The organism is Streptomyces sp. NPDC019396 (genome assembly GCF_040632375.1).
Taxonomy (GTDB): Bacteria; Actinomycetota; Actinomycetes; order Streptomycetales; family Streptomycetaceae; genus Streptomyces.
This window is the reverse complement of the sequence record NZ_JBEYBS010000006.1, coordinates 112,322-227,664: the sequence shown is the minus strand read 5'-3', so window position 1 is coordinate 227,664 and position 115,343 is coordinate 112,322. Positions and strand designations below refer to the sequence as shown.

The window sequence follows — 115,343 nt, the reverse complement described above, 5'->3', positions numbered from 1 at the left end:
AGACGGCTTCCCAATGACCGACATAGTCAACGGACTTGGCCGGGCCACCGCTTATGGTGCGCTCGGTGTGGTGCTGCTCATCCTCGGCATCGTCCTGGTGGATGTGCTGACGCCCGGCAAGCTCGGCCGGCAGATCTGGGAGGAGCGCAACCGCAACGCGGCGATACTGCTGAGCTCCGCCCTGCTGGGAATCGGCGGGATCGTCTTCACCTCGATCTGGACGACATACGACGACTTCGCGAAGGGCCTTGTGTCGACAGCCGCGTTCGGGCTGCTCGGTCTGGTGCTGATGGCCGTGGCATTCCTGATCGTGGACCTGGTAACCCCGGGCAAGCTGGGAGCGACGCTGGTCGAGGCCGAGCCGCACCCGGCGGTCTGGGTGACGGCTTCCTGCAATCTGGCGGTGGCGGCGATCGTCTCGGCGTCGATCGCCTGATCCGGCCCCCGACGGGGGCCGGTCCCGCGGCACGGGCCCGGTGTCACGCGGTACGCGGTACCGACCCGTGTTCGCGTGCGCACCGGCCGTGTTTGTCACTGCATCCGGGCTGCATTTCGGGCCATCCGGCGTGATGCTGGTATTCAGCCACTCACGACGGGGGCCACCCGGAGGCACCAATGGCAAAGGACAAGACCGAAGAGCCCGAGAGCGCGAAGGCGCCGATGCGGATCTGGACCGGATCGGAGCGCCCTTTTGATCCCGAGGATCTGGTGATGGCGTCGGGACGCGAATGCACGCCCGCGAACGTCGAACGCGCCCGCAAGGAGATAGCCGAGAAGGGTGCGGCGGCGCTTGAGCGCTATCTGCCCTGACGTGCGGTGGAGACGCGTCACCCTGAGGAGCCGGCGCTCCGGACGGGCGGAATCGCTAAGCGTCAAAACACGACAAATGGGTATCAAGAGGGTTGGAGATCGACCGGCGATCGTGCGCCGCACCCGGCGGCGCAGGCCATGCCCCGTCGAAGGAGCCTTGATGTCCACCTCGATCCTCGCCCGACATACCGGCGTCCGTGCCGCCGGGTCACCGCGCCCGACGGCACCGGACGTACCGGATCGTCTCGCTGATATGGCCGACATCCCCGAAATCCCCGACGCCAGGACCATCAGCACGGCGGACGCACGGGCGCTGTCCCTGATCCTTTTCCGGCGTCTGCGCACGCTGGAAGAGGGCACGGCGCAGTACGCGTACGTACGCAACACACTGGTGGAACTCAACCTGAGCCTCGTGAAGTTCGCTGCGGCCCGCTTCCGCGGACGCTGCGAGCCCATGGAGGACATCCTCCAGGTCGGCACCATCGGGCTGATCAAGGCCATCAACCGCTTCGACGTCGAGCGCGAGGTCGAGTTCACCTCCTTCGCGCTGCCCACGATCGCCGGCGAGATCAAACGCTTCTTCCGCGACACGAGCTGGGCCGTGCGCGTCCCCCGGCGGCTCCAGGAGCTGCGGCTGGACCTGGCCAAGGCGTTCGACGCGCTGGAGCAGGAGAGCGGACATGCTCCCACCACGGCGGAGCTCGCAGACCGGCTCGAGCTCAGCGAGGCGGAGGTCGTGGAGGGGGAACTGGCCGCCAACGGTTACGCGGCTCATTCGCTGGAACCGCTCGAGGACGACGAAACCGTCAGCCCGCTCGCGCGCAGGCTGGGGGCCGAGGACCCGGCGCTCGACATCGTCGAGTGCCTGGAGTGCCTGAAGCCGCTGATCGCAGGGCTGTCCGAGCGGGAGCGTACGATCCTGTCGCTGCGGTTCGGCGAGGATCTGACGCAGTCGGAGATCGGCGAGCGGCTCGGAATCTCGCAGATGCACGTGTCCCGGTTGCTCGCACGGGTGCTGGACAAGCTGCGGGCCGGGCTGCTGACGGACCAGGCGCGGGCCGAGGAGCCACGGCGGCGCCCGCACCGGAAGGCGGACGAGCACCAGGTGGAGCCGCGGTCCTTATTACGCCGGAGCACCAGAGTCCCAGCGCGTGACGGCCACGGGTGATGCCTACGCCTTCCCGGCTGCGTGGCTCACGTCCCTCCCGTCGACCTGGCGGACTTCTCCCGCTGGGCCCTGCGCAGCCCGAGGGCGAAGGAGCCCAGGCCCGAGGCGACGATCAGCACGGCGGTGCCCGCGAACATCGTCATCGGATCAGGGAGCCTGCCGAGCTGCGCGAGCCATGGGTCACGGTTGCGGGGCAGGGTCAGGTTCGCGGAGACCTGCTGCTTCGCCTTGCCGCTCTCCAGACCGAGGGTGACGTCCCACGGTCCGTCGGGCAGCAGGGGGTCGAGACCGGCAGTCACGGTGCCGATGCCGCCTGGGGGCAGCGTCGTACCCGGTCTGATCGGGAACGGACCCGCATTCATCCGTCCGGGGCCCTCCGTCAGCTCCAGCGCGCCGCTCAGATCCAGGGCCCGCCCACCGGTGTTGCGGACTTGAGCGGTGAGGACGGGCATCCCGGACTCCGTCCTGTGGACGCGGTAGGCGCCGATCCGGAATGCCGACGGTGGCTCCGCGCCCTTGCCGACGTGGACGTACATACGGACGCCGACCCGCTCGCCGCTCCCTGCGGCGGACACGGCCGAGGCGGCAGGCGCGGCGGAGAGGGCGGAGGCTGCGGGCGCGGCGGAGGCAGCCGCGGCACCGGCGGGCTCCTTGGCCTGGGCCCAGAGCTCCGCGTACCGCTCGCCGGTCGAGGCCGTCGCCGGCACGACCAGTTTGACCTTGGCCTTGGCCTTCTGGCCGGGGGCCAGGGTGAGGGTGGACGGAGTGACGGTGACCCAGCCGGTCAGCTCGTTCGCGCTTCGGCCCGGACTGAAGACGAAACGATTTCCCTTGATCCTCGCATCAGCGGGGTACAGCTCCACCGCCAGGCGCTGCCGCGTGTTGTTGCCGACCTCGACCTGGTGCTCGACGGTCGCTCCGGGTTTGAGGTGGTCGACGATGCTCCGCAGCGCCCGGGCATCCGGCACCCGCCCGGCGACGGGCGCGTCTGCCAGCCGGATCGCGAAGGGATCCTGGGAGGAGCCGGGCTCCTGGGCGGCGCGCGCGGCAACCACCCGGTCGACGGGGCCCGTTGCCGGACCGCTGAGCGAAGCGGCCGCGGGCACGGCCACGACCGGCGGCACAGCCATGGCACCGACCGCTCCGACCGCGGCCGTCACGAAGGCCGCTCTCGCGCGCATGGTTTCGCGCCTGGGTGCACGCATGGGTTCCCTCTGGTCGCGTTCAGCGGACGGTTGGACACGTACCACGGTTCCCGGGCGCCCATCGCGTACCGCACGATCCCTGCCCCATTCGGCGGCAGAATGCCACTCCGGGCGTCATGCGCCGCTGTTCGGCGGGGCGGCGCTGATGTCCGCGAGAGAGGAACGGGGATCGTCCGCCTTCGCGATGTCCCCGAGGGTGACGACGCCCCTCAGGCACCCGTCTTCGACGACGGCGAGCCTGCGCACCATGGCGGAGCGCATCAACCGCGCGGCTTCCGCCGTGTCCTGGTCGGGGCGGATGGTACGGACGTCCGGAGTGCACACCGAACGCAGCGGTGTCCGGTACGGATCATGGCCCATCGCGACGGCGCGCACGGCGATGTCACGGTCCGTCAGGATGCCGAGTATCCGGTCCTCGACCGTGACCAGCACATCCCCCACGTCCCGGTCCCGCATCAGCCGCGCCGCCTCGAAGAGCGTGGCTTCGGGCGACAGCGTCAGTGGTCCCGTCGTCATCACGTCCTTCACGAGGTGTGCCATGACGCCCGCCCTCTTTCCTTGACTGGTATACGGCGTCTGCCCCGATAGGCCCCCGATATCCGGAGCCGGCGCGGGTGAAGCGGCGCCATTTCGAGACGCTGAGGGATACCCGCAGGCAGAAGGCCTGATCGTCACCATGCGTCACCCGAACGGATGCGAGGGTGACCGCGGCGTGTTTGCCTGGCTCATGGCCCCGGAAGGAGGAGCCATGACCACAGCAGGTGAACCCGTCAGGACGCCCGACGAGCTCCGTGTGATGGCGGACGAGCTCGCTCGCGGCGCCGATCGCTGCACCGACCCCGAGCACCGGGCGCGGCTGCGTCGCAAGGCCGCGCGACTGCGTGACCAGTGCGACGGTTACGGCGACGGGGGCCGCTCCCCGGTGTCCCCGGCGCACGAGCAGCCCTGAGGGCAGGCCAGGCACCTGCCGGAAGCGCGCTGCCGGACGCGCGAGTAAAATCCGGTGCGTCCCCGTGGGAGAGGACGTGGCCATGCCCGATCACGGGCGGGACGCACCGGAGCCGGACCGGCTGATCAGCACGGTCACACAGCTCACCGCTGAACTCGCGGACCTGCGACGCGATCTCGGGCGCAGTCACCTGCTCGATCTGGCGTCGGGCGTCGTCGTGGCGCAGCTCGCCCTCTCCCCCGCCGAAGCCATGGAGCACCTCGCCCGGCTCGCCGGGTCCACCGGGACCTCCGTGGAGGACCTCGCCGCGGACATCGTCAACGGCGCCTCGGGCACCGCGGCCGTGCGGGGCACGGACCTGGCACGGCCCGTCGGCGGCGACGGCAACGACCTGGACGCCCAGGACCCGGACAGCAGGGATCGGGCACGCCGGGCCCGGCGCACCGAGGCCGCAGTCGATGCGGCCGCCAAGACGGGCGGCTCCGCGGACGAAGTGGCCGAAACCCTGCTGGACGGCGGACTGCGCCCGCTCGGCGTGCGCGGTCTGTGGCTGTTCCGGCGTACCGAGACGGACTGCCTCGAGCTGGCCGGGCAGGCCGGGATCAGCCCCCTGGAGGCCACGCACTGGCAGTGGGTGCCGCCAGGTCCCAGCAGCCCGCTGCACCGTGCGCTGTCCGATGCCGGCCCGGTCTGGCTGCCGGCCGGGCCGTCCGGCGGCGAGCGTCTCCCGGGATCCGCCCCCGGGGGAGCACGCGCCCTGCTGCCGTTGCGCCGTCGCGGCACGGTCACGGGCCTCGCGGTCGTGGACTGGCCGGGTCCACGCGAGCTGGACGACGCGACGCAGCGTACGCTCACGGATCTCTCGGTACCGGCGGCACGGATCCTCGACGCCGGAGCCGCCGGCCCGGCCGATCCGGCCGTACTGGCCCCACTGCTCGACCAGCTCACTCTGCCGGGGATGGCCCTGCGCACCGAGCCGTCGACCGGTGCCCTGCACATCGAACACCTCAACCGACCCGCGCTGGACTGGGCGGGGCGCGTACACGGGTCGGCCGGACGGCCGCTGGCGCAGGTGTTCCCCGCCGTCGAGGCCGCTATCGGGCAGCTGGCCGGCGTGGCGCGCGAGACCGCCGCCCCCCAGCGTGCCGCGCGGCTTCCGGTGGTGCACCGGGCAGGTGATCCCGACCCGCTGCACGACGTGCGGGTGCTTCCGGTGGGCCCGGACCGGACGGTGGTGCTCTGGCACGGCTCCACGGACCCGGGCATGTCACTGACCCGGGTGCTGGGCAGGCTGGAGAACCTGGCCGCGTTCGAGGACGATCTGATCGCCGGGACCTCGCGATGGAGCGAGCAGGCGTACCGGATCTTCGGTCTCGATCCCGCCACCCCCGCGGTGCCGCTGCGCCGGCTCGCACCCCAGCTGGCCAGGGACGAGGCGGGGAAGCTGGAGGATCTTCTCACCGAGCTGACGCAACGCCACCAGGGCGCGCACACCGTGGTGCGGGCGCTGCGTGAGGACGGTGGCCTTCGGCACGTCAGGATCGCCGCCGAGCCGCTGCTCACGGGCGGTGTGCTCACTGGGATCACGGGCGTGTACCAGGACGTCTCGGCGCAGCACCACACCGAGATCGCGCTCAGTGCGACCTACGACCGGCTGACCGTGACCCAGCGCGAGGCGGCGGTGCGCCACCAACTGGTGCTCCAGCTGCAGCAGGCGATCGTCCCCGAGGTGCCGGTCCTGCAGCGGCTGCCCGGGTTGCAGGTCGCCGCGCGCTACCGGCCGGCGGCCGAGGAGTTCCGGGTGGGCGGTGACTGGTACGACGTGCTGCCGCTGCCGAGCGGGCGGGTGCTGGTGGCCGTGGGCGACATCGCGGGCCATGGCATCGACTCGGTGACGGGGATGGTCTCGCTGCGCAACGCGCTACGGGGGCTGGCGTTCACCGGGCACTCACCGGCGCGGCTGATGTCCCTGCTGAACGAGGTCACGATGCACACCCACGGGAATCCGACGGCCACAGCGGTGTGTGCCCTCTACGATCCGGCCGACCGCTCCCTGCACTGGGCCAGCGCCGGTCACCTCCCCCTGCTGCTGCTGCGCGAGGGCCGGGCGTGCTTTCTCGATCCGCCACGCAACATCCTGCTGGGCGCCATGCCGTCGGCGCGCTACACGGACCAGGTCACGGCACTCGCGCCCGGGGACACCCTGGTGCTGTACACGGACGGGCTCGTGGAGCGCCGCCACACAGGACTCGACGAGAGCCTGGCGGGCCTGCGCCGCGCGGCGGAGCGGCTCGGGCCCGGCAGCCTGGACACCCGTACGGATCGGTTGCTGGAGTCGGTCACCGGCGACACCGACGACGACACGAGCCTGGTGGTCGTCGGTGTCGCCTGAGGCACCGGGCACTGCTGCCGCGCCGGCGAAGCCCGGGGCCCCCGGCAACCGCTCCGCCCGGGTGGGCCGGTAGCATCCCGGCCGCCCCGGGCCGATGCGGTCGCCCGGGGACCGGGCGGCCCGGGCAGCACACCTACCGCTGGAGCCACTTGCGTATCCGCGCCACCAGGTCGTACGCGTCGACTGGTTTGGTGATGTAGTCGTTGGCCCCGGCCGCGAGGCTCTTGGCCCGGTCGCCCGGCATCGCCTTGGCGGTGACCACGATCACCGGCACCGAAGCGAATCTCGGCAGCTTCCTGATGGCCGCGGTGGCGCTGTAGCCGTCCATCCCGGACATCATCACGTCCATCACGATCAGATCGACATCGGGCTGCGCGGTCAGCAGCTCGATCCCCGTGCTCCCGTCGTCGGCCGTCAGCACACGCATGCCCTCGGCTTCGAGGATCTCGGTGAGCGCGTAGACGTTGCGCACATCGTCGTCGATGATCAGCACGGTGCGTCCGGTCAGGAGGGCGCCTGGCGCGGGCTCCTGGGCTGCCCCGGTCCGTGCCGCGTTGACCGTGCCCCGGGTGGCCAGTCCTGGCGGGGGCTCCTGGGGGACTTCTCCGCCGACGGGCACGTAGAAGGTGAAGACGCTGCCTTCGCCGACCCTGCTCTCCGCGACGATCACTCCGCTCAGCAGCTGGGCGAGCTCACGGCTGATGGACAGGCCGAGGCCCGTGCCGCCGTAGCGGCGGCCGGTGGTCACCGCGCCCTGCTGGAACGCCCCGAATATCGAGTCCAGATGCTCGGGGGCGATACCGACGCCGGTGTCCCTGACCCGGAAGGCCACCACCTGCAAGCCCCTGAGTTCGGCGTGGAGTTCGTCGTCGGACGCGTTCTCCACCCGGAGCTCTACGCCACCGCTCTCGGTGAACTTCAGTGCGTTGGAGAGCAGGTTGCGCAGCACCTGCCGCAGCCGGGTCTCGTCGGTGGTGATGTCGTCGGGCACGTCATCCGACGTGAAGATGCCGAAGTCCAGGTTGCGCTCGCTGGCCAGCGGACGGAACGTCACCTCTACGTACTCCAGCAGCCGGTGCAGCGGGAAGGGCTCGCGGTGGACGTCCATCTTGCCCGCCTCGACCTTGGACAGATCGAGGATGTCGTTGATCAACTGGAGCAGGTCGGAGCCCGCGGAGTGGATGACCTCCGCGTAGTCGACCTGTTTCTCCGTCAGGTTGCCCTCCGGGTTCTGGGCCAGCAGCTGGGCCAGGATGAGCAGGCTGTTGAGCGGGGTGCGCAGCTCATGGCTCATGTTGGCGAGGAACTCGGACTTGTACATGGAGGTGCGGGAGAGCTGTTTGGCCCGCTCCTCCAGCTCCTGGCGGGCCTGCTCGATCTCCAGGTTCTTGCCCTCGATGTCGCGGTTGCGGTCGGCGAGCAGTGCGGCCTTCTCTGCGAGTTCCGCGTTGGAGCGCTGAAGCTCTTCCTGCCGGGCCTGCAACTCCTGCGACCGTGCACGGAGTTCGGCCGTGAGCCGCTGGGACTGCTCCAGCAGTTCGTCGGTACGGGCATGGGCGTTCAGCGAGCTGACGTTGACCCCGACCGTTTCGATGAACTGGTCGAGGAAGTCCCGGTGGATACGGGTGAAGGGACGCAGCGAGGCGAGCTCCACGGCGCCGAGCACCTGGTCCTCGACCACCACAGGCAGCACGATCAGCGCGCCCGGGGTCAGTGATCCCAGGCCCGAGGAGATCGTGACATAGCCGGGGGGCAGCTCGTCGACGGCGATGGTGCGGCGGCTGAGCGCCGCCTGACCGACCAGGGACTCGCCGGGGCGGAAGCGTACGGGCAGCCGCGGCGGCTCACCCGGTGACTCGGCGGGGGCCGCGGGCCCGGCGGGGATACGGGACTCGGCGGGGAGTCCGTACGAGGCGGTCATCACCAGCTCGGTCCCGCTGCCGTCGGCCGCCTCCTCGGCCAGGAAGAACGCGCCGTACTGAGCCGATACCAGCGGAGGCACCTCGGTCATGATGACCGCGGCGACGCTGCCCAGGTCGTTGCTGGACTGCATCAGTCCGGATATCCGGGCCAGATTGGTCTTGAGCCAGTCCTGTTCCTCGTTGGCCCGGGTGGTGGCGCGCAGCGACTCCACCATGGAGTTGATGTTGTCCTTCAGGTCGCCGACCTCTCCCGGCGCTTCGACGGCGATGGACCGGGTCAGATCGCCCTCGGCGACCGCGCTGGTCACCTCGGCGATGGCGCGGACCTGCCGGGTGAGGTTTCCGGCCAGCTCGTTGACGTTCTCGGTGAGCCGCTTCCAGGTGCCGGAGACGCCTTCCACCTCTGCCTGGCCACCGAGCCGGCCCTCGCTGCCGACTTCGCGGGCGACCCTGGTGACCTCGGCGGCGAACGACGACAGCTGGTCGACCATGGTGTTGATGGTGGTCTTGAGCTCCAGGATCTCGCCGCGCGCGTCCACGTCTATCTTGCGGGTGAGGTCGCCCCGGGCGACGGACGTGGTGACCTGGGCGATGTTGCGGACCTGGTTGGTCAGATTGTTCGCCATGGAGTTGACGTTGTCGGTCAGGTCCTTCCAGGTGCCCGACACCCCGCTCACGGTCGCCTGGCCACCCAGATTGCCCTCGGTGCCGACCTCCCGGGCCACCCGGGTGACCTCCTCGGCGAACGAGGAGAGCCGTTGGACCATGGTGTTGATGGTCTCCTTGAGCTCAAGGATCTCGCCGCGCGCGTCCACGCGGATCTTCTGCGTGAGGTCACCGCGGGCGACGGCCGTCGCGACCTGGGCGATCGACCGCACCTGCGAGGTGAGGTTGTCGGCCATGGTGTTGACGCCGGTGGTGAGCTCCTGCCAGACCCCGTCAACGTCCCGCACCCGTGCATGGCCGCCGAGCCGTCCCTCACCGCCGACTTCCCGGGCCACCCGGGTGACCTCGGCGGTGACCAGGGAGAGCTGGTCGACCATTCCGTTGTAGACCCCGGCGATCTCGCCCATGATGCCCCCGGCGTCGTCGGGGAGGCGGGCCGAGAAGTCGCCGTCGCGCACGGCCGTGAGGCCCGCCAGCAGCTTGCGCAGGCCCTCCTCGCCCAGCTCGGCTGCCGGCCGGGTGTCCGGCGGGGGTTCCACCGCTGAGTGATCCTGCGGAAGCTGCGGGTTCTGGGGCGGGCCCGCAGGCTGATCACCGGGGTTGTCCCGGGCATGACCGGATGCGTTCATCGCCGACCTCGTGTCGCTCGTTCGGCGTCATCTGTCTACTCTCGACTTTCGCACGCACTCCCCCGCACGACACCCCGGGTGTGTTCAGGCGGTGTCGCCTGCGGTGGCCCGGGGCGGCGTGATCTCGGCCCATACGGTCTTTCCCCCGCCACCGCGCGGTACGGAGCCCCAGGCGCGGGCGAGCCTGCCCAGGACGACCAGTCCGTGGCCACCGGGCTTCGCCGGATCGGCGTGGGGGCGGGGGCGGGGGGTCGCCGGGTCGGCGTCGCTCACCTCGATACGCAACCGGTCGGCCGTGCAGTGCAGCACCAGCTCCTCGGGGCCACCGGCATGCAGACAGGCATTGGTGACCAGCTCGGACACGACCATCAGGACATCCTCGGCGACGGCCAGGCGTTCCTCGGCCTCGTCAAAGCCGTCGTAGCCGTACGCGTCGATGTCGATGTCACCGAAGGCGTCCCAGGCACCCCGTTCGCCGGTTCCGGCCGGATGCCCCGGATACGGGGCGCCGGCGTCGTACTCCGGCAGCCACCCCCAGTCCACGAGCGCCGTACGGCTGAAGTCACGGCAGCGCCCGACCACGCCCCGCGTCCCGGAGAGAACGAGCCTGCGGGTCTGTCCCTGCGCCGGAAGGGCCGCGTTCACCGTCGCCCCCGCCTACTCCCGGCCCGGCTCTGGCTCCGGTGCCTCGAGAGCGTCACCGATGCTCGCGTACCGCGGGAATACCGCACCGGCACCGGTGATCGCGAGCATCCTGGCGACCTGGGGGCGCAGCGCCGCCAGTTCGACCCCGGCGCCCGTCTCCTTGGCCGCGAGACGGGCCCGCAGCAGCACGTTGAGCCCCGTGGAGTCACAGAAGAGCAGTGCGGAACAGTCGACCAGGACGCGTCGCGCACCGGCCGCGATGCCTTCGTCCAGTGCCGCTCGCAGGGGCTCCGCCGTGTCGTGGTCGAGCTCACCCACGACCGCGACCACCACGATCCCGGGCTCGGGCCCCGGGCGCACCGTCACTTCGAAGCGGTCGCCGTCGCCGGTGCTGCCCGGCCAGCCGTCCCGTTCTGAGACCATGTCCGGTTCTCCTGGTCGTCTCCTGGTCGCACTCGGTCGTTCCGCATCGTCTCCCGGGGCCGCGGCTTCCGGTTGACACCCCCGACTATGACATCGCCTCCGGCTCACCGCTTCCGGCGCGGTGGGGTGACTACGCTGAATTACCGGCCCTTCCTTCTCATGAGCGGCGAAAGCGGGCGTATCCCATGAATGCACACCGTGACTTCGAGCTGCTGGCCGTGACGATCCAGGGGGAGGGGCGCCCCGACGTTCCGGTGTCCGCGCCGCTGGAACGCCGGCACGACACGCCGGGTGCGCCAGGTGCGCCGCAGCCTGCCGAAACGGTGCCGGTCAGCCTGAAGGAGGGCGCGGAGTTCCGGCTCCGCCTCGAGTTCCGGGTGCAGTCGAGGGACGATCTCGAGGGCCTCAAGTTCATCGACGAGCACACCCGCCAGGGCGTGGTCGTGGTGCACACTGAGACCCATCTGGGCGACTACCGGCACGGCGGGCCGTACGAGATCGTGCTCCCGCCGGTGCACCTGCCGACCGGGCATCTGGCGCGTGACCACTATGAATGCACCGGCACCTTCGTGGACGCGGACGGCAGGGAACTCGACCGGATGACGTACCGCCTCGAGATCACGAAGGACTGGCCTCAGTGACGTCGTCTCGGGAGGCCAGCACAACCCGGTGAGCCGGGTGTGGGGAGTGCCCCCGTAGGGTGGCCGTCCATGTGGCCTGGACAGAACAACTCTCCGGACCCGTCGGGGAATCCACCGGACCCGGCGGGGAATCCGTACCAGCATCCGCCCGCGTACCACCAGTACCCGACGGCGCCCGCGCCCGTGGCGGCCGGGCAGGCGACGCCCGACGGGCGCGGGAGGTCCAGCAAGTCCACGTTCGTCGCGGTCTGCGGGGCCGCCGTGGTCGTGCTGGCCTCCGCGGTCACCGGCTTCGCCGTCCTGCGCGGCGGGAACGGCTCCCCGGTGCCCACCGCGTCGTCCCTTCCCGCACCCACCCCCACGGACACCACGCGCCGCACGGGCGACGCGACGCAGCCCGTGCTCCCGGGCTGGAGCACTGTCGCGAATCCCAGGAGCGGAATCGTCTTCGACGTGCCACCCGAGTGGGCCCGCAGGGCGCAGAGCTGGGTGAGCTATGTCGCGGAGGACGGCGACCCGGAGGAGAAGCCGCTGATCGGCTTCTCGGGCACCGCAGTGCTCAAGGAGCGCTGGTGCAGTTCCGACGAGAACGTCGACGGCAGCGAGGAGGACACGGCACTCGCATCCGCGGGATCCCGCAGGGAGAACGGTGCCCGGTCCCCCGAAGAGGCGGCGCGCGACAACGTCTCCCAGTGGGTCTACGGTGCCTACGCCCAGCCGGACCGGTCCAGGGTCACCACCGGTACCCCGCAGCCCTACACCACCGCTTCCGGGCTGACGGGCAGCCTGGCCACGGCCACCTCGTCCGGTGTGCGGGGGAAGGGGAAGTGCGGCACGGACGGCAAGGCGACGGCCTTCGCGTTCAAGAACACGAAGGGCGACATCGCGTCCTGGACCTTCGTCGGGTCCAAAGACGTGGACGAGGAGGTGCCGGACGCCCTGGTCCGCAAGATCCTCAGCACGGTCCGTCCGATGACCGGCGCGGCGGACGGGGGCTCCTGAGTTCGCGGGGGGGGCGACGGGAGAGGTCAGGCGGCGCGGGAGGTGTCCGGGCGTGCGACGCTTGATATGAGTCGGCGCTCGGAACGGAGGCACCGCGATGACCACGTCTTCCATCCGTATGACAGCCGCGCTGTCGGCCGAGCACCGCGCCCGGCTGCAGGAGATCGCCGAGAACGTGAAGTTCCACGAGGGCTGCCGCGTCTTCGAGGAGGGCCGGCGCGCCGACCGGTTCTGGATCATCAAGTCCGGCACGATCAGCCTGCACATGTCCGTTCCCGGGCGGCGTCCTGCGGTCATCGAGAACCTGGGCTTCGGCGAACTCGTGGGCTGGTCCTGGCTGTTCCCGCCCTACGTGTGGCAGCTGGGGGCCGAGGCGATGACCCCGGTCCGCGCCCAGCAGTTCGACGCGCGGACCGTGCGCATGATGATGGACGCCGACCCGGCACTCGGCTCCGCGGTGGGCCAGTGGGTGGGACGGGTGCTGGCGCACCGGCTCCATGCGGCGCGTGTCCGGCTGCTGGATCTCTATGCGCCGTACGGAAGCGGAATCACCGACTGAGGCGGCCTGGCGCCGGGTGCTGACCGGGGCGGCCCGACCCGGAACGGTGATCCGGGTGATGTGACACGGGGCGGTGGGCCCCGGGCGCAGCTGACACTGGTGACAAGCGGGTGTGCCCTGGGGTGGCTACGTGGCCGCCCCGGGCCAGCCGTAGGGCGGTGCCGCCACCGTCTCCGGGCCCGCGCCGACACTGTCGAGGTCGCGGTTGGCCTCGCGCATCAGCTTCGTCGCGAGATCCTTCATCGCCCGGCTCGCCGCGAGTTCATCGCCGATCTCGGGAATGTCCACGTCCTGCGGGTTGCACCGCGCGACCCCTTGCCCGGTGTAGGTCGTGGCGCCTGTGTCCAGCACGGCCCGTGCCTTCGTCGTGCCGTCCTCCTCGACCAGGACCAGGCCCACCTGCCACTCCAGCGTCCGCGTCATGGCGTACACCTCCTCGCCCGCACCACGCGCCGTCCACGCGCCCGGCGATATGCCGCGCCGCGGGGCTACCTGTCCTCAGGATCCCCCGGCGCGGCGCACTCCGCGTCCTGGGCGGGTGGACCGCTCGGGCGCCCGGTCCACCCTGGCGAGCTCAGTCCCGGGCGCCCGGGACCCGGGCGATGATCCCCGCCCGGTCGACCCCGGTCGGCAACGTCCCGAACGCGAGCCCGTGAGCCCCGGCCAGCCGCGAGGCGCAGAACGCGTCCGCGACGGCTGCCGGTGCGTGCCGGACCAGCAGCGAGCCCTGGAGCACCAACGCCAGCCGTTCCACGAGCCACCGTGCCCGAAGCTCCGCGTCCTCGGGCGTCGCCAGCTCGGCGCGCAGCGCCCGCCAGGCCGCGTCGAGCCGGGAGTCCGCCCCGGCGGCGAGTGCGATCTCGTCCGCGAAGGCTTCGAGCGAGTCCGGTTCGCGGGTCAGGGCACGCAGCACATCGAGTGCGCTGACGTTTCCGGAGCCCTCCCAGATACCGTTGAGAGGAGCGTCCCGATAGAGCCTCGGCAGGTCGGAGTCCTCGACGAAACCGTTTCCGCCGAGGCATTCCAGTGCCTCAGCCACCATGGCGGGCTGACGCTTGCACACCCAGTACTTGGCGACGGCCGTGGCCAGCCGGAGGAAGCCCTGCTCCCGCCCGTCACCGCGCTGGGCCCGGTCGACGGCGCCTGCCACGCGCAGTGCGAGCGTGGTCGCGGCCTCGGACTCGACGGCGAGGTCCGCGATGACGTTGCGCATCAGCGGCTGGTCGATGAGCTTGGCACCGAAAGCCGCGCGGTGACGCACATGGTGTCCGGCGAGGGTCAGCGCGGTGCGCATGCCGGAGGCGGAGCTGAGGATGCAGTCGAGCCGGGTCATGGTGACCATCTCGATGATGGTCCGCACGCCGCGTCCGACCGGTCCGACGAGCCAGGCGACGGTGTCGTCGAACTCGGGTTCGCTGCTGGCGTTTCCGCGATTGCCGAGCTTGTCCTTGAGCCGCTGGATCCGGAAGGTGTTGCGACTTCCGTCGGGAAGCACACGCGGCACAAGGAAGCAGGACAGCCCCCCGTTTCCGCCGGCTCCATCGGCCCCCGCACCGGGCTCCGCCTGCGCGAGCACAAGGAAGAGGTCGTTCATCGGCGCGCTGGTGAACCACTTGTGGCCGCGCAGCCGCCAGGTCCCGTCGGACTGGGGGGTCGCCACGGTGGAGTTGGCGCGTACGTCGGAGCCGCCCTGCTTCTCCGTCATGCCCATTCCGGCGAGCAGTCCGCGCTTGCCCCCGGGTGCGCGCAGCCCCGGGTCGTACACCCTGCTGGTGAGAAGCGGCTCGTACAGGGCCGCCTGCTCGGGGGCGTGCCGCAGGGCGGGGACGACGGCGTAGGTCATGGACACCGGGCACAGATGGCTCTGGTCGGCGAAGCCCCACACCATCAGACCTGCCGCCCGGGCCACATGGGCGCCGGGCTTGTCCTCCGCCCAGGGGGTCCCGCCGAGGCCCTCGCGCATGGCGACGTCCATGAGGGCGTGGTAGGAGGGATGGAAGTCCACCTCGTCGAGGCGGCTGCCGTAGCGGTCATGGGTACGCAGCACAGGCTCGTGCTGGTTGGCCTCGTAGCCCCAGCGCCTCGCCTCCTCCGAGCCGGCGAGCCGCCCGATGCGGTGCAGGTCCTCCTCGTACCACTCCGCGCCTTCGCTCCGGATGCCTTCCAGCAGCACGGGGTCGTCCGCCACGTCGTGATCCGTGAGCGGTGGCGCCTGGTTGGTCACCTCATGGGTGCGTACGGGATTGCTGCGCATCGGGGTCCTCCAACTCCTCTGGTGGCTATGGGTGTTGCCGCGCGGACGCGGCGCCCGCGCAACGCAGGGACATGGCGGCCAGCTCGGCGACCAAGCGGTCGGCGTCGGCTCCTTCGGCGGGCCGGGACAGCGGGTCGACCAGCACCTCACCGATCGCACCGGTGAGTGCCGCGGCGGTGACCTCCGCGTCCTGCTCGGGCAGCAGTCCGCCGGCGACGCCCTCCCGGATCACCTCGGCGAACATGCCCCGGTAGCGCTTGCGGAACTCCAACCGCTCGGTCTCGACGGCGGGTTCGGAAGGGGCGGCCAGCAAGGCGTAGGCGACACCCCGACTGTCCAGGGCCCGCCGGGCGAAGACGGTCACGGCATGGGTGAGGCGCTCCAGGGGGTCCCCACTGCCTTCCCGTAGTACGGAACCGAGCACATCGGCCTCCCGGCCTGCGGCGCGCCGGAACACCTCGACGGCAAGCGCCGCCTTGGACGGGAAGTGCTGGTACACCGAGCCCACCGACATACCGGCCGCCGCGGCGACGGCCGTCACGGACGCCTGGGACCAGCCGACATCGGCCACCACGACGATCGCCTCGTCCACGAGCCGCTCGCGGGCAGCCGTCAGCCGGTCCTGGACCGCTGGGGTCTTTCGGTACGCCATGGAAGGAGTGAACCACCGTTCAGCACTTCACGCCAGGGTGTACGCCTGCCGCCCGGCGAGGTGGGGGCCGGGATGCCGGAAACAGTGCGGGCCCGGTCGGCAACCGGGCCCGCGGTCGGCCACTCACAAGCCCGACCAGGTCTGAGACTTCAGATGCTGCCCTCAGGGCAGTGCGGCGGTACGGCGGTGGTCACCGCCGGAAGCCGTCGTCGAAGAAGAAGCCGTTGTTGAAGAAGCCGTTGTTGTCGTGACCGCGGTCGTAACCGGAGTCGCCGTAGTAGTTGCCGTAATCGCCGTAGTAGCCGTAATAGCCGTCATCGCAGTAGTAGCGATAGCCGTCCCAGTTGGAACAGCTGTAGTCATTCCTGGCGTCACCGGCAAATGCCCCGCTGGCAGGCACGACGGCGAGGGCGAGACCCGCGGCCGCCGCTGAGACTGCGGCAACGATCCGTCGGCGCATTCTCAACACCTCCGAGCAATCATTGAAAGTAGAACTTTTGGGACATTTCTCACCTTCCTCCCCCTCGGTTGCGATGTCAATCCGGCAAAGGTCCCAGAGCCGATGCCCCACCCCCTGGAACACATCAGACGGGCAGACCGGCCCGCGCGGGGCTGTCGTCGATGAAGCCGCCCGACTGGTGCCGCCAGAGTTTCGCGTACGCCCCGTCGGATGCCAGCAGTTCCTGGTGCGTGCCCTGTTCGACGATGCGTCCACGGTCGAGCACCACGAGTTGGTCCATGGTCGCGACCGTGCTCAGCCGGTGCGCCACCACGATCGCCGTCCGTCCCTCCATCAGACGCCACAGCGCCTCCTGGACGAGGATCTCGCTCTCGGAGTCCAGTGCGCTGGTGGCCTCGTCGAGCAGCAGGATCGGCGCGTCGCGCAGGATCGCCCTGGCGAGAGCCACCCGCTGGCGCTGCCCGCCGGACAGCTTCACGCCGCGTTCTCCCACCAGCGTGTCGAACCCGTCCGGCAGCAGGTCAGCGAACTCCGTGACGTGCGCGGCCTCGGCCGCACGGCGGATCTCGTCCTCAGTGGCGCCCGGCTTGGCGAACGCGATGTTGTCCCGCAGGGTCCGGTGGAACATCGCCGGTTCCTGCGGCACACAGGAGATCAGGCTGCGCAGATCGCCCTGCCGCAGGCGGCTGATGTCCTGCCCGCCGATCAGGATCCGGCCGCCGTCGACATCCGTCATCCGCAGCAGCAGCCGGGTGAGCGTGGTCTTGCCGCCACCTGACCGGCCCACGAGCCCGATCTTCGCCCCGCCGGGCACGGCCAGGTCGAGCCGCTCGAAGAGCGGCTCCGCGCCCTTGTGCGCGAAGGTGACCCGCTCGAAGCGGACATCGGCACCCGCGTGCAGCAGCGGTTCCGGCGACACCGGATCGTGCACGGTCGTGGGCGTCAGCAGGAGTTCGGTGTACTGCGCGGCCTCCGTCATCGAGCCCTCCAGACGCCGGTAGATCTGGTTGAACTCGAACATGATCCGCGTGGCGTTGGTGTAGTACGTGAAGGCGACGACGATCGCCTCCACACCGTGCCCGCCCCCGCCGAGGGTGACGGCGAGCAGCAGCCCCATCACGTTGGTCGCCACGGACAGCGGCGCGACCAGTGTGTCGATGCGCAGGTTCCCGTAGTCCCATGACGCGAGCGAGAGCCGCCGCGACTCCGCGACGCGGGAACGGTGCTCCGCCGCCTCACGCTTCTCGGCCGCGAACGCCCGGACCGTCTCCATGTTGGCCAGGCTGTCGGCGACATGCCCGGACACCCGGGCGATCGCCTCCTCGCGCCGCCCGACAAGTGCCTGACGGCGGCGGATGAGCGGTCTCACGCACACAGCCGTGAGCGCGATCATCGTGAGGAGCCCCACCACGAACAGCGGGTCGTACTGCCACAGCACCACGGACCCGAACACAAGCGGCACGAGGCTCCCCACGACCGAGAAGGTCAGTGTGTCGACGAACTGCTCGAACCGCGAGGCGAAGCTCAGCACGCGTTTGGTCAGCGACCCCGCGAAGTTGTCGTGGAAGAACGCGGCGTCCTTGGCGAACAGTTCGTCCATCCCGATCACGTACAGATGCTCGATACCCAGTGCGTCGAGGCGGTTCAGACAGTGCAGACCGATACGCCAGAGGACCTCCGACAACAGCAGCACGCCGGCGAAGCCGACGATGTACGGCATCATCGAGCCGACGGTGACACCGCTGCCACCCGACATCCGGCCGACGAGCTTCGCGACGACCAGCGGCGCGATGTAGTGGATGCCGATGTTGCCCAGCGCCGGCAGCAGCATCGCGGGCACCGTCAGCCGCCGGAGCCGGGCCAACTCCCTTCCGTAGTAGCGAAGCGCGAGGAGCACGGGGCCCCTGCGCGGCGGAACACGGCGTGATTCAGCCATCACCATCCCAATCCCGTCTCTTCATGGAGCAGTTCGCGTGCGCGTGCCCCGCCGCGGAACTTCGGATCGAGCCCCGGCTCGTCTCATGGACGACCGTCGCGATCGTCACGTGCGAGCACGGGAGGGCCGGGCGTCGCAGTGTCCCGCGCGGACATTCACGGCGTCCAAGGATTTTTCTCAAATGCCCGCATATCGCACATGCGTGCGCTCGCGGTGGGACAACGCATGTGCGCTCGGGGCTTGCTGACGGCGAGGCCCAGCCGGTGCCGACACCACCGGCCGGGGCCATCCGCATCTCTACGACCGTTCCCGTACCTGCTCACGCGGCGTCACCACGGTCAGCTGCTCCGGCCGCTCCGAGGTCCACTGCTCCAGCCCGTATTCCGGCCTCAGCACCCAGACGGCGCCGCCGCGCACGTCCGTCACCACTCCGCGCCGGTCTGCTTCCTCGTCATGGACGACGTCGCCCACCCATGGCTTCCGCTCACCGGCCATGGCTGTCCTTCATGTGCAGCTCGGCCCAGACGCGCTTGCCCCACGGCAGCGGATCGGTGCCCCAGTCCCCGGCGAGCGTTCTCACGAGCGCGAGACCATGCCCGTTCTCGTCCTCCTCACGCGGTGCCCGGAGCTGGGGGAACCTCTTCGACTTGTCCACGACACCGATGCGCACCCGCGCCGACTCGGACCGGGTGACCGTGACACGAAGGGAACGGCCGCGTGCGTGCTGGACGGCAATGGCCACGAGCTCGGAGACGATCAGGGCGCCGTCGTCGGCCAAGTCGTCCAGTCTCCAGGCGGCGAGCGCGACGCGCACCAGTCGCCGGGCGGTGCCGGCGCTCTCGGGACTGCACGGCAGAGTCTCGCTGTACCCCGGACAGCCGGTGGGACGCGACCGCGTTGTAGGTTGCGGCATGTCGGTCTGCTCTCTCAGATCGGCCAAGCCCCGGGACCGTTCGCGCGGTCGCCGGGGCGCTGTCCGCTCATGAAAGCGCCAGCGCGGCGACGCCGACAGGGACGCAACGTCCCACTTTCACGACGCTATTCGCTCACTCCAAGGAATTCGGCCAGCGCCCGGAGTCCCGGAGGATGGTTGGGAAGAGCCCACAGGTCGCGGACGACGGCCACAGCGAGTGTGTGGTGCTGCATCCATGTCGGCGCCACTCGGCGCAGGGACTCCAGCGTCTTGACCGCACCCGCGGCATCCCCGATGTCCGTGTGCGCGCGGGCCACATCGAGCAGCAGCCAGGTTCGCCACGACGGGGGTGTGTCCCTCGACAGGCGCATGCCCTTGGCCAGTGCCAGAGCGTCGTGGGGGTGTCCGTACTGGACGGCGAGGCGGACGCGTTCGATGCGCACCGACGACGGGCTGAAGACACTCACCATGCGGTTGTCACTGCCCTCGGGCAGCTTGGAAACGCGAGCTGCCTCCCTCTCCGCCTCTTCCATCGTCGCCGCCGCGCGCTCGTAGTCGCCGCTCCGCGCGGCCGACGTGGCGGCGCTCATGGTCAGTGCGCCCCACACCTTCAGACCGTCGGCGGTCTCGGTATGACCTGCGTGCATCATGTCGTCGGCAACTCGGAGCGCGATGCTCAACGCGTCCTCCAGCCGCCCTTGCCGCTGGTAGGTCCACGCCGTCGAGTTGACGATCATCGGCAGAAGCAGCGGGTCGGAGGACTCTTGCGCGGCTTCCATCGCCCGCTCAAGGCTCGTCAGGGCAAGGTCCGTCTTGCCCATGCGGACGGCGACGTGTCCGGCGAGCTGGAGTGCCTTGCCCAGGGCCGAAAAGGCGGAGCCCCTGTCTTCGTCGTTGTCCGGCGCCGTCGCACTGCGGGCATCGGAGATCATGTCGGGCAGCGCCTTCATCACGGCGTCGAACTCGGCAGCGTGGTACTGCGTCCAACCGTCCGCGATCTGCTCGCGCAACCGGTCCAGGGAGAAGTCGGCCCGGGGCAATTCCGTGTCCGCCCCGAAGAGAACCGGCATGATGGCGCGCCGCACTGCCACGAAACGCGGTCCGTCGCTCTCGCCCGTCGACGCGACCGCAGGCGGGTCGCCCAGCAGCGTGGTCAGCTCCACGCCCAGCCCGTTGGCAAGCGCGTGCAGTGTGGGCAGGCGCGCCGAATGCTTCCGCTGCTGTTCGAGCTGGCGGATCACATCGACGGACACGCCGGAGCGTTCAGCCAGTTCCTCTTGTGTCAGGGCGGCCAGACGGCGCAAGCGGCGCAGGGTCCGCCCCAGGTCTTCGTTTGCCACGCTGCCACCGTACGCTGCCGCATTCCGTGACCGCTGCCGAAGCCGTCTCCGCCTCAGCAGGCGGTGTCCCAGTGGTGGAGAGCCTGGAGCGCGGCAGTGCGGCTGGTGGGGGCGGCCGGGGTCGGGGACGGGGTGAGGAGGTAGTCGGCGACGGGGGTGAGGAGGAGGGGGGTGCCGGGGGTGGGGGTGAAGAGGCGGGCCTCGTCCCACGTGTGGCGGGTGACGGTGCGGCGCAGGAGGGTGCCATGACGGGTGGGGAGGCGCCGGGTCGTGGTGGCGGACTCGGTGCGGCGGCGGTGTTCGGGGGCGAGTTGGGGGGCGAGTTCGGCGCGGACTGCGGCGAGGGGGCCGAGCGGGAGGTGGTCGGCGGCGTGATCGAGGAGGGTGGCGGCCTCGGGGGCCAGGCGGTAGGCGGCGAGCACGGCGGCTGTCTCGGCAGGCTCGAAGGGCTGGTGGGTGAGGCCGGCGATGTCGAGGAGGGTGACGGGGCCGGGGGGCTGGGCGGGCCGGTGGAGGCGGGTCTCGGCGAGGGCGATGAGGCACTCGACCTGCTCGTCGGCGACCAGGTACGGCCGGACGGGCACGGCCGAGCCGTCGCCGGGCAGGGCGGCGGTGGTGAGATGGACGCGGTACCAGGGGTCGACGAGGGGGTCCTCGGCGGGCCAGTGGACCGTGACGGCGGTGTGGTGGGGACCGTCGCCGATCAGTGAGACGTCGATGTGCTCCACCGGGTGGTCGGTGACCAGACGGATGACGGCCTGCCACAGGGCCGCCTCGTCTGGGGCGACGAGATCGAGGGTGTCCAGCGGCCGGAGCAGGCCGGCCGGGTAGTAGCCGGCGAGCGGGAGGCCCCGGATGGCGCGGACGCCGGTGGAACGGGCCAGGTCGGCAGCCAGGCGGGTGTAGTGGGCCGCTCGGTCGCGGGCGCGGCGGAGTTCGGCTCGGGCGGGCTCACCCATCCGGACGCCATCGCGAACCAGGGCGGAGAGCACCAGGTGGGGCAGGTGGTGGCCGGCCCGGGCGCGGTGGAGCAGTTCGGCCGGCCCGGCGGCCGGGTCGGCTTCGAGCAGCCGGTACAGCAGAGCGGTGTTCACGGACGTCCGCCTCCGAATGTATGGTCAGGCCCGGCGCCACCGGCGGCCGAGGGGGGCGGGCGGGCGGTGCCGGAACGTCTCCGGCGTGCCCGCGGCACGGCGATTCTGCATGTCAGGGTTCAACCCCTGATCACCACAGGCTCAACAGGCACTCGACACGGAGTGCGGCGCTGTGGTTAAAAGGTGACACAAAATTAGACATGTGGGCCGAGCGGGGCGGTCACTGTGTTCTGGGGCGGCTGGGGGGCTGACTTGGACGATCTCCGTTTCTCGTTACTCGGTCTGATGCGGGCTCACAAGGGCGCTACCGCGCTCAAGATCGGTAGCCCGCAACAGCAGGCGATGCTGGCCGTTCTCCTGCTCCGGCCGGGGTACTCGGCGAGTGCGACCGACCTCATCGCCGCGCTGTGGGGCGAGGAGCCGCCGAGCGCGGCGATGACCACGGTGCGCACGTACGCATGGCGATGGCGCAAGGTACTGGACTCGGGGGGAGCCAGCGAAGGAGGGGCGGGGGCCGAAAAGCCCGCATCGAGTGTGCTGGTGTCGATGGGGGACGGCTACCGGCTCATCCTGCCGAAGCTCGCCGTGGACACGGCGGAGGCGGAGGCGCTCGCCGCCGAGGCGGAGCGCACCGCGCGAACCGATCCGCTGCGCGCCCGCGACCTGCTCAACGAGGCGTTGGAACTGTGGCAGGGCGAACCGCTGGCCGGCATCCCCGGACCGTTCGCCGAGCGTCACCGGCAGCGGCTGGAGGAGCTGCGGCTGACCCTGCTGGAGGAGCGGATCGGGCTGGACCTGGCACTCGGCCGCCACTCGCGCTGCATCCCCGAGCTGACTGCCCTCACCACCGAGCACCCGCTGCACGAGCGGGCGTACGGACTGCTGATGCGGGCGCTGTACCAGGCCGGCCGGCAGGCGGACGCGCTGGCGGTGTACCGCGGGGTGCGGCAGTTGTTCCTCGCGGAGCTGGGCGTCGCGCCCGGGGCGGAGCTGGACCAGCTGCACCGGAGAATCCTGGAGGGCGATCCGGCGCTGGCTGCTCCGGACCCGGGCCCGGTGCCGGTGCCGGAGGCCGGCACGGGCACGCCGCTTCCGGAGGAGCCCGAAAGGGCGAAGGGGCCGGCCCGGGACGGCCGGGACGCCGGCGGCTCCGGGGGCGGGGCCGCTGTCCCGGCGGCCGAACCGGACCGGCGGGAGGAGGGAAGCGGGTCCGAAGCAGCCTTCCGACCGGCCGCCGCGCCCCCGCGTCCCGCCCAGCTGCCGCCGGACGCCGCCGACTTCACCGGGCGGACGGCGCCGGTCCGGGTGCTGGACGAGGCACTCGGCGCACCCTCGGCGCAGGGGCTGGTGATCGCCACCGTGGTCGGTATGGGAGGGGTCGGCAAGACGGCGCTGGCGCTGCACGTGGCACACCGCGTCCGGGAGACCTACCCGGACGGCCAGTTGTACGTGGACCTGCGCGGCTCCGACCCGGTGCCGGCCGATCCGGAGGCGGTACTGAGCGGCTTCCTGGTGGCGCTCGGGGTGTCCGGCGACACGGTGCCGGACGGGCTGGACGCGCGCTCGGCGCTCTTCCGGTCCGTGGTGGACGGGCGGAGGCTGTTGCTGGTTCTCGACAACGCCAAGGACGCGGCGCAGATCCGGCCGCTGCTCCCGGGGGCGGTCGGCTGCGCGGTGCTCACCACCGGGCGCACCCGGCCGGCCGGGCTGCCGGCCACCGTCCAGGTCGACCTGGACGTGTTCCAGCCGTCCGAGGCGCTGGATCTACTCGGCCGCACCATCGGAGCCGAGCGGCTGGCCGCCGAACGGGAGGCGGCGCTGGAGCTGGTGGTGGCCTGCGGGTACCTGCCGCTCGCGGTCCGGATCGTGGCCGCCCGGCTGGCGGCCCGGCCGGGATGGACGGTGGAGACACTGAGCCGCAGGCTCCAGGTGGAACGGCGGCGGATCGACGAGCTGCGCATCGGCGACCTCGCGGTGGCGGCGGCCTTCGAACTGAGCTACCGCCAGCTGACCGTCGACCAGGCCCGGGCGTTCCGCCTGGTCGCCTCGGTGGACGGGCCGGACATCGGGCTGCCGGCCGCCGCGGCGCTGCTCGACCTCGACGCGTACGAGGCCGAGGACCTGCTGGAGGCGCTGGTGGACGTGGCGATGGTGGAGTCGCCGTTCCCGGGCCGGTATCGCTACCACGACCTGCTGCGGGCATTCGCCCGGCGGCGTCCGGTGCAGGAAGGGGGCTCCTGCCCGGCGGGCGGCACGGCGGAGTCCGGGGAGGCGGTGGCGGCCCGGGACCGGCTGCTGGACCATCTGCTGGCCACGGCCTGCACCGCCTTCCAGCAGGCGGTACCGGGCGATCCGGCGGCGGGCGCGCTGGGTCCGGCGCGCTCCCCCGGTGTGGCGCTGGCAGGGTGGGACGCGGCCCGCGAGTGGACGGCGGCGGAGCGTGCGGGCGCGGTGGCGCTGGCAGCCCAGGTCGCCGCGGACGCGGGAGCGGGCGGGGCAGGCGGGGCGGTGCTGCGGGACGGCGTGCAGGGGACGGCGTTGCGGGCCGCGATCGATCTGCTGATCGCGCTCACTCCGTTCGTGCTCACTCCTCCGAGCCGTCAACTCGCGGCCACCGCCGATGCGCTAGCCGAGGTGGCGGTGCGGCACGGCGACGTCCGGGCTGCCGGACGTGCGCACTTCCTGCGCGGGAACGTCGCCCTGGCGGCGACCCGGCTGGACGCGGCCGAGGCTGCTGCCCACCAGGCGGTGGCAGCCGCGCGGACCGCCGGCGACACGGTGATCCTCCGTCAGGCGCTCAACGACCTCGGCTTGATCTGCCAGTTCCTCAGCCGCTTCGACGAGGCCGTGGACCACTACGACGAGGCACTGCTGCTGGCGAACGAACTGGGGCACCGCTCCGGCGCCCTGGTGACGACCGTGAACGCCGCGCTGGCACGGGTGCGCAGCGGGCGGGCCGTCGAGGCCGTGGAGATCTGTCACGAGGTGCTGGCCGAACTGCGGACCCGGCAGGACGACCCGGGACGGGCGTACACCCTCTATGTACTGGGTCTGGCGTTGCACGGGCTCGGGCGGCACGAGGAGGCGGTGACCTGGTTCCGGGAGTGCCTGGCGGTGGCGACGGGAGCCGGTCTGCGGGACCGGGCCGCGCACGCGCGCTACCGGCTGGCGGACAGTCTGCGCTCGCTCGGCCGGGCCGACGAAGCGCTCGACCACGCCGGGCAGGCCCTGGCCCTCTGCGAGGAGCTGGGGGCGGAACGGGACCAGGCACAGGCGCTGGTGGTGCTGGGCCGCTCGCTGGCCGACCTCGGTCGCGCTGACGAGGCGGGGGCGCGATTGCGGCAGGCCTACGAGATCTTCTCCCGGCTGGGACTTCCGGAGGCCGCCGAGGTGGGCGGACTGCTGGAGGAGCCAGCGCCGGCGCTCGTCGATCCCTGAGTGCCGGGGCTTGGGGCGGCAGCAACGGAGAAACGGTTCCTCTCGCAGCACCGCACGCTGGTGCGGCTCAGGAACCGGTGCTGTTCCAGTCCTTGTCGTCGGTCGGGGTGGGCGTCGGGACCGGCACGGCGTTCTGGTTCGTGCTGACGCCCCCGCCCTCCTCGGTGCCGCTGGTGCCGTCGGCCATCGCCGTACCGGCCGCGCCGACGGCGAGCACCGCGCTGAGGCCGAGGCCCGCGACGGCCAGGCGGATCCGGGTGGCACCAAGGGTGTTCGTACGCTTCGCCATGACTGCTCCCTGGGACGTCTTCCCTGGCGGGAAGGGTTCTTCCGGGCTTCCCCGGAGTGCTCCGGGCTGATGGGACGAGCATGGCAAGGCGCGTTCAACAGCCGATCGACGCACGAGCACCGTGCGTCGATCGGCTTCGTTGATCGGGGCGTTGACCGGAGCGTCGACGGCGCTGACCGGGGGCGTTGATCCCAGCGTCGAAAGCGTCGCACCGGAGCGCTGACCGGTGTTCAGCCGGGCGTTCCTCCGGTGCGGTTCACACGGCCTCTCGGATTTCCAGGGTGCAGCACTTCACACTGCCGCCGCCCTTGAACAGCTCGGAGAGGTCCATCCCGATCGGCCGGAAGCCGCGCTCGCGCAACCTGGCCGCCACCCCGGTCGCGACCTCCGGCAGCACCACGTTCAGGCCGTCGCTCATCAGATTGAGCCCGAACACCTCCGCGTCCGCCTCCGCCACCAGCACCGCGTCCGGGAAGAGCCGCCGCAGCACCGCCCTGCTGCCCGCCGAGAACGCACCGGGGTAGTACATGATCTGGTCGACGTCGAGCACGCTGAGCGCGGTGTCGAGGTGGTAGAAGCGCGGGTCGACGAGGTCAAGGCCGATCACCGGACGGCCGAGGAACTCCTGCGCCTCCGCGTGGCCGGCGGAGACGCTGCGGAAGCCGCGCCCGGCGAGCAGATAGCTGCCCGTCAGCAGCAGGTCGCCCTCACCCTCGTTGACGTGGACCGGGTCGTGGGTGGCGAAGCCGTTGGCCCGGAACCACTCCAGGTAGGCGGGGCCTTCGGGGGCACGCTCGGCGTTGCGGAACCGGGCACCGAGCACCTTGCCGTCGACGACGGTGGCGCCGTTCGCCGCGTAGACCATGTCGGGCAGGCCGGGCAGCGGATCGATCAGGTCGACACGGTGGCCGAGCTCGGCGTACAGCTCGTACAGCCGCTCCCACTGCGCTACGGCGAGGCCGGTGTCGACCGGCTTGGCCGGGTTCATCCAGGGGTTGATCGCGTAGCTGACGTCGAAGTGGGTCGGACGGCACATCAGGAAGCGGCGCGGGCGGGCGGCGCGGGTCATGGGAGGCTCCGGGAGGCGTGAGGGGGACGACGAGGGCAGGGACGAAGAGAGGGCGAGGAGAACCGGACAGCGGGAGGGGCGATCAGGACGCCGCGGGACGCTCGGGGAAGCTCCGCAGGCCGCGCAGCGGGCTGGCCAGCAGGACCGCGCCGGCCGAGAGCAGCACACTCGCCATGATCCAGAGGGTGGTACGGGCGCCGAGCACCTCGCCCAGCCAGCCGCCGAGCAGGGCTCCCACCGGGATGGCGCTGAAGTTGATGGTGGAGGCACTGGCCCGGATCCGGCCGATCATCGCGGGCGGGCAGTACGCCTGGTAGAAGCTGCCGGCGATGACGTTCCCGGCGATCACCCCGCAGACCGCGACCGACCAGGCCACCGCACTCACCGCAAGCGGCAGCCGCTCCCCCGCCATCGGGAGCAGGAGGATGAACGGCGCCCCCACCAGTTCGCAGAGCAGCAGCCCGCGCGCCGTCCCGAACCGGCGGGCGATCCTTCCGGCGAGCGCCGCCCCGGCCAGACCGCCGATCGACACCACCGCGAACACCGCCCCGACACCACCGGGCGTCACGCCCACGCTGCGGACCAGGAACACGGTCTGCACCGCCTGGATGCCGTTGAGGCCGAGGTTGCCGACGGCCGCGAAGCTCGCCAGTGTGCGCAGGTACGGGTCGCGCAGCAGGAACCGGACTCCCTCGCCGATCTCGCGCAGGATCCCGCGCCGTTCGGAGACCGCAGGCGGCTTCTCCTCGACCCGGATGGTGCCCACGCAGAACGCCGCCACAAGGTAGGTGACCGCGTCGGCGAGCAGGCCGCTGACGGCGCCGAACGCCTGGGAGAGCAGGCCGGCCAGGCCGGGGCCTGCGATCTCCGCGGCCGCGTCCCCGGAGCGGAGTTTGACATTGGCCTCCAGCAGATCCGGCTTGGCGACCAAGGCGGGCAGCACGGCGCTGTACGCGGTGGACAGGAACACCTTGACCGCACCGGCCAGCAGCGCCACGACCACCAACTGGGCCATGGTCAGCAGGCCCAGCCAGCCTGCCACCGGCACGCTTCCGAACAGCGCCAGCAGGAGGAGGTCGCAGACGAGCATCACCTTCAGCCGCGGCCAGCGGTCCACCCAGGCGCCCGCCAGCAGGCCGAGGAAGAGCCACGGCACCCAGGCGGAGGCGGTCAGCAGACCGACCATGAAGGGCGAGGCCTCCAGGGTGACGACGGCGACCAGGGCGAGCGCCACGTTGCCGACGGCGGTGCCGAGGCCACTGGTCGTCTCACCGATCCAGAGCTTGCGGAAGTTGTCCTGCGCCCAGAGGCCCCAGCGGCTCCTCAGCGGTGCGTCGGCCGGGGGCGACGGCGGGGGCGGCGGCTTGACGGGGGCTGTGGTCATGGCGGGTCACTCTCCAAGCTTCTCGGCGAGCACGGCGGCGACGCGTGCGACGGGTTCCGGCTGCGTCATGGCGCCGTGCGTGCAGGTGATGCGGTGCTCCTCGATGCGGCCGTCGACGTACGGATGCCAGGCCGCCCCGTAGGGCCAGCCGGCGGGCTTGTCGAGGGTGGCGCCGAAGAAGACGGCGTCGCCCCGGTAGCGACCGGGTATGTGCTCGGCCATCACCTTGCGGTGCTGTTCGAAGACGTCGGGCAGGACACCGGCGGCCTCGCCGAGCAGCGCGGTGAGGTCGGCCTGGCCCCGTCCGTCGGCCGGGTCGTAGCCGAGCGAGGCGAGCAGCTCGGCGAGGGTGTCGACCGGGTCGTCGGAGGACGGGTTGCCACCCCCGGCGGCGTACCGGGTGGGGTCGGCCGGGAGGCCGTCGAGGAGGGCGAGCAGGGCGACCTCCTGGCCCGCCTCTTGGAGGGCGACGGCCATGGCCTGGGCGACCACCCCGCCGAAGGACCAGCCGAGCAGGTGGTACGGCCCCTCCGGCTGGACCGCACGGATCTGCCGCACGTAGTCCTCGGCGATCTCGGTGACGGAGGACGGGGAGCCCCCGCGCAGACCGCGTGCCTGAAGGCCATGGACCGGGCGGTCCGGGTCGAGGTGGCGCAGCAGCCCGGAGTACACCCAGCTGATGCCCGCGGCGGGGTGGACGCAGAACAGCGGGGCCTTGGTGCCGCCGGCCCGCAGCGGGAGGAGCACGTCGAGGGCGCTGTGGGTGTCGGTGGCTGCCGCGTCGGTCCGGGCGAGGTGCCTGGTCAGGGCGGCCACCGTGGGGGCTTCGAAGAGCGCCCGCATGCCGAGGTCGGCGCCGAGTGCGGTGCGGATCCGGCCGAGCAGCTTCATCGCGAGGAGGGAGTGGCCGCCGAGGTCGAAGAAGCCGTCGTCGATGGACACCGGGCCAGGCAGCCCGAGGACCTCGGCGAAGAGGCCGCAGAGCAGCTCCTCCTGTGGTGTCCGGGGAGCGCGGCCGCTGGGTGAGGAGAGGAGCTCGGGGGCGGGGAGCGCGCTCCGGTCGACCTTGCCGCTTGCCGTCAGGGGGAGCACGTCGATCGGGACGATGGCGGCCGGAAGCATGTAGCCGGGCAGCGACTCGGCGGCGAAGGCGCGCAGTTCGGCCTGGTCGAGCGGGCCGTCCATCACGACGTGGGCGACCAGCCGAGGCCCTGCGGTGCCGTTCTCGTGGGCCGTCACCGTGGCGGCGAGGACCCGGGGGTGAAGGGAGAGCACGGCCTCGATCTCGCCGGGTTCGATCCGGAAGCCGCGGATCTTGACCTGGTGGTCGGTGCGGCCCAGGTAGTCGAGGCCGCCGTCCCGGGTGCGGCGGACCAGGTCGCCGGTGCGGTACATCCGCTCCCCCGGCGCGAACGGGTCGGCGACGAAGCGCTCGGCCGTCAGCGCCGGGCGGCCGAGGTAGCCGCGGGCCAGGCCTGCGCCGGACAGGTACAGCTCCCCGGGGACCCCGGCGGGGACCAGGTTCAGATGCTCGTCCAGCACGTAGGCCCGGGTACCGAGGACGGTGCGGCCGATGGCCGGGCGCTCGGTGGCCGCGAAGGGTTGGGTGAGCGCGTCGACGGTGGACTCGGTGGGACCGTAGAGGTTGTGCCCGGTGGTGGCGGGTGCTTCCCGCAGGCGGGTCCACAGGGACTGGCCGACCGCCTCGCCGCCGAGGAGCACCAGGCGCGGGGCGCCCGACACCGTGGGGACGTCCAGCAAGCCCTCGTCGACGAGCTGTTCGGCGTAGGAGGGAGTGACCTCCAGGACGTCGATCGCCTCCGCACGGACGTGCCGGACGAGCGCGGCGGCGTCGCGCCGGACCTCGTCGCCGATCAGGTGCAGCTCATGGCCGGCGATCAGCCAGAGCAGGCCGTCCCAGGAGGCGTCGAAGCAGAGCGAGGCGGTGAGCGCGACGCGCCGTCGGCCGGACTGGCGCTCGGCCGCGCCGATCGGGCCCGTCGCGGAACGGTGTGAGGCGAGCAGTGCGGCGATCGAACCGTGGTTCACGACCACGCCCTTGGGGCGCCCGGTGGATCCGGAAGTGTAGATCACGTAGGCGGCGTCGGAGGCGGCGGCGCGGGACTGCGGATTGCCGGTGGCGGGACGGGCGGCAGGTGGGACGGCGCGGTTCGCCTCGCCGTGACGGTTCAACCCGCCGTGACGGTTCAACACGCCGTGACGGTTCAACTCGCCGTGACGGTTCAACTCGCCGCGTAGGACGGTGTCCGTCTCCTCGGGCTGGTTCGTCTCGTCCGCAGGGGCAGTCGTCACGAGGGGCAGGCCAGCGAGCAGTTCGGGCAGTGGCCACCCCTCACCGGTCACGACCAGTGCGGGAGCGGCATCGGCCAGCATGGCGGCGGTCCGGTCGGCCGGGTACTCGGCGTCCAACGGGAGCGAGGCGGCACCGGCCTTGAGCACGGCGAGCAGGGCGATCACGGTCTCCGCGGAGCGCGGCAGCGCCAGGGCGACCACCGACTCCGGGCCGGCACCCGCGTCCGTCAGGCGGTGGGCGAGGTGGTTGGCTCGGGCGTTCAGCTCGACCCAGCTGAGCCGTGTGCTCCCGGCGACCAGGGCCGTCCCGTGCGGGGTCCGCGCAGCCTGGGCCTCGAACGCGGCGGACAGGAGCGGAACGTCCACGGGCAGGTCGTCGCCACCGTCGAGGAGTTCCGTACGCTCGTCGGCGGAGAGCAGGTCGATCCTGCCGATCGGCCGATCGGGACCGGCGGCGACCGCCGTCAGCAGGCGGCCCAGCCGGACCGCCATGGACTCGACGGTCTCCCGGTCGAACAGGTCGGTGGCGAAGTCGATCGCGCACTCCAGACCGGCGGGCGCACCGTCGGCCCCGAAGGACTCGCCCATGGCGATGGAGAGGTCGAACTTGGCCGCGTAGCCGCCGACCGGTTCGACGGTGGCCGACAGGCCGGCCAGGTCGAGCGTGGCCTCACCGGGCTCGTCCGGAGTGCCGGACCGGCCCCCGCCCTGGAGCAGCAGCATCACCTGGAAGAGTGGGTGGCGGGCCAGCGAACGGGCCGGGTTGAGCTCCTCGACCAGCCGCTCGAACGGCACGTCCTGGTGTGCGTGGGCGTCGAGTTGGGTCTCCCGTACCCGGCTCAGGAGCTCCGCGAAGGTCGGGTCGCCTGAGGTGTCGGTGCGCAGCACCAGGGTGTTGACGAAGAAGCCGACCAGATCGTCCAGCGCCTCGTCCGAGCGTCCGGCGACCACCGAACCGATCGGCACGTCGGTACCTGCACCGAGCCGGGTGAGCAGAGCCGCCAGCCCTGCCTGAAGCGTCATGAACATCGTGACCCGGTGCTCGCGCGACAGCTCGACCAGCGCACGGTGCAGCCCGGCACCGAGCGGGAGGACGACCCGGTCGCCGCGGTGACCGCTGTCCGCCCGGCGCGGGCGGTCCACCGGAAGCGACAGCTCCTCGGGGAGCCCCACCAGGGCTTCCTTCCAGTAGGTGAGCTGGCGGGAGACCAGGCTCTGCTGGTCGTCCTCGTCGCCGAGCAGCTCGCGCTGCCAGAGCGCGTAGTCCGCGTACTGGACGGGCAGCGGCCGCCACTCGGGTGCCGAGCCGTCGCGCCGGGCGGCGTAGGCCGCGGCCAGGTCACGCAGCAGCGGGTCCATGGACAATCCGTCGCCGGCGATGTGGTGCAGGACGAGGACGAGCAGGTTCTCGTCGGCGGCGAGCGGGAACAGGTGGGCGCGGATGGGGAGTTCGGTGGCGAGGTCGAAGGCGATCGCGGTGCACTCGGTCAGGGCGGCCGCCGGTTCGGCGGGCGGGGTGGTGTGGCGGTCGAAGGGGACCCTGGCATCGGCGGGTGGGACGATCCGCTGCCGGGCCTCGCCGTCGTGCTCGGTGATCAGTGTGCGCAGGATCTCGTGCCGGGCGGCCAGGTCACCGAGGGCGAGTTCGAGGGCGCCCGGATCGAGCGGCCCGGTCACACGCAGCGCGAGCGGGAGGTTGTACAGCGCGCTCGGCCCCTCCATCCCGTCGATCAGCCAGAGCCGCTGCTGGGCGAAGGAGAGCGGAAGCCGTTCCGGGCGCTCACCGGCCGTCAGCGCGAGCCGGGCCCCGGCACCGTCCAGCCGCTGCACCAGGCCCGCGACCGTCGGTGCCTCGAAGACATCCCGCACCCCGATCTCGGCCGCGAACACCGTGCGGACCCGGCTCACCAGCTGCATGACGAGGAGCGAGTGGCCACCCAGGGCGAAGAAGTCGTCGTCGACCGAGACCGGTCCCGTCACCCCGAGCACCTCGGCGAAGAGGCCGCAGAGCAGTTCCTCCTGCGCCGTACGGGCCGCCCGGCCGCCGGCGAAGAGCTGGAAGTCGGGGGCGGGGAGGGCGCGCCGATCGACCTTGCCGCTGCCGGTCAGCGGCAGCGCCTCAAGGGTGACCACCGCTGCCGGGACCATGTAGGCGGGCAGCGTCTCCGCCACGAACCTCCTCACCTCAAGGGCGAGTTCGGGGCTCGGCGCGGCGACCGTGCAGTGGGCGACCAGGCGGCGATCGCCGTCCGCGGTCGTGTGCGGGGTGACCACGGCCTGGCGTACAGCCGGGTGAAGGGAGAGCACGGCCTCGATCTCGCCGGGTTCGATCCGGAAGCCGCGGATCTTGACCTGGTGGTCGGTGCGGCCCAGGTAGTCGAGGCCGCCGTCCCGGGTGCGGCGGACCAGGTCGCCGGTGCGGTACATCCGCTCCCCCGGCATGAACGGGTCGGCGACGAAGCGCTCGGCCGTCAGCGCCGGGCGGCCGAGGTAGCCGCGGGCCAGGCCTGCGCCGGACAGGTACAGCTCCCCGGGGACCCCGGCGGGGACCAGGTTCAGATGCTCGTCCAGCACGTAGGCCCGGGTACCGAGGACGGTGTGTCCCATGGTGGGGCGCTCAGAGCCGGCATAAGACTGGAGCAGGGTGTCGACGGTGCACTCGGTGGGACCGTAGAGGTTGTGGCCGGTGGTGGCCGGGGCCTCGCGCAGGCGGGTCCACAGGGACTGGCCGATCGGTTCACCGCCGAGCAGCACCACGCGTGGCGCGGGTGCGTCCAGCAGTCCCTCGGCGATGAGGCGTTCGGCGTAGGTGGGGGTGAACTGGAGGGCGTCGATGCCGGCTGTCCGGATGTGTCGGACCAGGGCGGCGGGGTCGCGGCGGAGGTCCTCATCGATGAGGTGCAGCTCGTGGCCCGCGACCATCCACAGCAGGCTGTTCCAGGAGGCGTCGAAGCAGAGCGAAGCGGTCAGCGCGGCACGCAGCCGGCCGTGTGTTCGCTCCGGCTCACCGAAGGTCTCCGCCTGATGGGCGGCCAGCAGTGCGGCGATCGAACCGTGGCTCACCACCACGCCCTTGGGGCGCCCGGTGGATCCGGAAGTGTAGATCACGTAGGCGGCGTTCGAAGGGGTGACGCTGACGAGCGGGGCGTCGGCGGGCTGCTCGGCCCAGGCCTGCTCGCCGGCGTCCAGGACGGCGAGACCCTCCAGCGCCTCGGGCAGCGGCCAGCCGGCGCTGGTGAGCACGGCCGCCGGGCGGGCGTCGGCCAGCATGTGGGCGGTGCGCTCCAGCGGGTACTCGGCGTCCAGCGGCAGGAACGCCGCACCGGCCTTGAGCACCGCGAGCTGGGAGACCACCGTCTCCACCGAGCGGGGCAGGGCGAGCGCGACCACGTCCTCCGGGCCGATACCGGCGGCCACCAGACCATGGGCGAGCCGGTTGGCGCGGGCGTCAAGACCGGCATAGTCCAGCCGGGTCTCCCCGAACACCAGGGCCGTGTCATCCGGGGTCGCGGCCACCTGGGCCGCGAAAGCCACCGGGACCAGCGGCAGTTCGGCTGGCAGCGGCCGGTGGCCTCCGAGGAGTCCGGCGCTCTCGCCCTCGGCCAGCAGGTCGGCGCGGCCGATCCGCTGACCGGGCCGGTCCGTCATCTCCATGAGCAGCCGGCCGAAGCGCGCGGATATGGACTCGACGGTCTCCCGGTCGAACAGGTCGGTGGCGAAGTCGATCGCGCAGTCCAGTCCGGCGGGCGCTCCGTCCGGTCCGAAGAACTCCTCCAGCGTCACGTTGAGGTCGAACTTGGCAACCCCCGTATCCGCCGGCAGCGCCTCGGCACGCAGGCCGGACAGCTCCAGCTCGCCCCCGGCGTTGGACTGGAGGACCATCGCCACCTGGAAGAGCGGGTGGCGGGCCAGCGAACGGGCCGGGTTGAGCTCCTCGACCAGCCGCTCGAACGGCACGTCCTGGTGTGCGTGGGCGTCGAGTTGGGTCTCCCGTACCCGGCTCAGGAGCTCCGCGAAGGTCGGGTCGCCTGAGGTGTCGGTGCGCAGCACCAGGGTGTTGACGAAGAAGCCGACCAGATCGTCCAGCGCCTCGTCCGAGCGTCCGGCGACCACCGAACCGATCGGCACGTCGGTACCTGCACCGAGCCGGGTGAGCAGAGCCGCCAGCCCTGCCTGAAGCGTCATGAACATCGTGACCCGGTGCTCGCGCGACAGCTCGACCAGCGCACGGTGCAGCCCGGCACCGATCGGCAGGACGACCCGGTCGCCGCGCCGGTCGGCGCGGGCGCCGCGCGGCCGGTCCACCGGGAGCGTGAGCTCCTCGGGAAGGTCAGCCAAAGTAGTGCGCCAGTAGGCGAGCTGGCGGGAGACCAGGCTCTGCTGGTCGTCCTCGTCGCCGAGCAGCTCGCGCTGCCAGAGCGCGTAGTCCGCGTACTGGACGGGCAGCGGCCGCCACTCGGGTGCCGAGCCGTCGCGCCGGGCGGCGTAGGCCGCGGCCAGGTCACGCAGCAGCGGACCCATCGACCAGCCGTCTCCGACGATGTGGTGCAGCGCGACGACCAACACGTGCTCCTCGGGTGCGACCCGGAGGAGAGTGACCCGGACGGGCGGTTCGGCGGCCAGGTCGAAGGAGCGGCGCGCGGCCCGGTCGACCTCGGCGTCCACCGACTCCGGAGCGCATTCCAGCAGTTCGACCGGGAGAGCGGCGTCGGCAGGGGCGAGCACCAGCTGGTGGGGCTCGCCGTCGTGCTCGGCGATGACGGTCCGCAGGATCTCGTGCCGGGCGGCCAGGTCGCCCAGGGCGAGTCCGAGGGCGGCCAGTTCGAGCGGCCCGGTCACACGCAGCGCGAGCGGCATGTTGTACAGCGCGCTCGGCCCCTCCATCCCGTCGATCAGCCACAGCCGCTGCTGGGCGAAGGAGAGCGGAAGCCGTTCCGGGCGCTCACCGGCCGTCAGCGCGAGCCGGGCCCCGGCACCGTCCAGCCGCTGCACCAGGCCCGCGACCGTCGGTGCCTCGAAGACATCCCGCACCCCGATCTCGGCCGCGAACACCGTGCGGATGCGGCTGAGCAGTCTGGTGGCGAGGAGCGAGTGGCCGCCCAGGGCGAAGAAGTCGTCGTCGACCGAGACCGGTCCCGTCACCCCGAGCACTTCCCCGAACAGGCCGCAGAGGATCTCCTCGCGCGCCGTACGGGCCGCCCGGCCGCCGGTGGTCGCCGCGAAGTCGGGGGCGGGCAGCGCGGACCGGTCGAGCTTGCCGTTGACGTTGAGCGGCAGTGCTTCGAGCGTCGCGAAGGCCGCCGGGACCATGTAGTCCGGCAGAGTGGCGGCCGCGTGGGCGCGCAGCACGGTCGCGTCGAGCGGGGTGTGCGCCACGACGTAGGCGACCAGCCGGGTGCCGGCGGCGCCGTCCGCGCCGTCCGCGCCGCCGTTGTATGGCAGCACCGCAGCCTGAACGACGTCGGGGTGGGCGGTCAGGACGGTCTCGATCTCGCCGGGTTCGATCCGGAAGCCGCGGATCTTGACCTGGTGGTCGGTGCGGCCCAGGTACTCGAGTCGGCCGTCCGGGCGGCGCCGGGCGAGGTCGCCGGTGCGGTACATCCGCTCCCCCGGCATGAACGGGTCGGCGACGAAACGCTCGGCCGTCAGCGCCGGGCGGCCGAGGTAGCCGCGGGCCAGGCCGACGCCGCTCAGGTACAGCTCACCGGGGACCCCGGGCGGGACCGGCCGCAGGCCGGGGTCCAGGACGTGCGCGCGGAGGTTGGGCAGCGGGCGGCCTATGAGCGGGCGCGGGTCGCCGGAGAGGCGGTGGTGAAGCGCGTCGACGGTGCACTCGGTGGGGCCGTACATGTTCAGCACGACGGTGTCGTCGGCGGCGGTGAGGGTGGTCCACAGGGCCTGGCCGAGAGCCTCGCCGCCGACCATCAGGAGGGCCGGCGGGCAGCGGTCGAGCAGACCCTCCTCGACCAGCCTCTCGGCTTGGCCGGGTGTGACGTCGAGTACGTCGGTTCCGGTGTGCTCGGCATAGCGGACGATCGCGGTGGCATCGCGGCGCAGGTCGTCGTCGAGCAGGTGGAGTTCGTGGCCCGCGACCATCCACAGCAGGGCCTCGAGGGCCGTGTCGAAGGAGAGCGAGGCAGTCTGGGCGAATCTGAACCTCCGCCCCGGATGGGCCTGCCGGGCGGCGGCGATGGATTCGTCGCGGTGGAAGGCGAACAGGTTGGCGAGGCCGCCGTGGCTCACCACCACGCCCTTGGGGCGGCCGGTGGAGCCGGAGGTGTAGATCACGTAGGCGGCGTTCGAAGGGGTGACGCTGACGAGCGGGGCGTCGGCGGGCTGCTCGGCCCAGGCCTGCTCGCCGGCGTCCAGGACGGCGAGACCCTCCAGCGCCTCGGGCAGCGGCCAGCCGGCGCTGGTGAGCACGGCCGCCGGGCGGGCGTCGGCCAGCATGTGGGCGGTGCGCTCCAGCGGGTACTCGGCGTCCAGCGGCAGGAACGCCGCACCGGCCTTGAGCACCGCGAGCACGGCGACCAGCGACTCGGCGGAACGCGGCAGGGCGAGCGCGACCACGTCCTCCCGGCCGATACCGGCGGCCACCAGACCATGGGCGAGCCGGTTGGCGCGGGCGTCAAGACCGGCATAGTCCAGCCGGGTCTCCCCGAACACCAGGGCCGTGTCATCCGGGGTCAAGGCCACCTGGGCCGCGAAAGCCACCGGTACGAGGACGTCCGTACCGGGCCGGGCGGTGTCGTGCCACTCGGCCAGCCCGGCCTGGCCGGCCCCGCCCAGTACGTCCAGTTCGGCGACCGGGCGGTGCGGGTCGTCGGCGGCCTGGGCGAGCAGACGCAGCAGGGCGTCGGCGAGGCGTTCGGCGGTGGCCCGGTCGAACAGGTCGGTGGCGAACTCCAGGCCCCCCTCAAGACCGGCCGGGGTGGCGTCCGGGTGGTGGCGCTCGGCGAGGTTGAGGGTGAGGTCGAAAGCCGTGGTGGGCAGGCCGAGCGGCTCGTAGACGGTGCGGGTGCCGGGGAATTCGGGGCCGCCGCCCGCGGTGTTGTCGAAGGCGATCATCACCTGGAAAAGCGGGTGCCGGGCCAGCGTGCGGGCCGGGTTGAGCTCCTCGACCAGCCGCTCGAACGGAACGTCCTGGTGCGCGTAGGCCGCCAGGTCGGTCGCCCGGACCCGGGCCAGCAGCTCGGCGAAGGTGGGCCGGCCGGTGAGATCGGTGCGCAGCACCAGGGTGCTGGCGAAGAAGCCGACCAGCTCGTCCAGGGCCGGGTCGAGACGTCCGGCGAGCGGGGTGCCGATCGGCAAATCGTCGCCGGCGCCGAAGCGGTGCAGCAGGGCGGCGTAGGCGGCCTGGAGCACCATGAAGAGGGTGACTCCGTGCCCGGCGGCCAGCTCGGCGAGTCGCGCGTGCAGGTCCGCGTCCAGCGCCAGCGGGACGACGTCGCCCCGGTGGCTCGCGACGGCCGGGCGGGGACGGTCCAGCGGGAGCGGCAGCTCGTCCGGCAGCCCTGCCAGCGCCTGCCTCCAGTGGTCGAGTTGGCGGGAGAGCTGTGACCGCGGGTCGGTTTCCGCACCGAGCAGCCGGTGCTGCCAGAGGGTGTAGTCGGCGTACTGGACCGGCAGTGCCTCCCATGCGGGTGTCGAGCCGTCGCGGTGGGCCGCGTAGGCATCGGCGAGGTCGCGGAAGAGCGGCCGCAGCGACCAGCCGTCGCTGGCGATGTGGTGCATCACCAGGAGCAGCACGTGCTCGTCGGGCGACTCGGGGCGGAGATACGCGTGCAGCGGTACGTCCACGGCCAGGTCGAAGGTGTGGCCGACCAGCTCCTGCACCGGGCGGTCGGTGACGGTGAGCAACGGGGCGGGGGGCGCGGGCAGTATCCGCTGGTACGGGACGCCGTCGTGCTCGCCGAACACCGTACGCAACGTCTCGTGGCGGGCGACGACGTCGCCGAGCGCGCGTTCCAGGGCGCCCGCGTCCAGCGGTCCGGTGAGCCGGAGGGCGAGCGTGACGTTGTAGGTGGCGGCGGGGCCCTCGGCCTGGCCGAGGAACCACAGCCGGCGCTGAGCGAAGGAGACCGGCAGGCGTTCGGGCCGGGTATCGGGGCGGAGGGCGGGCCGGCCAGGCTCCGTGGCGAGCCGGGCGGCGAGGGCGGCGACGGTCGGGGCCTGGAATAGGTCACCGATGGCGAGTTCGGCGCCGAGTTCGGTGCGCGCCCGGCCGACCAGGCGGGTGGCCAGCAGGGAGTGGCCGCCGAGTTCGAAGAAGTCGTCGTCGATGGTGATGTCGTCGATGCCGAGGATCTCGCCGAAGAGCGCGCACAGGGTGCGCTCGCGCTCGTCGCGCGGGCCACGGCCGTCGGTGTCCGTGCCCAGCTCGGGGGCGGGCAGCGCGCGCCGGTCGACCTTGCCGTTGGCGTTGAGCGGCAGGGCGGGCAGTACGACCACGGCCGACGGGACCATATAGCCGGGGAGGGTTTCGGCGGCGAACTGCCTTATTTCGGCGCCGAGTTCGGCACTCCCGTCGAGGTCGGAGCCGAGCACCGAGCAGTAGCCGACCAGCCGGGTGTCGCCGGGGCGGTCCTCGCGGGGGATCACGATGACCTGGCGGACGGCCGGGTGGCGGGAGAGCACGGCCTCTATCTCGCCCGGCTCGATCCGGAAGCCGCGCAGCTTGACCTGGCCGTCGACCCGGCCGAGGAACTCGATCGCGCCGTCGGCCCGGCGGCGGACCAGGTCGCCGGTGCGGTACATCCGCTCCCCCGGCGTGAACGGGTCGGCGACGAAACGCTCGGCCGTCAGCGCCGGCCGGCGCCAGTAGCCGCGGGCCAGGCCTGCGCCCGCCACGTACAGCTCGCCGGGTACGCCGGGCGGGACGGGCTCCAGCCGGGCGTCGAGGACGTGGGCGCGCATGTTGTCGAGCGGGGCCCCGACAGGCGGTCGGGGGCCTGCCAGGTCGGCGGGGACGAGGGGGTGGTGGGTGGCGAAGGTGGTGGCCTCGGTCGGCCCGTAGACGTGGGCGAGCAGCAGGTCGGGGCAGTGGTCGAGGACGCGCTGCATCAGGGTGCCGGAGGCGGCCTCGCCGCCTGTGCAGACGGTCCGCAGGGCACGGAAGGTCTCCGGGGCCTGCTCGGCGACCAGGTCGAAGAGGGCCTTGGTGAGGAAGACCGCGGTGACGCCGTGCCGGGTGGTGACGGCGTGCAGGGAGGCGGCGTCCAGGCTGCCGGGCGGGGCGACGACCACGGTGCCGCCGGACAGCAGCGGTGTCCACAGCTCGTAGGTGGCGGCATCGAAGGCGTGCGGGGAGTGGAGCAGGATCCGCCGGTGCCGGCCGTCCTGCCAGCGGCGGTCGGCGGCGAGGTCGACCACGTCGCGGTGGCGGACCGCCACGCCCTTGGGGATGCCGGTGGAGCCGGAGGTGAACATCACGTAGGCGAGCCGGTCAGGGTGGACCGGGATGCCGGGATCGTGCGCCGGGGCAGCCGCCTCGTCGCCGGGACGGACCACGACGGCGGTGTGCGGGAATCCCGGGTCGGTGCGGTCGGTGAGCAGGACCGGGGCGGCGGTGTCGGCGAGCAGCGCGGCCATCCGCTCCGGTGGCAGACTCGCGTGCATCGGGACGTAGCAGCCACCGGCTTTGAGCACGGCCAGGGTGGCGACGATCAGGTCGACCGAGCGCTCCATCAGCAGGGCGACCGGGGACTCCGGGCCGACACCGCAGGCGATCAGGTGGTTCGCCAGCCGGTTGGCGCGGGTGCTGAGCTCGGCGTATCCGACGGTGCCGCCGTCGTGGGCGAGGGCGACCGCGTCCGGGGTGCGACCGGCCTGGGCCTCGAACAGCTCCGGCAGCGAGCCGGACGGGACGGGCGCGGCGGTGGCGTTCCACTCGTCCGACAGTCGGCCGCGCTCCTCGGGGGCGAGGATGTCGAGGGTGCCGATCGGTGCCTCGGGGCTGTCGGCCGCGGCGGCCAGCAGCCGGCCCAGGCGCTCGAACAGGGTGGTGACGGTGGCGCGGTCGTAGAGGTCGGCCGCGTATTCGACAGAGCCGGTGAGGCCGGCGGGGGCGCCGTCGGGAGTGTGCCGCTCGGTGATGCCGATGTTGAGGTCGAACTTGGCGACCCGCAGGCCGAGCGGTTCGGGCGCCGGCTCCAGTCCCGGGAGGCCGAGTTCACCCTCCTCGTGGTTCTGCAGTACGAGCAGGGTCTGGAACAGGGGGTGGCGGCTGAGGGAGCGGACCGGGTTGACCTCCTCGACCAGGCGCTCGAAGGGCACGTCCTGGTGGGCGAAGGCATCGAGCTGGGCCTCCCGGACCCGGCCGATGAGCTCGGTGAAGGATGGGTCTCCTGAGGTGTCGGTGCGCAGCACCAGGGTGTTGACGAAGAAGCCGACCAGGTCGTTCAGCGCCTCGTCGGAACGGCCGGCCACGCCGGTGCCGAGCGGGATGTCGGTGCCGGCGCCGAGCCGGGTGAACAGCGCGGCGAGTCCGGCCTGGAGGACGGAGAACAGGGTGGCGCGGTGTCCGCGGGCCAGATCGGCCAGCGCGGCGTGCAGTTCGGGGCCGTAGCCGAACGACACGGCGTCGGCGGTCCCGGTCGGGACGGGTGGACGGGGGCGGTCCACCGGCAGCTCCAGCTCCTCCGGAAGACCGGACAGCACTCCTCTCCAGTAGTCCAGTTGGCGGCTCATCAGGCTGTCGGGGTCGGTCTCGTCGCCGAGCAGCTCGCGCTGCCAGAGCGCGTAGTCCGCGTACTGCACCGGCAGCGGCTCCCATTGGGGGGCGGAACCGTCGAGGCGGGCGGCGTAGGCGGCGGCGAGGTCGCGCAGCAGCGGGCCGAGCGACCAGCCGTCGCCCGCGATGTGATGGAGCACGACGAGCAGCACGTGCTCGGTGGACGGATCACCGGAGGGCGAGGTGGGCGGTGTGGGCGAGGTGGACGGTGTGGACAAGGTGGGGTTGAGCGAGAAGACCGTGACCCGGATGGGCGGTTCGGCACTCAGATCGAAGGTGCGGGCGGCGGCCCGGTCCCGTAGGGCGGGGTATTCGTCCGGTGCGCAGTCCACCGTCTCGAAGGCGATCTCCGCCTCCGCCGACGGCAGGATCCGCTGCACCGGGACTCCCCCGGCCACCGGGAACACCGTGCGCAGGGCCTCGTGCCGGGCGACCACGTCCGCCGTGGCGGCGCGCAGCGCGGCGGTGTCGAGCACACCGCGCAGGCGAACCGCGAACGGCAGGTTGTAGAGCGCGGTCGGCCCTTCGATCTGGTCGACAAGCCAGAGACGCTGTTGTGCGTACGAAACCGGGATCACGGTGCTTCCTCTGCTCACGTCACGGCGTGGATGGTGTTGGGGGTGGCTAGACGGCGACCGCGGTGGTGGGGCGCACCGTGGGCCGGCAGTCCAGGAGCTCTACGGGGCGGCCCATCGCGACGGCGATCCTCCGGCCGCCGCGGAACGGGTCGCGGCCGTGTGCGCAGAGCACGTTGTCGACCAGCATCACGTCCCCGACCTGCCAGGGCTCGCGGACTGTGGCGGCGTCGTAAGCTGCGTTGAGGGCGTCCACGTCCTCCCTGGACAGCGGATCGCCGTCGCCGAAGCCGGTGTTGAACGGCAGGCCCTCCGGGCCGAACTCGTCGACCATCGCCTCACGGATGTCCGGGTCCAGCGACCACTCGTTCCAGAAGGCCAGGTGGTTGAACCAGACCTCCTCCCCCGTTCCCGGATGGTGGACGGTGGCCGAACGCAGCTGGCTGGTACGCAGGTTGCCGTCCGGCTGCCACTCCCACGCGATGCCGTTCTCCTGGCAGTACCGCTCGACGTCGGCACGCTCCTCGGTGCCGAAGGCGGTGCGCCAGCCGAGCGAGACGTAGTCCGAGTAGTTGCGGGTGAGCGTCCAGCCGGAGGACCGGCCCCGCTCCGCAAGGTGGTCGGGGAGTCCGGCGAGGACCTTGCGGACATCGGCGGTCGGGGTGGCACCCCCCGTCTCGGGGGCGGTCAGGCAGGCGAAGAGCAACCGGCCGGGGAAGGTCAGCGTGTAGCTGTTCTCGTTGTGCATCCGGATCGACTGGTCGGGCGGCAGGTCGGTGGACGAGAAGACGCCGTTGCCGAAGTCGCTGCGCGGAGTGGCCTTCTCCCGGTACGGGGTGGGCTCGGGGATCAGCACGTCGCGGACGGCGGCGACATCCGCGCTCTGCGCCACCGGCAGTCCGCGCAGGAAGATCGTGCCGTGCTCGTGCAGGGCGGCGGTCAGCGCGGCCTCGTTCGCCCGCAGCCACTCGCAGGCCTCCGCGAGGCCGGCGGTGGCGGGGACGTGGGCGAGGGCCGGGCGGCCGGGGTTCACCTCCCAGGTCAGCATGGCGGCGCTCACCGCTGGTCGAGGGTGGCGAGCAGGCTCGCCGGGCGGATGTCGGTCCAGTTGGCCTCGATCCAGTCGAGGCACTCCTGGCGGGTGGCCTCGCCGTGGACGGTGGTCCAGCCGGCCGGCACGTCGATCCAGACCGGCCAGAGCGAGTGCTGGTTCTCGTCGTTGACCAGGACCAGGTAGCCGGAGTTGTCGTCCTCGAACGGGTTGCTCATGGTGGTCTCCGTAGGTGAGAGATGCTCTGGGGTGCGATTCGAAGGTAGGGGCGCCGTCCCGGCGTGAGCGGCACAAGCTGCGGCAGGTGAGCGGCAGTTAAGGCCCTGCCGGGGTGGCAGCCGGGCGCCACCTGGCGCTCCGGCCGGGAGGATTCACCGGGCAGGGCGGTCATGCGCGCGGAAGCGGCCCCGAGGTGGCGGGGCGGCAGAGGTCGGCACTCCGAGGTGGGGACTCGCGCGGCACGGGCTCGGAGCCGCCTCCGCCCGCACCGCCGGCTCCAACGCCGTCAGCGCCCTGTCCGGTTCCCCGGCCAGGGCGCTGACGCCGAGCCTCCTCCACTTTCACGTCCAGGACGTCCGTGCCGGCGTCGGCGAAGCGGGGGGTCGTCCGAGATGGCCTGTGCCGTGTGGGAGAACTCCCGCTCGGCCGCCCGCTGACGAATGCGGCTGACCCGGTGGGCTGTCCCCTGTATCCACGGGGCGGTACGGGAGAGGCTGAGAACACGATGCGGTGACGGGTCACGGCGTGTACTTCCGCGTGCCCTCGGGGCCACATCGGCTTGCGCGACGGACGCGGCGGCAGTCGCGACGGCACGGGACTGCCACCTGTGACACGACCTCCCCAGCGGTGCGCGGAGCGGTCGGCCAAGCGGTCCGTCCACCTGTGGAGCGCTCTTCGAGCGTCTTCCCCTGATCGGCGTTACCCCGGTCGCTGTGGCAGCCGTTCCGGCGCGCGGGCCGGGTGCCGATTCACGATGGCGGTTCCTGCTGCCGGCCGGGTGGAGTCCGACAAGCCATGCCGACCGGCCTCATCCGGTGTGTTGTCCGATCCGCCGGGATGCCGTCGCGCAATGGGCCGTTTGGCGTGCCTTGAGGTGAGGTGAGCGGATGGGTCATCGCGGGGTGAGACGGACCGGGAAGTGGTCCAGGCCGAAGTTGATGATCGAGCGGTTGTACCGGACCGGCCCGGTCGGCTCGATCAGGGCCGCCTTCTCGAGTGCGGCCGCGTACAGCGCGCTCAGCTCCGCCTTGGCCAGCGGGGCACCGATGCAGTAGTGGGCGCCCAGACCGAGCGCGAGGTGCTTGTTGGGCGAGCGGTCGAGCCGGATCTCCTCGGGCTGGTCGAAGGCCTCCGGATCACGGTCGGCGGACCACACCCAGACCGCGACCCGGTCGCCTCGGCGGATCTGCCGCCCGCCCAGCTCGATGTCCCGGGTGGCGGTGCGCAGGGTGTGCAGGCCCACCGAGGTCCAGCGCAGCAGCTCGTCGACGGCGGAGTCCATGGACACCTCGCCCTGCTGCAACTTCCGCCAGAGGTCCGGACGTTGGACCAGGGTGTGCAATCCCATGGCGGCCGTGTGGCGGACGGTCTGGACGCCGCCCACCACGATGTTGTCCAGGTTGAGCACCACGTCCTCGACCGGCAGCAGTCGCCCGCCGACCTTGTACGTGGCCATCATGGAGATCAGGTCGTCGCGCGGATCGGAGCGGCGCAGCATCACCTGATGCAGCAGGTAGGGGATCAACTGCTGGTGTCCGGCTCGCCGTTCCTCCGGTGTGCGGCCGAGGAAGGCCACGTCGCAGACCCGGACCATCATGTCGCGGTCCTGCTCGGGGACGTCCAGCAGGTCGCACATGACCGCGAGCGGCAGTGCGGAGACCACGTCGACGAGGTCCGCCTCGCCTTGTTCGACCGCCCGGTCGAAGAGCTCGCCGGCCCGTTCGGCGATCGAGCGGGCGGCGCCGCGTACCCCGCCCTTGGAGAAGAAGGGGTTCGCGGGGGCCCGCAGTTCGCGGTGACGGGGCGGGTCGGTGAGGGCCATCATCCGGCCGGATCCGACCGGCACCTTGCCCTCCCCCGAGCCGAGCAGCGAACCGGACTCCGAGCTGAACACGGCCGCGTTGCGCAGCACGTCCGCCGACTCCCGGTAGGTGAGGACCGACCAGACGGGGCCGTCGTCGACGGTGTCGGTGAGGTGCACGGGGGCCTCGCGGCGCAGTTCGGCAACCAGCTCCGGGGTGTCGGGCCGGGCCCAGAGGCCGGGGTCGGTGAGGTCGACGGCTGTCGTGGTGGTGGTCGGCATCACAGCTCCCTGAGCGCGGTGGTTGACGGGGCGGATGCGTGACGGTCCGCCAGTAGAGAGGCCAGGAGGTCGACCGGGCCGGGCCGGTCGACGGTGGCGAGCAGGTGCCCGCCGGGGACAACGCGGTGGGTGAAGGTTCCGCGGGTGTGGGCGGCCCACCCGGTGAGGCCGGTGGTGGCGAGCATCGGGTCGTCGGCCCCGGCCAGTGCGTGGAGCGCGAAACCGATCGGGGCGTGCGGACGGTGGCGGTAGGTGGCGCTGACGGCAAGGTCGGTGCGGATGGCTCCCAGAGCCAGCTCGACCAGGTCCGGATCCGCCCGGACCAGCTCCTCCAGCCCGGTGAGCCTGAGGAGTTCGGTCGGGTCCAGGTCCCTGGTCTCGCGGTCGGCCCACTCGGCCGGGGACGGCGCCCCCACCGTCACCACCAGCTCGGGACGGCGGTCGGCGGGCAGTGCCCGGGCGACCTCGTACGCGAGCAGAGCGCCGAAGCTCTGTCCGTAGAAGCCGAACCGGCCGCCGTCTCCGCCGGTCAGGTGCGGGGTCAGCGCATCGGTGACGGCCGCCACCAGGGCGTCGAAGTCCGGCGGCATCGGGTGGCGGCTGCGGCCGCCCCTGGCCGGCGGGCGCAGTGCCCAGACCTCGGCGACGGGGGCCAAGGCGCGGGCCAGCGGGGTGTAGGCGGTGGCGTCGCCGCCGGCGTGCGGGAAGCAGAACAGCCGGACAGGGCGGTGGGGTTGGGGCGCGGGGACGAGCAGCCAGTCGCCCTCGGCCCGGGGGCGGGCGGCCCGCGCTGCGGGACCGCGGGGCGTGGTGGTCAGGGTTGTCATCGGACGGCCTCGCGACGGGCGGTGAGGCTGGGGCGGGCGGCCGCGGGCCCGGCCTCGGCTGCGCTGCGGACGGCGGCGGTGAACCCCGCCAGATCGGCGGCGTCCAGCAGATGGCGGAGCTGGAGCTCGACATTGAGCCTGCGGCGCAGCAGGTGGACGACGCGCAGGGCGGCGAGTGAATGGCCGCCGAGGGAGAGGAAGTCGTCGGTCGGCTCGACGGCGGGCACACCGAGCACCATGCGCCAGACCTCCGCGACCTGCTCCTCCACTCCCCCTGCCGCGTGCGCCTCGCCGGCCGCCTCGGGCCCGGCGGCATCCCCCGCCGGGGCCGGCAGGGCCTCGTGGTCGACCTTGCCGTTCGGGGTGAGGGGCAGGGCGCCCAGCACGGTCACGGTGGACGGGACCAGGTGGGCGGGCATGCTGCGGCGCAGCTCGGCCAGCAGGTCGGTGGGGCGGACGGCCGCGCCGGTGACGTAGCCGGCCAGCCGGTGGTCACCGGGCGCGGCCTCGTGCACGGTGACCGCGGCGGAGGTCACTCCGGAGAGGGCGCCCAACGCGTGCTCGACCTCGCCCAGCTCGATCCGGAAGCCGCGCAGCTTGACCTGGCGGTCCACCCGGCCGACGTACTCCAGGAGGCCTTCGGCGGAGCGGCGGGCCTGGTCGCCGGTGCGATACATCCGGGCGCCGGGTTGCCTCGCGAACGGGTCCGCGACGAACCGGCCCGCGGTCAGCCCCGGGTGGCCCGGGTAGCCATGCGCCAGGCCCGGCCCGGCCAGGTACAGCTCACCGACCGCGTCGGAGTCCGTCACAGGGGCGAGCCGGCCGTCCAGCAGGTAGGCGCGCACGCCGGGCAGCGGCTCGCCCAGGTGCGGTCCGGCGCCGGTGACGGGGGTGGTGATCGCGTCGACGGTGCACTCGGTGGGCCCGTACAGATTGAGCGCGTCGATGCCGCCGTCGGCCAGTTCGCGCCAGGTCCCGGCAGGCACGGGCTCACCGCCCATGAAAAGCCGCGGGACGCGGGCGCCGGCCAGCGGCTCGCGGAGCAGCTGCCAGTGCGAGGGGGTCAGGTCGAGGTCGGTGACGCCGTGTTCGGCGAGCAGCTGCGCGAGGCGCGCCGGTTCGGCTCGGCGGGCGTCGTCGATCACCACCAGGGTGTCTCCCCGGCAGATGCGGATCCACTGCTGGACGGACGCGTCGAAGGAGACGCTGGCGTTCCAGGCGACGACGCCGGGCTCCGGGCGGTAGGCGCCGCTGCGCTCCAGGGCGGCGGCGAGGTCGGCGACGGCGCCGTGCGGGACCTCCACGCCCTTGGGGCGTCCGGTCGAGCCGGAGGTGTAGATGACATAGGCGGAGTCGAGCGGGTGCGGGGTGAACTCGGTCGCCGGGTCGTCGGTGTCCGGGTCGGCAGGGGCGAGGGCGTCCGGGCGGAGCACCGGTACGCCGGCCGGGACCGGCGGCGCGGTGTCGGCGCTGACGACGGCCGCGAGGCGGGCGTCGGCGGCCATGAAGGCGATCCGCTCGGCCGGGTACGCCGGGTCGAGCGGGACGTACGCGGCGCCGGACCGCCAGGCGGCGAGCAGCGCGACCGGCAGGTCGGCGGTGCGGGCGAGGTGGACGCCGACCCGGTCACCGCGCCGGACGCCGTGCGCCCGAAGGGCGCGGGCGAGGGCTGCGGTGCGGCGGTCGAGGGCGGCGAAGTCGAGGCTGCCGTCGACGGCGTGCACGGCGGACCGCCCGGGGTGGGCGGCGACGGCGGCGCGCAGACGGGACAGCAGGTCGGCAGCGGGGGCCGGGGTGGGGTCGAGTGCGGCGGCAGTGATGGACGGTTCGGCGAAGGTGGTCATGCGAGTGCGCTCCTCGGTGGTCGATGAGGTGGGTGGATCACGATGGAGGGGTGCCGCGTCGGAGCGGCGGGCGGAACCGTCCCGGCCCACCACCCGGACGCGGCCCACGGCCCGCGTCGGGTGAGGGTGTCGGTCGGGCAGAACCGGCGGGCGGTGCTGAGCGGCAGTGCTGGTCCGGCCACATCCGGCACCGGCCGTACGCGGCCGGCAGCGGTCCGGCGTACAGGACCGGGGCACATGCCCGGCAGCGCGACGCTGCCGACCCGGCACCGGGAGCACCTGAGCGACCGTGCGGGCCTGTCCGTACGTCGTCGGGCTCGCGCGGCCGACCGCGCTGGACCTGCCCTGCGCGGCAGGGGCATGTGCCCGGCCGGCTGCTGACGACGCGTCACCGGCGTCGCGCGACTACCCGGCGGCGCGGCACCGGTGCCGGTGCCGGCACCGGCAGCACGCGGCCGGCGGCGCTGGTCCGAATGTGGCCCCGCCCGACGTGGCGCCGGCCGTACGTGGCCGGCAGCTGTCGGGCCGCTGCACGGCCGTCGGTACGTGACCCGCCGCACGGCGCTGCCGACGCGTCACCGGCAGGACGCGACCGGCGGTGAAGGCCCGGCGGACTGGTCCGGCTGCCGTTCTGGTCCGGCCGCAGGTGACCGGCAGCGCGGTCCGGCCGTACGCGGCACCAGCCCTGCCGGCCCTGCCGTACGCACACCGGCGGCACGTGGCCGGAGCCACGCGCACGGTGGCGCGTCAGAGCTCGGCGGCCAGTCGCGCCAGCGCCTCCGCGTAGACGTCGATGAACTCCTCAGCCGTGGCGTCGTCCACCACCGCGCGCTGATGGTCGACGGCGAGCAGCACACGGTGCGAGACCGGGTCCTGGATCAGCGAGGCGCCGAAGGCGAAGCTGTTGGGCTCGTGCCGCAGGGTGGGCTCGCAGCCGATCCGGCTGTCCTCGATCCGGGCCGCGCTGAGCCGGCCCAGCGCGTGGAACCGCAGGTAGCCGAACTGACTGTCGAGCGCGGTGTCGGCCATCATCCGGGCCAGCCGGGCGAACGGCACCCGGCGGTGCGGCATCATGTCCAGCTCCTCCCGGTGCACGTGCCGCACCAGGGCGGCCAGGTCCTCGTCCGGCTCGGCGACCAGCGGGACGGTGTTGAGGAACAGTCCGTACACCTCGGTACCGCCGAGCCGTTCCAGTCGGCCGTTCATCGCCAGCCCGGTGGTGACCCTGTGGCGGCCGGTGATTCGGGCAAGGGCGTGCAGATGGGCGGCGAGCGCAACCGACTTGACCGGGACGGCGAGCGCGTCGGCGACCGCGCGCAGTTGCCCGGGGGCGTCGGGGAGCACGCGCTCCACCGTGCGGGGCAGCTCGTGGGCTTCCTCGCTGCCGGGCCAGAGCTGGCCGGTGGCGCCGTCGAGCCGCCGGTGCCAGTACGCCAGGGACTCCTGGTCGGCGGCGGCCGCGCGTTCAACGGCTACGAAGTCCCGGAAGGCGGTGCGCGGCGGCGGGACGGGCGCGGAGGCCGGATCGGCGGCGAGCTCGGTGTGCCGTTCGAGGATCTCGGTGAGGAGCGAGGTGAAGCTCCAGCCGTCGAGGATGGCGTGGTGCTCGGAGACGGTGAGCTGGAAGGCGTCGCCTGCGAGCCGCTGGACGGTGATCCGGAAGAGCGGCGGTTCGGCGAGGTCGAAGGGCTGGTCCCGATGGGCGTCGAAGACGCCGCGTATCCGCTCGTCCTGCTCTTCCTCCGTCGCCTCGCGCAGGTCCGCGAACTCTACGGGTACGGGCAGCGTGCCGTGCACCAGCTGGAGGGGTTCGCCGTAGTCGGAGAGGTCGAGGCCGGTGCGCAGTACGGCGTGCCGGGCCATCGCCTCGTCGACCGAGCGGCGCAGCGCTGTCTCGTCCAGGGCGCCGGTGATCCGGTAGGAGTTGACGTTGTGGTAGCTGTCGGTGCCGCCGGCGACCTCCATGTGGAAGACCATCGAGAGCTGCATCGAGACCATCGGGTAGGCGTCGACGATCCCGGGCGGCAGCTCGGCCCGGTCCTCACCGGCGATCAGCGCGAACGGCCGGTCCGCGGCGGGGTCGTCGGCCACCGGGCAGGCCAGCGGAAGCAGTTCGGCGACCGTCGGCGCGTTGAAGACGTCCCGCAGGGTGACCTGCCAGCCCCGGTCGTGCAGGGCTCCGGCCAGTTGGACGGCGCGGATCGAGTCCCCGCCGAGGTGGAAGAAGTCGTCGTGGACGCCGATCCCACCGACCCCGAGCACCTCGGTCCAGACCCCCGCGAACAGCTCCTCCTCCGGTGTCCGCGGCTCGACGTGCCGGCCGGCGGGAGTGGGCGCGGCCCGGTCGGGGGCGGGCAGCGCGGCCCGGTCGACCTTGCCGTTGACAGTGAGCGGCAGCGCGTCCAGCACGGTGGCGCTCGCCGGGATCATGTACTCGGGCAGCGTGCGGCCGAGGAAGTCGCGCAGGTCCCCGGGCCCGTCCGGTGAGCACCCGGTGACATACGCGGCGAGCCGGTCGTCGTGCACGGTGACCACGCAGGCGTCCACCTCGGGGTGAGCGGCGACGGCGTTCTCGATCTCGCCGAGTTCGATCCGGAATCCGCGCAGCTTCACCTGGAAGTCCGCCCGGCCGACGTACTCGAGCCCGCCCTCCGGCAGCCGCCTCGCGAGGTCACCGGTCCGGTAGAGCCGGGCGCCGGGCGGACCGTACGGGTCGGCGACGAAGCGGCCCGCGGTCAGGCCGGGGCGGCCCCAGTAGCCGTGCGCCAGGCTGCCTCCGCCGATGTACAGCTCGCCGGGGACACCGGGCGGGCAGGGGCGCAGCCAGTCGTCCAGGACGAGCGCGGTGAGGTGCGGCATGGGTTCGCCGACCAGGCTGCGCTCGAAGCCCGCGCCGCCCTCGGCGACGTCGTGGGTGGTGACGTGGACGGTGGTCTCGGTGATGCCGTAGAGGTTGCAGAGTCGGGCGGGCGGCAGCGGGTCGAGGTCGTGCCAGCGCTGGACCACGCCCGGATCGAGCGCCTCGCCCCCGAGCATGATCCACCGCAGCGCGGGCAGGGCCCGTGGGCGGCTGCGCAGCGCCGGTTCGAGCTGACGCAGCGCCGAGGGCGTGAGGCAGAGATGGGTGACCCGTTCCTCGTCGAGCAGACCGGCGAACTCCTCGGGCGAGCGGCTGGTGAGGTGGGGGACGACGACCAGGCGGGCGCCGTGCAGCAGGGCGCCCCAGAGCTCCCAGACCGTCCAGTCGAAGGCGTAGCTGTGGAACAGCGTCCAGACCGTGTGCGGGCCGAAGCCGAAGTGATCCCGGCCGGAGTCGAGGAGGCGGCTGACGTGCTCGTGAGCGACGGCGACACCCTTGGGACGGCCGGTGGAACCGGAGGTGAAGATGAGGTAGGCGATGTCTCCGGGGCGGCCGGCGAGGGAGGGCCGGACCGCCGGGTGGGCGGCGATCTCCTCGGCCCGGGCGGCGAGGTCGAGGGTCGCCCAGGGGCCGTCGGGGGTGCGGTCGGGCCGGTCGGTGATGACCAGAGTGACGGCGGTGTCCTCGAAGACCAGGGCTGCCCGGCCGGCCGGGGCGGCGAGGTCGACCGGCACGTAGGCGGCGCCGGCCTTCAGCACGGCCAGGATCGCGACCGGTACGGCGGCTGTGCGTTCCAGCAGCAGGCCTACCCGGTCGCCGGGGCGCACCCCGCGGGCGAGCAGGGCGTGAGCGAGCCGGTTGGCGCGGCGGTCGAGTTCGGCGTAGCTGAGGGTGCCGTCCTGGTCGCTGACGGCGGGCCGGTCTCCGTACGCGTCGACGGCGCGCTCGAAGAGGTGGTGCAGGCAGTGGCCCGGGCCGAGCCGGGCAGGGCGGTGCGGCCGCCCGGCGGAGGTGAGCCGGAGCACGGTGGCGCCGGGGTCGGCGAGGGCGGCGTCCAGCAGGCCGGCGTAGTCGGCGGCGAGCCGGCGCACGGTGTCGGCGTCGAAGAGGTCGCTGCTGTACTCGGCTTCGCCGCGCAGTTCGCCACCACCGGTGCCCTCGAAGACGGACCAGGTGAGGTCGAACTTGCTGGTGCCGTTGGAGCGGACGGTGCGCTCGGCGGTGGCGGCGCCGAGCGCGGACGGCGCCCGGTCCTCGGCGTGGGCTCCGAACACCACCTGGACCAGGGGCGGGTGCTGCGGGGTGCGGGGGGCGCCGAGCATGTCGACCAGCTGGTCGAAGGGGACATCGAGGTAGCTGAGGGCGTCGAAGGCGCCGTCCTGGATGTCCGCGAGCAGCCCGCGGAAGGTGGCGTCAGGGGCGAGCCGGACGCGAATCGGCAGCAGGTTGACGAAGTAGCCGATCAGGTCGCCGAGTTCGGGACGGTCGCGGGTGGTGACCGGGGTTCCGACGAGCAGGTCGTCGGCACCGGTCCAGCGGCCCATCAACAGAGCGAATGCGGCGAGCTGAACGGTGAACGGGGTGACACCCTCCTGTTCGGCGAGCGCCCGCACCCGGGCCGCGGTGCCGGGGGCGAGGTCGAACGGCTCGGTGGCGCCGAGCTGACTGCACTCGGCGGGCCGCGGCCGGTCGCCGGGCAGCTCCAGCAGGGTGGGGGCACCGTCGAGACTCTGCTTCCAGTGGGCGAGATGCTCCTCGTAGGAGGCGTACTGCTCCTCCTCCGCCCAGTCGGCGTACTGGGCGGCGAGCGCCGGCAGTACGGGTGCCCGGTTCTCGCTCAACGCCGAGTAGAGCTCGGCGAGCTCCCGATCGAAGAGCTCGGCCGACCAGCCGTCCCAGACGATGTGGTGGACCACGAACAGGAGCGTGGTGCGGTCATCGGCGAGCCGGAACGCCTCGGCGCGCAGCAAGGGTCCCGCGGTCAGGTCGAACGGCTCGGAGGCACGCTCGGCGATCAACTGCTCGGCTCGGCCGACACGTTGGTGTGCGGGCAGCCGGCGGAGGTCGGTGACGGCGAGTGGCATGGCGAGGGAGCGGTGGACGCACTGGTGCGGGCCGTCGGGACGCAGGGCGAAGGTGGTGCGCAGCGCCTCGTGCCGGGCGGCCACGCCGTCCAGCGCCCGCTGGAGCACGGCGAGGTCGAGCGGGCCGGTGACGTCGTACGTCCAGGGGGTGGTGTAGGTGGCGGCCCGCGGGTTCCACCGGTCGAGGAACCAGAGGCCGCGCTGGAGGCCCGAGACCGGCGCGGTGCGGACCAGGTCCGCGGGCGGCACTGCCGCCGGGGCAGCCGTCGGAGGTACGGCGAGCAGGTCGGCGGACGGTGAAGTCGACGGTGCGGGGGACAGGTCGGCGGACGGGAAGGTCGTCCGCGCGGCGGACAGGTCGGCGGACGGGCTCACGGCCTCGTTCCCTTCGGTCGGGCGGGTGGGCTGATGGGCTGGGCGGGACGGCACTGGTGTCGCGTCATCGCGAGACCAGCCGCTCGGCGATGGCGCTGACCGTCCGGCCGCGGAACACCGCCTGCGGCGGGACCCGGTTGCCGGTCTGCTGGGAAAGCCGCATGGCGACCCGCACGGCGGCCAGCGAGTCGCCCCCGATCCGGAAGAAGTCGGCATCCGGACCGAGGTCGTCGGCCAGCTTCAGGACGACGCGGACGGCATCGGCCACCAGCCGCTGGTCCGGGGTCAACGGGTCGGCCGGGGCGGCCTGGGGGCGCCCGACCGGTGCGGGCAGGGCCCGCCGGTCGGCCTTGCCGTTGGCGTTGAGCGGCAGTGTGTCCAGCACGTCACAGGTGACGGGCACCATGTGCTCGGGCAGGAGCTTTGCCAGGTGGTCGAGGAGCACGTCCGGGCCGGGCGCCGGGGCACCGGCGGCGACGGTGACGTACGCGGCCAGCCGACGGTCGCCCGGGGCGTGCTCATGGATGGTGACGACGGCCTCCCGCACGAACGGGTGGCGGGTGAGCGCGTCTTCGATCTCCCCGGGCTCGACCCGGAAGCCGCGCAGCTTCACCTGGTCGTCGATCCGGCCGGTGATCTCCAGTACCCCCTCCGCCGTCCGGTGGCCGAGGTCGCCGGTGCGGTAGAGCCGCTCGCCGGGCATGCCGAACGGGGAGGCGACGAACCGCTCGGCGGTCAGCCCGGGCCGGCCGACGTAGCCGAGAGCGAGCCCGGCGCCGGCCGCGTACAGCTCACCGGTGACGCCGTCCGGGACGGGACGCAGCTGCGCGTCGAGGACGTGGATCGCCTTGCCGTGCAGCGGGTGGCCGATCGGGATGGAGGCGCCGGCGGCGTCCTCCCGGGTTGCGCGGTGACAGGTGGTGAGGCCGAGGCTCTCGACCGGTCCGTAGCCGTTGGCGACGACCAGGTCCGGCCACTGTTCGAGCGCTTTGCCGACATGGGTGACGGAGGCCCGCTCCCCCGCGGTGAAGGCCACCCTGAGGTCGTCGTAGGTCTCCGGGAACTCCTCCAGAAGGAAGTTGAACAGGCTGGCGGACAGCTGGAGCTGGGTGACGCCGTGCCGTCGGGTGAGTTCGGCGACGGCCCCCGGGTCGGGCCGCTGGCCGGGCTGGAGCACGCACACCCCGCCGAAGGCCAGCGCGCCGTACAGCTCCAGTGCGAAGGCGTCCCAGGAGACCGGGGAGCACTGGAGCCAGATCTCGTCGGGACCGAAGCGGGCGTAGTCCTGGCCGAGGTACGTGCTGGTGAGGGCCCGGTGCGGGACGGCGACGCCCTTGGGGCGACCGGTGGAGCCGGAGGTGAACATCACGCAGGCGAGATCGGTACCGGTCACCGCCGGACCCGGATCGTGGCCGGGGCAGGCGGCCACGGCAGCGGCCGCGGCGTCCAGGTCGAGGTGGCGGGCGACCGGGAACGGCGGGCTCGCGCCGCGGTGGGTGACCAGCAGCGCGGCACCGCTGTCGGCTACCGCGCCGGACAGCCGCCCGGCCGGGAAGTCCGGGTCGAGCAGGGTGTAGGCGGCGCCGGCCTTCAGCGCGGCGAGCAGGGCGACCACCAGGTCCGGTCCGCGCTCGACCAGGACCGCGACGGTGTCGCCGCGGCCGATGCCCAGACCGCCGAGGTGGTGGGCGAGACGGTTGGCCCGCTCGTTCAGGGCGCCGTAGTCGAGGCGGTCCTCACCGGAGACCAGGGCGAGGGCGTGCGGATCCCGCGCGGCCCTGTCCTCGAACAGGGTGTGCACGGGCACCTCGAGGGCGGCGGCGAGAGTGCCGAGCCAGGCCTCGCACAGGCCGGCCATGGTGGCGGGATCGAACAGGTCGGAGTCGTACTCGAAGCGGCCGGTGAAGTCGGTGCCCCGATCGTCGACGGAGATCGACAGGTCGAAGCGGGAGACCGGGTTGGAGTGCAGCTCGCGGGTGACCTCGGTGCCTCCGATGGTCAGCGGTCGGGTGTCCAGCGGGTGCAGTTCCAGCAGCACCTGGCAGAGCGGGTTGCGGTCCTCGGTGCGGTCGTCGGGCCGCTCCTCCATGACGGCGCCCGCGATGGCGTCGAACGGCGCCTCCTGGTGGCGGTAGCCGCCGATCGCCACTTCACGGACGTGCCGGACCAGCTCGCGGAAGTCCATCCCCTCGTCGAGTCGCACACGCAGCGGCAGCAGGTTGACGAAGTAGCCGATCAGAGCGTCGAGTTCGGCGCGGCCGCGCACGCTCACCGGGGAGCCGAGCACCAGGTCGCGCCGGCCGGTCCGCCGGTGCAGGGTGAGCGCGAGCCCGGCCAGCAGCACCATGAACGGCGTCGCGTCCTCGCTGCGGGCCAGTGCCCGGACCGATTCGGCGACCGGGCGGGGCATCGTGAAGCGGTGGAACGCGCCGCGGAAGGACTGTTGTTCGGGGCGTGGGCGGTCGGTGGGGAGCGGGGGCTCAGTGGGTGTGTCACGCAGGTGCTCGCGCCAGTAGTCGAGTTGCCGCTCGGCGGTGCCGTCCTTGCGCTGCCAGGTGCTGTAGTCGGCGTACTGGACCGGGAGTTCGGGAAGATCGGCGGGACGGCCGGTGGCGAGGGACTCGTACAGGGCGGCCAGTTCGGCCTCCAGGACGGGGAGCGATCCCTCGTCCCAGACGATGTGGTGGCAGAGCAGGAGCAGGGTGGACGTCTCGCCGGTGCGGTAGAGATGGGCGCGCACGAGCGGACCGGTCTCCAGGTCGAAGGGCACCAGCGCGGCCTCGGCGATCAGATCGTCAAGAGCGTCGGCGGTGGTCTCCGTGACGGTGAACGGCAGCGCCACGGAGGGGGCATCCCCCGTCACTCCGGGCGCGGGGTGGACCACCTGCCGGGGGCCGTCCTCGCCCAGTACGAATGTGGTGCGCAGCGCTTCGTGCCGGCCGACCACTCCGGACAGGGCCCGGCGGAGCAGCTCCGGGTCGACCGGCCCGGCGAAGCGGAACACCCAGGGCACGGTGTAGGTCGGCGCGCCCGGGTTCCACTGGTCCAGGAACCAGAGCCCGCGCTGGAAGTTCGCGAGCGGCGCCTCGGTGGCACCGGTCCGGTTCAGCGCCGGGCGCTCGCCTCCGTCCGAGGCCGCGGTGACCGCGGCGGCGAATTCGGCGAGGGTCGGTGCGTCGAAGATGGTGTAGGGGGAGATCATGCCGAAGACGTCGAAGACCCGGCCGACCACGCGGACGGCGGTGAGCGAATCCCCGCCCAGGTGGAAGAAGTTGTCATCGGCGCCGACCTCGGGAACCCCGAGCACGTCCGCCCAGACGGCGGCGATCAGCTGCTCGGCGGGGGTGCGCGGCGGGCGGCGGGCGGCGACCGGTGCGGCAGGCGCGGGCTGGGGCTCGGGCAGCGCCGCCCGGTCCACCTTGCCGCCGGCGGTCAGCGGGAAGGCGGCCAGCGGGGTGACGGTCGCCGGGACCATGTGCTCGGGGAGCCGCTCGGCCAGGTAGGCGCGCAGTTCGCCGGTGTCGGGGACGGTACCGGTCACGTAGGCGGCGAGCCGGCCCTCGTGCGCCGCCACGACCGCCCCGGCGACGCCCGGGTGGCCGACCAGCACCTGCTCGATCTCGCCGGGCTCGACCCGGAAGCCGCGGATCTTCACCTGGTGGTCCGCTCGGCCGACGAACTCCAGCACGGCATGCGTGCCGGACTGCCGGACCACGTCACCGGTTCGGTACATCCGAGCGCCCGGCTCCGGTGCGAAGGGGTCCGCGACGAACCGGCCGCCTGTCAGTCCAGGGCGGCCGTGGTAGCCGGAGGCCAGCAGCGGACCACCGATGTACAGCTCGCCGGCCGTGCCGGGCGCCACCGGCCGCAGCCGGTCGTCCAGCACGTACGCACGGCGGTCGCCGAGCGGGCGGCCGATCGGGACCGTGTCGCCCTCCCCCGCGGCCGGTCCCGCCAGCTCGTGGACGGTGGCGGTGACCACGGTCTCGGTGGGCCCGTAGGCATTGAGCAGCGGCACACCGGTGGCGGCGCACCAGCCGGCTGCGGCGTCCGGGTAGAGCCGGTCGCTGCCGGAGATCATCAGACGGAGGGTGCGCGGCGGGCGGCCGTCCTCGCGCAGCGCGGCCACCACTTCCTGGAAGTACCCGGCGGCGAGGTTGGCCACGGTGACGCCCTCGGCGTCCAGCAGCTCCAGCAGGGCGGCAGGGGCGAGCAACTGCTGCTCGGGCACGAGGATGCAGGCACCGGCCGAGAGCGCGGTGAGCACCTGCTCGACGGCCACGTCCACGGTCGGTCGGGCGAAGTGCAGCACCACGTCGTCCTCGGTCAGGCCGAAGCGCTCGACGGCTGCGGCCAGGTGACCGGCCAGCGTGGCAAGCGGGACATGAACGCCCTTGGGGCGACCGGTGGTCCCGGAGGTGTAGATGAGGTAGCCCGCGGCGGACTCGGGGCCGTGGCGGTCCCGGCGCGGCTCGCTCCCGGATCCGGCGAGGTCCGGTCCGGGCCCGTCGGCCCCGACGAGCTCGCCGTCGATGCAGGCGAGGGTGGCTCCGGCGTCCTCACGGATCCAGCGGTTGCGCTCCTCGGGCGCCTCCCGGTCCAGCGGCAGGTAGGTGGCGCCGGCCCGGAGGGCGGCGAGCAGGCCGACCACATGGTCGAGCCGGTCCCGGCCGGTGACGGCCACCGTACGCCCGGGGGTGATCCGGGCGGCTAGGGCACCGCTCAGCTCGTCCAGCTCCCGGTAGGTGACGGACCGGACGCCGAGCCGTAGTGCGGTGCGGTCCGGAAACCGGCGTGCGACTGATATGAACGGGAAACCGCGAGATTCCATCATCCAACCCCGATGAATTAACGACGCTGCGGGTAGTGGTCTCGACGATAGGGCGGCACTTCCGGCCCGATCGGCAGAATTCCCGGAAGACCATCGGCAGTTTCAACTGCCGCTTTGCTGTTACGCGCTGACGCGAACAGCACAGCCCACCGAGGCACACACGGGCGCCTCGGCGGGCTGTGGGCAAAGCGTTTCAGTTATCCGCCGGCGGGAATCCCGGAGAATTCCGGTGACCATACGTCGTCCCGGTCCAATGCGGTCGGCGCATATTTCCCGAGCGCGCTGATCAGTAACCGGATTTCGAGCGCGAGGCACTCCGCGAACCGGATCAGCCCGGCCTGCGGATCCTCGTCCGTGGCGAGCAGGGCCGCCCGGCCCAGACCCACCGCGCGGGCGCCGAGCGCCAGGCTCTTCACGGCCCGGCCGCCCTCCCAGACCCGTCCGGAGACCAGCAGGCAGGGCGGTGGCCCCGCAGTCGCCAGCCGGCGCAGGCATTCCGCGAGCGGCAGACCGACCTGGTCCGGGAAGACCCCCGGCGCCCAGCCTGTGCCGCCCTCGGCGCCGTCCACGGTGACGGCGTCCGCCCCCGCCTCGGCAGCGACCCGGGCTGCCTCGGCGACGTCCCGGCCGGGGTGCAGCTTCACCCAGATCCGGGCCCGGGGGAAGTTGTTGCGCATCAGCCGGACCTGCTGGCGCAGGATCTCCGCCGTGAACGTGCCGGGGGTACTGGAGCGCAGCACCCGGCCGTCGCCGAACACGTCGTCCAGTCCATACCGGTCACCGAGCCGGGAAGCGGCCTCGGCCTCCAGCACGGTCATTCCGCCGAGGCCCGGTTTGGCACCCTGCCCGAGCTTCAACTCGAAGGCCAGCCGCCCCGATTCGAGCAGCGGCAGCGCCGCCGGGTCGCTGTAGACGAGGTTCCACACCTCGGCGTCGGCATCCTCGGTGGACTGCTGGACGGCGACCCCGCCCCGCCCGTCGGGCAGTTCGTCGGCGTAGGCGCGCAGGCGGCCGAGGAGTGCCTGGTCCGCCGCCTCACCGAGCCGGCCGTAGCCGTTGACCGGGACGACGTTCTCACCGATCACCATGGGGAGGCCGAGTGCGCCCGCCTGCCGGCTGAGCGCGAGGCCGAGGTCGCCCCCGGCCGCCCGGGTGGAGCCGAGGGCGGAGACGTACACGGGCAGTGCCGAAGTGAACCCACCGAACTCCGTGGCCAGTTCGACGTCCCGGTAGTCCGGCTCGCGGCCGAGGTCGATGAGCCGGGCCAGCCGCTGCGGCATGAGGACCGGCGGGACGATCCGCAGCGCGTCGAGCGCGTCCCGCTCGCCGCCCCGGCACCCGCCGCCGGAGGGCTCCGCGCCCAGCAGGACCCGGCCGTACTCCCCCGGCGGCGGGAAGGCCGCCGCCGCGCCGGCCCGGGCGCGCCGGCGCACCTCCTCCTCCGGGAAACCGGGCGCCGAGAGGTCGCTCACGGCGACACCACCCCGGCGAGCTTCGGGAAGGCGCTGGCCTGCCAGACCGCGTCCAGCCCGGCCACGTAGCGGGTCAGCCGCTCGACGCCGATGCCGAAACCGGCGCTGCCGGGCACGCCCTCGCGGACCAGGTCCAGGTACCAGCGGTACTTCTGCGGATTCTCGCCGGTCTCCCGTATCCGGGTGACGATCTCCGCGTAGTCGTTGGTGCGCTGGCTGCCGCTGCACAACTCGCCGTAGCCCTCGGCCGCGATCAGGTCGAAGTTCCGTAGCAGGCCGGGCTGTTCAGGATTCTCCCGGTCGTAGAAGCCGCGCGAGCCCTTCGGGTAGTCGGTGACGAAGAACGGCCTGTCCCGCTGGGCGGAGAGCAACGCCTCCCCGGTCCAGTCGAGTTCGGCGTCCGCGCTCTGCGGGTGGCCGAGCCCCTGGAGTTCGGCGACCGCCTCGGCGTGCCGCATCCGGCCGAAGGAGCCCTTCAGCAGTTCGGCGAAGGCGCCTGCGTCCCGGCCGAGTTCGGCGAACTCCTTGGGCAGCTCGCGGATCGCACTGTCGACCATGTACACCACCAACGCTTCGACCAGCCGGACGGCGTCGTCCCTGGTCGCACCCGCCATCTCCACGTCGAGCTGATGGAATTCGGCCAGGTGCCGGCTGGTGCCGGCGGTCTCCAGCGGCTCCAGCCGGACGTTGGGAGCGATGCAGAAGATCTTGTCGAAGGCCAGCAGTGAGGCCTGCTTGTAGAGGATGGCGCTCGTCATCAGCTTGTAGCGGTGACCGTAGAAGTCGACGTCTACCTGCTTGGAGCCGCGCGAGCCGGGATCGGTGACCGGGCCGATGATCGGCGGGAGCAGCTCGGTGAAGCCCTGCTCGCGCAGGAACTCACGGGCGGCGGAGAGGAGCTGGTGCTGGATCCGGAGCGCGCTGCGAGTGGCGGGGGCGGTCAGATGGCGACCGGGGTCCGGGAGCGGTGCGTGGGCAGTGAGCCCGTCGGTGGTCATGGTGTGGTGGGTCCCAACTCTCGTCGTGGCGTGGACGTCGTGCGGGGCGGTACGGGCGGGTGAGGCGGTACGGGCGTGCGGGTCGTGCCGGGGGCTGCTCCGACGAGGGTCGTGCCAGGGGCGGCCCCGACGGCCGACGGCGCGGCGGCGCGGGCGTCGTAGGTCCGCTGGAGGTGGGAGAGCGCCGAGAGCAGCCCGGCCGACCCGAGGATCGGGGGACGCGGGCCACCGTCCGCCAGGCCGGCGATCGGCATCGAGCCCACGCTCGACCAGTGCAGCCGGCCGTCGGGCGCGAGCGAGGTGCGGGCCCGGCCGGCGTTGTCGGGGTGCAGGCAGTAGGGGACGTCCAGATAGCCGGCGGCGAAGGCCCGTATCAGCGCTCGGCCGACGTCGGCGTCCAGCTCCAGCACGGCACCGATCAGCGCCCGTGCCTCCGCCTCGATACCGGTGTCCTCGATGTGCGTGCCGGGCACACCGGCCAGCGGTGTGCGGGACCGCTCGTCGGCGGCTGCCGCGGCACCCGTCTCCAGCGCCCTGACGTTCTCGCCGACGGTCGGGATCCGGTGCGCCTCGGCGGTGGTCTTGACGATCAGCCGGGCCGCACCGGCCCGCACCGCCAGCCGGGCCGCGTCCTCCAGCAGCAGCCGGGCACCGCCGGGTGAGCGCGGGAAGACGCCCATGTAGGCGTAGAGGACGACGTGGTGGTCGACGTCCGGCAGCAGTTCGCCGGCCAGCCGTCCGAGTACGGTGAGCGCCTCCTCGTCCTGGCGCGGATCGGCCTGCTGGGCGTAGCTGAGCGAGATGGAGCGCAGGCCGTGCTGCCGGAAGAACAGCGCCTCCAGCACGCTGACCGCGATCAGCAGGCTCGGCGGGCAGAGCTGACCCATCAGGCAGCCGCCGAACGTCTCCAGATGCGGTTCTGCACCGAACTCCCTCGCTGAGAGCAGTAGTTCGCAGCTCCGCCGCCAGCATGCGACCGCCTCACGCAGCGGTGTCCGGCTGTACGGCAGGCAGTACGAGACCGGACCTCCTTCGGTGGCGTCCAGACCGACTGCCAGCAGCGCGCGGACGATGTGCTCCGGCATCGCCGAACCGTGCCGGACCTGCACCGGGAAGCGTGCGTCCGCGACGCCCCGCAGCACCGCCCGGGTGGTGTCCGCGGAGTGGGTGGCTATCGGGTATCCGTTCAGGCCGACCCCCTCTGCGAGGGCCTCCCGGGCGGCCGCGAGGTCGCCGGTGCGGGTGTAGCTGTCGAGCGTGATGGTGCCGACGGTGACGGCGTCCGCGTCCCGGGTGGCGAGCAGGCCGCCGCGCATCCGCAGCGGGTCTGCCATGCCCATCCTGGGCTGGACCACGAGGGCGCCCGTCGCCCGGGCGCCGGCGACGAAAGCCCCGAAGCCGGACCTGAGGGCGGCGGGGGCGGATGTGCGGGCGGCAGGCACGTCCCGGTGGGCGGTGAGCGCGTCGCTCGCGCCGCCCCCGGAGCCGGTCACAGCAGCACCCCCGACGCGGCGGGCAGCGACCTGGATCCGGCGGGCAGCGAGCCGACGAAGGACTGGAACTCCAGCACCGAGCCGCCCTCTTCGAACACCCCGTCGAAGCCTGCGGTCAGCAGCGTCCGCTGCCGGGCCGGGGTGCCGGAGCCAGCGATCCCGAGCTTCCCGCCGATCACCGTCGGCGTGCGGGACAGCTCGGGGCAGTCGCGCAGCGCCGCGATCACCCGCAGTCCGTCGTGGAACCCGTGGCCGTTGACACTGCTCAGCACGATCAGGTCCGGCTCGATCCGGCGGCACTCGGCGACCAGCAGCTCGTCGGGCACGCACGCGCCCAGGTTGGTGACCCGGTGACCGAGCTCCTCCAGCAGCAGCTGGAGGAAGACCAGATTCCAGGTGTGCGAGTCCGAGGCCATGGTCGTCACGACGATGTCCAGACCGGTCGGCTCGGCCTTTCCGTGCTGCTCCACGGCATGCTGCTCCACGGCGCAAACCCTCTGTGTCAGTAGGTGGTGGGGAGTCCCGGGGAGTGGTGGGGCTCCGGGTGTCCGGGGCGAAAGGAAGTCCGGCTCGCCCGGCCGTGGACAGAACGCTAGGGAGGATCCCGGCGCCGGACCGGCAGCTCGCCCGGCAGGATGCGGGCAGTATCGGCCCTGGCCGGGGCCGTCGGACGGGGCTCAGCTCGCCGTCGCCAGCTCCGGGTACGCACCGGTGCCGCACAGGCGCCGGCAGAGGTTCAGCACGGTGAACCGCACGCCGTCCCGGGCGGGAACGCTGCGGATCAGCCCGCTCGCCAGCAGTTCGTGCACCGCCGCAAGGCACTCCTGCGGCGGCCGGCCGCTCAGCTCGACGGCGTCCTCGCCCGACCAGTCCCCCGGTCTGGCCGCGAGCTGCTCCAGCAGGTCCCGCTGGCCGAGCGTCAGCCGGTCCAGCGCGGCCCCCAGCGCCGCACCCACGTCCGCCCTGCCGCCGTACCCGGCCGGCGGCGGCGCCAGGTGGAACGGACCGTCCGCCAGCTGCGCCACCAGCTGGCGCGGGGACAGCACCGCCGACCAGTCGGCCATGAGCTCCAACGCGCCCGGCAGACCGTCGAGTTGACGGCAGAGCGCGGCAATGGCGGGCGCGTCATCGGGCCCCATGCGGTAACCGGGACGGAGTCGGCGCAGGTGCGTGAGCAACAGCCGGACGGCGCCCACCTCGGCCAGCGCCACCGGGTCGTGGTCGAGTTCCGGCCCGGGGGTGGGCAGCGGGGCGAGCGGGATCACCTGGCCGCCGGGCAGCGCCTGCGGGACCCGGGCGGTGATCAGCACCCGCAGGCCGGAGCAGCGGTGGAACAGCTCGTCCAGCAGAATCGTGTCAACTCCGGCGTCGGCGCCGTCCAGGACCAGCAGGGTGGGGCGTTCCCCGATCGCCCGGGCGAGGTCCTCGCGGCGCTCGAGTCCGGCGGGCGGCTGACGGCCGCAGTCGATCCAGCGCACCGACCACCGCGACGCGAGGTGCAGCCGTCGCGCGACCTCCAGGACCAACCGGGTCTTGCCCGCCCCGCCCAGTCCGGCCACCGTGACCAGCCGGTCGCCGTGTACGGCGAGAGCGTCGGTCAGCACATCGGTCTCCAGCTCCCGGCCGACGATCGCGCCCCGGGCGACCGGCGGCGCGGTCGGCTCGTCGCGCGGCTCATCGGCCAGCGTCTGCCGGCGCGCGGCCGCCTCGAAGTTCGACCGGTTCCGGCCCTCAAGCCGCAGCGCGTCGGCCAGCAGCCGGACGGTCTCCTGCCGCGGGCGCTGCACCCGCCCGGTCTCCATGTCCCGGATCGCCCGTACGCTCAGGGTCGCGTGATCGGCGAGCACCTGCTGCGTCAGGCCGACCCTTTCACGCCGGACCCTGAGCAGCGCTCCGAAGCCCGCCGTCGACTGAAGCGACTGAAAACCGTCCATGCCTCGTCCACCTTCCGTGGGTTGGCCAGCACTGGGGACCGGGGGCCCGGGCAGCGCGTGGCACGCCGAGGGCGGCGGCGAACGGTGGTGACCGTCGAGCCGTGTTCCCCTTGGCGCCGATGGTCCACGGCACGGCTCTACGACCGATCAACGGCCGATCACCACACGTTCACGCCCTCTCCACGCCACCCACCAACTCTCCAGCGGGGCCGGGGTGCCGGAACCGCCGCGCGGTCGGGGACGGGAGCACGCAGGGGCGAACGGGATGGCGGACACGCCGCGTGCCCGGTGCACGCCCCAGCGGACGAAGGAAGCGCCGCGCCGTCCGCCCTGCCGAGCCGGCTGATGCGCGAGACCACCCGGGTGGTCCGCCCGTGCGGGTGCGGGTGCGGGTTCGCCGTGGGCTTGCCGGGACTGACGGCGGTGCGGCCGCGCCTCGCATCGGAGAAGCCCGGGTGCCGGTCGGCCTCCGTCAGCGCCCCGGCGCCGGGTGAATCGCATGGCCGCCGACTGCCGCGGTCGAGCACACACGGTCATCGAGCGGCCCGAAAACGCTGAGGGGGCAGTTTCAGACTGCTCTGAAACTGCCCCCTGACCAGCGACTTCGAAAAGTCGGGACGACAGGATTTGAACCTGCGACCCCTTGACCCCCAGTCAAGTGCGCTACCAAGCTGCGCCACGTCCCGATGCGCGTTGGCCGGGGTCGGGCCCCTGCCGTGCGCGCAGGGTCAAGATTACCTCACTCCGGAGCCACGATGGACGCGCGGGCTTCCCGGGCGCGTGCCGCGAGGGTGGCGGCGCCGCAGGTGGTGGCCAGGTCGGCGGCTCGGGTGAGCTCGCGCGGGGAGCGCAGGGCGAGGCCGTACTCATAGCGGGCCAGAGCGTGTTCGTACGCGGACGGCGAGGCCTCCAGGTGGCGGACGGCCCGGTCGAGCAGCGGGATGGCCTCCGCTTCCGGAGCCAGGGCGGCGGCGCAGCGAAGGGCCTCCCCGATGGCCGTTCCGGTTCCGAAGCGCTCGGCATGGGCCCGGGCCCGGGTGGTCAGCTGGGCGGCGCGCGCCGGGGATTCGGTGGCGATGGCACGGGCCAGGTCACCGGCCCAGGGGGCCCAGACGCCGTTGTGGCGTCCCCGGCTCTCCAAGTCCCTTCCGCCGGACTCCAGTTCGGACACCCCCTCCTTGGTGTGCCCGGTGGCCAGCAGCAGGCGTCCGCGTACGCTCGGGCCGTCGGGAATCACGATGGCGTTGGGGTAGGGCGGCCGGAAGGCGTATCGCTCGGCCACCGCCTCGGCTCCGGATGTGTCGCCGCGCGCCAGCAGGGTGTCGATGAGCAGGCCCACCGAGATCCAGTGCACGGGCAGCCCGCGCCCTATGCGGTCGGCCAGTCTCAGCCCTTCGCGCAGGAACGCCTCGGACTCGTGCAGATTGCCCCTGCGGCGGTGGACGAGACCGAGCAGGGTATGCGCGAAGGCCAGGTGCGCTCCGCTCCAGCCGGAGATCTCGTACGCCCGGACGGCCTCGGTGAACAGCGCTTCCGCCCGGTCCAGCCGGTCGGTGAACGCGTAGCTGATTCCGGCGAGCGCCGGCGGCTCGAAGCCCCATTCGGTGTCGGTCCAGCCGAGCCCGGGAGCCGGATGCCCGTCGACCAGGGCCCGGTCGCACAGTGCCACGACGAGCTCGGCGTCCTCGCCGCGCAGCATCGCGTCGAAGGCCCGGATGGTGAGCAGGGCGCGCTCGGCGTTGTCGCGGCCCTGGAGCCGGTCGGCGAGTTCGGCGAGCCGGCGTGAGCGCGCCGGGCCGTCGTGTTCCCTGGCCTGGGTACCCTCCCAGAGGAACTGCGCGGCCTGGAGCCGCATCCGGGCCGGACCGGGCGGGGTGTCGGCCGCCTCGGCGGCGAGGGTGACGGCCGCTTCGTTGAGCTGGTCGTTGTGGGCGAGCGCCTGGGCCAGGCGGTAGGTGGCGTCCACGCGTAGTCCACGGTCGAGTCCGGGCAGTTCCAGAGCCTGGCGCAGATGCCGGATGGTGGTCGGCGGGGAGGTAAGCAGGGCTGCGCAGCCCAGTTCGTAGAGCACCTGCGCGCGGGTCCCGCTGCGCGGCGGCTCCTCTAGTGCCCGCTCGAGGCAGCGGCGGGCCGCCTCCGGCGCGCCGACCGCCAGATGGTCCGCTGCGGCCTCCCTCAGCTGCTGGACGACTTCCTGGTCGTCGTCGGGATGCACTTCGAGGAGATGGCGGGAGGCCGCGGCCGAGCCGAGTCCTGCGTCTGTGACGGCCCAGGCGGCGCGGCCGTGCATGGCGGTGCGCATGGCCGGAGGGATGGCACGGTAGACGGCTGTGGCGATGAGCGGGTGGACGAACTCGAGCGGGTCGGGCCCGGTGACGATGCGCGCGTCGCGCAGCCGCTCCGCGCATGCGGCTGCCTTGGCCGCCGGCATCCCGGCGAGGGAGGCGGCGAGTTCGAGCGAGATGTCGGTGCCGAGGACGGCGGCCGCCCAGGCGAACCTGGTGGTGTCGGGCCCCAGTCCCTCGAGCCTGGCGACCAGCCCGCTGCCGCGTGCGGTGGCACCGAGGGCGCGCAGTTCGCGGGTGCGGGGCCCGACGGGCTCGAGAGCGTGGTCCTGCACCTTGGCGATGAGCTCGACCGCTTCGTACGGGTTGCCGTGGGTGACGGCCCAGACCTCGCGGCAGAACGCGTCGTCGGCAGCCTCGCCGACGATGGCCCTGACGAGCTCCGACACGGCCTCGGTGGTCAGCTCGTGCAGCGGGATACGCAGACGCGCCGCGGCACCCGCGGTGTTCAGGAGCACGGACGAGGCGTCGGATGCGTCTTCCGGGCGGTGTGCGAGGACGATGAGGAGCGGGAGCGTGCTCAGCCGGGTGGCGAAGGACACGAGCCAGCCGAGCGACTCGCCGTCCGACCAGTGGGCGTCGTCGACGAGGACGACGAGGGGCCGCTTGCGCAGGCGTTCGGAGAGTGCGGTGACGACCCGGTCGAGTCCGTCGCGAACGCCCTGCGGGTCTGCGGGCGGCCCGGACGGGGCCGCGAGGCCGAGTGCGGGCGCGGTGATGTCGTACCAGTCGCCGAACAGTTCGCGCGCCTCGTCCGGTGCCATGCCGCCGAGCGCCGGCTGGAGCAGCTGCCGGACGACGTGGAACGGTACGGAGGTGGCGGTCTCACTGCCCCGCGCGGTGCGGACCGTGCAGCCACGGGCGCTGGCGATGCCGCTCACCTCGGCGAGGAGCGCGGTCTTGCCAAGGCCCGCCTCGCCGCTGTAGATCAGCAGGCCGCCGGTGGCGCGTTCCGAGCGCAGCGCCTCCACGGCGCGCGCAGCCGCTGCGACCTCCGGCTCGCGCTCCAGGAGCGCTGTACGTTCATGGTGTTGCGCCCGGTACGGCATGGGCGACCTCCCCTCCCCACGAGGTGTCAGATGGCTGAGAGTAGTCCGGTCGCGCCGATGGCGGACACCGTTCTGCCACGGCACGCCCTGCGAGTGACAATCGAGGCGTGAACAGGACGTCGAGAGACCGCGACAACGAGGGCAAGGCCCGCAGCGCGCGCCCCCGGGACGGACTCGGGCGCCCCCTGCCGTACGGGGCGGAGGGCGTGCCACGGCAACCGGAGGGACTGGTGCGCACACCGCCGCAGACGCTGGTTGAGGCCCAGCGGCTGCTGGACGCGGGGATGCCGTTCCATGCCCATGAGGTGCTGGAGGATGCCTGGAAGTCCGGGCCGGAGGAGGAGAGAGAGCTGTGGCGGGGCCTCGCACAGCTCGCGGTCGGGCTGACGCACGCGGCGCGGGGCAATGCGCGCGGCGGCGCGGCGCTGCTGGCCCGTGGGGCCGATTCGGTGGCGTCCTACGCGACCTCTGCTCCGCCCTCCGGTCTGCACGGCGTCGACGTGGAGGGGCTCACCCGCTGGGCGGGCGCACTGACGGATGAGCTGCGCCGGGGCGGAGCGGCCGTGTCGGCGGCGGATCGGGCACCGCGGCTCCGCCGCAGCCCGTGACGATCACGACCTCCAGGGTCCTCGGGCCGTGCACGCCCTCGACCCGGTCGAGCTCGATGTCGCTGGTGGCCGAGGGCCCGGAGATCCACGTCATCGGGCGGGCGGGGTCCAGTCCGGTCAGCGCCTGCGGCACCGATGCGACGATCTGTTCGGGTGCCCGCACCACGCAGATGTGGTGGTCGGGGACGAGAGTGATCCGCCGCCGCCCCTGATCGGGGCCGCCGTCCAACACGATCGTGCCGGTTTCGGCGATCGCGAGGGCGCAGCCGGTGATGACGCTGTCGACGGCGTCGAGTTCGCGTGCCGTGGAGCTCGCCCGGTCCGCCACCGCGGTGATGTGCGCCGCCCCTTCCAGCCAGTGCGCCGGGAGTCCGGGCGGTACGAGCACGGTGCGGGAGCCCCGCGCCGCGAGCAGCCGCGCCAGGAGCGCGGGGAGGCCGTGCTGGTCGGTGCGGTGGACGAGGGCGCGGTAGTCGGCGAGGTTCTCGTGCAGCAGATCGGTGACGGCCGCCGGGTCGCCGGGGGTGTGGGACTCGAGGTAGTCGCGGCGTACGTCGGGCTCGTCGGGTACGTCGGATGTGCCGGGCTCGTCAGGCGTGCCGGGCGCATCACGTGTGCGGGGTGTGTCGGGTGCTACGCGGACGGCGGCCCTGATCCGCGCGAGGATCAGCTCCCTCGCACTGCCGCCGTGAACGGCCGACGCGGTGGGCGCCGGGCGCCCGGGTCCGATGGCCGCGTCCGACGCCGGCTGCTCACCCGGCGTGCCCCCGGCCGGACCCCCCGCGTCATCCCCGTCCCGCGCACGGTGTTTGCGCCACCAGTCGCGGAACGGTTCCGCCGGCAGCAGGGGCAGGTCACGGGTGGCCGTCCAGGCCCCCGCCCCGGGAGGACGCGCCGGGTGAACGCGGCGGGTCCTCGCGGCGAGTCGCTCGCTCACGGCGAAGGCGGACGGGTGGTCGAGCAGCCAGCCCGCCGCCTTGAACGCGGCCTTCTCGAAGCGATGCCCGAGGCCGCCGCCCTGTTCCACCACACGCTCGCGCAGATGGACCAGTACCTCGGGGATGTCGATGGCGACCGGGCAGACGTCGTAGCACGCCCCGCACAGCGACGAGGCAAACGGCAGGGAGGCGTCGATCTCACTCGATGTACCGCGTAGTTGCGGAGTGAGGATCGCGCCGATGGGGCCGGGGTAGACGGAGCCGTAGGCATGACCCCCGGCGCGTTCGTACACCGGGCACACGTTCAGACAGGCGGAGCAGCGGATGCAGCGCAGTGCCTGACGACCGGTCTCGTCGGCGAGCGTCCGGGTGCGGCCGTTGTCGAGGAGCACGAGGTGGAAGGCGGAGGGGCCGTCAGCGGTCTCCGGGGCCGTCGCTCCGGTCCACATGCTCGTGTACGGGTTCATCCGTTCGGCCGTGGAGGAGCGTGGCAGCGTCTGGAGAAAGACCTCCAGATCGCGCCAGGTGGGCACGACCTTCTCGATCCCGACGACGGAGATCAGTGTCTCGGGGAGGGTCAGGCACATCCGCCCGTTGCCCTCGGATTCGAGCACCACGAGCGTGCCGGTCCCGGCGACCATGAAATTGGCCCCGGAGACGGCGACCTTGGCCCGCAGGAACTTCTCACGCAGATGGAGCCTGGCCGCTTCCGCCAGCTCGGCGGGGCTGTCGCCGAGTCCTTCGGGAGCCGGACGGCCCCAGTCCCCCATACGCTCGCGGAAGATCTCGCGGATCTCGCCGCGGTTCCGGTGGATCGCGGGCACGAGGATGTGGGACGGCCGGTCCTCCCCCAGTTGCACGATGAGCTCCGCGAGGTCGGTCTCGTATGCCACGATGCCCTCGGACGCGAGGAACTCGTTGAGCCCGATCTCCTGTGTGGCCATGGACTTGACCTTGACGACCTCCCGCTCGCCGGTGGCCTTCACCAGCGCGGCGACGATCCGGTTGGCCTCGGCGGCATCGGCCGCCCAGTGCACGGTGCCGCCGGCCGCGGTGACGTTCTCCTCCAGCTGGACCAGATACGCGTCGAGCCGACTCAGCGCCAGGTCCTTGATCTGCTTCCCCGCCGCACGCAGCCGCGTCCAGTCGTCCAGCTCGGCCACGGCCTTGGCGCGCTTGTCACGGATCGTGTGGGTGGCGTGCCGCAGGTTGGCACGCAGGGTCTCGTCGCGTACGGCTGGGCGTGCCGCGTCGGGGAACGACGGGAATGACGGCATCCCGAGAAACGTGCCGCTCATGCGGAACCACTCCTTTCTCCCGTCCCCTGGCCCTCCGTCGCGGCGAGGATCTCGGCGATGTGCAGGACGCGCATGGGCGCGTCCGCGCGCCGCAGGATGCCGTCAAGGTGCATCAGACAGGAGTTGTCACCACCGCACAGCACCCCGGCCCCGGTCGCCAGCGCGCTGCGCGTCTTGTCACGGCCCATCTCCGTGGACACATCGGCGTTCTTGACCGCGAACGTACCGCCGAACCCGCAGCATTCCTCGGCACCCGGCAACTCCACGAGCTCGAGCCCCGCGACCGCTTCGAGCAGCCGCCGCGGCCGTTGCCCCAGACGAAGCAGCCGCAGCCCGTGGCAGGACGGGTGATACGTGACCTTGTGCGGGAAGCTGGCACCCACGTCGACGACTCCGAGGACGTCGACCAGGAACTCGGTGAGCTCGAATGTCCGTGAGGCCAGCGACGCGGCCTCCGCGCCACCGAGCCGCGGATACTGGTGCCGCACCATCGCGGCACACGAGCCGGAGGGCGTGACGACATACTCGTACCCCGCGAACGCACGGGCCGTGCGACGCACGAGTCGTTTCGCTTCGCCCCGGTAGCCCGTGTTGAACTGCGGCTGTCCGCAGCAGGTCTGCGCGGCCGGGAAGTCGACCTCGACACCGAGGCGCTCGAGCAGGCGCACCGTGGCCACTCCGGTGGAGGGATATACGGCGTCGTTGACACAGGTGACGAACAGGGCGACGCGCATGGGCGGAGGATATGACGGGGCGCTGACGGCACACCAGGCACGACGGGCCCGGGCGAGCCGGACACATGCTCCCGGCCCACCGGAATGTGGTGGGGGTGGCAGGTCAACGCTCCCGTGGGGCAGCGCGGGCGACGGATCCTCCCGGGGCTGTCAGTGGGGCCCTGTTCAATGCGGACCATGGAGATACCTGCACAACGGCAAGGGTTGTTCTGGGATGTACAGGCAGGGCGGGCGGCGCCGCCACCCGCGGCGCTGCTGCTCGGCTGGGAGCTGGTCGACGTGAATCCGGAGCTGGGAACCATCGAGGTGGCGTTTCAGGCGGGTGATCAGTTCACCAACCCCGTCGGTGTGATCCAGGGCGGGTTCCTGGCAGCGATGCTCGATGACACTCTGGGGCCGGCGCTGGTGGCGACGTTGCCCGAGGACCAGTTCGCACCGACCGTCGATCTGCATGTTCAGTTCCTCCGTCCCGCCCGGCCCGGACGTCTCGTGGGGCGGGGACGGATCGTGCAGCGCGGTAGGGACGTGTGCTTTCTGGCAGGTGAGCTCATAGGCGCCGACGGCAAGCCGGTGGCTGTGGCCACCGCGACCGCGCGCATTCAGACCATCCGGCATCAGGGGTCCTGAGGGCGCTGTCCCGTAATTCCTGGCCGGCGCCGTGCGCCCGCCGGGGATCACGCGACAGCCCCCTGTCCGCGAGCTCCGGGTGGACTCGGCGCGGCGCTGCACGCGGTGGTGCGGCCTGCCGTCCGACGCCCGGGCCGAGGCCGGCCGCCGTCCGACGGCCGGGCCAGGGGCCGACACGCGGTGTTCCCCGCCGCCCTCTCGTTGCCGTGGCACGCTGGGACGCGGTGGAGCCGGCCTCCCGGTACGGGAGACACAGGCCCATGCGAGCCCGGCCAAAAATCTTGGTGGATTCTCCGGCGAGGATGTCGAAATCGCCGGACGTGCTTCTACCTACCCGTGACAGCGCCGTGAGGGCGCCGGAATACGGAATGTGCGGAAGGCAGAGGAGCCAACCATGAAGTACATGCTGCTGATGCAGTTCAGCGAGTCGAACGTCGACTTCCCGCGGATCGACACCTGGACACCGGAGGAGATCCAGGCGCACATCGGGTTCATGCACGACACCAACACGAAGCTGGTCGAGGCCGGTGAGTTCGTCGACGGACAGGGGCTGGCGATGCCGGAGGCGGCCAGGATCGTCCGGGCCGGGACTGAGGGCGGGGTACCCGTCGTCACCGAGGGACCGTTCCCGGAGACCAAGGAGTTCCTCGCGGGGTACTGGATCGTCGACTGCGAGACACCGGAGCGGGCGGTGGAGCTCGCCGCGCACATCTCGGCCGCCCCCGGACCCGGCGGTGCGCCTCTGAACATGCCGATCGAGGTGCGTCAGGTGCTGTCCGCGCCGACCGAGGACGTGTGAGGGCACTGAACGGAGCCGACCGGGGCGACCGGGACATCGAGGACCTGCTGCGCGTGCTGGCGCCGCAGGTCGTCGGTGTGCTCACCCGGCGGTACGGGGACTTCGACACAGCGGAGGACGCGGTGCAGGAGGCTCTGCTCGCGGCCGCCGCGCAGTGGGTCGATGAGGGGGTGCCGCGCAATCCGCGGGGCTGGCTGATCCAGGTGGCGAGCCGGCGGATGACCGAGCAGGTGCGCAGCGAGCAGGCCCGGCGGCGGCGCGAGGATCTGGTCGGAAGGCGTGAGGGTGCCGACCGGTGGGCCGCGCCCGGGGCGGATGAGGAGCAGGACTCAAGCCGGGATGACACCCTCGCCCTGCTGTTCCTTTGCTGCCACCCGTCTCTGACGCCTTCGGCGGCGATCGCGCTGACCCTGCGGTCGGTGGGCGGGCTCACCACCGGTGAGATCGCCCGCGCGTTCATGGTGCCGGAAGCCACCATGGGGCAGAGGATCAGCAGGGCGAAGCAACGTATCAAGGTGTCCGGTGCATCTTTCCGGATGCCGGACCGGGACGACTGGCAGCGGCGGCTCGACTCCGTGCTGCATGTTCTGTATCTCATGTTCACCGAGGGGTACGCGTCCGGAGCGGGCGAGGACCTCCAGCGGGTCGAGCTGTCCCTGGAGGCGATCCGGCTGGCCCGGGCGCTGCGGCGGATGCTCCCCGGTGAGAGCGACGACAGCGAGGTGGCCGGGCTGCTGGCGCTGATGCTGCTCACACATGCCCGCAGCGCGGCACGGACCGGCCCGGGCGGTGAACTGATCCCGCTGGCGGAGCAGGACCGCACGCTGTGGGATGCCGCTGCCGTCGCCGAGGGCATCGCGCTGATCACCGAGGTGCTGCCGCGCGGCAGGCTGGGTCCGTATCAGGTACAGGCCGCCGTGGCGGCGGTGCACGACGAGGCGAAGAGCGTCGAGGAGACGGACTGGCCGCAGATCCTGGCGCTGTACGGGGTGCTGGAGCGGCTCTCCCCCAATCCGCTGTACGCGCTCAACCGGGCCGTCGCCGTCGCGATGGTGCACGGCCCGGACGCGGGACTGCGGTTGCTGGAGGACCTCGCGGCGGAGCCGGTGCTGAGAGACCATCACCGGCTGTCCGTGGTGCGGGCGCACCTGCTCGACATGGCCGGTGACGGGGATGCCGCCGCAGCGCAGTACCGGGTCGCCGCGAGTCGCACTCCGAGCCTGCCGGAGCGGCACTATCTGACGATACGGGCGGCCCGGCTCAGCTCACCGGATCGCGGGCGTCGCGGTCGCTGACGTCGTCGTCGAGCGGAACGGAAGCGGCGGCGGCGCCCACGGGGCGGCGCAGTCCGGGTGCCAGGGCCAGGGTGACCGCGACCGAGGCGGCGGACATCAGGGCCATCGCCGTGGCGGGCGAGGTGTACTGGGCCACACCGCCCGCGAGCGTGGCGGCGACGCCCTGCATGGCGAGCATTCGGGAGGTCTGGAGGCCGAGGGCGTGGCCGCTCAGCTCGTCCGGGGTCAGCGCCAGCAGTCGTTCCTGGAGCAGCAGGCTTGCCGCGTAGCCGACCGATGCGAGGACCACGGCGGTCAGGGCGAGCGGTAGCGCGGGGTCCAGGGCGAAGATCGCGTACGGTGCCGCGAGCAGGAGCCCCGCCTTGTCGGGCGCGTAGGAGACGAACAGGGCCTCGCAGCCCACGATCAGCCCGTTGGGTACCCAGAGTGCGAGGAAGACCGCACGGCGTGGACGGGAGGACCAGAGCAGGGCGTTGGTCCGCCAGGTCTGGGCGATCGAGGGGCGGCCCGTGGCCCGCGGTGGCCGGCGGGTGAGACCGAAGTGGGCGATGGCCGGGGCCGGGTCAGCAGCCGGGTCGGCGAAGCGGTCAGCCGAGGTGGAGGAGCGGTCCGGTGACGGTCAGCCCGAGGTCATGACCGGTGTGGGAGAAGAACGCGAGCAGCATCAGCGCGGCGCCGCCCAGCGCGAGGTCCTTGCGGAACATGATCCGTTCCAACTGCCGCGCCTCGGGGGCGCTCTCCTTCCGGAAGGCGTGCATGAGGACCGCGGTCGGGAAGCAGAAGTCCGCGAGCAGCGGCGCACCGGGATCCGGCCAGATCCCGAGCGGCACGCTCAGCCCTCCGGCGAGCAGAAGCACCCCGCTGCCGACGTCGCGAGGGCCGGGGCGGGGACGCCCCTGGCGGCGGCGTACTGCGCCATGACCTTGCTCTGTGTGAGGTGTCCGACCTCGAGGTGAGAAACACCAGCACGAAGAAGATGCGTCCAATCAGCACCAGGACATCCATCGTGACCTCCGGAGACGGAGTGATCGACCGGATTCCGGTTTCCCGGCTTCCCCGGGAGCCGGCAGCTCCGGCGGCGAAGGGCTCGCGCGCGGCGGCGCGCCTGGGCGGTCGCGGCAGCCCCTGCCGGGGGCCCTCCGTGAGGCAAGGGTTTTCCCCGTATCCAGTTCATCTCGCCGTTCCCTACTGTCTGCCGCACCGGCGATTCCGAGTGCCTGACGGGTGAATGTCAGGTGCATGTAAACGCATGTGAACACGGTGTTTCGTCCGGCGGCGGCCCTTGACCAGGGGCCGTCATGCAGGCGGCGGCGCACGGGCGATGGAGCCCGGGAACCGCGGGTCGCACCCCCACAGCGAACCGCGGTTCCGCGCCGCCCGTCTGCGATCCCCAGCTCCTTGAAAGGGAACACCTTGAACGGTTCCGGACGGAGACTCATATCCGTCGTGGCCGCGACCGCCACCATCGTCGGTGTCGCCGCCACCTCCGCCGTGGCGTTCGCCGCCGCCCCGGCGGACTCCTCGCCGAAGCCCGCACCGGCCGCGCAGTCGATCCCCAAGCTGCCGACCGCGCCGGTCGAGAAGGTCATCGTGACCTACAAGTCGCAGTCCACCGAGGCCAGTTCCAACACGGCGGCCAAGAGCGACGCGGCCGCCAAGGCCACCGAGACCGGTGAGAAGCTGGCCTTCGAGCGCCGCCTCGCGGGCGGCGCCGCGCTCGTCGACCTGGGCGGCGCGGCCTCCAAGCAGGACCTCAGCGACGTCATGGCCGCCTTCCGCGCCGACCCCTCGGTCGCGTCCGTGGAGCCGGACATCCGCGCCTACCCGATGGCCGTCGCCCCCAACGACACCCAGTACGCCGCCCAGTGGGACCTCTTCGCGGCCACCGGCGGAATGAATGTGCCGACCGCCTGGGACAAGGCCACCGGCAGCGGCGTCACGGTCGCTGTCATCGACACCGGCTACGCCACCCACTCGGACCTGGCCGCCAACGTCGTCTCCGGTTACGACTTCATCTCCGACTCGGCCGACGCCCGCGACGGCAGCGGGCGTGACAGCAACCCCAAGGACGAGGGCGACTGGAACGCCACCGACGGCGAGTGCGGCATCGGCTCGGAGGCCAGTGACTCCTCCTGGCACGGCACGCATGTCGCGGGCACCATCGCCGCGGCGGCCAACAACAGCAAGGGCATCGCCGGTATCGCGTACAACGCGAAGATCCAGCCCGTGCGTGTCCTCGGCAAGTGCGGAGGCTCGTCCTCCGACATCGCCGACGCGATCACCTGGGCCTCCGGTGGCAGCGTCCCGGGCGTCACCACGAACCCCACCCCGGCCAAGGTGATCAACCTCAGCCTCGGCGGTTCCAGCTCCACCTGCCCGACCGTCTACAAGAACGCGATCAACGCGGCCGTGTCCCGCGGCACGACGGTCGTGGTCGCGGCGGGCAACGAGAACTCCAACGCGTCCGGCTCCACCCCGGCGAACTGCCCGAACGTCATCACCGTGGCGTCCACCAACCCTGAGGGCGCCCGCTCCTACTACTCCAACTACGGCAGCACCGTCGACATCGCGGCGCCCGGTGGCGAGACCCGCCGCTCGACCGACACCCCCGGCACCGTCACCACCCCCGAGCGTGCGATCCTCTCCACGCTGAACTCCGGTGACACCACCCAGTCGGCCGAGAACTACGAGCCCTACCAGGGCACCTCGATGGCCGCGCCGCACATCGCCGGCCTCGTGGCCCTGCTGAAGTCCGCGAAGTCCTCGCTGACCCCGGCAGAAATCGAGACCGCGATCAAGGCGAACGCGCGCGCCCTCCCCGGCACCTGCTCGGGTGGCTGCGGCTCCGGCATCGCCGACGCGGCGAAGACCGTGAACGCCGTGCTCGGCACCGACACCGGTACCGGCGCGACCTTCACCAACAGCACCGATGTGACGATCAACGACAACGCCACGGTGTCGTCCTCGATCGCCGTCACCGGTCGCACCGGCAACGCACCCTCCGCCCTCAAGGTCGCCGTGGACATCAAGCACACCTGGCGCGGCGACCTGGCCATCGACCTGATCGCCCCGGACGGTACCGTGCGCAGCCTGAAGACCTCCTCGGGCTCCGACAGCGCCGACAACGTCCTCGCGACGTATACGGTCGACGCGTCCAGCGAGGTCGCCAACGGCACCTGGAAGCTCCAGGTCCGCGATGTGGCGTCAGGTGACACGGGCTACATCGACAGCTGGGGTCTCACTTTCTGAGACGGCTGACAGAAGTCTGTTTTCACTGGTCAGGGGCGCGTTCGCAGGCGAAAGCCGCGGGCGCGCCCGGCCGCTTTCCGGGTACAGTCCTGTCCGCATGCCGGACGCCGGGCATGGACTGGGACGATGGACTTCGTATCCTCACTGCACGCATGCACACACGGGCAGGGGGCTCGCAGGCCGGAAGGGGGTGGTGGGTGCGTGACGTCGATCCAGAAACGCACTGCGCCCGTCGGCCGGGCAGAGGTCATCGAACGTCTCGAAAGGGTGCTCCACGCACGCGGACGAGCCCTGCTCACGGGGTCGGCGGGGGTCGGTAAGACCGAGGTCGCCCTGGCCATCTCCGCCCGAGCCCAGTCGCGCGGTGAGACCGTGCTGTGGCTCGCCACCCTCCCGGGTGATCGCTCCATCCCCGGTGCGACCGCGGCCGCGCTCGTCGCCTCCGTGTCCGCGACCCTGTCCCCCGCTGGACAGCTCGGACCGCAGGGTGCCGAGGCGCCCGCCGGTGCCGACGGCCCGGTCCGCGGCGCCATGGAGGTGTCCCGCCCCGGCGACTCGCCGTCCGCCGGCGCGCCCGCCGCGCCTTCCGCGGTCCCTGCGCCCGGCGGTGCCCATACCGGCTCGTACGACGTTCGCGACGGGCTGCCCGGTCCCCAGCGCGACGCCGTCGCCATGCTGTGCCGTGAAGCGCCCGTGCCTGAGGGCGGGTGGGACCCCATCGCCCTGCGGCTGGCACTCGCCCAGATACTGCGCACCCTCGCCGGGCACCGTCCGGTGCTGCTCGTGGTCGACGGCGTACAGCGGATCGACCCCGACAGTGCCGATCTGCTGCGCTTCGCCCTCCATCTGGCCCCGCCGGCGCTGCGGGTGATCGCGATCGAGACCCCGGAGGCGCACGACCCCGACGCCGGCGCCACCGGGCCCGAGCAGCTGTGGGTGCCGTCGGAGGCCGATGTGCTGCTGGTGCCTCCGCTGCACGCCGACGACATCGCTGAGCTCCTCATCCACCACAGGCTGCCGTCCCGCATGGCCGGGCGGATCCACAAGGCCAGCGGCGGCAACCCCCGGCTCGCGCTCGCCGTCGGCCGCTCGCTCGCGGACGCGCGGACGCCCGTGCACCACGCGGAGGCACTGTCGCTCTCCGGACGTGCCCGCGATCTGTCACGGCAGCTGCTGGGGCTGGTCTCACCCCCGGTCAGGGGCACCCTGCTCCTCGCCGCACTCGCCCTGCGTCCCACCGCGTCACTGATCCGCCGCGCCGGGCGCCCCACGGCCGAGGCCGATCTGGCGGCCGCGGAACGGGCCGGTCTCGTCCTGCTCACCGAGGACGGAACGGTGGCCTTCCGGGCCGGCATCCTTCCCTCGACCCTGGTGCACGACGCCTGCTGGACCGACCGCAGCGAGGGGCACGCGGCGCTGGCCCGGGTCGTCGACGACCCCGTCGAGGAGGTCAGGCACCGGGCCCTGGCCACCGACATCCCCGACGAGGAGCTGGCCGCAGAAGTCGCGGCGGCGGCGGACAGCGCACGGCGGCGCGGCAACAACGCCCTGGCCGCCGAGCTCGCCCTGCTCGCCGCCGAGTCCACGCCGGGCCGCAACGGCCCGCAGCGCATCGCCCGCCTCGTGGACGCCGCGGAGGAGGCCGCCCGGGCGGCCCGCGCCGATCTGGCGATGCGCGCCGCCACGGACCTGCTGGCACGTGACGCCTCCCCCGCCGACCGGGTACGGGCCAGGCTCGCGGTGCTGGACACGGCGGGCCAGGGGCTGACGGGGCTGGACGAGATCTACGCCCATGCGATGGAGGACTCGGAGAGTGACACCGCACTGAGGGCCGCCGTACAGCTGCGCCTCTCGGTGAAGTACGTGCTGGCCGACGGCGATCCGGTGCGTTCCCGGGCCGCCGCTATCGACTCGGCGGCGCTCGCCGCTTCGGTCGGCGACCGGATGACGGCGGCGAAGGCACTGACCGTCCAGGCCCGGATGGAACGTGTCCTCGGTTCCCTGGAAGAGGAACGCGTGCTCCAGGAGGCCCGGGAGCTGGAGATGGCCGATCGCCCGCTCGGCATCCGCAACGCCGCGCAGATTCTGACCATCCGCCATGCCCTGTTCGACGACCGGCTCATGGACGCACGCGACGGGCTGAACACCCTGCTGCCGCTGGTCGAGCGGCGCGGCTCGGTCGAGGACGCGATCGAGCTGTTCCGTACGCTCGCGGAGGTCGAGGCCAGGCAGGGCCAGTGCACGGCCGCGCTCGCACACGCCGGGCGGTCGCTCGCCCTGACCCTGGAGGCCGGCCTGTCCCCCGGGCCCGCCTGGTACGCGCTGGCGCTCGCCGAGACGGCGGGCGGCAGCTTCGCCCGCGCGGCGAGCTATGCGCGTCGCAGTGCGCAGGCGTCCGAAGAGGAAGGCGACAACGTCTTCCTCTCGCGGAGCCTGTACGCACTCGGCCGGGTCCAGCTCGTCATGGGAGACGTCGCCAACGCACTGGAGACACTGCGCCGGGTGCAGTCCGGCGAGCGGGCGCAGGCCGCCGTCGACCCCTCGATGCTCCGCTGGCACGAGGAGCTGGCGGAGGCGCTGGTGGCGAGCGACTCCCTCGACGAGGCAGCCACGCTGCTCGCCGAAGTACGCCCGGTCGCCGAGCGCCTCGGCCGCTGGTCGGTGCTGCTGGGGTGCGATCGCGCCGAAGGGCTGCTGCTGGCCGCGGGTGGGAAGACGGACGAGGCGGCCGCCCTGCTGACCCGCACGGCCGAGTGCTTCGCGGCGGCCGGTCTGCCGCTCGAGCAGGGCCGGGCGCTGGTGGCGCTCGCCCGGGTGGAGCGCCGCAGGCGGCGGCGTTCGGCCGCGCAGCACGCGCTGCACACCGCGGCAGCCGTCTTCGAACGGGCGGGCGCGGCGTCCTGGCTGGCGCTCGCGAAGGAGACTCCGGCCGGTGCCCCGGAACCGGCTCCGGCCGCGCGCGGCGGCGCGCTGTCGTCGCTGACGGAGGCGGAGCTGCGCCTGGCTCAGATGGTGGGCCAGGGCGCCAGCAACCAGGAGGCGGCGGCCCGGCTGTATCTGAGCGTGAAGACGGTCGAGGCGCGGCTGACACGTATCTACCAGAAGTTGGACGTCCGGTCCCGTGCGCAGCTCGCCACCGCGCTGGGAGCGTGGGCGGGCGGCCGTACGGGCTCGCTGACGACCGACGCCGGGCCGGCGCCCACGTAGGTCCTCACACAGGACCTGCGGGGCGGCCGGCCCGGCGTCGAAAAGCGCGGGAACGGTCAGGCGATCCAGGCGCTGGTGAGTCCGAGCACCGCGGAACCGTCCAGGTCGGCGATCTTGGTGCCGGTGAAGCCGCGGGCCCAGTCTGAGGTCTGGATGCGGAACGCGGGGCTGTCGGCGGTGAGCGCTTCCATGACGGACTCGGCGACCTGGGCCGGGGTCTGCGCGCCGTTGAGGAACTGCGAGGTGGTGCGGGCGATGTACGCCTGGAGCGCGGGGGCGTACACACCGGCCTCGGCGATCACTGCCTCGAGGTCGATGCCGAGGTTGTTGACGAACTCGGTGGCCACGGCGCCCGGTTCGATGACCGACACCTTCACGTCGAGACTGGCCAGCACCGGGGCAAGGCTCTCCATGTAGCCCTCGACGGCGAACTTGGCGGCGCAGTAGGCCTCGTTGAACGGCTGGCCGATGATGCCGCCGACGCTGGTGACGGTGACCAGCCGGCCACCGGAGGCCCGCAGATGGGGCAGGGCGGCCCTGGAGGCGGTGAGCACTCCGAAGAAGTTGACCTCCATGACCTGCCGGACATCGTCCACGGTCTCGTTCTCGAGCGTGCCGAGGTGTCCGGCTCCGGCGTTGTTGACCAGGGCGTCGAGCCGGCCGTAGTCGGCCACCACTCCGTCGATCGCGGCGGTGACGGACGTGGGGTCGGTGACGTCGAGCTGCCGGATGTCGAGCTCCACCCCCGCGTCGGCAGCGGCCTTGCGCAGTGCGTCGGCGCGGCCGGTGTCGCGCAGGGTCGCCACGGTGCGCCAGCCTGCCTGCGCCGCGGCGACGGCGGCTGCGAGGCCGATACCGGACGAGGTGCCGGTGATCAGGACGACGGGGGCGGACTGAACGGACTCTGAGGACATGGCGGGGCCTTTCGATGGCAAAGCGGGGAACACTGCTGTGCAAATCTGTGCGTGTACACACACCATAACCATTATGTGTGCACACACGCAACCCGTAGACTCAGGCTATGCCGAAAAGGAAGCTCACGCAGGCCGAGATGCCCGTCGCCGACCACGCCTTCTACGGTCTGGTCTGGGCCGGCACCGTACTCACCGAGCGCGTCGACCGCGCCCTCAGCAAGGCCCATGACCTCCCCGTCTCCTGGTTCGAGGTGATGCTGTGGCTGGCCTCGAGCCCGGACCCGGTACCCGCGTCGGTACTCGGCAACAGCACGATGCTCAGTCGCAGCCAGGTGTCCCGCGTCATCGACGCCCTCCAGGCCCGGGGTCTTGTCACGCGCACCCCGTCAGCCCGGGACGCGCGGTCCATCGAGGTGGCGCTCACACCCGAGGGCCACCGGCTGTTCGCGGAAGCGGACGAGACGCGGCGGGCCAGTCTGGCTCCGGCCTTCACCGATCTCCTGGACCAGGAGGACCTGGAGGCCCTGAGTGCCGTTTGGCGCAAACTCAAGGCCAGCAAGGAGAGTCCGGCCTAGGCGCACGAGAAAGGCGCGGCTGTCTTCTCCGGCCGGTGACCACACACCGGACACCGTCGACTGATGAACCGTCAGATGATCTCCGTCGGCGTTGTTGACAGTCCACCGCCAACACGAAAAGATGGCGGGCCGCGCCGCCGGAATCCCCCACCTCTTCCCCTTGCGCTCCCCCCTACACCTTTCCTGCTCAATTCCTTGGCGGTCCTGGGTCGCGAGTTCCCGTACTCGCCGCCCGATTTCGGCATGCCCGCCTTCTCCCCCCAGCTTCCCAACATGCCGTAAACCCAAGGTCATTCGGCCATCCGCCGCTGGTTGACCGTTGAGTAACCCGACGCTATCTTCAAGCCGTTCCACAGAAGCCCGAATTTCTTTCTCCGAGCTTTGCGGGACTCCGTACGTCTTGCGCTTCTGATTGACCGAAATTTAACCTCCGGGCAACGCCAACGCTTATTCGGAGAATTATGACGTCGGCAGAGCACATCGTGGACCTGGTCATCGGAACCACCCCCTTCGGTGAGCCGGACGCCCGACTCGCCGCCGCGGTCAGCCGCGCCGGCGGACTCGGAGTGCTCGACCTGGGGGCTGGTGACAGAAGAGCCAGGGACGCCCTGGCGGCACTGCGTCGCTGGACACCGGGCCGGTTCGGTGTACGCGTCGGTCCTCGGTGCCGACTGGGCCCGGACGAACTCGGCGCCGCACCGTCACCCGCCGTGCGGTCCGGCGACGCACACGACCGCCCCCCGGGCCCGCACACCGTGGTACTCGCACCGGACTCCGCCTGGGCGCCCGGGGACGTACCGCACGGCCACCGTGTGCTCGTCGAGGTCACCGATCTGGACTCGGCACGCGCGGCCGTGCGGGCCGGAGCCGGTGGGCTGATCGCCCGTGGCAGTGAGTGCGGAGGCCCCGTCGGCGAGCTGGGCACCTTCGTGCTGCTCCAACAGCTGCTCGCGGACACCGAGTTACGCGGCACCCCGGTGTGGGCCTGCGGAGGCATCGCCCCGGGGACGGCCGCAGCGGCAGTCGTCGGTGGTGCCACCGGAGTGGTGCTGGACACCCAGCTGGCGCTGCTGGCCGAGTCCGAGGTGCCCGAGTCGGTCGCGGCGGTGCTGCGCACCATGGACGGCTCGGAGACGGTCGTCGTGGACGGCCACCGGACTTTGCGCCGCCACCCGGCCCACGCCTCAGTGGCCGGCGGCAGCACGTGGGAGGAGCGACTCCCCGTCGGCCAGGACGGTTTCCTCGCGTCGGGCTTCGCCGAACGCTGGCGCGACACCGGCCGCGCCGTACGCGCCGTCGCCGATGCCGTACGCGACGCCGTGCGCGAGGACACCGCCGTACGCGCGCTGCGGCCCGGCTCCGCGATGAGCAGGGCGCTGGGCACCCGGCTCCCGGTCGCGCAGGGTCCGATGACCCGGGTCAGCGACCGTGCCGGCTTCGCCGACGCCGTCGCCGACGACGGCGCCCTCCCCTTCATCGCCTTGGCGCTCGCCGGGGCCGAGCAGTCACGGACGATGCTGGAGGAGGTCCGGAAGACCCTCGGCGGCAGGCCCTGGGGGGTCGGCATACTCGGCTTCGCCCCGGAGCAGACACGGGCGGCCCAGCTGGAGGCGGTGGTCGCCGCACGCCCCACGCACGCCATCGTCGCCGGAGGCCGTCCCTCGCAGGCGCGCGCGCTGGAGGAAGCGGGGATCAGCGCCTTCTTGCATGTGCCGTCGCCGGGTCTGCTGCGGCAGTTCCTGGACGCGGGCGCCCGCAGGTTCGTCTTCGAGGGCGCCGAGTGCGGTGGCCATATCGGACCCCGCAACAGCTTTCCGCTCTGGGAGGCCCAACTCGCCGTACTGGAGGACTTCCTGGTCGGCGTCCGGGACCGGGACCGCGGGGACGGGACCGGGGCACAACAGGAGGCTGAGCGGATCGAGTTGTTCCTCGCCGGGGGCATCCACGACGAACGGTCCGCCGCCATGGCCGCCGCACTCGCCGCCCCGCTCACCGCGCGCGGCTGCGCCGTCGGGGTGCTCATGGGCACGGCGTATCTGTTCACGGAGGAGGCCGTGACCCGGGGCGCGGTCCAGCCGCTGTTCCAGCAACGGGTGATCGCGGCGGAGCGGACGACTCTGCTGGAGACGGCGCCCGGCCACGCGACCCGCTGTGTACCGAGCCCCTTCAGCGACTCCTTCCGCACGCTCGGCGACGATCTGCGCCGCGAGGGGCTCGGCGACCGTGAGGTCTGGGAGCGGCTCGAACGGCTCAACGTCGGACGGCTTCGGCTGGCCGCCAAGGGCCTTGAACGTGCCGAGGACGGCGCCCTGTCCGCCGTCGACGAGGAACGGCAGCTGGCGGAAGGCATGTTCATGGCCGGCGAGGTCGCCGTACTGCGGTCCGCCGTTACCTCCGTCGCGGCGCTGCACACCGCGGTCTGCGACGGCGCCGCGGAGTTCCTGGAGGAGCGGAGGACCGCATTGCGGGCACGTCCGGGGCTCTCCCCGGACACCACGGAGGGCGCGGAACCGGAGCCGCCCCGACCGCTGGATGTGGCGGTGGTCGGGATGGCGTGCATGTTCCCGGGCGCGCCCGACCTCGCCTCCTTCTGGGCCAACGTCCTCGACGGCGTGGACTCCGTCGGCGAGGTCCCGCGCGAGCGCTGGGACCCCGATGTACACGGCCCCGAGGCGAGCGGTGCCACAGCATCGCGCTGGGGCGGCTTCCTCCCGCCCGTGCCGTTCGACCCGCTGCGCTACGGCATACCTCCGGCCTCGCTCGGCAGCATCGAGCCCGTACAGCTCCTGGCGCTGGAGGCCGCGCGACGGGCTCTTGACGATGCTGGGCTCGGCCCGGACGGACGGGACTTCGACCGGATGCGCACCGGTGTGGTCTTCGGCGCCGAGCCGGGCAGCGACCTGTCCAACGCGGCGACGCTGCGAGCCGTACTGCCCTCGTACTACGGCACGGTGCCCAGGGGCCTGGACGAGCAACTGCCCGCGCTGACCGAGGACTCGTTCCCCGGGATGCTCTCCAATGTGATCTCGGGACGGATCGCCAACCGGCTCGACCTCGGTGGTCCCAACTTCACCGTCGACGCGGCCTGTGCCTCCTCGCTCGCCGCCGTGGACGTCGCCTGCAAGGAGCTGGCCGCGGGCACCAGCGACGTCATGCTGTGCGGGGGCGCCGATCTGCACAACGGCATCAACGACTACGTGCTGTTCACCTCGGTGCACGCGCTCTCGCCCACCGGCCGCTCACGAGCGTTCGACAGCGCGGCCGACGGGATCGCCCTGGGCGAGGGCGTGGCCTGTGTGGTGCTCAAGCGGCTGGCCGACGCCGAGCGCGACGGCGATCGCGTCTACGGTGTCATCAAGGGCGTCGGCAGCTCCAGCGACGGCCGTTCGCTCGGGCTGACGGCACCCCGCCCGGAGGGGCAGCGCAGAGCGCTCGACCGGGCGCACCGGAATGCGGGGACCACGCCTGCCGACATCGGCCTCGTGGAGGCGCACGGCACCGGCACGGTGGTCGGCGACCGTACCGAACTGAACGTCCTCACCGAGGTGTTCGAGGCCGCGGGCGCGGCCCCGGGGAGCTGTGTCCTCGGCTCGGTCAAGTCGCAGATCGGGCACACCAAGTGCGCGGCCGGGCTGGCAGGTCTGATCAAGACCGTGCTGGCCCTGCACACCGGGGTGCGACCGCCGACGCTGCATCTGGAACGGCCCAACCCGGCCTGGCAGGAGGGCCGGAGCCCGTTCGTGTTCCACCGGGAGGCGCTGCCGTGGACCGCACCGGCCGGCCGACGTCTCGCGGGGCTGAGCGCGTTCGGGTTCGGCGGCACCAACTTCCATGTGGTGCTGAGCGCCTACGACAACGACACGCCCCCGGCGCACGGGCGCGACGTCTGGCCGGCCGAGCTGTTCCTCTTCCGCGGTACGGACGTTGGGGCCGCGCGCAGAGCGGTCGAGGACCTGCTGGCCCTGGTGTCGGCCGGCGCGGACGGGCCGGGGCGCTGGCGGCTGCGGGACCTGGCACTGGCCGCGTCCAGGCGCGGCGACACCGGGCGCGGCCCGGTGCGCTTCGCCGTGGTGGCGAAGGACCAGGCGGAGCTGCGCGAGGGGCTGCGGCGGGTACTGGCCGGAGAGGACGATCCAGAGGCGGGCATCCACCTCGCGGACAGCACCGACAGCGGATCCGGGTCGGGGGCCGGGACCGGCGCCCCGGGAGAGGTGGCGTTCCTGTTCCCAGGGCAGGGCAGCCAGCGCCCGGGGATGTACGCGGAGATCTTCACGGCCTTCCCAGGGCTGCACCACCTGCTGGCCTGCGACGGCGGCACCGCCGCGACGCTGCATCCACCCGCCGCGTTCGACGGCGACGTACGCACCCGGCTGCGTACCGCTCTCATGGAGACCAGGGCCGCCCAGCCCGCCCTCGGCATGGTGGGTCTCGCCGCCCACGCCCTGCTCACCCGGGCCGGGATCGAGCCGGACATGGCGGCAGGACACAGCTACGGGGAACTGGTCGCGTTGTGTGCGGCGGGTGTTCTGGAACCAGGCACCTTGCTGGAGCTGAGCAGGGAGCGGGCCGCGGCGATTCTCGCCTCGGCCGGAAGCGACCCGGGCGCGATGGCCGCGGTGTCCGCGTCAGCGGCGGACGTGGAACGGGCCCTCGGCCCGGCCCGGTCGTCGGGCGAGGTCTCCGGACTGGTCATCGCCAACCACAACGCACCGCGCCAGACGGTGGTCTCAGGACCGACCGCATCCGTCGACGCCGCCGTACGACTGCTGCGCGAGGCGGGCCACGGTGCCAAACGGCTCCCGGTGGCCTGCGCCTTCCACAGCCCACTGGTGGCGGGTGCGGGCGAGCGCTTCGCTCGGGTACTGGGCGAACACACCTTACGGGACGCCGAGTTCGCCGTGTGGTCCAATCGCACCGCGCGGCCGTACGGGCAAGGGCCGGACGCGATCCGCGCGGAACTGGCCGCGCAGCTCGGCGCGCCGGTGCGGTTCGCCGAACAGATCGAGGCGATGTACACGGCCGGCGCCAGGATCTTCGTGGAGGCCGGCCCCGGCCGGGTGCTGACCCGGCTGGTCGATGACATCCTCGGCGACCGGCCGCACCTCGCCATCGCCTGCGAGCCCCGGCCGGACAGCGGTCTGCCCGGACTGCTGGATGCGCTCGCCCGGCTGGCGGTGGCCGGACTGCCGGTGCGCACCGGGTGGATGTTCCAGGGGCGGGACGCGGTCGACCCGGGGCGCGCCGCCGCCGAACGGCAGCCCGGCTGGACGGTCGACGGTCATCTGGTCCGTACCGCCTCCGGAGAACTTCTGCCCGGTGCGCTGGCACCGGCCCGACGTTTCGTGGAAACGGTGGAGACGACTGTGACGACAAACCACCTCGAGGGCCCGGAGGGCGCCGACGGGGCCGCGGCACGCCAGGACGCGCTGATCGCCGAATTCCTGCGGACCAGCCGGGAAATGGTGGCGGCACAACGCGATGTCCTGCTCACCTACTTCGGGGGTGGCCAGACCGCCGCCGACGCGGGCCCCGTCCCAGCGCCGCGCACCGTGGACCCCGCGGCGATCCGGTCCTCCTCACCCGCTCCGGTGCCATTGGCCTTGGCCGGCCCGGCAGCCCTGGCTCCGGAAGGCGCCGCGACGGGCCCGGACTCCGCACTGTCCCATGCCGACGTGCTGCGGATGGTGGTGGAGATCATCAGCGAGCGCACCGGCTATCCACCGGACATGGTCGAACCCGGTCTCGATCTCGAAGCGGACCTCAGCATCGACTCGATCAAACGCACGGAGATCGTGGGCGAGTTGGCGGCACGGCTGGTCGCCGCGGGTGCGGTGGCGGTGGACGTGGCCACACTGGACGACGCGGCCATGGAGGACCTGGCCAAGGCCAGGACCGCCGACGCGCTGGCCGGCAGGATCGCCGCCCTCGCCACCGCATCGGCCGGCGATGCGCCCGCGGACCGGCCATCTTCGTCCGCGGTGGCCGCTGACTCCACGGCGGACGCAGGGACCGCCGTGACCGGGACACAGGACACGGCATCATTCGCGGTGGCCGCGCCCAAGCGATTCGTCCTGCGCCCGGCACCCCTGCCGGAGACGACCGAACCCGACGCGGCCCGGCTCACCGGGCGGCGCTTCGCGCTCATCGGCGACGGTGACGGCGACCGCGCCGGTGTGGCAGCCGCTTTGGCGCAGCGGCTCACCGACGCCGGTGCCACGGCCGTCGGCTTCCCCGCCGGGCATCTGCTCACGGACCAGGACGGGACGCTGGACGGTGTCGTCCTCCTCGACCCCCTGGCGGAGTCCGGACTCCCTGTCCTCCCCGGGTCCTTCCCCTCCATCAAGGCCGCGCTGCGCGCCCGCCCCGGCACTCTGATCGCGGTGCGCTACGCCGACGAGGGCCGGACCGGCGAGCGGGCGGCGGGCCTGGGCGGGCTCTTCCGCAGCATCGCCCGCGAGTACCCGGACACAGCGGCCTCGGTGATCGACCTGCTGCCGGACGGGCTGCCCGGACCGGGCGGACCGGCCTCGACGGCCGCCGCCGTGCTCGAGGAGCTGGCCGCGCCCAGCGGCGCTCCGGCCGTACTGCGCGGCCGGGCAGGACGTTCCGTAGCCGAACTCGCCGAGGCCCCCTTCGGGCCCCTGGGGCTGAGGGGTGCGGGCCCGGCGGGCGAGGGGGCGGCCGAAGCCGAGGCCATCGGACTGGACCGGAACGCGGTGGTGCTGCTGACGGGCGGGGCCCGTGGCATCACGGCCGCCTGCGCCGCCGCCCTGGCCAGGGCCTGTGGCTGCCGCATCGAGCTGCTGGGCAGGACACCGGCGCCGGCCGGCCCGGAGAGTCCGGTGACCGCGGCGGCCGGGGACGAGGCCGCCCTGCGGGGTGTCCTCGCGGCACAGGGCGCGTACGGCTCTCCCGCCGAGATCGCCCGGGCCGCCGGACTCATCCTGGCCCAGCGCGAGATCACCGCGACTCTCGCGGCCCTCGAGGCAGCGGGCAGCCGGGTGCGCTACCGCAGTGTGGACTGCCGTGATTCCGCGGCCGTGCTCCAGGCGGTCAAGGAGATCCACGCCGACCACGGGCGACTGGACGGAGTGATCCACGCGGCCGGTGTCATCGAGGACCGGCTCATCGAGGAGAAGTCCGCCGAGTCCTTCGAGCGGGTCTACGGCACCAAGGTCTCCGGGGCCGCGTCCCTGCTGTCCGCGCTCGACGAGCTGCCCGAAGGTCCTTCATTCGTGGTGCTGTTCGGCAGCATCTCCGCCGTGCTCGGCAACCGGGGCCAGGCGGACTACGCCGCCGCGAACGACGCGCTGGAGAGCCTCGGAGAGCACTGGGGGGCACGCACGGGACACCGGGTGGTGACCCTGCACTGGGGCCCCTGGGCGCCGTCGGGCATCCACACCGGAATGGTCGGCCCCGAGCTCGCCCGGTCCTATTCGCAGCGCGGGATCACCCTGATCGACCCGGAAGTGGGCCCACTCGCCCTGCTGAAGGAGCTGGCGTGGGGCGACATGACGGCCGGGACCGTCGTCCACACCGCTTCGGAGTGGTGAGATGACCGGTGCCGAGTTCCGCACCGTGCCCGTCGCCGTCACCGGGATGGCCGTCTTGCTGCCCGGGGCTCCGGACCTGGCGACGTACTGGCGCAATCTCCTGACCGGCGTCGACGCGATCAGCGAGGTCCCGGGAGGGCGCTGGGACGCGGAGTTCTACCGTCCCGGGTCCCGTACCGGACCCGCCGCCGCGGACCAGGTCTACTGCCGCAGGGGCGGTTTCGTGGACACGCTGACGGACGTCGACGTCACCCGGTACGGCATCATGCCCAGCTCCGTTTCGGGCACCGAGCCCGACCAGCTGATCGCCCTGCACGTGGCGGCTGCGGCCCTCGCGGACGCGGGTGGGGACGAGCGGCTGCCGGTGCGGGAGCGGGTCGGGGTGGTGCTGGGCCGTGGCGGCTATCTCACTCCCGGACTGGTCCGGCTGGACCAGCGGGTGCGCACGGCGAACCAGCTCGTACGTACGCTCGGCGAGCTGCTTCCCGGGCTCGGCGCGGACCAACTCGCCCAGGTCCGCGAGGCGTTCACCGAGCGGCTGGGCCCGGATCGGCCCGAGAACGCGATCGGGCTCGTACCCAACCTCGCCGCCTCACGGCTGGCCAACCGGCTGGATCTGCGGGGACCGGCCTACACCGTGGACGCCGCGTGCGCCTCCTCGCTCGTGGCGGTGGACCAGGCGGTGGGTGAACTGGCGACAGGGCGCTGCGACATGATGCTCGCGGGCGGTGTGCACCACTGCCACGACATCACGCTCTGGAGTGTCTTCTCGCAACTGCGCGCGCTGTCACCGAGCCAGCGCGTCCGGCCCTTCCACCGTGACGCCGACGGCATCCTGATCGGCGAGGGCACGGGCGTGGTCGTACTGAAGCGGCTGGCCGACGCGGAACGGGACGGCGACCGTGTCTACGCGGTGATCCGGGGCACGGGAGTGAGCAGCGACGGTCGCACGGCCGGACTGGTCAACCCCGATCCGGGCGGTCAGATACGGGCGGTACGGCAGGCCTGGCGGGCTGCCGGGATGGATCCCGCGGCGCCGGGGTCCATCGGCCTGCTGGAGGCGCACGGCACCGCGACACCGGCCGGCGATGCGGCCGAACTCGACACGCTCGCCGCGGTGTTCGGCCCCCGTGGCAGCCTGCGCGGTGATGGCTCCGGGGAAGCACCGGTCATCGGTTCGGTGAAGTCGATGATCGGCCACGCCATGCCTGCCGCCGGGGTGGCGGGCCTGGTCAAGGCCGCGCTCGCCGTCCATCACGGAGTGCTGCTGCCGACGCTGCACTGCGAGGACCCCCACCCCGCACTCGCGGACACCCGGTTCCGTCCGCTGGCGGAGCCTGTCCCCTGGGAGAGCGGTCCGGGCCACGCGCGGCGCGCGGCGGTGAACGCCTTCGGCTTCGGCGGGATCAACGCCCATGTGATCCTGGAACAGGCCCCGGAACCAGTGGCGTTGCGCAGTACCGTCACCATGGGTGCTGCCAGCGGCACGCCAGGGTCGGTGTCGGTGGCCGAGCCCGAACGGGTGTTGCAGCTCGCGGCCGGTACCCCGGAGCGGCTGGCCGCCCTGCTGGACGCGGACGACCGGACCGTACTGGCCACCGGGTCCGGCCCTGCCGGGGCGGAGCCGGCGGAACGGACCCGGCTCGGCATCGTCGATCCCACGCCGAGGCGTCTGGCACTGGCGCGGCGGGTCGCCGCCAAGGGCCAGGCCTGGCGCGGTCGCAATGACGTCTGGTTCGCCCCCGAACCACTGCTCGGCGGTGCCCGGCCCGGCCGTGTGGCCTTCGTCTTCCCCGGGCTCGAAGGCGACTTCGCACCGCAAGTCGAGGGAATCGCGGAGCACTTCGGGATCGCCACGCCCGGGGGGTCCGGCGAGGACACACTCGCCGAGGTCGGCGACATCGGCCGGCACGGTCTCGGTGTGGTGGCGGTGGGACGGCTGCTGGACGCGGCGCTGCGCCGGATGGGTGTGGTGCCTGAGGCGGTGGCGGGGCACAGCATCGGTGAGTGGACGGCGATGGCGGCGGCCGGAATGTACGCCGAGCGTGCCGTCGACGACTTCATGGCCTCGCTCGACCCCGACACGGTCACGGTGCCGGACCTCGCCTTTGCCGCCGTCGGCATGTCCGCGCTCCGGGTGGCCGAGGCGCTCCAGGACTCCGGTCTTCCGGTGAGTCTGTCGCATGACAACGCGCCCCATCAGTCGATGGTGTGCGGACCACCTGAGCCGGTCGAGGAGTTCGTGGGCGCGTTGCGGGCCAGAGGTGTGCTGTGCAGGGTGCTGCCCTTCCGGTCCGGTTTCCACACCCCCATGCTGGAGCCCTCTCTGGGGCCGTTCCGGGCGGCGGCCGAGCGGTTCGCCCTGCACCGGCCCGCGGTGCCGGTGTGGTCGGGCACGACGGCGGCGCCGTTCCCCGACGACGAAGCGGGAGTACGCGCGCTGTTCGTGCGTCATCTGCTGGAGCCGGTCCGCTTCCGGCAGCTGACCGAAGCGCTGTACGGGTCCGGCTTCCGGGCGTTCGTCCAGGTCGGCACGGGACAGCTCGGCTCCCTGATCGACGACACACTGGCGGGCCGGGACCATCTGGTGGTGGCGGCCAACTCGTCCCGTCGCTCCGGCCTTGCGCAGCTGCGGCGGGTGGCGGTGGCACTGTGGTCGGAGGGCGCGCCGGTGCGGCCCGACGTGGTCGACCGTCCCGCCACACCCGCGGCCAACGGGACAGCCGTCCCAGCCACCGGGCGGAAGACACCCCCGCCGGTGCGTCTCGACCTGAGCGGTGCCCTGGTTTCACTGGACCGGGATGTCGCCGCCGCACTGCGCTCCTCGCTGATGCCGGAGGCTCCCCGGCGTCCGGCCGCCCCGTCCGCACCGACGGCTGCCCCCGCGGCAGCCGCGCGCTTCCCGGTCCTCGCCGAGCTCACCGCGCTGATGCAGGACACCACGGCCACCGCCGCCGAGCTGATCGCGGTGGCCGGAATCCACGCGCCACCGCGCCGGGGGCCCGTGACCCGCGCGGTGTCGCCGGCCCGGCACCGTCCATCCCCCACAGTCCCCACGGTCCCCGCGGCCGAACCGGGCTCCGCGGCCGAACCGGGCTCCGGCCGCTGCGCGTACACGGTCCGCGTCGGGCCTGATTCGATGCCGTACCTGCTCGACCACTGCTTCTTCCGGCAGCGGACGGACTGGCCCGACGTGTCCGACCGCTGGCCGGTGGTCCCGGCCACCACGATCGTCCACCACATGATGGAGGCGGCGGAGCGAAGCGCCCCGGGGATGCGGGCGATCGCAGTGCACGACGCCCGGTTCGACCGCTGGCTGACGGCCGCCGGACCGATGGAGGTCACGGTCACCGTCACCCCGTCGGGACCGGACCGCGTCGCCGTGTCCTTCGGCCCGCACGCCCGGGCGACGATCGAGCTCGCCGGGCGTCATCCCGAACCGCCGCCTGCACGGGACCGTGACGTGTTCCGGGACGAGCGCGAACCTGACCACAGCGCTGCCCAGTTGTACGACGAACGCTGGATGTTCCACGGGCCGGCCTACCAGGGCGTGACCGCACTGACCGGTATCGGGGACCGTCATGTGCGCGCTGTGCTGACCGTGCCTCCCGCGCCGGGGGCGCTGCTGGACAACGTCGGTCAGGTGCTCGGTTACTGGATCATGGCGACCGCCACGGAACGGACCGTGGTGTTTCCCGTGCGGATGCGGCGGATGCGGTTCTTCGGCCCGCCGCCCGCGCCGGGCACGGCACTGGAGTGCCTGATCCGTATCACCTCCCTGACCGGATCGCTGCTCGAAGCCGATGCCCTGCTGATGTCCGGGGGCACGGTGTGGGCCGAGCTGGACGGCTGGCAGGACCGCCGCTTCGACAACGACCCGAAGACCCGGCCGGTCGAACGGTTCCCCGAGCGCAACACCCTGTCCGAGGCACGCGCGGGTGGCTGGTCGCTGGTCCATGAACGGTGGCCGGACCTGGCGTCGCGCGATCTGATCATGCGCAACATGCTGGGCAGCGCCGAGCGCGAGGCCTACGAGCGGCAGCCGCCGCGCGGCCGCCGGCAGTGGCTGCTGGGCCGGATCGCGGCCAAGGACGCGGTGCGCAGGTATCTCTGGGAGCGGGGCGGGGGCCCGGTGTTCCCCGCCGAACTGCGGGTGGACAACGACGCGGACGGCCGCCCCGTGGTGTCCGGCCGGCACGGCCGGGAGCTGCCGCCCCTCACGGTATCGATAGCCCACCGTGCCGAGGCGGCCGTCGCCCTCGTAGCGCCCCGCCTCTCCGCGGTCGCGGACGACGGCGGTGATCCGGCCGTGGTGCGTGGTCCCGGTATCGACATCGAGGAGGTCACCGAGCACGGCGAGTCCACACTGGCGGCAGCGCTGGGCCGGGAGGAGCGTGGGCTGCTGGCCGCCTGCCGGAGCGCCACCGGCGAGTCCGGGGCGCTGTGGTTCACCCGCTTCTGGGCGGCGAAGGAAGCAGCCGCCAAGGCGGAGGGCACGGGGTTCGGCGGCCGTCCCAAGGACTTCGCAGTCGTGAGGGCGGCACGGGACCTGCTGACGGTCGAGGTGCGTACGGGCTCGGGTGTGCCGGTGCGCACCCATCAGGTCCACTGCGAGCAGGTGGGCAATCCCCCGGGGCTGCCGCCGCGCGCCTATGTGGTGGCGTGGACCGGAGCTCCGGAACGGTCCGGAACAGCAAGTGACGAGGAGGACGGGAAGTGACCACGACACAGCCTGCGGGCCCGTTACGGGCGGATCAGGACGAGATTCTCGCCGATATCACCGCCATGATCGAGCTGGTGCTCGAGGACTACGGCCTTGACGACACCGAGGTCGGGATGGAGACCCGTTTCAGCAGGGATCTGGAGTTCGAGAGCATCGATCTGGTCACCCTGGCCGGTCACCTGGAGGAACGGTACGGACGTACGGTCAACTTCGCCGAGTTCGTGGCCTCCATGGAGCTCGACGACATCATCCAGCTCACCGTGGGCCGGCTCGTCGAGTACGTCGCCCAGTGCCTCAAGAGCGCCGGGGCGGACTGACCGATGGCGATCGTCGAAGCCGGCGGCATCCGGTTGCACGTCCAGCGGCTCGGTCCCCGCGACGGGCGGCCGTCCAGAGCGACCGTCGTGTTGCTGCACGGTCTGCTGACCGACAGCCTGGCGAGCTACTACTTCACCGTCGCCCCCGCCTTCGCCGCGGCCGGACTCGATGTGGTGATGTACGACCACCGGGGGCACGGCCGCAGTGGGCGCCCGGCCACGGGGTACAGCCTGGACGCGTTCGTGGGCGATCTCGGGGCACTGCTCGGACGGCTCGAGATCCACGGCCCGGTCCATCTGGTCGGCAACTCCTTCGGTGGGACGGTCTCGTTCGGCTATGCCCTGCGGTATCCCGAGCGGGTGGCGAGCATCGCGGTCATCGAGTCCGAACCGGCCACGCCCTCCTGGGCACACAAGATCTCCGGTCTGCTTGACCGGGTTCGGCACGAGATGACGGCCAACGAGCGCGATGCCCTCGACTGGATCGCCGCGCACCGCGGCGGGCACACGGCACGGCTGGCGAAGGCCGCGGGACGGCTGGTGCGGGACACCGCGATCGCCGCCGAGGTCACGAGCTGTGAGCTCGCCGGTGAGCGGGACATCCGTTCGCTGCGCTGTCCCGTGCTCGCGGTGTACGGCGAGGACTCCGACCTCGCAGGGCAGGCACCGTGGCTGAGGGCCCTGCTGCCCCGGTGCCGGACGGTGCTGCTGCCCGGTCACGAGCACTCCGTCCTGGTGGAGGCGCCGGGGCGGGTGCGCGACCTCGTACTCCACTGGATCGGGTGCCATCCGCACCGGCACGACGGCCCCTTGCCGACCGCGCCTGCGGGCATACCGGTGGTCACGCCCATGGAGTCGCCGATGGGCACGCCCGTGGAGGTGAATGCGCCATGAGCCGCTATCTGTTCGTCGTCCCCCCGCTCGTCGGGCATATCAACCCCCTGGTGGGGGTGGCGGCCGAGCTGGCCGACCGCGGTCACCAGGTGGCCTGGGCGGGGCAGCCGGATGTGGTGCACCGCCTCGCCGGGCAGGACGCGCGGGTCTTCCCGTCCCCGGCAGCCTGGGCGGACGGGGCGGCACGGCCGGCGGACATCCGGGGTCCGGAGGCGCTGCGCTTCCTCTGGGAGCGGTTCCTGGTGCCGCTCGCCGACGCCATGGCGGAAGGTGTCCGGGACGCGGTGGAGGTGTTCCGTCCCGATGTGGTGGTCGCCGACCAGCAGGCGGCGGCGGGCGGGCTCGTGGCCGAGCGGCTGGGGGTGCGGTGGGCGACATCGGCGACGACATCGGCGGAGTTCGCCGACGTCCTGTCGGCGATGCCGAAGGTCGCGGCTTGGAACGAGGCGCTGCTGGACGGGCTGCGTCGGCGTATCGGCGCCCCTGACGGCACGGCGGATCCGCGGTTCTCGCCCCATCTGGTGCTGGCGTTCACCACCGAGGAGCTGGCCGGTCCGCCCGCCCGCGGCGGGGACCGGATCCGCTGGGTGGGACCCTCGCTGACCGCGCGCCCCAGCCCCGCGGGCTTCCCCTGGGAGTGGCTCGACCCGGGCCGTGCGACGGTCCTGGTCACCCTCGGCACCGCGAACACCGATGTGGGCAGGCGTTTCCTCACCGAGTGCGCCGCGGCGCTGCGGGCCCGGGCGGACAGGATGCAGGCCGTCGTCGTGGACCCGGAGGGCGTCCTCGGCAGCGGTTCAGCGCGGGGGGACGCCGCACACCGGGGCAAGGACACGTACGAGGCGCAGCAGGACAAGGACCTGCTCGCCGTGCCCGTGGTGCCGCAGCTCGCGTTGCTCGGGCATGTCGACGCGGTGGTCTGTCATGCGGGCCACAACACGGTCTGCGAGTCACTGTGGCACGGCGTCCCGCTGGTCGTCGCACCGATCCGGGACGACCAGCCGGTGATCGCCGCACAGGTCGCCGACGCGGGAGCAGGGGTACGGGTCCGCTTCGGCCGGGCCACCGAGGCCAGGGTCGGGGCGGCCGTCGACGCCGTGCTGTACGCCCCCGGGTACCGGGCCGCGGCCCGGGCGATCGGTTCCGCCTTCCGTTCGGCCGGCGGAGCCGCCGCTGCCGCCACCCACCTGGAACAGCTCGCCCGCGACAGGAACGAGGAGTACCCCTTATGAACCCCGGCATGAACCCCAGCTCCGGGCGCTCCCGCCCCCAGCGACCGCGTCACGAGACGGTGGCCGCACTGCGCCCCGCGTACCGGGCCGAGCTCGCCGACGGCCCCCAGGCGTTCTTCGAGCCGCTGCGGCTCACCTGCCCCTGGTGCGGATCGGCGCGGATCGGCGGGCATCTGCGGACCTCCGACCTGCTCCAGCACAAGCCGGGGAACTTCCGGATCGACCGGTGCCACTCCTGCCGGCATCTGTTCCAGAACCCGCGGCTCAACGCCCGGGGGCTCGACTTCTACTACCGGGACTTCTACGACGGCCTGGGCGAGCGGCAGCTCGACGGGATGTTCAGCGGAAGGGCCGCCTCGTACCGCCGCCGGGCCGCATCCGTGCTTCCGTATGTCGGCGAGGCCAAGCGGTGGCTCGATGTGGGCACCGGTCACGGGCACTTCTGCGAGGTCGCCCGGGAGGTCCTGCCGGATGTGGTCTTCGACGGGCTCGACCGCTCCGACGGTGTGGATCTGGCCGCCCGTGAGGGGCGGGTCGAGCGGGGCCACCGCGGCGGCTTCACCGAGCTCGCGCCGGGTCTGACCGGCGAGTACGACGTAGTGAGCATGTTCCATTACCTGGAGCACAGCACAGAGCCGATACGGGAGCTGGAGGCGGCCCGTGCGACGCTGCGCCCGGGCGGGCACCTGGTGATCGAGGTGCCTGATCCGGACAGCCGCTATGCCCGGCTGCTCGGGCGCTGGTGGCTCCCCTGGCTCCAGCCGCAGCACCTCCATCTGGTGCCCATGGCCAATCTGCGCCGGGCGCTCGCGGGTCTCGGATTCACGGTGGTGGCGGAGCAGCACGGGTCGGCGCACGAGGCCGTGGATCTGGTGGCGGCGCTTTGGCTGGCTCTGGACGAGGCCGCGCCCCGGGACGACCTGCCGTGGCTGCCGGCGAGACCCGGACGGGTGCGCCGCGCGCTGCGCACAGCGGTGCTGCTGGCCGGAGTGCCGGCCCTGCTGCTGGCGACGCTGGCGGACCGGATCCTCGCGCGGTCCGCCGAGCCTCTCGGGCTGGCCAACGCGTACCGGCTGGTGGCTCGGCGTGACTGAGGGGCCTCAGGGATCCGAAACGGCTCAATGATCCTGGAACGGAGAAAAGCCGCTTCCTCTTGTTTTGAGGAAACGGCTTCCGACCGGCGAATTCGCTGGTCGGGACGACAGGATTTGAACCTGCGACCCCTTGACCCCCAGTCAAGTGCGCTACCAAGCTGCGCCACGTCCCGGTGCCCGTCTGACCTGGGGTTTCCCCCGGCCGAACGCGCACGAGAACCATACCGCACTTCCCTGGGTGGTCACGAACCGTTTCCCGGCCGACCGCCCGCGCGGCTCAGTGCGCACGGTGCGTGCCGGGCCGGACACCGCACCCTCGTCATCCCTGCGTCAGGCCTGCCATGGGAACGGACGGCGGGAACCACTCGGAACGAAAGGGACGAAAACTATCAGGCACGGGCAGACCCGGCAGACCTGTGTCACGCTCCCCCGTACAGGGTCCGCCGGGTTCGGGGCTGCCCAGGTTCATGCGAGGCAGTAGACGCCCATCGCCGGGTTGAGGAAGCCGATGACGGTGAAGCTGTTGCCGCAGAAGGCGATCGGCATGTACACCGGCATCTGGATCACATTGCCCGACAGCACGCCGGGCGAGCCCGACACCACACCGATGGCGGTGGGACCGTCGTGGGCCGCGGCGGCACCGGCGCCGCCGAGGACCGCGGCGGTGGCCAGTGCGGCCGTTGCCACCAGAGTGCGCATACGCATGGTCTCTCCTTGGGGGAGGTGGTCATGGAACACGATGACCATCCCCTGCGGCCGCGCTCGGCATAACGCGGCCCGACCCGTTCGGCGCAGCGGCAAGCCAGCCGGCGACCGCGTCGGCGATGGGCTGAGCGGTCTCCAGTTCGATGAAGCCGAACTGCCCGCCCTGGTTGCACTCCAGGAACCACCACACCCCCTCCCCGTCCTCCGCGAAGTCGAAGGCGGCGTAGGCGAGGCCCGCCTCACCGGTGTAGTCGCGCACGGCACGGGCGATGCGGTGGGGCACATCCACCGGCTGCCAGTGGTGGCCGGTGGTTCCGTAGCGCCCGTCGACCTGGTCGGAGGCGGCGAGCTTGCGTGCCGCGAACAGCCTGCCGCCGACCGCGGTGAGCCGGATGTCCGCCCGCTTGGCGATGAACTGCTGAAGCAGGGTCGGGGCAGCGGCGACCGAGGAGAAGTCGGCATCCTGGCCGATGCGGGTCGTGGGCAGGGCGACCGGTGGGTCACCGACCGGCGGACCGGATGCCGATTTCACCACGAGGTCCGGGTACTGGGCGGCGAACTGCCGCGCCACCCGCGGAAAGGTGGTGATGACGGTGGGTGGTACGGCGAAACCACTGCGGTGCGCGAGGCTCAGCTGCCAGGGCTTGCACCGGGCCTGGGCGGACATGGCGGGATGGTTCATCCACCGCGCGGTGGCGGAGTACAGCATCCCGTAGAGCGCCTGTTCGGTTTCGGCCTTGAGCCACTCCGAGGGTTCCGGGGCGTGGGCTGCGGGCTCCCCGGGCCTGCGGACCCATATCGAGCGCAGGGCGCTCATGCTCAACAAGCGTCCCTCCGTGGACAGATGGCCGTAGAAGTCCCCTTGCACATACTCGGCCGACAGGGCTGCCTCGCCCGGTACGTCGGCGGGGTCGAGGCGTACCAGGGGCACGCCCCGCTCATGCAGCTTGGCGACCACCATGTCTGCGGTCACGTCCTGCCGACAGGTCAGGATGAGCACGGTCATTTCTGATGCCGGTCTGTTCAGTCGTCGAAGTGGGTCTTGGAACCGGCCGTGGACGTGGTCGTCCCGGTCGCCAACAGCACCGCCCTGTCATCGACCGCGGGGCGTCCGTCCGCCAGCACGTTCAGCTGCAGTGCGGGGTCATAGCTGTAGGAAATCGTGACCGCTGGACTCTCGGCCGGAAGTACGAAGTTAAGTACGAACGGTCGCATGAGTCTCCTTCGTCGACTGTCTGCACACGCGTAACTGTACGTGCTGAAGTCGTAGGCAACTCATCACCATGCGTTACCGCAGGCCGGGATGGTGGTGAATGTCATCACAATGCGTTCGCTCAACCTTTCGACCCCTGACTCTCGTCTTCCTGAAACGTGGGTCGACGCCGAAGTGACTGCGCGCTGGCATCCCACAACTCCGAGTAGGCATAGGCCAGTTCGCGCGGAGTCGCGACATCCAGTGAGCGAATGCTTTCCACCCCCGACCTGCTCGAAACGCGGCCCACCGCCGCCGGGGCGGCATGACGGCAGCGCCCGGCGTGGACGGGGGCGCGGGGCGGCACAACCATGCGCCGGGCGCCGCGTAAAACCTTTGCCCTTGGCATGTGGCAAGCAGCGACCCGGTGGGAATGCCCTTCCAGGAGGAGCGACGGGCTTGTACCACCCGGCACACAGTTTCATTCAAACGTCAACGGGCCCTGTTTCAGACATAGTTGGGAGTCTGCCTGAATGCCGTCGGCGGTGATCAACACCATGAGGTGCCATGTGGTGCCCGGCCCGTACGGAACGGGACCACACCGATGCACCACCAGTTCGCACAACCGCGCGAGCAGGCGTTTTCGCAGAGGAGGGCTCGCCAATGGACGGGTACTTCGCCAGTCGACCGCACCATCAGCTCAGGGAGCGCGTCAGGCAATTCGCGGAGAGTGAGGTCCGGCCGCGGATTACCGCGATGGAGACCGCCCGCACGGTGCACCACGAGCTGTCGAGGCTGATCGCACGGCAGGGCTGGCTCGGAGCGACCATCGGCAAGGACTACGGAGGGATGGGGGCCGGCCATCTCGCCAAGACCATCATCATCGAGGAGCTGTCCCGGACCAGCGCCGCCATGGGAGCGATGGTCCAGGCCTCCCAGCTGGGTGCGGCGAAGATAGTCCACTTCGGCAGCGAGGAGCAGAAGAAGACCTGGCTCCCGGCGATCGCGGCCGGTGAGTGCCTTCCCACCATCGCGGTCACCGAGCCGGAGTCGGGCGGTCATGTGCTGGGCATGAGCGCCACCGCGGTACGTGACGGCGACGACTATGTCCTCAATGGCCGAAAGGTATACGTCGGCAACAGCCATGTGGGCGATCTCCACGGCGTCGTGGTGCGCACCGGCCCGGGGTCAGGGGGCCTGACGGCGCTGCTGGTCGAGTCGGGCCGACCCGGTTTTCGCACGGGTGAACAGAAGCCGACGATGGGTCTGCACGGATTCGGCTTCGGCGAGCTGTTCTTCGACAACTGCCGGGTGCCGGTGGAGAATCGGCTGGGTGAGGAGGGAGACGGTCTGGCCGTCGCGTACTCCTCCAGCGTCCTGTACGGACGCGCGAACCTCACGGCGGTCGCGCTCGGCATCCACCAGGCGATCCTCGAGGAGACCACGCGCTTCTGCTCCGAACGCCGGCGCTACGGCAAGCCGCTTCATGAACTGCCCTCCATCAAGATGAAGTTGGGGCAGCTCCAGTCACGACTGATGACGGCACGGCTCGCCGCGTACCACGCGGTGCACCTGCTGGACGAGGGGATGGAGTGCGACGCGGAGCTGATGAACGCGAAGCTGGTCAATGTCGAGTCGACGCTGGACTCGGCACGGAACGCGATGGAGGTCCATGCGGCGGCCGGGCTGTTCACCGAATGCCCCATCGAACGCTATCTGCGGGACGCCCACCACATCTTCGCGCCCGCCGGTACCTCCGACATCCAGCTGCTCCGGCTCGCCGAGGTGGCGCTGGGCACTGCCAAGGGGCAGTGGTCACAGCGACTGTCCGCACTGACTCGGCTGGCGCCCGCCCTGTGAGGGGCGGGTCCCGGCCGGGCGCGGGGCGCCCTCGTCACGATCGCCGCACCGTCAGATTCCACCGTCCTCGCGGCGGTGGATCTGTTCCACCAGCTCGGCGGCGAGCGACTTGATCGTCTCGAGACCGGCCCGGCCCCAGGGCCGCGGCTCGGTGTCCACCACGCAGATCGTGCCGAGCGCGATCCCGGTGCGGTCGATCAGCGGCGCCCCGAGATAGGACCGGATGCCGATCTCGTCCACCACCGGGTTCCCCGCGAAGCGCGGATAGTCGCACACGTCCTCAAGGACGAGCGCCTTGCGCCGCACCACCACATGGGGGCAGTACCCGTGGTCACGCGCCATGAAGCGGCTCACGTCGGCGCCCGTCGCGGCGGCGGCGGCGTCCAGTTGCTCTCCCGAGTGACTGCCCGACGGTGTGTGCAGCCCGGCGAAGAACTGCTGGTTCTCATCGATGAAGTTGACCATCGAGTAGGGGGCCCGGGTCACCTCCGCCAGCCGGTGGGCGAAGTCGTCGAATGCCGGTTCCGCCCGCTCCCCCAGCCCCAGCTGGCGCAGCCTGCGCACCCGTATCGGTGCGTCACGGTCCACGGGGGTGAGCAGCAGATGGCCGGTCGGGTCGTACGTCATGAGTGTGCTCCGTAGCTCGGCGCCGGGGCCGGTGCCGGTGTGGTGGTCAGCAGATACTGGGCGAGGGTGACCAGGGTCCGTATCCCGGAACTGGCGATACGGGCGTCACACAGCACGACCGGTATCTCGGGTCTGAGGTCGATGGCGGCCCGCACCTCATCCGGCTCGTAGCGGTAGGCCCCGTCGAACTCGTTGACGGCGACGACGAAACCGATGCCCCTCCGCTCGAAGAAGTCGACGGCGGCGAAGCACTCGTCGAGGCGGCGGGTGTCGGCCAGCACCACGGCACCCAGTGCTCCCTCGGAGAGCTCGTCCCACATGAACCAGAAGCGTTCCTGACCGGGTGTGCCGAAGAGGTACAGCACATTGCGCTCGTCGAGGGTCATGCGGCCGAAGTCCATCGCGACGGTCGTGGTGGTCTTGGACTCGACGCCGTCGAGCCGGTCGGTCGCCGCGCTGACCGTGGTCAGCAACTCCTCGGTGCTGAGCGGCTCTATCTCGCTCACCGCACCGACGAAGGTCGTCTTGCCGACTCCGAAACCCCCGGCGACCAGGATCTTCAGCGCGGCGGGGAAGAGGCCCGCGACCGAACGGCCTGGGCGGCCATGGGGTTCAGAGCCGTCGTCGTAGACCATCGAGCACTGCCTCCAGCAGAGAACGGTCGGTTGGGGACTCCTGGAACCGGGGCGCCCGTGCGGTGACCGCACCGCAGTCCAGGAGGTCGGACAGGAGCACCTTGGTGACGACCGCGGGAAGGCGTAAGTGCGCGGAGATCTCCGCCACCGAGGTGGGTCCGTCGCACAACCCGAGCGCCAGGGTGTGCTCCGGGCCCAGATGGGACTGCGGGGCAGCACCGGTCGCCATCACCAGCGAGAGCAGATCCAGTGTTGCCGTCGGACGGGTGCGTCCCCCGCTCACCGTGTACGGGCGAATCAGACGCCCGGCCGCGTCGTCGAGCCACGGCCCCTCCTGCAGAGCCGGCACGGTCAGGGCCCCATGGTGCTCGGCGCTCCGGCCGGCTGTCTCGCCGGAGTGATCAGGTAGGGCCGAACGCTCTTGACCAGCATCGCCATCTCGTATCCGAGTACCGCGGCGTCCGCCTCGCGCCCGGCGAGCACGGCCAGACACGTACCCGAGCCCGCGGTGGACACGAAGAGCAGGGTGGAGTCGAGTTCTACCACGACCTGCCGGACCTCTCCACCGTCGCCGAAACGGGCACCGGCGCTGCGGCCGAGTGAGTACAGCCCGGATGCCAGCGCGGCCATGTGGTCGGCACTGTCGGCGTCCAGCCCGTGTACGGACTTCACCAGGCCGTCGCAGGAGAGCAGAACCGCGTTGTGGGTGTACGGCACTCTCTGGACCAGTCCGCTGAGCAGCCAGTCGAGATCCGAGGATTGGCCGGTCGGCGCATCGCTCGCCATGGTGCATCTACTCCTTGTGAGTGTCGTCCCGAAGGTGCGGTTCGTGGGGGGCGGCCGGGGGACTCTGGGTCTGTGCGAGGCCGATACCGCGCTGGAAGGCGGCCATCAGCCCCGGGTCGTGGCGGGCGTGTTCCTCTTCCGGTCGTGGAGCCGGGTCATGGCGCAGCTGCGGCACCAGATGCTCCTGGGCGCGGCGCTTGGGGAGCGTGGGGCGCCCGCCCCCCGTGGCGGCGGGCTCCGGCAGCGGGTCCTGGCCGGCGCCGCCCTGGTGACGCGCTGGTGGCTGCGGCGGCTGGTGCGGGATGCCGGGGCCGGTGGCGACGTAGGTGAGCGAACGCTGCGGTCCGGTGGCCGGGCCGGGCCCGGCCGGCGGGGCCGATGCGGGTGCCGGTGCAGGCGCTGGTGCCGGTGTTTGACCGGGTGCGTTGTGTTCCGGAAGCGACACGACAGCGGTCGCACCGGTCTGGTCGGGAGCGTGCGCGGGGGCCTGTCCTGCGTTCGAGTGGCCGTCGGCCTCCTCGCCGAGCAGTCCCTTCGGCAGCACGAGTACGGCCTGGATCCCGCCGTAGATGTTGGACTGGAGGCGTACGGCGATGCCGTGGCGGCGGGCGAGGGCCGACACCACGAACAGGCCGATGCGGCCGTCCTGCAGCATCTGGGCCACATTGGCCTGATCGGGGTCGGCGAGCAGGGAGTTCATCCTGTGCTGCTCGGCGGTGGACATGCCGAGCCCCCGGTCCTCGACCTCGACGGCGAGTCCGGCCGTGACGTGCGAGGCGCGCAACAGGACCTGGGTGTGCGGGGCCGAGAACAGCGTGGCGTTCTCGACCAGTTCGGCGAGCAGATGGATGACATCGGCCACGGCGTGGCCGCGCAGGGTGCCGTCGATCGGCGGCACCAGCTTCACCCGCGGGTACTGCTCGACCTCGGCGATCGAGGAGCGCAGTACCTCCGTCATGGTGACCGGATTCGACCACTGGCGGCGGGAGATGGCACCTCCGAGCACGGCCAGGTTCTCCGCGTGACGGCGGATGCGGGTGGCGAGGTGGTCGACGTGGAACAGGCCCTTGAGCAGCTCGGGGTCCTCGACCTCGTTCTCCAGCTCGTCAAGAAGCTGGATCTCGCGGTGCACAAGGGACTGGAGCCGGCGGGCCAGGTTGACGAAGACCTCGACCTTCTGGTCGCTCCCGGGACTGCCGGAGAGCCGGGAGGCCTGGACGACCGCGGCGACGGCGGCGTCATAGGACCGGCCGAGGTCGTGGGCGAGCAGATCGAACTCGTCCGCACCCTGCCCGGGGACCGGCACGTCCCGGCGGGGCCCCGGGCGCTCACCGCGGCGAAGTCCCTCCACGACGGTACGCAGGTCCGCCTGGCCGCGCGCGGTCGAACGGCGCAGCTTGTTGCAGCGGTCGATCACGGATCGCGCGGCGCGGTCCGCGCCGAACGCGGCAGTGACCACGGCGGCGAGGGCAAGCGCCGATGAACCCAGGAGGGCGATCCAGAGAGCGGCTGAGGGGTGTGTGTCCGTGGAGCGGATCGTGAAGAGCACCGCGGCGGCGCCGCTGAGCGAGGCGACGACGGCCGGCAGAACCGCTGTACGCAGCAACTGCGGGCGTATCCGGGATTCCGGCGGGGGTGCGGACCGCTGCCGGGTGGTGGGGGGAGTGTGGGGGGCGCGGGGGCTCGCAGTGGGAGTGCGGGAGCCTGACCGGCCGTGCCGTCCGCCCTCGCGGCGGTCCGGCCGCGCGGCGGGTGCGCGAAGTTGAGACATCAGCGTCCTTGGTACGTGGCCGTACTACGGGTGTTCAGCTGCGGCTCAGCGGCCGGGCACCCCGACGCGAGGTGAGCCCACCGTTGATCACCGGCCACACACGGTAGTCGTCAACCGTTCATCTGCGGTGGGCAGTTGACAAACTTGCCCGTGCGGCGTCCGTCTCTGGTATGAGGCTTCGCACGGCAGAGCGAAAACCCGCGGCGCCCCCTCGTTCGCACGAGGGGGCGCCGCGGGCCGTTGTGTCCCGTGGTGTGTCTCAGCCTGTCGGGGCGGCCTCGGGGGCCTCCGCGTCGGTGCCCCCGACCGCACCACGGACACCGGACGCCGGAGCGTCCGCCGCGGCGTCGTCATGGCTGCCCGCCGACGCGACGGGGGCGGGGGCGGCCGTGGAGACCGGTGCGACCGCACGCCACCAGGGCGCGGCCGGGACGTCCGCCGCGGTGGGTTCGAAGGGCTGGCCCGGCAGCGGCAGGGCGAGCCGGGCCCCGGCCTCGGCCGCGGCGGTGACACAGCCCTCGCCAGGCTCGTCCCATGGGTGCGGGGCGAGATTGAAGGTGGCCCAGTGGATCGGCAGCATCACCCCGGAGAGCTGCCCGCCCTGGAGGTCGAGATGGGCGCGCAGCCCCTCGGCCGGGGTCATGTGGATGTCGGGCCAGTATTCGCTGTAGGCACCGATCTGGATCATGGTCGCGTCGAAGGGACCGTGCTCGGCGCCTATCTCCTTGAAGCCGGGGAAGTAACCCGTGTCCCCGCTGTGGTAGACGCGGTGGCCGGACGGCCCGAGCAGCGCCCAGGAGGCCCAGAGGGTGTGCTGCTGGTTGCGCAGCCCGCGCCCGCAGAAGTGGCGGGCCGGGGTGGCGGTCAGCCGCAGGCCCGCGACCTCCGTCGAATCGCCCCAGTCGAGCTCGCGCAGCCGCGTGCCGGACACACCCCAGCGCTCCAGGTGCGCGCCCACACCGAGCGGCGCGACGAACACGCTGTCCGTGGACGCCAGCGCGCGGATCGTGGGCATGTCCAGGTGGTCGTAGTGGTCGTGCGAGATCACCACCACGTCGACGGGGCCGAGCGCGGTGAGCGGCACCGGCACGGGGTGCAGCCGCTTGGGTCCGGCGAAGGGGAACGGTGAGCAGCGCGAGCCCCACACCGGGTCGAAGAGCACCCGCCGGCCGTCAATCTCGGCGAGAACGCTCGAATGACCCATCCAGGTGATCCGCAGCCCTGTGGCGGGCGGTGCGGCGAGGTCCGCCAGCGTGTCGGTGTGCAGGGGGATGGGGGCGGTGGGCATGCGCAGCCTGCGGGCCTCCCGCTGGAAGTAGATCTTCGCGAACTCGAGCGTGGAGCCCGATGGCCTGGTCCTGGCCTCCACCGGGTTGCGGAACACCCCGTCGGCGAAGTTCGGCGAGCGGCGGATCCGCTCCATCCGCTCCCCTTCCGGGTCGGCCCCGAAGACGGTCGGCCGCAGTGACCGCAGCCGGGAGCGCAGAGAACTCGGGGGTGCGGCGCCGGTCACGGGGCCTCCTGGGGTCCGGGAGTCTTCCTTGCGGGACTTCCATTATGTGCGGGGGGTACGACAGTGCAGGAACGCACCCGTGGGGCGGCTGGTTCCCGGCGGCGGGAAATGTCACATTCGCCCAGGGCACCCGGACACAAATCCGGGCGTCCCGGGCAGGGCGGCGGGCGCACCCCGTCCGGCCTGCGCGAATATCGCGTTGACACGAGTCCGACACCTCCAGATACTGACCGACGGTTCAGTCCGTCGCTCCTTCTGGAGGCTCCATGTCCGCCGTGGACACCTCACTGAAAGCCCAGCAGACCCAGCACACCGCGCTGATCTCGCTCACCTGGACCGACCCCGTCACCGGGCGTCAGGGGCACCTTGTGGTGGACCGTCTCGTGCGCGGAGTGGCCAGCGGCGGACTGCGGATGCGTGCGGGGTGCACCCTGGAGGAGGTGGCGGGGCTGGCACGCGGTATGACCATGAAGGAGGCCCTGCACTTTCACGCGGACGATCCGACGGCCCGCTACGTGCCGCTCGGCGGCGCGAAGGGCGGGATCGACTGCGACCCGCGGGACCCGGAGGCCTACGGGGTGCTGGTCCGGTATCTGCGCGCGATGCGTCCGTACATCGAGAGCTGCTGGACCACCGGTGAGGATCTGGGACTCAGCCAGGATCTGGTCGACCGGGCAGCCTACGAAGCGGGACTCGTCTCGTCCGTGCAGGCCGTGTACCGGCTGCTCGACGACGAGGCGGCGGCGCGCGAGCGGCTGGCGGACGCCTTCAGCATCGAGGTCGACGGCATCGGCCTCGATGAACTGGTCGGTGGCTGCGGAGTCGCTGAATCGGTGCTCACGGCACTCGACCGCGCGGGCAGGAACCGCGCCGGCACCCGGGTCTCCCTCCAGGGCTTCGGCACGATGGGCGGGGCCACGGCACGCTTTCTGTCCCGGGCCGGTCTGCGGATCGTCGCCGTCGCCGACGTCAAGGGCACCATCGTCAACCCCGGCGGCCTCGACGTGGAGGCCCTCCTCACCGCGCGTGACGCGTACGGCACGGTGGACCGGGCGGCGCTGCGGCCCGACGACACCGAGCTACCGGGCGACGCGTGGCTGGTGGCCGACGCGGAGGTCCTGGTGCCCGCCGCCGTCTCGTATGCCATCGACGCGGACAACCAGACCGGGGTGCGCGCCCGCTGGATCGTCGAGGCGGCCAATATGCCGGTCCTGCCCGAGGCGGAACGGCTTCTCGCGGCCCGCGGGGTGACAGTGCTGCCGGATGTGGTCGTGAACTCGGGGACCAACGCTTGGTGGTGGTGGACCCTCTTCGGTGACATCGCCGCCGACGCCGACGAGGCCTTCGCCCACACCCGCCGCTCGATGCGGGCCCTGGTCGGCCAGATGCTCGCGCGCGCCGAGGCCGACTCCACCACCCCGCGCGCGGCCGCACACGCGATAGCCGCCGAGCGGCTCCCTGTGATCACGGAACGCTACGGCTGGTACGGCTGACAGCACATGGACCAACACCCCCGTGAGCTCGCACAGGCGTGTGTAGGGTGACCGGGTGGCGAGACTCCGGTTGAGCGTGGCGGAGCGGCGGGAGGAACTGCTGCGGGCCGCCGTGGAACAGATCGAGGCCCGGGGCGTGGCGGCCGTACGCATCGCCGACGTCGCCTCGGCCCTAGGGGTGAGCAACGCGCTCGTGCTGTACCACTTCGAAACCAAGGAGAAGCTGGTCGCGGCCGCCTTCGCCCATGCCGCCCAGGCCGATCTGGCCCATCTGCGCCGCATCCTGAACCGCCGGACCTCCGCACTGCGCCGGCTGCGCGCCGCCGTCCGCTGGTACGCCCCGACGGGCCAGGCCAAGGGCTGGCGACTGTGGATCGAGGGCTGGGCCTCATCGCTGCGCGACCCCGCGCTGCGCGATGTGGCCCGTGACCTCGACCAGCAGTGGAAGGCGGCGCTGACCGCGGTCATCACGGAGGGCTCGGCGGCGGGCGAGTTGCACTGCGACGACCCCGCGTCCGCCGCGTGGCGGCTCACTGCCCTGCTGGACGGCCTGGCGGTGCAGATGACCGCGTACGGCGGGACGCTCACCCGGGCCGCGATGCTGGCATGGACGGACGAGGCACTGGCGCGCGAGTTGGGCCTCGAGCGCGAGGCGCTGACCCGGCAGGGCGCGTAGGCCGTTCGGGAGCACTCCCGCCGGGGACGCCGCACGGCTCGGCCCGCCGACCTGGCCTCAGGTCTGACGCAGTGGTTCGTACGCGGCGGCGTCGAGCCCGAACGTCCAGGCCACTCCCTCCCTCGCACTGCGGGTCGCGGGCGGTACCCGCAGCCAGTACGTCTTGTGCGTGCCGTCAGGCTCCGGGGTGGAGTTGACCACCTCGACCATGGCGACGTCCTCGTCGTCGGCCAGCGCGATACGCCACAGCACCCCGGTCTCGTCGCGATGCACGGGCCGGGCACCCGACTCGGCGAGATAGCGGTCATAACCGTAGAACTCAAGCATCACGCGCCGCAGTTCGGCGTTCTCCTCGGTACGTATGCGCTCGGGGGTCAGTGAGGCGAGTCCGGCCAGGAAGTCCGCGGCCACCGGCATTCCGCGCCAGGCGTGCAGTGCGAAGCCATCGGCGAAAGCCAGCGCCGGACCGTCACCGCGGTCCAGCCGCCCCGCCTCGTCGCGGTGCAGTTCGACCGGCCGCTCACACAGGACCACCGCTTGCTCGAACGGCCACCACCAGCCCGCGTGCTCCGCCACCCGGGCCAGACCGGCCAGTCGCTCGCCGCGCCCGTCGAAGGCCGCGAGCCAGGCCGCGTCGTGCTGGCCCAGCACGGCGTCCATCAGGACGAGACGAACGGCGGTGCGCTCTGCTGCCGCCTCGTCCTCGTCACCCCCGGCCAGCGCCGCCGCCTCTGCGGCGAGTTCGTCGGCGACCCCGGACCGGATCCGCTCGGCCAGCGCCCGGGTGTTGTCCCAGAGCAGGGCGCCCGTGCGCGACCAGTGATCGGTCCAACCCGCCGGTCCCAGCTCGTCATGCACGCGCCGGCGCTCATCGGCCCAGGGGTCCGTCCTGATCCGGTCCCGCACCGAGCGACCCGCCCCTTCCAGCGAGCGCACCGCCGCCACCGCGGCACGGGGCGAGTCCACCCAGATCAGCCGCCCTGGTGCGGTCAGCCCCGCCGACCGGTAGGCGAGCCGCACTCCTTCCTCCGCCTCCGCGCGCTCCGCCGGGCCTGTCGCCGCCGCCACGGCCCGCCACTTGTCCACGTACCGCATGGTGTATCCCCGTCCCCTGTTGTCCGTTGCGATGTTCTTGCCGTCGTCCGCCGAGCCCGAGTCCTCAGTCCGCGACGATCCTGACGGCGCCCGGTATGTACTCCCGCTGGCGCACCACGCGGTACCAGCCCTTGGGCAGTGCGATCGGCGCATGCTCTTCGTGCACCAGACGGCCACCCTCCGGGAGTTCGAGCAGCATCGGCCCGCCGGGCACCACGGACTCCCGGACAAGCCGGCCCCTCGCGGCGAGCGCGTGCGCATGCCCGGTGACCTCGCCGAGCGCCAGCACGAGACGGCCTCTGCCGTCCCGCGGCTCCCCCTCCACCTGCTTCACGTGCTCCGGAACGTCGTCTGACGCGACGGGCACGATCAGCACGTCTCCCTGCCGGTACATGGCACTCCCCTCCAGGTGGCGGCGCCGAGTGCGCCGAACCCGACACCGAAGCTAGGGGCAGGGTCTGACAACGCGTTCCCCCCGCTCCGTCCGGGCGCCCCGCGGAGAGCGTTGTCACTGCGGCTTGGTAGAACTGCTCGCACATCAGCCGATCAACGCCCTTCGGTGTCTGGAGCCCCGTCATGACCATCTCGGGCCATCTGCAGGACCTGTACGGCCTGCCCGTCTTCGACTTCCCCGACGCCGACGCCGAGCCCGGCTCCCTCCCCGACCCTGAGTCGGTCGCCTGGCGGGTCTCCGTCGACGCGTACGAGAGTGACGAGGCATGGGAGGCGGCCTTCGCCCGCTTCACCGCGGCGGTGGACACCGCCCGGGTGCGGGCGCTGGTCGTCGGCGCGTGGAGCGACGTGTACGAGAGCGCTCCCGACGAGGTCATCGCGGCCATCCGGGATGCGCGGGGCCGGTTGCCCGCGCTGCGCGCGCTGTTCTTCGGTGACATCACGTACGAGGAATGCGAGATCTCGTGGATCAACCAGACCACGGTGACTCCCCTGCTGGAGGCCTTCCCCGAGCTGGAGGAGTTCGGAGTCCGGGGCGGGACAGGACTCGGGTTCCCCGCGGTCCGGCACGCCGCGCTGCGTACCCTGTGCGTCGAGACCGGCGGTCTGCCGGCCGAGGTCGTGCGGGGCATCGCCGGCAGCGAGCTGCCCGCGCTGGAGCACCTGGACCTGTGGCTCGGTGTCTCCGCATATGGCGGCGACACCGAGTTGGCGGATCTGGAGTCGTTCTTCACCGGCTCCCGGCTGCCCAGGCTGAGGCATCTGGCGCTGCGCAACGCCGAGATACAGGACGAGATCGCCGCCGCGTTCGCCAGCGCCCCCGTCGTGGCGCGCCTCGAGACCCTCGATCTGTCGATGGGCACGCTCGGCGACGAAGGCGCGGCGGCGCTGCTCGAGGGCCAGCCACTCACGCACCTCAAGAAGCTCGACCTCAACCACCACTTCATCAGCGGCCCGCTGAGGGACCGGATACGTGAGGCGCTGGAGCCGGCCGGTGTCACGGTCGATCTCGACGACGTCCAGGAGCCGTGGGACGGTGGCGACGGCCGTTTCACCGCGGTGGCGGAGTGACCACGGCGCCGCCCCGCTTCGCCGTCGTGGGAAATCCCGAGAACAGGCGCGTCCGCCTCTTCCAGGACGCGGTGCGTGCGGCGGGGCTGCCCGACGCACGCGTGGTGCCGTGGCTCGACGTGCTGCGGGGCCGTTGCCGCTTCCTGCCGGACGAGTGGGTGCGCATCGACTCACCGGGGGAGAACGCGGAGGTCGACTTCCTGCTGCGCGGTGTCCGTGACCCGTCCCGGGTCGAAGGTGGCGCCCGGTGGTACAGGAGCTTCAACGAAGCCGCAGGGGAGGTGGCCGTGGCGGTTCGGGACGCGGGCGGCACGCTGCTCGACGACCCGGGCGATCTCGCCGTGCTGTTCGACAAGCGGCTGTGCCATGAGCGGCTCGCCGTGGCCGGCGTGGCGGTGCCGCCGTCCCCGACATCGGGGCGCGCCCCGGTCGTGGGCGGCTGGGAGGACGTCCGGGGCCATCTCGCCGAGCCGGCCTTCCGCCGCGCCTTCGTCAAACCGGCCCACGGCTCATCCGCATCCGGGGTGCTGGCCGTCGAAGCCGCCTCCGGCGGACGGGTGCACGCGGTCACATCGGTCGAGCGGGCACCTGACGGCAGGCTCTTCAACTCGCTCCGGCTGCGCCGCTACACCTCGGAGTCCGAGGTCGCGGCCATCGTGGACGCTCTGGCGCCCGACGGCCTGCACATCGAACGCTGGCTGCCGAAGGCCGTTCACCGCGCCCGGGCCACTGATCTGCGGGTCGTGGTGGTCGCGGGCAAGGCGACCCATGCCGTCGTGCGGACCAGCCGCTCCCCACTCACCAATCTCCATCTCGGTGGCGAGCGCGGCGATCTGGCCGAGGCGATGGCCGCCGTCCGGGCGGCGGGCCGCAGCTGGCCGGAGCACGTGCTCGGGCTCTGCGAACGGGCGGCGGCACTGTTCCCTGGACGGCTGTGCGTGGGGGTCGATGTCCTGCCCGCCACCGCCTGGCGGCGCTTCACCGTCGGCGAGGTCAACGCGTTCGGCGATCTGCTGCCACGACTGACAGGGCTGCCCGGCAGCGGAGCGGCGGGCCTCGACACCTACGCGGCGCAGGTAGCTGCCGCCATCACCTCGCACCACAAGGAACCACCATGCGCACGCCCCCTTCCGGCTCTTCCGGCCCGGCACAGATGATCGACATGGCGTCCGTCGTCGGCACGGACGACCTGCTGCTCGTCACACTGGACACGCTTCGTTTCGACGTCGCCGCCGAGCTCGCCGCGGCGGGCCGGATCCCCCATCTGACGCGGCTTCTTCCCGGTGGCGTCTGGGAACGCAGGCACGCCCCGGGCAGCTTCACCTACGCCTCCCATCAGGCGATCTTCGCCGGTTTTCTGCCCACGCCCGCCCAACCCGGCCCTCATCCCCGGCTGTTCGCGGCGCGTTTCGCGGGCAGTGAAACCACAGCGGAGGGCACGTTCGTGTACGACGCCCCGGACCTGGTTTCAGGACTGGCGGAGGCCGGATACCGCACGGTGTGCATCGGTGGTGTCGGGTTCTTCAACCGCCAGGGTCCTCTGGGAAACGTGCTGCCGGGACTGTTCCAGGAGAGCCACTGGGAGCCGGAGTTCGGCGTGGCCTCGCCCGTCTCGTTCGAGGCACAGGTGCGGCGCGCGGAGGAGATCGTCTCCTCGCTCCCCCGGGACCAGCGGCTGTTCCTGTTCGTCAATGTGGCGGCCCTGCATCAGCCCAACTGGTTCCATCTGCCCGGCGCGACCCGCGAGGCGGGCGATTCACGCGCGACGCATGCCGCCGCCCTGGAGTACGTCGACCGGCACATCGGCCGGCTCTTCGCGGCGGCTAGCAGCAGGCGGCGCTGCTTCGCGATCGTCTCCTCCGACCACGGCACGGCGTACGGCGACGACGGGTACACAGGTCACCGGCTCGGCCACGAGGTGGTCTGGACGGTCCCGTACGCGCAGTTCTTCCTGCCCGGACCCGCGGAGTCCCCGGCAGGCGGCCAGAGCGGGGAGACGCGATGAATGCGATCCGGCCCTACCAGAGCTATGTGTACGCGTATCCGCACAAGACGGCCTACCGGCCGTTGCCCGGCCGGCCCTCGCTGCGGGAGCTGTGGGCCGCCGAGCGCAAGGACGCGCTCTCGCTGTATCTCCACATACCGTTCTGCGAGGTCCGCTGCGGCTTCTGCAATCTGTTCACCCGGATCGGCGCCCCCGACGAGCTGACCACGCGCTATCTCGACGCGCTGGAACGGCAGGCGACGGCGGTCCGGGAAGCCCTGGGGGACGCGGATCCGGTGCGCTTCACCGCCGCGGCCTTCGGCGGCGGCACCCCGACCTTCCTGACCGCTGCCGAGCTGGCCAGGCTCTGCGACATCGCGGAGCAGGGCATGGGCGCCGGTCTGGGCACGGTTCCGCTGTCCGTGGAGACCTCCCCGGCCACCGCTACCGCCGACCGGCTCGCCGTGCTCGCCGAGCGCGGCGCGACACGGCTGAGCATCGGTGTGCAGAGCTTCGTCGACGAGGAGGCGCGCGCGGCCGTCCGGCCGCAGCGGCGCGCCGACGTCGATGCCGCGCTCGGCCGGATCCGGGACGCGGGCTTCCCCGTGCTCAACATCGACCTGATCTACGGCATCGACGGGCAGACCGGTGCGACCTGGCGCCGTTCACTGGACGCGGCACTGTCCTGGCGGCCCGAGGAGCTGTATCTGTATCCGCTGTACGTACGGCCGCTGACCGGGCTGGGCCGCCGCGCCGCCGCGGACACCGACGAAGCCTGGGATGCCCAGCGCCTGCGGCTGTACCGGGAGGGCCGCGATCACCTTCTCGCCCACGGCTACGAGCAGGTGTCGATGCGGATGTTCCGCCGCGCGGACGCACCGGCACAGGGCCCGGACGACCACGCCTGCCAGACCGACGGGATGATCGGACTCGGCTGCGGGGCCCGCTCGTACACGTCCGGGCTGCACTACTCCTTCGACTACGCCGTCGACATGGGCGAGATACGCAGGATCATCGACGACTACACAAGCGCCGACGACTTCAGCCGGGCCGAGGTCGGCCGGCCGATCGACGGGGACGAAGCACGCCGCCGTCATCTGCTCCAGTCGCTTCTCCAGTCGCGGGGCATGCCCGTGGCGGAGTACGCGGACCGGTTCGGGAGCCATCCGGGCCACGACTTCCCCGTCGAGCTGTCGGACTTCGCCGAGCGCGGCTGGCTGGAGGAGACGGGCGGGCGGCTGCGGCTGACGGCCGAGGGCCTCGCCCACTCGGACGCGCTGGGGCCCGCGATGTTCTCGCCCGCCGTGCGGTCCGCGATGATCGCCTACGAGGCCAAGTGAGGGAGTGCCGATGGACCTGACCCTGCTGTACCGGGGCCCGCTCGCCTCCTGTGACTACGACTGCCCGTACTGCCCCTTCGCCAAGCGCCGCGACAGCCGGGAGCAGCTGCGAGCCGACCGGGACGCACTGCGCAGGTTCGCGGCCTGGGCGGCGCAGCAGTCGGACGACCGTCTTTCCGTGCTGTTCACACCTTGGGGAGAGGGGCTGGTCCGGTCCTGGTATCGCAGCACCCTGGTCGAGCTGTCCCGGCTGCCGCACATCCGGCGGGTCGCCATCCAGACCAACCTGAGCTGCCGCACCGACTGGCTGGCGGACGCCGACCGGGACACGCTGGCGCTCTGGTGCACGTACCACCCCGGGCAGACTCCGTACGACCGGTTCCTCCGCAAGTGCCGGGAGCTCACAGAGCGAGGGGTGCGGTTCAGCGTCGGGGTGGTCGGCTTCGAGGAGCATCTGGAGGAGGCGCGGCGGCTGCGGGCGGATCTTGCGCCCCATGTCTATCTGTGGATCAACGCGGCCGAGGGGCACACCTACACCGACGAGCAGGCCGCCCGCTGGACGGCCCTCGATCCGCTGTTCCCCTACAGCCGCCACCCCCACCGTTCGGCCGGGCTCCCGTGCCGTACCGGGGAGTCGGTGATCTCGGTGGACGGGGACGGCTCGGTGCGGCGCTGCCATTTCGTCCGCGCCCGGCTCGGCAGTCTCTACGACGGCTCCTACCGCGCGGCGCTGAAGCCCCGCGCCTGCCCGCTCGCCGTATGCGACTGCCACATCGGCTATGTCCACCTGGAGTCGCTGCCGTTGTACGACGTGTTCGCGGGCGGGGTCCTGGAGCGGATCCCCGCCCACGCGTCAGCACACGGTGGGGTGAACGGTCCCGGGCCCGGGCCGGGCCTGGGGCCTGGACTTGGTAGCGGTCCTCAGAGCGGAAGGAGGTCCGGGCGCTTCGGCACCACATGATCGCCGGAGGACTCGCCGCGCAGTCGCCTGCCGATCCACGGGACCAGGTACTCCCTGGCCCAGTGGATGTCGTCCCGACGGATCTCCAGCGCACCCCGGGGCGGCAGTGGGGGCCACTCCTGGTCCGGGTCCGCGGGGATGTCGATGCCGAGGACCTGAGCGGCGCGGAGGGCGACACGGGTGTGGCCCTCCGGGGAGA

At 72.2% G+C, this 115,343-nt stretch carries 76 protein-coding genes, 2 tRNA genes and 3 pseudogenes (1 of these 81 cut by a window edge); 30 read left to right on the top strand and 51 right to left on the bottom strand.

The window, feature by feature from the left end:
• Positions 1-13 precede the first annotated feature (13 nt).
• The 3 genes from ABZ532_RS09425 to ABZ532_RS09415 all read left to right on the top strand — a co-directional run bounded on the left by ABZ532_RS09425 (position 14) and on the right by ABZ532_RS09415 (position 1,978).
• Positions 14-436, top strand: a complete 423-nt coding sequence (locus ABZ532_RS09425; protein WP_361280688.1) for a DUF350 domain-containing protein — start codon at positions 14-16, stop codon at positions 434-436.
• A gap of 179 nt (positions 437-615) precedes the next feature.
• A complete protein-coding gene (locus tag ABZ532_RS09420; RefSeq protein ID WP_361280687.1) occupies positions 616-810 on the top strand; it encodes a hypothetical protein in 195 nt (64 codons plus the stop codon).
• Positions 811-1,063: 253 nt separating this feature from the next.
• Complete coding sequence (locus ABZ532_RS09415; protein ID WP_361280802.1) at positions 1,064-1,978, top strand: SigB/SigF/SigG family RNA polymerase sigma factor; 915 nt, start codon at positions 1,064-1,066, stop codon at positions 1,976-1,978.
• A gap of 26 nt (positions 1,979-2,004) precedes the next feature.
• Here the strand turns inward: ABZ532_RS09415 and ABZ532_RS09410 are convergent, their stop codons facing one another.
• Both ABZ532_RS09410 and ABZ532_RS09405 read right to left on the bottom strand, forming a co-directional pair.
• Positions 2,005-3,159, bottom strand: coding sequence for a hypothetical protein (locus tag ABZ532_RS09410; protein ID WP_361280686.1), 1,155 nt, complete (start codon positions 3,157-3,159; stop codon positions 2,005-2,007).
• Between the two features lie 138 nt (positions 3,160-3,297).
• Positions 3,298-3,723 carry a CBS domain-containing protein gene (locus ABZ532_RS09405; protein WP_361280685.1) on the bottom strand — a complete coding sequence of 142 codons (426 nt, stop codon included), beginning with the start codon at positions 3,721-3,723 and terminating at the stop codon, positions 3,298-3,300.
• Positions 3,724-3,931: 208 nt separating this feature from the next.
• Here ABZ532_RS09405 and ABZ532_RS09400 point away from each other — a divergent pair, with 208 nt between their 5' ends.
• Together ABZ532_RS09400 and ABZ532_RS09395 are read left to right on the top strand one after the other, a co-directional pair.
• The gene (locus ABZ532_RS09400) at positions 3,932-4,132 is read left to right on the top strand and encodes a DUF6381 family protein (RefSeq protein WP_361280684.1); all 201 of its coding nucleotides are present in this window, start codon (positions 3,932-3,934) and stop codon (positions 4,130-4,132) included.
• 82 nt (positions 4,133-4,214) lie between these two features.
• Positions 4,215-6,524 carry a SpoIIE family protein phosphatase gene (locus tag ABZ532_RS09395; RefSeq protein ID WP_361280682.1) on the top strand — a complete coding sequence of 770 codons (2,310 nt, stop codon included), beginning with the start codon at positions 4,215-4,217 and terminating at the stop codon, positions 6,522-6,524.
• 133 nt (positions 6,525-6,657) lie between these two features.
• Here ABZ532_RS09395 and ABZ532_RS09390 read toward each other — a convergent pair whose 3' ends face one another.
• From ABZ532_RS09390 to ABZ532_RS09380, 3 genes are all read right to left on the bottom strand, one after another.
• Positions 6,658-9,651, bottom strand: a complete 2,994-nt coding sequence (locus ABZ532_RS09390; protein WP_361280681.1) for a HAMP domain-containing protein — start codon at positions 9,649-9,651, stop codon at positions 6,658-6,660.
• A 174-nt stretch (positions 9,652-9,825) separates the two neighbouring features.
• The gene (locus tag ABZ532_RS09385; protein WP_361280680.1) at positions 9,826-10,386 is read right to left on the bottom strand and encodes an ATP-binding protein; all 561 of its coding nucleotides are present in this window, start codon (positions 10,384-10,386) and stop codon (positions 9,826-9,828) included.
• A gap of 12 nt (positions 10,387-10,398) precedes the next feature.
• Positions 10,399-10,809 (bottom strand): STAS domain-containing protein, encoded by a 411-nt coding sequence (locus ABZ532_RS09380; RefSeq protein WP_361280678.1) that lies wholly within the window; start codon positions 10,807-10,809, stop codon positions 10,399-10,401.
• 185 nt (positions 10,810-10,994) lie between these two features.
• On the opposite strand from ABZ532_RS09380, the gene ABZ532_RS09375 reads away from it, so the two are divergent.
• The 3 genes from ABZ532_RS09375 to ABZ532_RS09365 all read left to right on the top strand — a co-directional run bounded on the left by ABZ532_RS09375 (position 10,995) and on the right by ABZ532_RS09365 (position 13,011).
• Positions 10,995-11,450 (top strand): hypothetical protein, encoded by a 456-nt coding sequence (locus tag ABZ532_RS09375; protein ID WP_361280677.1) that lies wholly within the window; start codon positions 10,995-10,997, stop codon positions 11,448-11,450.
• A gap of 69 nt (positions 11,451-11,519) precedes the next feature.
• Positions 11,520-12,452 (top strand): hypothetical protein, encoded by a 933-nt coding sequence (locus ABZ532_RS09370; protein ID WP_361280676.1) that lies wholly within the window; start codon positions 11,520-11,522, stop codon positions 12,450-12,452.
• Positions 12,453-12,549: 97 nt separating this feature from the next.
• Positions 12,550-13,011, top strand: coding sequence for a cyclic nucleotide-binding domain-containing protein (locus ABZ532_RS09365; RefSeq protein WP_361280675.1), 462 nt, complete (start codon positions 12,550-12,552; stop codon positions 13,009-13,011).
• A 126-nt stretch (positions 13,012-13,137) separates the two neighbouring features.
• Here the strand turns inward: ABZ532_RS09365 and ABZ532_RS09360 are convergent, their stop codons facing one another.
• The 9 genes from ABZ532_RS09360 to ABZ532_RS09320 form a co-directional block, all read right to left on the bottom strand.
• The gene (locus ABZ532_RS09360) at positions 13,138-13,434 is read right to left on the bottom strand and encodes a DUF1876 domain-containing protein (protein WP_361280674.1); all 297 of its coding nucleotides are present in this window, start codon (positions 13,432-13,434) and stop codon (positions 13,138-13,140) included.
• A gap of 151 nt (positions 13,435-13,585) precedes the next feature.
• Positions 13,586-15,265 carry an acyl-CoA dehydrogenase family protein gene (locus ABZ532_RS09355; RefSeq protein WP_361280673.1) on the bottom strand — a complete coding sequence of 560 codons (1,680 nt, stop codon included), beginning with the start codon at positions 15,263-15,265 and terminating at the stop codon, positions 13,586-13,588.
• A 25-nt stretch (positions 15,266-15,290) separates the two neighbouring features.
• On the bottom strand, positions 15,291-15,917 hold the full coding sequence (locus tag ABZ532_RS09350; protein ID WP_361280671.1) for a TetR/AcrR family transcriptional regulator: 627 nt from the start codon (positions 15,915-15,917) through the stop codon (positions 15,291-15,293).
• A 190-nt stretch (positions 15,918-16,107) separates the two neighbouring features.
• A complete protein-coding gene (locus ABZ532_RS09345) occupies positions 16,108-16,377 on the bottom strand; it encodes a hypothetical protein (protein ID WP_361280670.1) in 270 nt (89 codons plus the stop codon).
• A 124-nt stretch (positions 16,378-16,501) separates the two neighbouring features.
• Complete coding sequence (locus ABZ532_RS09340; RefSeq protein WP_361280669.1) at positions 16,502-18,319, bottom strand: ABC transporter ATP-binding protein; 1,818 nt, start codon at positions 18,317-18,319, stop codon at positions 16,502-16,504.
• A 291-nt stretch (positions 18,320-18,610) separates the two neighbouring features.
• Positions 18,611-18,808 carry a hypothetical protein gene (locus ABZ532_RS09335; RefSeq protein ID WP_361280668.1) on the bottom strand — a complete coding sequence of 66 codons (198 nt, stop codon included), beginning with the start codon at positions 18,806-18,808 and terminating at the stop codon, positions 18,611-18,613.
• A complete protein-coding gene (locus tag ABZ532_RS09330; protein WP_361280800.1) occupies positions 18,798-19,127 on the bottom strand; it encodes an ATP-binding protein in 330 nt (109 codons plus the stop codon). The genes ABZ532_RS09335 and ABZ532_RS09330 overlap by 11 nt, the downstream gene beginning before the upstream one ends.
• Positions 19,128-19,351: 224 nt before the next feature.
• Complete coding sequence (locus ABZ532_RS09325) at positions 19,352-20,566, bottom strand: helix-turn-helix domain-containing protein (RefSeq protein WP_361280667.1); 1,215 nt, start codon at positions 20,564-20,566, stop codon at positions 19,352-19,354.
• Positions 20,567-20,619: 53 nt separating this feature from the next.
• Complete coding sequence (locus ABZ532_RS09320; RefSeq protein WP_361280666.1) at positions 20,620-21,660, bottom strand: hypothetical protein; 1,041 nt, start codon at positions 21,658-21,660, stop codon at positions 20,620-20,622.
• A gap of 252 nt (positions 21,661-21,912) precedes the next feature.
• Here ABZ532_RS09320 and ABZ532_RS09315 point away from each other — a divergent pair, with 252 nt between their 5' ends.
• Positions 21,913-25,098 (top strand): BTAD domain-containing putative transcriptional regulator, encoded by a 3,186-nt coding sequence (locus ABZ532_RS09315; protein ID WP_361280664.1) that lies wholly within the window; start codon positions 21,913-21,915, stop codon positions 25,096-25,098.
• Positions 25,099-25,165: 67 nt separating this feature from the next.
• On the opposite strand, the gene ABZ532_RS09310 is transcribed toward ABZ532_RS09315, so the two are convergent.
• The 18 genes from ABZ532_RS09310 to ABZ532_RS09225 form a co-directional block, all read right to left on the bottom strand.
• On the bottom strand, positions 25,166-25,387 hold the full coding sequence (locus ABZ532_RS09310) for a hypothetical protein (RefSeq protein WP_361280663.1): 222 nt from the start codon (positions 25,385-25,387) through the stop codon (positions 25,166-25,168).
• A gap of 256 nt (positions 25,388-25,643) precedes the next feature.
• Complete coding sequence (gene ddaH / locus ABZ532_RS09305) at positions 25,644-26,456, bottom strand: dimethylargininase (RefSeq protein WP_361280662.1); 813 nt, start codon at positions 26,454-26,456, stop codon at positions 25,644-25,646.
• An 82-nt stretch (positions 26,457-26,538) separates the two neighbouring features.
• On the bottom strand, positions 26,539-27,840 hold the full coding sequence (locus ABZ532_RS09300) for an MFS transporter (protein WP_361280661.1): 1,302 nt from the start codon (positions 27,838-27,840) through the stop codon (positions 26,539-26,541).
• A 6-nt stretch (positions 27,841-27,846) separates the two neighbouring features.
• A complete protein-coding gene (locus ABZ532_RS09295; protein ID WP_361280660.1) occupies positions 27,847-41,463 on the bottom strand; it encodes an amino acid adenylation domain-containing protein in 13,617 nt (4,538 codons plus the stop codon).
• Positions 41,464-41,509: 46 nt separating this feature from the next.
• Entirely contained in the window at positions 41,510-42,508 is a 999-nt protein-coding gene (locus ABZ532_RS09290; RefSeq protein WP_361280799.1) for a TauD/TfdA family dioxygenase, read from the bottom strand.
• A gap of 8 nt (positions 42,509-42,516) precedes the next feature.
• A complete protein-coding gene (locus ABZ532_RS09285; RefSeq protein ID WP_361280659.1) occupies positions 42,517-42,729 on the bottom strand; it encodes an MbtH family protein in 213 nt (70 codons plus the stop codon).
• Positions 42,730-43,622: 893 nt separating this feature from the next.
• Positions 43,623-44,813, bottom strand: a complete 1,191-nt coding sequence (locus tag ABZ532_RS09280) for a cytochrome P450 (protein WP_361280658.1) — start codon at positions 44,811-44,813, stop codon at positions 43,623-43,625.
• On the bottom strand, positions 44,813-45,640 hold the full coding sequence (locus ABZ532_RS09275; RefSeq protein ID WP_361280656.1) for a thioesterase domain-containing protein: 828 nt from the start codon (positions 45,638-45,640) through the stop codon (positions 44,813-44,815). The genes ABZ532_RS09280 and ABZ532_RS09275 overlap by 1 nt, the downstream gene beginning before the upstream one ends.
• Positions 45,637-47,484: a non-ribosomal peptide synthetase gene (locus tag ABZ532_RS09270; RefSeq protein WP_361280654.1), complete on the bottom strand. Its 1,848-nt coding sequence runs from the start codon at positions 47,482-47,484 to the stop codon at positions 45,637-45,639. Before ABZ532_RS09270 ends, ABZ532_RS09275 begins: the two co-directional genes overlap by 4 nt.
• Positions 47,485-48,231: 747 nt before the next feature.
• The gene (locus ABZ532_RS09265; protein ID WP_361280653.1) at positions 48,232-52,803 is read right to left on the bottom strand and encodes an amino acid adenylation domain-containing protein; all 4,572 of its coding nucleotides are present in this window, start codon (positions 52,801-52,803) and stop codon (positions 48,232-48,234) included.
• A 64-nt stretch (positions 52,804-52,867) separates the two neighbouring features.
• Positions 52,868-57,637 (bottom strand): amino acid adenylation domain-containing protein, encoded by a 4,770-nt coding sequence (locus ABZ532_RS09260; RefSeq protein ID WP_361280652.1) that lies wholly within the window; start codon positions 57,635-57,637, stop codon positions 52,868-52,870.
• A 194-nt stretch (positions 57,638-57,831) separates the two neighbouring features.
• Complete coding sequence (locus ABZ532_RS09255) at positions 57,832-59,106, bottom strand: glutamate synthase-related protein (RefSeq protein ID WP_361280651.1); 1,275 nt, start codon at positions 59,104-59,106, stop codon at positions 57,832-57,834.
• Entirely contained in the window at positions 59,103-60,104 is a 1,002-nt protein-coding gene (locus ABZ532_RS09250) for an asparagine synthetase A (protein WP_361280650.1), read from the bottom strand. The genes ABZ532_RS09255 and ABZ532_RS09250 overlap by 4 nt, the downstream gene beginning before the upstream one ends.
• Positions 60,101-61,546, bottom strand: a complete 1,446-nt coding sequence (locus tag ABZ532_RS09245) for a methylaspartate mutase (protein ID WP_361280798.1) — start codon at positions 61,544-61,546, stop codon at positions 60,101-60,103. Before ABZ532_RS09245 ends, ABZ532_RS09250 begins: the two co-directional genes overlap by 4 nt.
• A gap of 47 nt (positions 61,547-61,593) precedes the next feature.
• Positions 61,594-62,082, bottom strand: a complete 489-nt coding sequence (locus tag ABZ532_RS09240; protein WP_361280648.1) for a cobalamin B12-binding domain-containing protein — start codon at positions 62,080-62,082, stop codon at positions 61,594-61,596.
• 192 nt (positions 62,083-62,274) lie between these two features.
• Positions 62,275-63,531 (bottom strand): helix-turn-helix domain-containing protein, encoded by a 1,257-nt coding sequence (locus tag ABZ532_RS09235; RefSeq protein WP_361280647.1) that lies wholly within the window; start codon positions 63,529-63,531, stop codon positions 62,275-62,277.
• 612 nt (positions 63,532-64,143) lie between these two features.
• Positions 64,144-64,217: transfer RNA gene (locus ABZ532_RS09230), tRNA-Pro, on the bottom strand.
• A gap of 53 nt (positions 64,218-64,270) precedes the next feature.
• Positions 64,271-66,925 carry an AAA family ATPase gene (locus ABZ532_RS09225; RefSeq protein ID WP_361280646.1) on the bottom strand — a complete coding sequence of 885 codons (2,655 nt, stop codon included), beginning with the start codon at positions 66,923-66,925 and terminating at the stop codon, positions 64,271-64,273.
• 107 nt (positions 66,926-67,032) lie between these two features.
• Between ABZ532_RS09225 and ABZ532_RS09220 the strand changes: the two genes are divergently transcribed.
• On the top strand, positions 67,033-67,533 hold the full coding sequence (locus ABZ532_RS09220; protein WP_361280645.1) for a DUF309 domain-containing protein: 501 nt from the start codon (positions 67,033-67,035) through the stop codon (positions 67,531-67,533).
• Here ABZ532_RS09220 and ABZ532_RS09215 read toward each other — a convergent pair.
• The 3 genes and pseudogenes from ABZ532_RS09215 to ABZ532_RS09205 form a co-directional block, all read right to left on the bottom strand.
• Positions 67,436-67,849: pseudogene (locus ABZ532_RS09215) on the bottom strand (LUD domain-containing protein); the annotation flags it as partial. The gene ABZ532_RS09220 and the pseudogene ABZ532_RS09215 sit on opposite strands and share 98 nt — an antisense overlap.
• Before the next feature lie 495 nt (positions 67,850-68,344).
• Positions 68,345-69,769, bottom strand: a pseudogene (locus ABZ532_RS09210) (lactate utilization protein B); the annotation flags it as partial.
• Entirely contained in the window at positions 69,766-70,503 is a 738-nt protein-coding gene (locus ABZ532_RS09205; protein ID WP_361280644.1) for a (Fe-S)-binding protein, read from the bottom strand. The pseudogene ABZ532_RS09210 and the gene ABZ532_RS09205, both read right to left, overlap by 4 nt.
• A gap of 177 nt (positions 70,504-70,680) precedes the next feature.
• Between ABZ532_RS09205 and ABZ532_RS09200 the strand changes: the two genes are divergently transcribed.
• From ABZ532_RS09200 to ABZ532_RS09190, 3 genes are all read left to right on the top strand, one after another.
• Positions 70,681-71,130 carry a PaaI family thioesterase gene (locus ABZ532_RS09200; RefSeq protein ID WP_361280643.1) on the top strand — a complete coding sequence of 150 codons (450 nt, stop codon included), beginning with the start codon at positions 70,681-70,683 and terminating at the stop codon, positions 71,128-71,130.
• 394 nt (positions 71,131-71,524) lie between these two features.
• The gene (locus ABZ532_RS09195) at positions 71,525-71,929 is read left to right on the top strand and encodes a YciI family protein (RefSeq protein WP_361280641.1); all 405 of its coding nucleotides are present in this window, start codon (positions 71,525-71,527) and stop codon (positions 71,927-71,929) included.
• A complete protein-coding gene (locus ABZ532_RS09190; RefSeq protein ID WP_361280640.1) occupies positions 71,926-73,224 on the top strand; it encodes a sigma-70 family RNA polymerase sigma factor in 1,299 nt (432 codons plus the stop codon). Before ABZ532_RS09195 ends, ABZ532_RS09190 begins: the two co-directional genes overlap by 4 nt.
• On the opposite strand, the pseudogene ABZ532_RS09185 reads toward ABZ532_RS09190, so the two are convergent.
• Both ABZ532_RS09185 and ABZ532_RS09180 read right to left on the bottom strand, forming a co-directional pair.
• Positions 73,190-73,762, bottom strand: a pseudogene (locus ABZ532_RS09185) (MFS transporter); the annotation flags it as partial. The gene ABZ532_RS09190 and the pseudogene ABZ532_RS09185 sit on opposite strands and share 35 nt — an antisense overlap.
• A 49-nt stretch (positions 73,763-73,811) precedes the next feature.
• Positions 73,812-74,054 carry a hypothetical protein gene (locus ABZ532_RS09180; RefSeq protein WP_361280639.1) on the bottom strand — a complete coding sequence of 81 codons (243 nt, stop codon included), beginning with the start codon at positions 74,052-74,054 and terminating at the stop codon, positions 73,812-73,814.
• 616 nt (positions 74,055-74,670) lie between these two features.
• Between ABZ532_RS09180 and ABZ532_RS09175 the strand changes: the two genes are divergently transcribed.
• Together ABZ532_RS09175 and ABZ532_RS09170 are read left to right on the top strand one after the other, a co-directional pair.
• Positions 74,671-76,473 carry a S8 family serine peptidase gene (locus ABZ532_RS09175; protein ID WP_361280638.1) on the top strand — a complete coding sequence of 601 codons (1,803 nt, stop codon included), beginning with the start codon at positions 74,671-74,673 and terminating at the stop codon, positions 76,471-76,473.
• Between the two features lie 201 nt (positions 76,474-76,674).
• Positions 76,675-79,680, top strand: a complete 3,006-nt coding sequence (locus tag ABZ532_RS09170; RefSeq protein WP_361280637.1) for an AAA family ATPase — start codon at positions 76,675-76,677, stop codon at positions 79,678-79,680.
• A gap of 56 nt (positions 79,681-79,736) precedes the next feature.
• On the opposite strand, the gene ABZ532_RS09165 is transcribed toward ABZ532_RS09170, so the two are convergent.
• Positions 79,737-80,594 carry an SDR family oxidoreductase gene (locus ABZ532_RS09165; RefSeq protein ID WP_361280636.1) on the bottom strand — a complete coding sequence of 286 codons (858 nt, stop codon included), beginning with the start codon at positions 80,592-80,594 and terminating at the stop codon, positions 79,737-79,739.
• 107 nt (positions 80,595-80,701) lie between these two features.
• Between ABZ532_RS09165 and ABZ532_RS09160 the strand changes: the two genes are divergently transcribed.
• From ABZ532_RS09160 to ABZ532_RS09130, 7 genes are all read left to right on the top strand, one after another.
• Positions 80,702-81,169, top strand: coding sequence for a MarR family winged helix-turn-helix transcriptional regulator (locus tag ABZ532_RS09160; protein ID WP_361280635.1), 468 nt, complete (start codon positions 80,702-80,704; stop codon positions 81,167-81,169).
• Positions 81,170-81,630: 461 nt separating this feature from the next.
• Positions 81,631-88,722 (top strand): SDR family NAD(P)-dependent oxidoreductase, encoded by a 7,092-nt coding sequence (locus ABZ532_RS09155; RefSeq protein WP_361280633.1) that lies wholly within the window; start codon positions 81,631-81,633, stop codon positions 88,720-88,722.
• A gap of 1 nt (position 88,723) precedes the next feature.
• Positions 88,724-93,442 carry a beta-ketoacyl synthase N-terminal-like domain-containing protein gene (locus ABZ532_RS09150; protein ID WP_361280632.1) on the top strand — a complete coding sequence of 1,573 codons (4,719 nt, stop codon included), beginning with the start codon at positions 88,724-88,726 and terminating at the stop codon, positions 93,440-93,442.
• Positions 93,439-93,762 carry a phosphopantetheine-binding protein gene (locus tag ABZ532_RS09145; RefSeq protein WP_361280631.1) on the top strand — a complete coding sequence of 108 codons (324 nt, stop codon included), beginning with the start codon at positions 93,439-93,441 and terminating at the stop codon, positions 93,760-93,762. The genes ABZ532_RS09150 and ABZ532_RS09145 overlap by 4 nt, the downstream gene beginning before the upstream one ends.
• A 3-nt stretch (positions 93,763-93,765) precedes the next feature.
• Positions 93,766-94,656: an alpha/beta hydrolase gene (locus ABZ532_RS09140; protein ID WP_361280630.1), complete on the top strand. Its 891-nt coding sequence runs from the start codon at positions 93,766-93,768 to the stop codon at positions 94,654-94,656.
• Complete coding sequence (locus ABZ532_RS09135) at positions 94,653-95,888, top strand: glycosyltransferase (RefSeq protein ID WP_361280629.1); 1,236 nt, start codon at positions 94,653-94,655, stop codon at positions 95,886-95,888. The genes ABZ532_RS09140 and ABZ532_RS09135 overlap by 4 nt, the downstream gene beginning before the upstream one ends.
• An 8-nt stretch (positions 95,889-95,896) precedes the next feature.
• Entirely contained in the window at positions 95,897-96,982 is a 1,086-nt protein-coding gene (locus ABZ532_RS09130; RefSeq protein WP_361280628.1) for a class I SAM-dependent methyltransferase, read from the top strand.
• Positions 96,983-97,078: 96 nt separating this feature from the next.
• Here the strand turns inward: ABZ532_RS09130 and ABZ532_RS09125 are convergent.
• The 4 genes from ABZ532_RS09125 to tgmA all read right to left on the bottom strand — a co-directional run bounded on the left by ABZ532_RS09125 (position 97,079) and on the right by tgmA (position 98,902).
• A tRNA-Pro gene (locus ABZ532_RS09125) sits at positions 97,079-97,155 on the bottom strand.
• A gap of 292 nt (positions 97,156-97,447) precedes the next feature.
• Positions 97,448-97,687, bottom strand: coding sequence for a chaplin (locus ABZ532_RS09120; RefSeq protein WP_361280627.1), 240 nt, complete (start codon positions 97,685-97,687; stop codon positions 97,448-97,450).
• Between the two features lie 22 nt (positions 97,688-97,709).
• Positions 97,710-98,693, bottom strand: coding sequence for an ATP-grasp ribosomal peptide maturase (tgmB, locus tag ABZ532_RS09115; RefSeq protein ID WP_361280626.1), 984 nt, complete (start codon positions 98,691-98,693; stop codon positions 97,710-97,712).
• A 17-nt stretch (positions 98,694-98,710) separates the two neighbouring features.
• The gene (gene tgmA / locus ABZ532_RS09110; protein WP_338674114.1) at positions 98,711-98,902 is read right to left on the bottom strand and encodes a putative ATP-grasp-modified RiPP; all 192 of its coding nucleotides are present in this window, start codon (positions 98,900-98,902) and stop codon (positions 98,711-98,713) included.
• Positions 98,903-99,542: 640 nt separating this feature from the next.
• On the opposite strand from tgmA, the gene ABZ532_RS09105 reads away from it, so the two are divergent.
• A complete protein-coding gene (locus ABZ532_RS09105; RefSeq protein ID WP_361280625.1) occupies positions 99,543-100,739 on the top strand; it encodes an acyl-CoA dehydrogenase family protein in 1,197 nt (398 codons plus the stop codon).
• Positions 100,740-100,790: 51 nt separating this feature from the next.
• On the opposite strand, the gene ABZ532_RS09100 is transcribed toward ABZ532_RS09105, so the two are convergent.
• The 6 genes from ABZ532_RS09100 to ABZ532_RS09075 form a co-directional block, all read right to left on the bottom strand.
• On the bottom strand, positions 100,791-101,366 hold the full coding sequence (locus tag ABZ532_RS09100; protein WP_361280624.1) for a GAF domain-containing protein: 576 nt from the start codon (positions 101,364-101,366) through the stop codon (positions 100,791-100,793).
• The gene (locus ABZ532_RS09095) at positions 101,363-102,001 is read right to left on the bottom strand and encodes an ATP/GTP-binding protein (protein ID WP_361280622.1); all 639 of its coding nucleotides are present in this window, start codon (positions 101,999-102,001) and stop codon (positions 101,363-101,365) included. Before ABZ532_RS09095 ends, ABZ532_RS09100 begins: the two co-directional genes overlap by 4 nt.
• A complete protein-coding gene (locus ABZ532_RS09090) occupies positions 101,979-102,350 on the bottom strand; it encodes a DUF742 domain-containing protein (RefSeq protein ID WP_361280620.1) in 372 nt (123 codons plus the stop codon). The genes ABZ532_RS09095 and ABZ532_RS09090 overlap by 23 nt, the downstream gene beginning before the upstream one ends.
• A gap of 2 nt (positions 102,351-102,352) precedes the next feature.
• Positions 102,353-102,787: a roadblock/LC7 domain-containing protein gene (locus ABZ532_RS09085; protein ID WP_361280618.1), complete on the bottom strand. Its 435-nt coding sequence runs from the start codon at positions 102,785-102,787 to the stop codon at positions 102,353-102,355.
• A gap of 7 nt (positions 102,788-102,794) precedes the next feature.
• Positions 102,795-104,558: an ATP-binding protein gene (locus ABZ532_RS09080; protein WP_361280617.1), complete on the bottom strand. Its 1,764-nt coding sequence runs from the start codon at positions 104,556-104,558 to the stop codon at positions 102,795-102,797.
• Between the two features lie 259 nt (positions 104,559-104,817).
• The gene (locus ABZ532_RS09075) at positions 104,818-106,071 is read right to left on the bottom strand and encodes an MBL fold metallo-hydrolase (protein ID WP_361280616.1); all 1,254 of its coding nucleotides are present in this window, start codon (positions 106,069-106,071) and stop codon (positions 104,818-104,820) included.
• Positions 106,072-106,337: 266 nt separating this feature from the next.
• Between ABZ532_RS09075 and ABZ532_RS09070 the strand changes: the two genes are divergently transcribed.
• Entirely contained in the window at positions 106,338-107,564 is a 1,227-nt protein-coding gene (locus tag ABZ532_RS09070; RefSeq protein ID WP_361280615.1) for a Glu/Leu/Phe/Val dehydrogenase dimerization domain-containing protein, read from the top strand.
• A 55-nt stretch (positions 107,565-107,619) separates the two neighbouring features.
• Positions 107,620-108,240, top strand: a complete 621-nt coding sequence (locus ABZ532_RS09065) for a TetR/AcrR family transcriptional regulator (protein WP_361280614.1) — start codon at positions 107,620-107,622, stop codon at positions 108,238-108,240.
• A 57-nt stretch (positions 108,241-108,297) separates the two neighbouring features.
• Here ABZ532_RS09065 and ABZ532_RS09060 read toward each other — a convergent pair whose 3' ends face one another.
• Together ABZ532_RS09060 and ABZ532_RS09055 are read right to left on the bottom strand one after the other, a co-directional pair.
• Positions 108,298-109,335, bottom strand: coding sequence for a DUF6745 domain-containing protein (locus tag ABZ532_RS09060; protein ID WP_361280613.1), 1,038 nt, complete (start codon positions 109,333-109,335; stop codon positions 108,298-108,300).
• Between the two features lie 64 nt (positions 109,336-109,399).
• Positions 109,400-109,729: a hypothetical protein gene (locus tag ABZ532_RS09055; protein ID WP_361280612.1), complete on the bottom strand. Its 330-nt coding sequence runs from the start codon at positions 109,727-109,729 to the stop codon at positions 109,400-109,402.
• Positions 109,730-109,911: 182 nt separating this feature from the next.
• Between ABZ532_RS09055 and ABZ532_RS09050 the strand changes: the two genes are divergently transcribed.
• Genes ABZ532_RS09050 through ABZ532_RS09030 form a run of 5 tightly spaced genes read left to right on the top strand, consistent with a single transcriptional unit; the run spans position 109,912 to position 115,144 of the window.
• Complete coding sequence (locus ABZ532_RS09050) at positions 109,912-110,859, top strand: STM4015 family protein (protein WP_361280611.1); 948 nt, start codon at positions 109,912-109,914, stop codon at positions 110,857-110,859.
• Positions 110,856-112,016 carry an STM4014 family protein gene (locus tag ABZ532_RS09045; protein ID WP_361280610.1) on the top strand — a complete coding sequence of 387 codons (1,161 nt, stop codon included), beginning with the start codon at positions 110,856-110,858 and terminating at the stop codon, positions 112,014-112,016. Before ABZ532_RS09050 ends, ABZ532_RS09045 begins: the two co-directional genes overlap by 4 nt.
• 5 nt (positions 112,017-112,021) lie before the next feature.
• Complete coding sequence (locus ABZ532_RS09040) at positions 112,022-112,864, top strand: STM4013/SEN3800 family hydrolase (RefSeq protein WP_361280797.1); 843 nt, start codon at positions 112,022-112,024, stop codon at positions 112,862-112,864.
• A complete protein-coding gene (locus tag ABZ532_RS09035; protein WP_361280609.1) occupies positions 112,861-114,183 on the top strand; it encodes an STM4012 family radical SAM protein in 1,323 nt (440 codons plus the stop codon). The genes ABZ532_RS09040 and ABZ532_RS09035 overlap by 4 nt, the downstream gene beginning before the upstream one ends.
• 10 nt (positions 114,184-114,193) lie before the next feature.
• Positions 114,194-115,144, top strand: a complete 951-nt coding sequence (locus tag ABZ532_RS09030; RefSeq protein ID WP_361280607.1) for an STM4011 family radical SAM protein — start codon at positions 114,194-114,196, stop codon at positions 115,142-115,144.
• On the opposite strand, the gene ABZ532_RS09025 is transcribed toward ABZ532_RS09030, so the two are convergent.
• Positions 115,105-115,343, bottom strand: partial view of an SGNH/GDSL hydrolase family protein gene (locus tag ABZ532_RS09025; protein WP_361280606.1) — the end only. 553 nt of this gene lie beyond the right edge of the window; only the last 239 of its 792 coding nucleotides appear in the window; its start codon lies off the right edge, out of view; it ends in the stop codon at positions 115,105-115,107. The two genes, ABZ532_RS09030 and ABZ532_RS09025, sit on opposite strands and share 40 nt — an antisense overlap.

Bases quoted from the DNA above. Each gene is read 5' to 3' on its own strand.
- ABZ532_RS09335 (WP_361280668.1), bottom strand. From the start codon at position 18,808: ATGGCCGGTGAGCGGAAGCCATGGGTGGGCGACGTCGTCCATGACGAG.
- ABZ532_RS09100 (WP_361280624.1), bottom strand. From the start codon at position 101,366: ATGACGTACGACCCGACCGGCCATCTGCTGCTCACCCCCGTGGACCGT.
- ABZ532_RS09195 (WP_361280641.1), top strand. From the start codon at position 71,525: ATGAAGTACATGCTGCTGATGCAGTTCAGCGAGTCGAACGTCGACTTC.
- ABZ532_RS09140 (WP_361280630.1), top strand. From the start codon at position 93,766: ATGGCGATCGTCGAAGCCGGCGGCATCCGGTTGCACGTCCAGCGGCTC.
- ABZ532_RS09285 (WP_361280659.1), bottom strand. From the start codon at position 42,729: ATGAGCAACCCGTTCGAGGACGACAACTCCGGCTACCTGGTCCTGGTC.
- ABZ532_RS09235 (WP_361280647.1), bottom strand. From the start codon at position 63,531: ATGGACGGTTTTCAGTCGCTTCAGTCGACGGCGGGCTTCGGAGCGCTG.
- ABZ532_RS09040 (WP_361280797.1), top strand. From the start codon at position 112,022: ATGGCGTCCGTCGTCGGCACGGACGACCTGCTGCTCGTCACACTGGAC.
- ABZ532_RS09420 (WP_361280687.1), top strand. From the start codon at position 616: ATGGCAAAGGACAAGACCGAAGAGCCCGAGAGCGCGAAGGCGCCGATG.
- tgmA (WP_338674114.1), bottom strand. From the start codon at position 98,902: ATGCGACCGTTCGTACTTAACTTCGTACTTCCGGCCGAGAGTCCAGCG.
- ABZ532_RS09160 (WP_361280635.1), top strand. From the start codon at position 80,702: ATGCCGAAAAGGAAGCTCACGCAGGCCGAGATGCCCGTCGCCGACCAC.
- ABZ532_RS09135 (WP_361280629.1), top strand. From the start codon at position 94,653: ATGAGCCGCTATCTGTTCGTCGTCCCCCCGCTCGTCGGGCATATCAAC.
- ABZ532_RS09355 (WP_361280673.1), bottom strand. From the start codon at position 15,265: ATGCGCAGCAATCCCGTACGCACCCATGAGGTGACCAACCAGGCGCCA.
- ABZ532_RS09415 (WP_361280802.1), top strand. From the start codon at position 1,064: ATGGCCGACATCCCCGAAATCCCCGACGCCAGGACCATCAGCACGGCG.
- ABZ532_RS09290 (WP_361280799.1), bottom strand. From the start codon at position 42,508: ATGCTGACCTGGGAGGTGAACCCCGGCCGCCCGGCCCTCGCCCACGTC.
- ABZ532_RS09225 (WP_361280646.1), bottom strand. From the start codon at position 66,925: ATGCCGTACCGGGCGCAACACCATGAACGTACAGCGCTCCTGGAGCGC.
- ABZ532_RS09085 (WP_361280618.1), bottom strand. From the start codon at position 102,787: ATGGCGAGCGATGCGCCGACCGGCCAATCCTCGGATCTCGACTGGCTG.
- ABZ532_RS09260 (WP_361280652.1), bottom strand. From the start codon at position 57,637: ATGATGGAATCTCGCGGTTTCCCGTTCATATCAGTCGCACGCCGGTTT.
- ABZ532_RS09120 (WP_361280627.1), bottom strand. From the start codon at position 97,687: ATGCGTATGCGCACTCTGGTGGCAACGGCCGCACTGGCCACCGCCGCG.
- ABZ532_RS09070 (WP_361280615.1), top strand. From the start codon at position 106,338: ATGTCCGCCGTGGACACCTCACTGAAAGCCCAGCAGACCCAGCACACC.
- ABZ532_RS09200 (WP_361280643.1), top strand. From the start codon at position 70,681: ATGGAGATACCTGCACAACGGCAAGGGTTGTTCTGGGATGTACAGGCA.
- ABZ532_RS09130 (WP_361280628.1), top strand. From the start codon at position 95,897: ATGAACCCCAGCTCCGGGCGCTCCCGCCCCCAGCGACCGCGTCACGAG.
- ABZ532_RS09425 (WP_361280688.1), top strand. From the start codon at position 14: ATGACCGACATAGTCAACGGACTTGGCCGGGCCACCGCTTATGGTGCG.
- ABZ532_RS09375 (WP_361280677.1), top strand. From the start codon at position 10,995: ATGAATGCACACCGTGACTTCGAGCTGCTGGCCGTGACGATCCAGGGG.
- ABZ532_RS09095 (WP_361280622.1), bottom strand. From the start codon at position 102,001: ATGGTCTACGACGACGGCTCTGAACCCCATGGCCGCCCAGGCCGTTCG.
- ABZ532_RS09275 (WP_361280656.1), bottom strand. From the start codon at position 45,640: ATGACAACCCTGACCACCACGCCCCGCGGTCCCGCAGCGCGGGCCGCC.
- ABZ532_RS09060 (WP_361280613.1), bottom strand. From the start codon at position 109,335: ATGCGGTACGTGGACAAGTGGCGGGCCGTGGCGGCGGCGACAGGCCCG.
- ABZ532_RS09150 (WP_361280632.1), top strand. From the start codon at position 88,724: ATGACCGGTGCCGAGTTCCGCACCGTGCCCGTCGCCGTCACCGGGATG.
- ABZ532_RS09270 (WP_361280654.1), bottom strand. From the start codon at position 47,484: ATGACCACCTTCGCCGAACCGTCCATCACTGCCGCCGCACTCGACCCC.
- ABZ532_RS09395 (WP_361280682.1), top strand. From the start codon at position 4,215: ATGCCCGATCACGGGCGGGACGCACCGGAGCCGGACCGGCTGATCAGC.
- ABZ532_RS09310 (WP_361280663.1), bottom strand. From the start codon at position 25,387: ATGGCGAAGCGTACGAACACCCTTGGTGCCACCCGGATCCGCCTGGCC.
- ABZ532_RS09080 (WP_361280617.1), bottom strand. From the start codon at position 104,558: ATGTCTCAACTTCGCGCACCCGCCGCGCGGCCGGACCGCCGCGAGGGC.
- ABZ532_RS09055 (WP_361280612.1), bottom strand. From the start codon at position 109,729: ATGTACCGGCAGGGAGACGTGCTGATCGTGCCCGTCGCGTCAGACGAC.
- ABZ532_RS09380 (WP_361280678.1), bottom strand. From the start codon at position 10,809: ATGGTCTCAGAACGGGACGGCTGGCCGGGCAGCACCGGCGACGGCGAC.
- ABZ532_RS09030 (WP_361280607.1), top strand. From the start codon at position 114,194: ATGGACCTGACCCTGCTGTACCGGGGCCCGCTCGCCTCCTGTGACTAC.
- ABZ532_RS09345 (WP_361280670.1), bottom strand. From the start codon at position 16,377: ATGCGCCGACGGATCGTTGCCGCAGTCTCAGCGGCGGCCGCGGGTCTC.
- ABZ532_RS09300 (WP_361280661.1), bottom strand. From the start codon at position 27,840: ATGACCACAGCCCCCGTCAAGCCGCCGCCCCCGCCGTCGCCCCCGGCC.
- ABZ532_RS09165 (WP_361280636.1), bottom strand. From the start codon at position 80,594: ATGTCCTCAGAGTCCGTTCAGTCCGCCCCCGTCGTCCTGATCACCGGC.
- tgmB (WP_361280626.1), bottom strand. From the start codon at position 98,693: ATGACCGTGCTCATCCTGACCTGTCGGCAGGACGTGACCGCAGACATG.
- ABZ532_RS09340 (WP_361280669.1), bottom strand. From the start codon at position 18,319: ATGGTGATGGCTGAATCACGCCGTGTTCCGCCGCGCAGGGGCCCCGTG.
- ABZ532_RS09280 (WP_361280658.1), bottom strand. From the start codon at position 44,813: ATGCCGACCACCACCACGACAGCCGTCGACCTCACCGACCCCGGCCTC.
- ABZ532_RS09370 (WP_361280676.1), top strand. From the start codon at position 11,520: ATGTGGCCTGGACAGAACAACTCTCCGGACCCGTCGGGGAATCCACCG.
- ABZ532_RS09035 (WP_361280609.1), top strand. From the start codon at position 112,861: ATGAATGCGATCCGGCCCTACCAGAGCTATGTGTACGCGTATCCGCAC.
- ABZ532_RS09360 (WP_361280674.1), bottom strand. From the start codon at position 13,434: ATGACGCGGACGCTGGAGTGGCAGGTGGGCCTGGTCCTGGTCGAGGAG.
- ABZ532_RS09410 (WP_361280686.1), bottom strand. From the start codon at position 3,159: ATGCGCGCGAGAGCGGCCTTCGTGACGGCCGCGGTCGGAGCGGTCGGT.
- ddaH (WP_361280662.1), bottom strand. From the start codon at position 26,456: ATGACCCGCGCCGCCCGCCCGCGCCGCTTCCTGATGTGCCGTCCGACC.
- ABZ532_RS09350 (WP_361280671.1), bottom strand. From the start codon at position 15,917: ATGGCGTACCGAAAGACCCCAGCGGTCCAGGACCGGCTGACGGCTGCC.
- ABZ532_RS09155 (WP_361280633.1), top strand. From the start codon at position 81,631: ATGACGTCGGCAGAGCACATCGTGGACCTGGTCATCGGAACCACCCCC.
- ABZ532_RS09105 (WP_361280625.1), top strand. From the start codon at position 99,543: ATGGACGGGTACTTCGCCAGTCGACCGCACCATCAGCTCAGGGAGCGC.
- ABZ532_RS09405 (WP_361280685.1), bottom strand. From the start codon at position 3,723: ATGGCACACCTCGTGAAGGACGTGATGACGACGGGACCACTGACGCTG.
- ABZ532_RS09250 (WP_361280650.1), bottom strand. From the start codon at position 60,104: ATGACCACCGACGGGCTCACTGCCCACGCACCGCTCCCGGACCCCGGT.
- ABZ532_RS09050 (WP_361280611.1), top strand. From the start codon at position 109,912: ATGACCATCTCGGGCCATCTGCAGGACCTGTACGGCCTGCCCGTCTTC.
- ABZ532_RS09205 (WP_361280644.1), bottom strand. From the start codon at position 70,503: ATGCGCGTCGCCCTGTTCGTCACCTGTGTCAACGACGCCGTATATCCC.
- ABZ532_RS09365 (WP_361280675.1), top strand. From the start codon at position 12,550: ATGACCACGTCTTCCATCCGTATGACAGCCGCGCTGTCGGCCGAGCAC.
- ABZ532_RS09400 (WP_361280684.1), top strand. From the start codon at position 3,932: ATGACCACAGCAGGTGAACCCGTCAGGACGCCCGACGAGCTCCGTGTG.